Annotated in this window: 105 protein-coding genes, 1 tRNA gene and 1 riboswitch (2 of these 107 running past the window's edge); of the genes, 14 read left to right on the top strand and 92 right to left on the bottom strand. The window is 43.1% G+C overall.

Annotated features, from left to right (window positions below; translation table 11 throughout):
- A protein-coding gene (gene helD / locus ACO03U_RS02855; protein ID WP_204685292.1) for an RNA polymerase recycling motor HelD crosses the window boundary here: on the top strand, nt 1-876 show its 3' end. Its footprint begins 1,413 nt before the window's first position; only the last 876 of its 2,289 coding nucleotides appear in the window; the start codon falls outside the window, past its left edge; its stop codon occupies nt 874-876.
- Nucleotides 877-1,016: 140 nt separating this feature from the next.
- Here the strand turns inward: helD and ACO03U_RS02850 are convergent, their stop codons facing one another.
- From ACO03U_RS02850 to purC, 24 genes are all read right to left on the bottom strand, one after another.
- Nucleotides 1,017-1,694 (bottom strand): hypothetical protein, encoded by a 678-nt coding sequence (locus ACO03U_RS02850; RefSeq protein ID WP_161868562.1) that lies wholly within the window; start codon nt 1,692-1,694, stop codon nt 1,017-1,019.
- Between the two features lie 242 nt (nt 1,695-1,936).
- On the bottom strand, nt 1,937-3,457 hold the full coding sequence (glpK, locus tag ACO03U_RS02845; protein WP_204685290.1) for a glycerol kinase GlpK: 1,521 nt from the start codon (nt 3,455-3,457) through the stop codon (nt 1,937-1,939).
- Nucleotides 3,458-3,679: 222 nt separating this feature from the next.
- Nucleotides 3,680-5,014 (bottom strand): UDP-N-acetylmuramate--L-alanine ligase, encoded by a 1,335-nt coding sequence (gene murC / locus ACO03U_RS02840; protein WP_161868600.1) that lies wholly within the window; start codon nt 5,012-5,014, stop codon nt 3,680-3,682.
- A gap of 209 nt (nt 5,015-5,223) precedes the next feature.
- Nucleotides 5,224-5,697, bottom strand: a complete 474-nt coding sequence (locus ACO03U_RS02835) for a SprT family protein (RefSeq protein WP_204685288.1) — start codon at nt 5,695-5,697, stop codon at nt 5,224-5,226.
- A gap of 1 nt (nt 5,698) precedes the next feature.
- Nucleotides 5,699-7,882 carry a Tex family protein gene (locus ACO03U_RS02830; protein WP_204685286.1) on the bottom strand — a complete coding sequence of 728 codons (2,184 nt, stop codon included), beginning with the start codon at nt 7,880-7,882 and terminating at the stop codon, nt 5,699-5,701.
- Between the two features lie 177 nt (nt 7,883-8,059).
- On the bottom strand, nt 8,060-8,794 hold the full coding sequence (locus tag ACO03U_RS02825; RefSeq protein WP_204685284.1) for a metallophosphoesterase: 735 nt from the start codon (nt 8,792-8,794) through the stop codon (nt 8,060-8,062).
- 311 nt (nt 8,795-9,105) lie between these two features.
- A complete protein-coding gene (gene hydA / locus ACO03U_RS02820) occupies nt 9,106-10,485 on the bottom strand; it encodes a dihydropyrimidinase (RefSeq protein ID WP_204685282.1) in 1,380 nt (459 codons plus the stop codon).
- 209 nt (nt 10,486-10,694) lie between these two features.
- A complete protein-coding gene (locus ACO03U_RS02815) occupies nt 10,695-11,072 on the bottom strand; it encodes a VOC family protein (RefSeq protein ID WP_204685279.1) in 378 nt (125 codons plus the stop codon).
- A 1-nt stretch (nt 11,073) separates the two neighbouring features.
- Complete coding sequence (locus ACO03U_RS02810; RefSeq protein WP_161868556.1) at nt 11,074-11,472, bottom strand: DUF1149 family protein; 399 nt, start codon at nt 11,470-11,472, stop codon at nt 11,074-11,076.
- Between the two features lie 177 nt (nt 11,473-11,649).
- A complete protein-coding gene (locus ACO03U_RS02805) occupies nt 11,650-12,702 on the bottom strand; it encodes a SepM family pheromone-processing serine protease (RefSeq protein WP_204685277.1) in 1,053 nt (350 codons plus the stop codon).
- A complete protein-coding gene (gene coaD, locus ACO03U_RS02800) occupies nt 12,686-13,186 on the bottom strand; it encodes a pantetheine-phosphate adenylyltransferase (protein WP_161868554.1) in 501 nt (166 codons plus the stop codon). The genes ACO03U_RS02805 and coaD overlap by 17 nt, the downstream gene beginning before the upstream one ends.
- Nucleotides 13,183-13,752 (bottom strand): 16S rRNA (guanine(966)-N(2))-methyltransferase RsmD, encoded by a 570-nt coding sequence (gene rsmD / locus ACO03U_RS02795; protein ID WP_204685276.1) that lies wholly within the window; start codon nt 13,750-13,752, stop codon nt 13,183-13,185. Before rsmD ends, coaD begins: the two co-directional genes overlap by 4 nt.
- 146 nt (nt 13,753-13,898) lie before the next feature.
- On the bottom strand, nt 13,899-14,243 hold the full coding sequence (locus tag ACO03U_RS02790; RefSeq protein ID WP_204685274.1) for a YlbG family protein: 345 nt from the start codon (nt 14,241-14,243) through the stop codon (nt 13,899-13,901).
- Nucleotides 14,233-14,667 (bottom strand): YlbF/YmcA family competence regulator, encoded by a 435-nt coding sequence (locus tag ACO03U_RS02785; RefSeq protein WP_204685273.1) that lies wholly within the window; start codon nt 14,665-14,667, stop codon nt 14,233-14,235. Before ACO03U_RS02785 ends, ACO03U_RS02790 begins: the two co-directional genes overlap by 11 nt.
- A 3-nt stretch (nt 14,668-14,670) precedes the next feature.
- On the bottom strand, nt 14,671-15,804 hold the full coding sequence (locus ACO03U_RS02780) for a CAP-associated domain-containing protein (RefSeq protein WP_204685269.1): 1,134 nt from the start codon (nt 15,802-15,804) through the stop codon (nt 14,671-14,673).
- Nucleotides 15,805-16,016: 212 nt separating this feature from the next.
- Nucleotides 16,017-17,273 carry a phosphoribosylamine--glycine ligase gene (purD, locus tag ACO03U_RS02775; protein WP_204685268.1) on the bottom strand — a complete coding sequence of 419 codons (1,257 nt, stop codon included), beginning with the start codon at nt 17,271-17,273 and terminating at the stop codon, nt 16,017-16,019.
- 116 nt (nt 17,274-17,389) lie between these two features.
- The gene (gene purH, locus ACO03U_RS02770) at nt 17,390-18,934 is read right to left on the bottom strand and encodes a bifunctional phosphoribosylaminoimidazolecarboxamide formyltransferase/IMP cyclohydrolase (protein WP_204685266.1); all 1,545 of its coding nucleotides are present in this window, start codon (nt 18,932-18,934) and stop codon (nt 17,390-17,392) included.
- Nucleotides 18,935-18,971: 37 nt separating this feature from the next.
- Entirely contained in the window at nt 18,972-19,538 is a 567-nt protein-coding gene (purN, locus tag ACO03U_RS02765) for a phosphoribosylglycinamide formyltransferase (RefSeq protein WP_204685264.1), read from the bottom strand.
- The gene (gene purM / locus ACO03U_RS02760) at nt 19,535-20,581 is read right to left on the bottom strand and encodes a phosphoribosylformylglycinamidine cyclo-ligase (RefSeq protein WP_204685263.1); all 1,047 of its coding nucleotides are present in this window, start codon (nt 20,579-20,581) and stop codon (nt 19,535-19,537) included. Before purM ends, purN begins: the two co-directional genes overlap by 4 nt.
- 59 nt (nt 20,582-20,640) lie before the next feature.
- Nucleotides 20,641-22,086 (bottom strand): amidophosphoribosyltransferase, encoded by a 1,446-nt coding sequence (purF, locus tag ACO03U_RS02755; protein ID WP_204685262.1) that lies wholly within the window; start codon nt 22,084-22,086, stop codon nt 20,641-20,643.
- Nucleotides 22,071-24,290: a phosphoribosylformylglycinamidine synthase subunit PurL gene (purL, locus tag ACO03U_RS02750; protein ID WP_204685261.1), complete on the bottom strand. Its 2,220-nt coding sequence runs from the start codon at nt 24,288-24,290 to the stop codon at nt 22,071-22,073. Before purL ends, purF begins: the two co-directional genes overlap by 16 nt.
- Nucleotides 24,287-24,967 (bottom strand): phosphoribosylformylglycinamidine synthase subunit PurQ, encoded by a 681-nt coding sequence (purQ, locus tag ACO03U_RS02745; protein ID WP_161868543.1) that lies wholly within the window; start codon nt 24,965-24,967, stop codon nt 24,287-24,289. The genes purL and purQ overlap by 4 nt, the downstream gene beginning before the upstream one ends.
- Nucleotides 24,967-25,221, bottom strand: coding sequence for a phosphoribosylformylglycinamidine synthase subunit PurS (gene purS, locus ACO03U_RS02740; RefSeq protein WP_161868542.1), 255 nt, complete (start codon nt 25,219-25,221; stop codon nt 24,967-24,969). Before purS ends, purQ begins: the two co-directional genes overlap by 1 nt.
- A 27-nt stretch (nt 25,222-25,248) precedes the next feature.
- A complete protein-coding gene (gene purC, locus ACO03U_RS02735; RefSeq protein ID WP_204685260.1) occupies nt 25,249-25,956 on the bottom strand; it encodes a phosphoribosylaminoimidazolesuccinocarboxamide synthase in 708 nt (235 codons plus the stop codon).
- 379 nt (nt 25,957-26,335) lie between these two features.
- On the opposite strand from purC, the gene ACO03U_RS02730 reads away from it, so the two are divergent.
- Nucleotides 26,336-26,716 carry a hypothetical protein gene (locus tag ACO03U_RS02730; RefSeq protein ID WP_161868540.1) on the top strand — a complete coding sequence of 127 codons (381 nt, stop codon included), beginning with the start codon at nt 26,336-26,338 and terminating at the stop codon, nt 26,714-26,716.
- Between the two features lie 141 nt (nt 26,717-26,857).
- Here ACO03U_RS02730 and purB read toward each other — a convergent pair whose 3' ends face one another.
- The 6 genes from purB to ACO03U_RS02700 form a co-directional block, all read right to left on the bottom strand.
- Nucleotides 26,858-28,156 carry an adenylosuccinate lyase gene (purB, locus tag ACO03U_RS02725; RefSeq protein ID WP_204685259.1) on the bottom strand — a complete coding sequence of 433 codons (1,299 nt, stop codon included), beginning with the start codon at nt 28,154-28,156 and terminating at the stop codon, nt 26,858-26,860.
- A gap of 45 nt (nt 28,157-28,201) precedes the next feature.
- Entirely contained in the window at nt 28,202-29,323 is a 1,122-nt protein-coding gene (gene purK / locus ACO03U_RS02720; protein ID WP_202625797.1) for a 5-(carboxyamino)imidazole ribonucleotide synthase, read from the bottom strand.
- Nucleotides 29,316-29,804 (bottom strand): 5-(carboxyamino)imidazole ribonucleotide mutase, encoded by a 489-nt coding sequence (purE, locus tag ACO03U_RS02715; protein ID WP_204685258.1) that lies wholly within the window; start codon nt 29,802-29,804, stop codon nt 29,316-29,318. The genes purK and purE overlap by 8 nt, the downstream gene beginning before the upstream one ends.
- A gap of 470 nt (nt 29,805-30,274) precedes the next feature.
- Complete coding sequence (locus tag ACO03U_RS02710; RefSeq protein WP_204685257.1) at nt 30,275-30,457, bottom strand: hypothetical protein; 183 nt, start codon at nt 30,455-30,457, stop codon at nt 30,275-30,277.
- A complete protein-coding gene (locus ACO03U_RS02705) occupies nt 30,450-31,769 on the bottom strand; it encodes a nucleobase:cation symporter-2 family protein (protein ID WP_204685256.1) in 1,320 nt (439 codons plus the stop codon). The genes ACO03U_RS02710 and ACO03U_RS02705 overlap by 8 nt, the downstream gene beginning before the upstream one ends.
- Nucleotides 31,770-32,351, bottom strand: a complete 582-nt coding sequence (locus tag ACO03U_RS02700) for a xanthine phosphoribosyltransferase (protein WP_204685255.1) — start codon at nt 32,349-32,351, stop codon at nt 31,770-31,772.
- Between the two features lie 150 nt (nt 32,352-32,501).
- Nucleotides 32,502-32,598: riboswitch (purine riboswitch) on the bottom strand.
- Nucleotides 32,599-32,841: 243 nt separating this feature from the next.
- Here ACO03U_RS02700 and ACO03U_RS02695 point away from each other — a divergent pair.
- Together ACO03U_RS02695 and ACO03U_RS02690 are read left to right on the top strand one after the other, a co-directional pair.
- A complete protein-coding gene (locus ACO03U_RS02695) occupies nt 32,842-33,129 on the top strand; it encodes a hypothetical protein (RefSeq protein ID WP_161868533.1) in 288 nt (95 codons plus the stop codon).
- Complete coding sequence (locus tag ACO03U_RS02690) at nt 33,119-33,403, top strand: hypothetical protein (protein WP_161868532.1); 285 nt, start codon at nt 33,119-33,121, stop codon at nt 33,401-33,403. The genes ACO03U_RS02695 and ACO03U_RS02690 overlap by 11 nt, the downstream gene beginning before the upstream one ends.
- A 404-nt stretch (nt 33,404-33,807) precedes the next feature.
- Here ACO03U_RS02690 and ACO03U_RS02685 read toward each other — a convergent pair whose 3' ends face one another.
- The 4 genes from ACO03U_RS02685 to ACO03U_RS02670 all read right to left on the bottom strand — a co-directional run bounded on the left by ACO03U_RS02685 (nt 33,808) and on the right by ACO03U_RS02670 (nt 36,628).
- A complete protein-coding gene (locus ACO03U_RS02685) occupies nt 33,808-34,494 on the bottom strand; it encodes a beta/alpha barrel domain-containing protein (RefSeq protein WP_161868531.1) in 687 nt (228 codons plus the stop codon).
- A 36-nt stretch (nt 34,495-34,530) separates the two neighbouring features.
- Nucleotides 34,531-35,151: a glycoside hydrolase family 73 protein gene (locus ACO03U_RS02680; protein ID WP_204685254.1), complete on the bottom strand. Its 621-nt coding sequence runs from the start codon at nt 35,149-35,151 to the stop codon at nt 34,531-34,533.
- 183 nt (nt 35,152-35,334) lie between these two features.
- Nucleotides 35,335-36,126, bottom strand: coding sequence for a M15 family metallopeptidase (locus ACO03U_RS02675; RefSeq protein ID WP_204685253.1), 792 nt, complete (start codon nt 36,124-36,126; stop codon nt 35,335-35,337).
- Complete coding sequence (locus tag ACO03U_RS02670; RefSeq protein ID WP_161868528.1) at nt 36,116-36,628, bottom strand: hypothetical protein; 513 nt, start codon at nt 36,626-36,628, stop codon at nt 36,116-36,118. The genes ACO03U_RS02675 and ACO03U_RS02670 overlap by 11 nt, the downstream gene beginning before the upstream one ends.
- A gap of 369 nt (nt 36,629-36,997) precedes the next feature.
- Between ACO03U_RS02670 and ACO03U_RS02665 the strand changes: the two genes are divergently transcribed.
- Nucleotides 36,998-37,960 carry a Gfo/Idh/MocA family protein gene (locus tag ACO03U_RS02665; RefSeq protein ID WP_204685251.1) on the top strand — a complete coding sequence of 321 codons (963 nt, stop codon included), beginning with the start codon at nt 36,998-37,000 and terminating at the stop codon, nt 37,958-37,960.
- Nucleotides 37,961-38,022: 62 nt separating this feature from the next.
- Here the strand turns inward: ACO03U_RS02665 and ACO03U_RS02660 are convergent, their stop codons facing one another.
- Entirely contained in the window at nt 38,023-39,000 is a 978-nt protein-coding gene (locus ACO03U_RS02660) for an aromatic acid exporter family protein (protein WP_204685250.1), read from the bottom strand.
- A gap of 176 nt (nt 39,001-39,176) precedes the next feature.
- Between ACO03U_RS02660 and ACO03U_RS02655 the strand changes: the two genes are divergently transcribed.
- Nucleotides 39,177-39,791, top strand: coding sequence for an FUSC family protein (locus tag ACO03U_RS02655; RefSeq protein WP_204685248.1), 615 nt, complete (start codon nt 39,177-39,179; stop codon nt 39,789-39,791).
- Between the two features lie 138 nt (nt 39,792-39,929).
- Here ACO03U_RS02655 and ACO03U_RS02650 read toward each other — a convergent pair whose 3' ends face one another.
- The 7 genes from ACO03U_RS02650 to ACO03U_RS02620 all read right to left on the bottom strand — a co-directional run bounded on the left by ACO03U_RS02650 (nt 39,930) and on the right by ACO03U_RS02620 (nt 49,709).
- Nucleotides 39,930-40,649, bottom strand: a complete 720-nt coding sequence (locus tag ACO03U_RS02650) for a YebC/PmpR family DNA-binding transcriptional regulator (RefSeq protein WP_161868524.1) — start codon at nt 40,647-40,649, stop codon at nt 39,930-39,932.
- 98 nt (nt 40,650-40,747) lie between these two features.
- Nucleotides 40,748-41,908 carry a nucleotidyltransferase gene (locus ACO03U_RS02645; protein ID WP_204685246.1) on the bottom strand — a complete coding sequence of 387 codons (1,161 nt, stop codon included), beginning with the start codon at nt 41,906-41,908 and terminating at the stop codon, nt 40,748-40,750.
- A gap of 120 nt (nt 41,909-42,028) precedes the next feature.
- Complete coding sequence (locus tag ACO03U_RS02640; protein ID WP_204685244.1) at nt 42,029-43,462, bottom strand: glycoside hydrolase family 1 protein; 1,434 nt, start codon at nt 43,460-43,462, stop codon at nt 42,029-42,031.
- Between the two features lie 704 nt (nt 43,463-44,166).
- A complete protein-coding gene (locus ACO03U_RS02635; protein WP_161868521.1) occupies nt 44,167-45,297 on the bottom strand; it encodes a sodium ion-translocating decarboxylase subunit beta in 1,131 nt (376 codons plus the stop codon).
- Nucleotides 45,290-45,427, bottom strand: a complete 138-nt coding sequence (locus ACO03U_RS02630; protein ID WP_204685242.1) for an OadG family protein — start codon at nt 45,425-45,427, stop codon at nt 45,290-45,292. The genes ACO03U_RS02635 and ACO03U_RS02630 overlap by 8 nt, the downstream gene beginning before the upstream one ends.
- Nucleotides 45,428-45,583: 156 nt before the next feature.
- The gene (locus tag ACO03U_RS02625; RefSeq protein WP_204685240.1) at nt 45,584-48,997 is read right to left on the bottom strand and encodes an FtsX-like permease family protein; all 3,414 of its coding nucleotides are present in this window, start codon (nt 48,995-48,997) and stop codon (nt 45,584-45,586) included.
- 10 nt (nt 48,998-49,007) lie between these two features.
- Nucleotides 49,008-49,709, bottom strand: coding sequence for an ABC transporter ATP-binding protein (locus tag ACO03U_RS02620; RefSeq protein ID WP_204685238.1), 702 nt, complete (start codon nt 49,707-49,709; stop codon nt 49,008-49,010).
- A gap of 748 nt (nt 49,710-50,457) precedes the next feature.
- Here ACO03U_RS02620 and ACO03U_RS02615 point away from each other — a divergent pair.
- Nucleotides 50,458-51,360 carry a hypothetical protein gene (locus tag ACO03U_RS02615; RefSeq protein ID WP_204685236.1) on the top strand — a complete coding sequence of 301 codons (903 nt, stop codon included), beginning with the start codon at nt 50,458-50,460 and terminating at the stop codon, nt 51,358-51,360.
- A 49-nt stretch (nt 51,361-51,409) separates the two neighbouring features.
- Here ACO03U_RS02615 and nagA read toward each other — a convergent pair whose 3' ends face one another.
- Both nagA and ACO03U_RS02605 read right to left on the bottom strand, forming a co-directional pair.
- Nucleotides 51,410-52,558 (bottom strand): N-acetylglucosamine-6-phosphate deacetylase, encoded by a 1,149-nt coding sequence (nagA, locus tag ACO03U_RS02610; RefSeq protein WP_204685235.1) that lies wholly within the window; start codon nt 52,556-52,558, stop codon nt 51,410-51,412.
- Nucleotides 52,559-52,787: 229 nt separating this feature from the next.
- Nucleotides 52,788-53,621 (bottom strand): helix-turn-helix domain-containing protein, encoded by an 834-nt coding sequence (locus tag ACO03U_RS02605; RefSeq protein ID WP_204685233.1) that lies wholly within the window; start codon nt 53,619-53,621, stop codon nt 52,788-52,790.
- Between the two features lie 120 nt (nt 53,622-53,741).
- Here ACO03U_RS02605 and ACO03U_RS02600 point away from each other — a divergent pair, with 120 nt between their 5' ends.
- On the top strand, nt 53,742-53,921 hold the full coding sequence (locus ACO03U_RS02600; protein ID WP_161868514.1) for a DUF2187 domain-containing protein: 180 nt from the start codon (nt 53,742-53,744) through the stop codon (nt 53,919-53,921).
- A 106-nt stretch (nt 53,922-54,027) separates the two neighbouring features.
- Here ACO03U_RS02600 and ACO03U_RS02595 read toward each other — a convergent pair whose 3' ends face one another.
- On the bottom strand, nt 54,028-55,245 hold the full coding sequence (locus tag ACO03U_RS02595; protein ID WP_161868513.1) for a pyridoxal phosphate-dependent aminotransferase: 1,218 nt from the start codon (nt 55,243-55,245) through the stop codon (nt 54,028-54,030).
- Nucleotides 55,246-55,618: 373 nt separating this feature from the next.
- Nucleotides 55,619-55,702, bottom strand: a tRNA-Leu gene (locus tag ACO03U_RS02590).
- A gap of 119 nt (nt 55,703-55,821) precedes the next feature.
- Between ACO03U_RS02590 and ACO03U_RS02585 the strand changes: the two genes are divergently transcribed.
- Entirely contained in the window at nt 55,822-55,998 is a 177-nt protein-coding gene (locus ACO03U_RS02585; RefSeq protein ID WP_202625796.1) for a hypothetical protein, read from the top strand.
- A 119-nt stretch (nt 55,999-56,117) separates the two neighbouring features.
- Here the strand turns inward: ACO03U_RS02585 and ACO03U_RS02580 are convergent, their stop codons facing one another.
- The 8 genes from ACO03U_RS02580 to glgB all read right to left on the bottom strand — a co-directional run bounded on the left by ACO03U_RS02580 (nt 56,118) and on the right by glgB (nt 67,379).
- Complete coding sequence (locus tag ACO03U_RS02580; protein ID WP_161868512.1) at nt 56,118-56,303, bottom strand: hypothetical protein; 186 nt, start codon at nt 56,301-56,303, stop codon at nt 56,118-56,120.
- 52 nt (nt 56,304-56,355) lie between these two features.
- On the bottom strand, nt 56,356-57,159 hold the full coding sequence (locus ACO03U_RS02575) for a hypothetical protein (RefSeq protein ID WP_204685231.1): 804 nt from the start codon (nt 57,157-57,159) through the stop codon (nt 56,356-56,358).
- Between the two features lie 79 nt (nt 57,160-57,238).
- On the bottom strand, nt 57,239-59,059 hold the full coding sequence (locus ACO03U_RS02570) for a glycoside hydrolase family 13 protein (protein ID WP_204685230.1): 1,821 nt from the start codon (nt 59,057-59,059) through the stop codon (nt 57,239-57,241).
- A 3-nt stretch (nt 59,060-59,062) separates the two neighbouring features.
- A complete protein-coding gene (locus ACO03U_RS02565) occupies nt 59,063-61,474 on the bottom strand; it encodes a glycogen/starch/alpha-glucan phosphorylase (RefSeq protein ID WP_204685330.1) in 2,412 nt (803 codons plus the stop codon).
- A gap of 184 nt (nt 61,475-61,658) precedes the next feature.
- Nucleotides 61,659-63,089: a glycogen synthase GlgA gene (glgA, locus tag ACO03U_RS02560; protein ID WP_204685229.1), complete on the bottom strand. Its 1,431-nt coding sequence runs from the start codon at nt 63,087-63,089 to the stop codon at nt 61,659-61,661.
- A gap of 1 nt (nt 63,090) precedes the next feature.
- Complete coding sequence (gene glgD / locus ACO03U_RS02555; protein ID WP_204685228.1) at nt 63,091-64,236, bottom strand: glucose-1-phosphate adenylyltransferase subunit GlgD; 1,146 nt, start codon at nt 64,234-64,236, stop codon at nt 63,091-63,093.
- Nucleotides 64,226-65,368: a glucose-1-phosphate adenylyltransferase gene (locus tag ACO03U_RS02550; protein WP_204685227.1), complete on the bottom strand. Its 1,143-nt coding sequence runs from the start codon at nt 65,366-65,368 to the stop codon at nt 64,226-64,228. The genes glgD and ACO03U_RS02550 overlap by 11 nt, the downstream gene beginning before the upstream one ends.
- Before the next feature lie 40 nt (nt 65,369-65,408).
- Nucleotides 65,409-67,379, bottom strand: coding sequence for a 1,4-alpha-glucan branching protein GlgB (glgB, locus tag ACO03U_RS02545; RefSeq protein WP_204685226.1), 1,971 nt, complete (start codon nt 67,377-67,379; stop codon nt 65,409-65,411).
- A 740-nt stretch (nt 67,380-68,119) separates the two neighbouring features.
- Here glgB and ACO03U_RS02540 point away from each other — a divergent pair.
- Nucleotides 68,120-68,767, top strand: a complete 648-nt coding sequence (locus ACO03U_RS02540) for a hypothetical protein (protein ID WP_204685225.1) — start codon at nt 68,120-68,122, stop codon at nt 68,765-68,767.
- Nucleotides 68,768-68,976: 209 nt separating this feature from the next.
- Here ACO03U_RS02540 and ACO03U_RS02535 read toward each other — a convergent pair whose 3' ends face one another.
- From ACO03U_RS02535 to parE, 7 genes are all read right to left on the bottom strand, one after another.
- Nucleotides 68,977-69,426 carry a hypothetical protein gene (locus ACO03U_RS02535; protein WP_161868503.1) on the bottom strand — a complete coding sequence of 150 codons (450 nt, stop codon included), beginning with the start codon at nt 69,424-69,426 and terminating at the stop codon, nt 68,977-68,979.
- Nucleotides 69,427-69,648: 222 nt separating this feature from the next.
- The gene (locus ACO03U_RS02530; RefSeq protein WP_204685223.1) at nt 69,649-70,485 is read right to left on the bottom strand and encodes a DUF1803 domain-containing protein; all 837 of its coding nucleotides are present in this window, start codon (nt 70,483-70,485) and stop codon (nt 69,649-69,651) included.
- Between the two features lie 270 nt (nt 70,486-70,755).
- A complete protein-coding gene (locus ACO03U_RS02525) occupies nt 70,756-71,685 on the bottom strand; it encodes a manganese-dependent inorganic pyrophosphatase (protein WP_161868501.1) in 930 nt (309 codons plus the stop codon).
- A 159-nt stretch (nt 71,686-71,844) separates the two neighbouring features.
- Nucleotides 71,845-72,630, bottom strand: a complete 786-nt coding sequence (gene pflA, locus ACO03U_RS02520) for a pyruvate formate-lyase-activating protein (RefSeq protein ID WP_161868500.1) — start codon at nt 72,628-72,630, stop codon at nt 71,845-71,847.
- 265 nt (nt 72,631-72,895) lie between these two features.
- A complete protein-coding gene (gene pflB / locus ACO03U_RS02515) occupies nt 72,896-75,175 on the bottom strand; it encodes a formate C-acetyltransferase (RefSeq protein WP_161868499.1) in 2,280 nt (759 codons plus the stop codon).
- A 272-nt stretch (nt 75,176-75,447) separates the two neighbouring features.
- Entirely contained in the window at nt 75,448-77,913 is a 2,466-nt protein-coding gene (parC, locus tag ACO03U_RS02510; protein WP_204685221.1) for a DNA topoisomerase IV subunit A, read from the bottom strand.
- A gap of 98 nt (nt 77,914-78,011) precedes the next feature.
- Nucleotides 78,012-80,096 (bottom strand): DNA topoisomerase IV subunit B, encoded by a 2,085-nt coding sequence (gene parE / locus ACO03U_RS02505; RefSeq protein WP_423104388.1) that lies wholly within the window; start codon nt 80,094-80,096, stop codon nt 78,012-78,014.
- 270 nt (nt 80,097-80,366) lie between these two features.
- On the opposite strand from parE, the gene plsY reads away from it, so the two are divergent.
- Nucleotides 80,367-81,008, top strand: coding sequence for a glycerol-3-phosphate 1-O-acyltransferase PlsY (plsY, locus tag ACO03U_RS02500; RefSeq protein WP_161868497.1), 642 nt, complete (start codon nt 80,367-80,369; stop codon nt 81,006-81,008).
- Nucleotides 81,009-81,083: 75 nt separating this feature from the next.
- Here the strand turns inward: plsY and ACO03U_RS02495 are convergent, their stop codons facing one another.
- The 17 genes from ACO03U_RS02495 to ACO03U_RS02415 form a co-directional block, all read right to left on the bottom strand.
- Nucleotides 81,084-81,959 (bottom strand): aldose 1-epimerase family protein, encoded by an 876-nt coding sequence (locus ACO03U_RS02495; protein WP_204685217.1) that lies wholly within the window; start codon nt 81,957-81,959, stop codon nt 81,084-81,086.
- Nucleotides 81,960-82,202: 243 nt separating this feature from the next.
- The gene (gene codY / locus ACO03U_RS02490) at nt 82,203-82,994 is read right to left on the bottom strand and encodes a GTP-sensing pleiotropic transcriptional regulator CodY (protein ID WP_204685215.1); all 792 of its coding nucleotides are present in this window, start codon (nt 82,992-82,994) and stop codon (nt 82,203-82,205) included.
- 183 nt (nt 82,995-83,177) lie between these two features.
- On the bottom strand, nt 83,178-84,575 hold the full coding sequence (gene hslU / locus ACO03U_RS02485) for an ATP-dependent protease ATPase subunit HslU (protein ID WP_204685213.1): 1,398 nt from the start codon (nt 84,573-84,575) through the stop codon (nt 83,178-83,180).
- Between the two features lie 11 nt (nt 84,576-84,586).
- Nucleotides 84,587-85,129 (bottom strand): ATP-dependent protease subunit HslV, encoded by a 543-nt coding sequence (hslV, locus tag ACO03U_RS02480; protein ID WP_204685210.1) that lies wholly within the window; start codon nt 85,127-85,129, stop codon nt 84,587-84,589.
- Nucleotides 85,130-85,219: 90 nt separating this feature from the next.
- Nucleotides 85,220-86,110, bottom strand: a complete 891-nt coding sequence (gene xerC / locus ACO03U_RS02475) for a tyrosine recombinase XerC (protein WP_204685208.1) — start codon at nt 86,108-86,110, stop codon at nt 85,220-85,222.
- A gap of 176 nt (nt 86,111-86,286) precedes the next feature.
- A complete protein-coding gene (trmFO, locus tag ACO03U_RS02470) occupies nt 86,287-87,585 on the bottom strand; it encodes an FADH(2)-oxidizing methylenetetrahydrofolate--tRNA-(uracil(54)-C(5))-methyltransferase TrmFO (RefSeq protein WP_161868491.1) in 1,299 nt (432 codons plus the stop codon).
- A gap of 144 nt (nt 87,586-87,729) precedes the next feature.
- Nucleotides 87,730-89,808: a type I DNA topoisomerase gene (gene topA / locus ACO03U_RS02465; protein WP_161868490.1), complete on the bottom strand. Its 2,079-nt coding sequence runs from the start codon at nt 89,806-89,808 to the stop codon at nt 87,730-87,732.
- 117 nt (nt 89,809-89,925) lie between these two features.
- A complete protein-coding gene (gene dprA / locus ACO03U_RS02460; protein ID WP_204685206.1) occupies nt 89,926-90,786 on the bottom strand; it encodes a DNA-processing protein DprA in 861 nt (286 codons plus the stop codon).
- 62 nt (nt 90,787-90,848) lie between these two features.
- On the bottom strand, nt 90,849-91,643 hold the full coding sequence (locus tag ACO03U_RS02455) for a ribonuclease HII (protein WP_204685204.1): 795 nt from the start codon (nt 91,641-91,643) through the stop codon (nt 90,849-90,851).
- Nucleotides 91,597-92,472 (bottom strand): ribosome biogenesis GTPase YlqF, encoded by an 876-nt coding sequence (gene ylqF / locus ACO03U_RS02450; protein ID WP_204685202.1) that lies wholly within the window; start codon nt 92,470-92,472, stop codon nt 91,597-91,599. Before ylqF ends, ACO03U_RS02455 begins: the two co-directional genes overlap by 47 nt.
- Nucleotides 92,473-92,602: 130 nt before the next feature.
- Nucleotides 92,603-93,145 (bottom strand): signal peptidase I, encoded by a 543-nt coding sequence (gene lepB / locus ACO03U_RS02445; protein WP_204685200.1) that lies wholly within the window; start codon nt 93,143-93,145, stop codon nt 92,603-92,605.
- 42 nt (nt 93,146-93,187) lie between these two features.
- A complete protein-coding gene (locus ACO03U_RS02440; protein WP_423104386.1) occupies nt 93,188-94,636 on the bottom strand; it encodes a S41 family peptidase in 1,449 nt (482 codons plus the stop codon).
- A gap of 125 nt (nt 94,637-94,761) precedes the next feature.
- A complete protein-coding gene (locus ACO03U_RS02435; protein ID WP_161868484.1) occupies nt 94,762-94,983 on the bottom strand; it encodes a YozE family protein in 222 nt (73 codons plus the stop codon).
- Nucleotides 94,983-95,498, bottom strand: a complete 516-nt coding sequence (gene msrA, locus ACO03U_RS02430) for a peptide-methionine (S)-S-oxide reductase MsrA (RefSeq protein ID WP_161868483.1) — start codon at nt 95,496-95,498, stop codon at nt 94,983-94,985. Before msrA ends, ACO03U_RS02435 begins: the two co-directional genes overlap by 1 nt.
- A gap of 48 nt (nt 95,499-95,546) precedes the next feature.
- Nucleotides 95,547-96,215, bottom strand: a complete 669-nt coding sequence (locus ACO03U_RS02425; RefSeq protein ID WP_204685197.1) for a YpmS family protein — start codon at nt 96,213-96,215, stop codon at nt 95,547-95,549.
- Nucleotides 96,212-97,150, bottom strand: a complete 939-nt coding sequence (locus tag ACO03U_RS02420; protein WP_204685195.1) for an SGNH/GDSL hydrolase family protein — start codon at nt 97,148-97,150, stop codon at nt 96,212-96,214. Before ACO03U_RS02420 ends, ACO03U_RS02425 begins: the two co-directional genes overlap by 4 nt.
- Before the next feature lie 287 nt (nt 97,151-97,437).
- Nucleotides 97,438-98,283 (bottom strand): DegV family protein, encoded by an 846-nt coding sequence (locus ACO03U_RS02415; RefSeq protein ID WP_204685193.1) that lies wholly within the window; start codon nt 98,281-98,283, stop codon nt 97,438-97,440.
- 128 nt (nt 98,284-98,411) lie between these two features.
- Between ACO03U_RS02415 and trhA the strand changes: the two genes are divergently transcribed.
- Nucleotides 98,412-99,065 (top strand): PAQR family membrane homeostasis protein TrhA, encoded by a 654-nt coding sequence (trhA, locus tag ACO03U_RS02410; protein WP_161868479.1) that lies wholly within the window; start codon nt 98,412-98,414, stop codon nt 99,063-99,065.
- A gap of 102 nt (nt 99,066-99,167) precedes the next feature.
- On the opposite strand, the gene ACO03U_RS02405 is transcribed toward trhA, so the two are convergent.
- The 8 genes from ACO03U_RS02405 to ACO03U_RS02370 form a co-directional block, all read right to left on the bottom strand.
- Nucleotides 99,168-99,665: a dihydrofolate reductase gene (locus tag ACO03U_RS02405; RefSeq protein ID WP_204685192.1), complete on the bottom strand. Its 498-nt coding sequence runs from the start codon at nt 99,663-99,665 to the stop codon at nt 99,168-99,170.
- Nucleotides 99,666-99,705: 40 nt separating this feature from the next.
- A complete protein-coding gene (locus ACO03U_RS02400; protein WP_161868477.1) occupies nt 99,706-100,653 on the bottom strand; it encodes a thymidylate synthase in 948 nt (315 codons plus the stop codon).
- A gap of 40 nt (nt 100,654-100,693) precedes the next feature.
- Nucleotides 100,694-102,589: an ABC-F family ATP-binding cassette domain-containing protein gene (locus ACO03U_RS02395; protein WP_204685191.1), complete on the bottom strand. Its 1,896-nt coding sequence runs from the start codon at nt 102,587-102,589 to the stop codon at nt 100,694-100,696.
- A 254-nt stretch (nt 102,590-102,843) separates the two neighbouring features.
- Nucleotides 102,844-104,976 carry a penicillin-binding transpeptidase domain-containing protein gene (locus tag ACO03U_RS02390; RefSeq protein WP_204685190.1) on the bottom strand — a complete coding sequence of 711 codons (2,133 nt, stop codon included), beginning with the start codon at nt 104,974-104,976 and terminating at the stop codon, nt 102,844-102,846.
- A 1,009-nt stretch (nt 104,977-105,985) separates the two neighbouring features.
- Nucleotides 105,986-107,317 (bottom strand): LCP family glycopolymer transferase, encoded by a 1,332-nt coding sequence (locus ACO03U_RS02385; RefSeq protein WP_204685189.1) that lies wholly within the window; start codon nt 107,315-107,317, stop codon nt 105,986-105,988.
- 342 nt (nt 107,318-107,659) lie between these two features.
- The gene (locus ACO03U_RS02380; RefSeq protein WP_161868472.1) at nt 107,660-107,860 is read right to left on the bottom strand and encodes a cold-shock protein; all 201 of its coding nucleotides are present in this window, start codon (nt 107,858-107,860) and stop codon (nt 107,660-107,662) included.
- An 81-nt stretch (nt 107,861-107,941) separates the two neighbouring features.
- Nucleotides 107,942-108,427 carry a GNAT family N-acetyltransferase gene (locus tag ACO03U_RS02375; RefSeq protein ID WP_204685188.1) on the bottom strand — a complete coding sequence of 162 codons (486 nt, stop codon included), beginning with the start codon at nt 108,425-108,427 and terminating at the stop codon, nt 107,942-107,944.
- 66 nt (nt 108,428-108,493) lie between these two features.
- Nucleotides 108,494-109,102 (bottom strand): superoxide dismutase, encoded by a 609-nt coding sequence (locus ACO03U_RS02370; protein WP_204685187.1) that lies wholly within the window; start codon nt 109,100-109,102, stop codon nt 108,494-108,496.
- 295 nt (nt 109,103-109,397) lie between these two features.
- On the opposite strand from ACO03U_RS02370, the gene ACO03U_RS02365 reads away from it, so the two are divergent.
- Complete coding sequence (locus ACO03U_RS02365; RefSeq protein ID WP_204685185.1) at nt 109,398-110,204, top strand: DUF1189 domain-containing protein; 807 nt, start codon at nt 109,398-109,400, stop codon at nt 110,202-110,204.
- A gap of 151 nt (nt 110,205-110,355) precedes the next feature.
- Nucleotides 110,356-111,303, top strand: a complete 948-nt coding sequence (locus ACO03U_RS02360) for a phosphoglycerate dehydrogenase (protein ID WP_204685183.1) — start codon at nt 110,356-110,358, stop codon at nt 111,301-111,303.
- A gap of 63 nt (nt 111,304-111,366) precedes the next feature.
- Here the strand turns inward: ACO03U_RS02360 and ACO03U_RS02355 are convergent, their stop codons facing one another.
- From ACO03U_RS02355 to liaF, 6 genes are all read right to left on the bottom strand, one after another.
- Entirely contained in the window at nt 111,367-112,323 is a 957-nt protein-coding gene (locus tag ACO03U_RS02355) for a glycosyltransferase family 2 protein (RefSeq protein ID WP_204685181.1), read from the bottom strand.
- 124 nt (nt 112,324-112,447) lie between these two features.
- Nucleotides 112,448-112,741, bottom strand: coding sequence for a HesB/YadR/YfhF family protein (locus ACO03U_RS02350; RefSeq protein ID WP_204685179.1), 294 nt, complete (start codon nt 112,739-112,741; stop codon nt 112,448-112,450).
- Between the two features lie 13 nt (nt 112,742-112,754).
- Complete coding sequence (locus tag ACO03U_RS02345; RefSeq protein WP_161868466.1) at nt 112,755-113,420, bottom strand: potassium channel family protein; 666 nt, start codon at nt 113,418-113,420, stop codon at nt 112,755-112,757.
- A gap of 117 nt (nt 113,421-113,537) precedes the next feature.
- Complete coding sequence (locus tag ACO03U_RS02340) at nt 113,538-114,167, bottom strand: response regulator transcription factor (protein WP_161868465.1); 630 nt, start codon at nt 114,165-114,167, stop codon at nt 113,538-113,540.
- A gap of 57 nt (nt 114,168-114,224) precedes the next feature.
- On the bottom strand, nt 114,225-115,313 hold the full coding sequence (locus ACO03U_RS02335; protein WP_161868464.1) for a sensor histidine kinase: 1,089 nt from the start codon (nt 115,311-115,313) through the stop codon (nt 114,225-114,227).
- Nucleotides 115,310-115,343, bottom strand: partial view of a cell wall-active antibiotics response protein LiaF gene (gene liaF / locus ACO03U_RS02330; RefSeq protein ID WP_204685177.1) — the final stretch only. The gene runs 692 nt beyond the window's last position; only the last 34 of its 726 coding nucleotides appear in the window; its start codon lies beyond the right edge, outside the window — the gene reads right to left on this strand; it ends in the stop codon at nt 115,310-115,312. Before liaF ends, ACO03U_RS02335 begins: the two co-directional genes overlap by 4 nt.

Raw genomic sequence — 115,343 nt, 5'->3', positions numbered from 1 at the left:
GCAATTTTGGATACTGCGCAAGTGACCAAAGAAGACTGGCGCTTAGCCATCGATCAAGTACGTACGCAGCTCAAAGCGCGCCAACTGCAACAAGAAGATGCCGTTTTATTCTTCCTGTTGACGCGGGGACTGTATCCGGTAGACGTACCCTTGAAAGCCCGCTTTATCTTTGTTGATGAGATGCAAGATTTTCCGCCGGCACAAGTCGCTTTATTGCGAAATTTATACCCAAAAGCCGGCATTACCTTATGTGGAGACCTAAATCAAAAAGTTTTCGGCAACGAAACCATCGTAGGTACTTTACCCCAACTATTTGCTGACACCGAAGTCACTCGTTATCAATTGACCACAAGCTATCGTTCTACCAAAGAAATTACCGATTTTGCCAATCAATTTCTTAGCCATGAAGATCAAGTGGAGTTAACTGCTCGCAAAGGTGGCTTACCATTAATACTCCAAGGAAATTCTCAGGCTGAAAATCTCCAAGCCTTATTGACCTACAGTAAACAGCATGCAGAAGTCGCGAAATACTGGCGAACGGCCATCATTTGTAAGACAAAAGAAGAATGTGAGGAACTGTATCACCACCTCACACCGCAAGAACAAAAAACGATTCAGCTGATTGTTTCAGAAGATGACTTTATGAAGCGCCCCCTCATGATCATCCCGGCCTTTTTGGCTAAGGGTTTGGAATTTGACCGGGTTTTCGCCTGGAACATCGGAACTAACTTCGAGACCGAGCAGGATCGATTAATCCTTTACACCATCTGTACGCGGGCGATGCATGAGCTAATCTTACTGACCAACCCAACTCAGAGTGCTCTTTTAGCTGATGCCAATCCGCAAACTTACCGTTTTCAAACAATTAACAGCTAGCAACTGCTGCCAAAGAAAAAACGCGTCCACTTTTGAGGGACGCGTTTTTGTTTTTTGCTGATAGCATTGAATCATAGTTTAATACTAAAAAAATGATACCAAACATGAGGCCTTGCTGAAAGAAAAGTCAAACTGATTTCTTAACCAACTGCATCTAACATTGACGCTTTTTGAAACAACGTTACATGAGGATATTTTAGGCGAATAATATCAAATACTAGTTGAACTTGTTGCAAATGTTTCGGATTATCCAAATCCAAAATCTTACTATGTCGACCAATTTGCGGATCACCAACTAGGTGCCGCTCTTGGTTCCATTGGATAAACTCCTCTTCCGTTTGCATTTCTTGCAATGCAAAACTAGCACCATCAACAATTTCTGAGAGACGAAAAGCAACATAAGCGCTATCAATCATTTTGAGACCACGAAAGCGTCGTAACGGACAACAAGCTGCTGAATAGCCGAAAACTATTTTTTCAGCTTCGAAGTCATCCGCTAAAAACCAATCCACTAAGCGAAAATAAGCTTCTAAGCGCCAAGATTCATTTAGTACCATCTGAACATGACTATCTCGCCGAAAAACCAACGGAATCCGGATATCTTTTTTATAAATGAGCATTGGCGCATGGGGAATAGAAATTGGTAGATAGCGATTTAAGAACCCTGCCGCCTGATAGTTTTCCACTCGATAACCCTCCACACCCAAGTGTTGGCACTGCTCCACCAAAGCAGAACACTGACAGATAGGCACCGCAACTTCCTGCGACACCACCGCATAGGATTCTGACCGAAAAACCGGTTCCAAAGTAATCTCCACGTTAAAGCCCCCAATCCAAATAAGTCCTAAGCAAATAAAGAAAGCCCATTCGTACTATTAGACAGTCCATCTGAGTCCAGATGGGAAGTCATTTCCTTGGCCAGCTGACATTTGCTTTTTATAATGATATTTTAACATATTTCCAATAAAATGATAGTGATTTTTCGGGGAGTGGAATAATTGTTCAAAAAACCAACGTCTATGGCAAAAAATGCCATAAACGTTGGTTTTGCTTCACTAGACTACCGATCCAGCTCCCGTAATGGTCGGTGTTTGAAGCCCATGGTTGCTTGGACGGCTTCTTGCCAACCTTCATAAAGGTTTTCTGCTACGATTGGTGTCATTTGTGCTTCAAAGACATCCCCCATGGAAACAAATTTGGCTAACTCTTCGCATGATTTCCAGAAACCGACAGCCAATCCAGCCATAAAAGCCACACCTAATGCTGTCGTTTCCGCATAAGCAGCCCGTTCCACGGTGGTCTGGAGAATATCCGCTTGAAATTGCATCAATAAATTATTTTGCGAAGCGCCACCATCTACTCGCAATAGTTTTATCGGCATGCCAGAATCTTTTGCCATCGTTTCCACCACATCCCGAGACTGATAAGCCAAAGATTCCAATGTTGCTCGAATCAAATGTTCTTTTGTTGTGCCACGAGTCAGTCCAAAGACCGCCCCTCTGGCTTCTTGATCCCAATAAGGTGCCCCTAATCCGGTGAAGGCCGGTACCACATAAACATTGTCACTATCGGGTACCCGGCTGGCATATGCTTCTGACTCGGCAGCATTAGTGAACAACCGCAGCCCATCCCGTAGCCATTGTATCGAGGAACCCGCCACGAAGATACTACCTTCCAAGGCATAACAAACTTCTCCATCCAGTCCATAAGCAATCGTCGTCAATAAACCAGTCTTCGAAGGAATTGGTGTAGAACCCGTATTCATCACGATAAAAGCCCCGGTTCCATAAGTGTTTTTCACCATGCCTTTTTCGAAGGCTTGTTGACCAAAAAGAGCCGCCTGCTGATCGCCAGCCATCCCAGCAATCGGGATTTTTTTCCCATAAAAAAGAAAGTCCTCTGTATATCCGTAAATCTCGGAATTGCTACAGACTTCGGGCAACAGACTTTTGGGAATATTTAATAAAGCCAAAATTTCTTCGTCCCAAGTCAGTTCATGGATATTGAACAACATCGTTCGAGAAGCATTGGTGTAGTCGGTCTTGTGAGCTTTGCCATTGGTCAACTTCCATAAGAGCCAAGTATCGATGGTCCCAAACAAAAGCTCGCCTTTTTCTGCCCGTTCCTGACTCCCTGCCACATGATCAAGAATCCAACGAATCTTAGTGGCTGAAAAGTAAGAATCGATAATCAAACCAGTTTTTTCTCGAATCATTTGTTCATGACCAGCTTGTTTCAGTCCGTCAGCGATTTCATTGGTTTGCTTTGACTGCCAGACGACTGCATTATAAATTGGTTCACCAGTTATGCGATCCCAGATAACAGTGGTTTCTCGTTGATTGGTAATCCCAATCGCCACGATTTCCTCTGGCCGAACATTGCCTGCAATTAACACATCAGACATCACTGATTGGGCCGAATTCCAAATCTCCATCGGATTGTGCTCCACCCAGCCAGCTTCTGGAAAAATTTGTGTAAACTCCCGCTGTGCACTGGCAACACCATTACCTTGATGGTTAAAAAGAATGGCCCGCGTACTGGTAGTGCCTTGATCCAAGGATAAAATATACTTGTCTTCCACTTGTTACTCCCGCTTTCATCAAAAAATTCATCTAAGTATACCACAATCTCAATCAAGTTATCTTGTTTCAATCGCTGCAACCCGTCACATCAATATGATGACATGCTGTGCTACTTAATTCCTGATACATCAGTTTTTTTGGAGCTTAATTGTATAGGTTCTTTAGCTGCAGAAAAAAACAGCTGACCGATGTTTGATCAGTCAGCTGCTTTTCTAATTTTCTTAAAGAACGTTCCGAGTAGTATTGCTTAACAATTTTTCATAGGCTTGTTCAAATTTTTGGACATCCCCAGCACCCATAAAGATAATCACGGCATTCTCGAAGTCCAATAAAGGTGAAACGTTGTCTTCTTTGATGACTTGGCCACCTTTTTTGATTTTACTACCTAAGTCTTCAATCTTCACGTCCCCTTCTTGTTCCCGCGCAGAGCCAAAGATATCACATAGGAAGACTTTATCCGCCAAGTCCAATGCTCCTGCGAACTCATCCATCAAAGCGATGGTGCGTGTAAACGTATGGGGTTGGAAAACAGCGATAATTTCTTTTTTCGGATATTTTTGGCGGGCAGCATCAATCGTGGCTCTGATTTCAGCTGGGTGATGAGCATAGTCATCGACAATCGTCATATCGGCTACTTTCTTTTCAGAGAAGCGACGTTTGACCCCGGCAAAACTCTTCATTTCATCAGCAACTTCTGCCATCGGAATCCCTTCCAAATGAGCAATCCCAATCACACCAAGGGCATTGTAAATATTGTGTTTGCCAAAAGCTGGCAGTTCAAAATGACCGATGTTTTCTCCTTTAACAAAGACATCAAATTCTGAACCTTTTGTCGTACGGGTGATATTTTTCGCTTGAATATCATCATCGTCATTGACACCATAGTAATAAATAGGAACATCTGCTTCAATCTTGCGTAGGTATTTGTCATCACCGAAAGCAAAAATCCCTTTTTTCACTTGCTTAGCTAAGGTTTGGAACGCATCATAGACATCTTCAATGCTATGGAAATAATCTGGATGGTCAAAATCAATATTGGTCATGATAGCATAATCAGGAGCATAGGCCAAGAAATGACGCCGGTATTCACAAGCTTCAAAAGCAAAGAAGTCAGCGTCTGGCACCCCATGACCTGTCCCATCACCAATCAAGTAACTCGTCGGACTCACACCGCTAAAGACATGCGCTAACAAGCCGGTGGTACTCGTTTTCCCATGAGAACCAGTCACTGCAATGCTTGTATAATCTTGAATAAAATTACCGATGAAATCATGGTAGCGAATCACTTCCAAGCCGAGATCTTTCGCCCGTTGAATTTCGGGATGGCTATCTGGAAAGGCCAAACCGGCAATGATAATCATGCCTTCTTTAATATTATCAGGTGAGAAAGGCAGCAGCGTAATCCCGGCCTTTTCTAAATCTCTTTGGGTAAAGAAATACTGTTCCACATCAGAGCCTTGCACGTGGTAGCCCTTTTCATGGAGTACGAGAGCCAAAGAACTCATCCCAGAGCCTTTGATCCCGACGAAATGATACAATTTATCTTTGTCTGTCATCTTCATAATGGTGGATATCCTCTTTTCTTGATCCTTGGAATCACGTCAATCAGCCATTTCCACAATGGCCTTACAGTCAAAATGGGGAACCCCCCTTAACACGTTCCATATTATCTAACATTTCCTCTAAAAGTGCAACTGAGTTTTCTCGCAAGGAATTGTTGGCACTGATTTTGCTTAAATTTATTAAAAATCTTTCAAAACACTTGTCATTTTCCATCCAGCGCGCCGCAAAAAGTCAAATTCCCGCGACAACGACTGCAACGATAACGCTGAGTATTGAGACGTCGCTTGAGGGGGTACTCTTGCCCACAGGTTTGGCACCGATACAGCCAACGATAATCAAGGGTATGACCTTTGCCAACAGCTTCCACTCTTGGAGCATAGCGGAGACCCCCTGTTTTTTTCAGTAATTGCTTAAAAGCAGCATCTTGGTGACGATAACCTTGCCCGCTGAGATGAAGATGATAGTGACACAATTCATGCTTGATAATACCAGCTATCGTATCAGCATCCACTTGAGCAAACAAAGTCGGATTAAAATCCAGATGATGATCCGTCAAGTGGTAACGGCCCCCAGTCGTTTTCAAGCGCCCATTAAAAACAGCTTGGTGCCGAAAAGGTCGCCGAAAAGTCACTAAAGAAATCTCTTCTACTAAACTTTGGAGTTCTTCTTGTGTCATGTTACTTCGCCTGACCAGGGTCCAGCATCGTCAAGCTAATGCGCCCTTTTTTCAGGTCCACTTGTTCGACCCAAACGGTGACGATATCCCCAACAGCTACGACATCTTTCGGGTGTTTGACAAATTTGTCACTGAGCTTGGAGATATGGACCAAACCATCTTGTTTCACCCCGATATCCACAAAAGCACCGAAATCAATGACATTGCGGACAGTTCCTTTTAATTCCATACCAGGACGCAGGTCTGACATTTTCAGGACGTCTTTACGCAACAAGGGTGCCGGCATTTCGTCTCGCATATCGCGACCAGGTTGCAAAAGAGCTTTTAGGATATCCTTGGCTGTTTCTTTGCCGATTTCTAATTCGCGGCTTAACTGGTCTGGTTTTAAAGCAGCAAGGGCATTTTTGGCTTTCACTTGCCCCAGTTCTTTTTCGGTAATCTGGGCTAACGCAAGGATCGCTTTGGCTGCAGGATAACTTTCTGGGTGAATCCCCGTATTGTCTAAGATATGTTTCCCACCAGGAATACGCAAAAAGCCAATCGCTTGTTCATATGCTTTTGGTCCTAAGCGAGGCACTTTTTTCAACTGGTTTCTCGCGCTAAACGCCCCGTTTTCTTCGCGGTAAGTAAAAATATTCTGGGCAGTGGTTTTATTTAAGCCCGCTACGTGCTGCAATAACTGCGGGCTAGCGGTATTTACATCGACACCCACTTGGTTAACGACCGTTTCCACGACAAAATCTAATTGTTCTGCCAGACGTTTTTGGGAAACGTCATGCTGATATTGACCGACTCCCACCGCTTGCGGATCAATTTTTACCAACTCAGCCAAAGGATCTTGCAAGCGGCGCCCAATACTGATGGCACTGCGTTCTTCGACTGCAAGATTCGGAAATTCAGCTCGTGCGATATCACTAGCGGAATAGACTGAGGCCCCAGCTTCATTGACAATCACATAAAAGACATCCCGTTTGATTTCTCTCAGCTGCTCTGCGACGAATTGTTCTGATTCTCGGCTTGCAGTACCGTTCCCGATAGCTACCATATCCACCTGGTATTTTTCAATCAGTTGGCGAAAGGTCGGAGCTGCGGCCGCCTGTTTGCTACCAGCTGCCGGTTTGTGAGGATAAATGACCGCAATATCCAATACTTTACCAGTGGCATCCAATATGGCCAACTTACAACCTGTACGGTAAGCAGGATCAAAGCCCATCACGACCTTCCCCTTCAAAGGGGCTTGCAATAACAGATTTCGTAAGTTCTCACCAAAAATAGCAATCGCTTGTTCATCCGCTTCCTCTGTTAACTGGTTGCGAAGTTCACGTTCGATGGCCGGTCCAATAAAACGCTTATACGCATTTTGATAGCCTTCAATAACAAAAGGTGCAGCTGGTGAAGCACTGTTCTTGATCAATTGCTGGTCAAAGTAAGCCATGATTTTGCTTTCATCAACTTTGATACTGACTTTCAAAATGTCTTCTTTTTCGCCACGATTAGTAGCCAATACTCGGTGGGAAACCATCCGCTTCACCGGTTCACTAAAATCATAATACATCTCGTAAACGCCTTTTTCATCTTTGTCAGCATCTTTGACACTACTGAGGTACTGACCGTGAGTTAGGGTATATTGCCGAATCCAAGTCCGAAAGGCTGCCACATCACCAAACTGTTCGGCCAAGATTTCGTGAGCACCAGCTAAGGCATCTTCTGGGCTAGTCACATCTTGACTTAGATCCACAAATTCAGCTGCTTTAGCCAACACATCTCCCGTCTGAGGAAATGTCAGCAACCATTTAGCTAAAGGTTCCAACCCCCGTTCTTTAGCGATGGTAGCTTTGGTACGCCGTTTTTGTTTGTAAGGGCGGTACAAATCCTCCACTTGTTGCATTTTAGTAGCGCTCTTGATTTGCATAGCTAATTCTGGTGTCAGTTTTTCCTGCTCTTCAATCAGTCGAAGCACTTCTTCTTTGCGCTTTTCGAGGGTCGTCAAGTACTGATGCCGTTCTTCTATTTCTCGAATCTGGACTTCATCCAAATTACCGGTGACTTCTTTCCGGTAACGGGCAATAAAAGGGACTGTATTACCCTCTGTCAATAACTCCAACACCCGTTTAATCTGATCCGGATGGTATTGTTTTAATTCTTTTTGGACGAGCTTCAAAATCTCTTGATCCAAAGCTTTCACACACCTTTCAAAGAGTCCTCATGCTAACTACTGTTTCTTACCTGACATGACGACTACACTCTCTTACTTCCTAACTTTTGGATACATACCGCATTATTTTACCATATTACAGTCTAAAAATAAAAAACACCGTGAAGCTACCACGATGTTTTCACAACTATAAACACTGACTATCCACTAAATATCTGGTTGCCATGGTCCTTGAAGATTTTGGTACTCGATGTCTTGAAGGATACCATCTTTATCAAAAATAACACCGTGAATACTACCGCCAAAAACCGCCCCACCATCGATGCCAATTTTATGATCGGATTGCCACAAATCCGTCGTCTCCATATCACCATGCAGTGCTGGTGTGATGGTATGACCAAAGACGATGGTTTTACCCGTATGATTCTTAGCCCTATGAAAGGCTTCTCTAATCCAGACAAAATCGTGAGCAGACGTCAGATGCCAATCTTTTTTGGTCAAATCAACACCTGCATGGACAAAAACATACGGTCCCCACTCGTAATACAGTGGGCGTTCTTGTAAAAAAGCGACTAAGTCTTTGTATCGACTTCGGATTAGCATGGCGATTTCAGTGGGAGAATACTCCTCCCACGCACCTTTATGCAACAGACTTTCGACGGTCTGCTTTCCCCCATTGTATTGATACATAGGGCCCACTTCTTCCGGTGATTTCAAAAAATCCAGTAAGTATTCTTCATGATTGCCCATTAAATAGACAGCGCCATAGTCTTCAACTAGTTTTTTCCCCAATAATAAACTCTCTTTGCTCCGAGGACCGCGGTCAATTAAATCACCGATCAATACCAGCTGGTGCCGCTGCGGATCAAAATTGGCGATGGCTTTTTCAAAAAGATCGTACATACCGTGGATATCACTGATGGCATAGACATATGGTTTCATCAACATTCACTCCTTCTTGGTGATCCCGCTGCGATTGATAACTACTCTCTTTAGTGTACGACTTTACCGCTGAAAATGCGACGATCCGGTTTATTTAGCCAAGCAAGTTAAAAATAATTAGCTTTGTGGCATTTGTCGATCTAGTTACGGCTATTTCAATTCCTATGAAGCTAAATTTCACCATTTTTGGGCTATCGAAAAACAGGATAAAATGCTCTCTAAACCTTGATAAAATGTGACCTCACATAGACTAAAACTTATAAGACCTGAGTGTATTAAAAAACTCGACCGAGACAGTCGAGTTTTTTTGTTTAGTTTTTTGGGGTTTGCCGGTAAACAAAACTTCCTTGGCGTTCTTTGGTCACTTGGCCATTTTCTGCGACTTTTTGCCCCCGCAGATAGACAGCTTGGGCACCGCCTTTTGTCACAAAGCCGTCATAAGGCGTATAGTCAACATTTTGAAGCTGAGTTGCAGCCGAAATGACTCCCGTGACTTCGGGGTCCCAAACCACAATATCAGCATCGGACCCTTCTTGTAAAATCCCTTTTTGAGGAAAAAGGTGAAACTGCCGCGCGATATTTTCTGAGAGGAGGGCTACCATTTTTTCCAAAGAAATCTTACCAGTGGTGACACCGGCTGTATATATCACTTCAGGACGAGTTTCCACACCAGGCATACCATTAGGAATTTTACTGAAATCTTCTCGCCCCAATGTTTTCTGTCCTTCAAAATTAAAACTACAGTGATCTGTGGAAATGGTATCGATAGACCCCTCCATGACTCCTTGCCACAAAGCCGTTTGATCCGAGACTTTACGAATCGGTGGCGAGCATACAAATTTGGCACCTAAGAAATTTGGTTGATCATAGACGCTATCATCTAATACCAAATACTGTGGACAAGTCTCGACATAGAGTTTTTGCCCTCGCAGACGCGCTCTATTTACCGCCTCCAAGGAACGTTCCGTGGAAAGATGGACGATATTTACTGCTAAATCCGCTTGGTCAGCAATCATTAAATAACGTTCAATCGCCTCAGCTTCAATCGCTGCGGGACGTGAAAGGGGATGGTAATGGGTGCTAGTTTTCCCTTCTGCCAAAAGCCGACGAATATTTTCATTGACCAAATCGCCATTTTCACAGTGGACCCCCAACATCCCACGCACATTTTTGATCGCCAGCATGGCTTCAAATAATTCAGCATCTGTCACGCGTAAATTGTCATAAGCCATATACATTTTAAATGAGGTAATGCCCTTAGCTATCATGTCGCTGATTTCTTTACGTATGCCATCATTCCACTCGATAATCGACATATGGTAGGTATAATCACAAGAACTATTCCCCTGGGCAAAATTGTCCCACACTTGTAAACAGTCAGCTAAGGATTGGCCCTTGGTTGGGGTCGCCATGTCGATGACCGTCGTCGTTCCCTTGGCTACCGCAGCCTTGCTTCCGGTATAAAAATTATCCGCACAGGCTTGTGAGCCTGGGCCGTTATTGAGCTCTAAGTGGGTATGGGCATCAATAAAACCTGGTAACAAGTACCGTCCCCTCACATCCTCTACTTGGGAATCAGCCACGGGAAGATTGGTTCCGATTTCAACGATTTTATCCCCTGCAATGCGGATATCACCTTGGCGACGCCCATGAGCCGTTACCAAAATGCCCCCTTGTAACAATATCGACATGTCATTACCCCCTGTAATCTGCTTGTTCGGCGCCACAGCCAGGTCACTAGCAAGGTGCAAGCCTCAAGTCAAGCCAGTAGCTGTAAGCGTTTCAATTTATGTTAGCACAAAAGCTAAAAAAATTCAATTTCACCTAAAAAACATTTTGGTAACCTAGCCTTACCATCAAAATACAAAAACCTGCCACAAAGCGTGACAGGTTTCATACCTTAATTTGCTGGCCCACTGACCGCAAAATAGTTGCCCTCAGGATCGGCAAAATTGAAAATCAGCTGTTCTCCTAGCTGCATGACTTCACCAAGTTCGACGTTTGCAGCCGCCAATTGTTGGTACAAGCCTAAAATATCTGGTGCACTAAACATCACTGAAGGTGCCGCAACATTGACTTCTGATGAATGAGCTTGCACAAAAGTCAAATCATATAAGACAAAGTGCAAATCCGCTTCTGCCGTCGGGGCAATTTCCACCACTTGGGTCCCATCCGCTTCTTGAAGATCGATCACCACAAACCCTAAAGACTGCCAAAAAGCCACTGCTCGAGGGACATCTTCTACATACAACATGACTTGTGTTTGTGAACTAAACATCTTATTCACCTTCTGCCTGGGTAGCATTGTTTTGGAAGTTTAATTTCAATCCTGGTTCATCAGTAGCGATTTCCGTTACCTCGTAAGTAATCCGCTCGACAATATCAAATAACGGCGCCACGATTTCATCGATTTCTTCTTTGGTCAAATCCTCTTGATTTTTGACTTGACGATTGATCAGATGATTCACTTGGCTGATGCTTCCGGAAAGGACATACTCTTTAAAAACCAAGTTAAACTCCAAACGCGCCCCTAAAATAGAATTTTCTTTTGGATAATTGGGATCAGACGTTTGCAGCGGTGCAAACCCCACATTTAATTTGGTTTCATATTCTTTATCGGGAATACGATGGGCGTACTGATAAGTTTCTACTAACGGTTTATGACGTTCGATTTGCATAGTTACTGCCTCCACTCAAAAAATGTTACCAACTTGAGAATCAGACAGCGACAAGCCCATTCCAGATTCCCATTTGATAACACGATTATAGCACACCCTTTTAAGCAAAAGCTCCTGATCCGCAGAAGTCTTTTAAAAAACGCGGGACAGTCTTAAGCAAAACTGTCCCGCGTTCTCTTATTTTTCACTTAAAGACTCGAGATAAGCCACCGCTTCTTCCACAGTTGCGACCGGCACGATCTTCATATCGGTCCCGAGTTTTTTTGCAGCTGCTTTGGCTTCCTGATAGTTAGTATCGGCTTTTGTTTCGCCTTTTGGTGCTAGAAAAATCTTAGCACCTGATGCGGCTGCCGAAGCGACTTTTTTATCAATGCCGCCTATTTGACCCACCAGCCCGGCTTCATTCATCGTACCTGTGCCGGCAATCGCCATGCCAGCCCGCAAATCTTGATTGACCAACTGTTGGTAGATTTCCAAAGTAAACATCAACCCTGCTGAAGGCCCTCCAATATTGTCGATATGAAACGCAATTTCTTCATCCGATGTGATTTCGGTGTGACTTGTTAAAGTAATGCCAATGCCCGCTTTGCCTTCATTAGGTTTCGGTAACGAAATCAATTTGCCAGTGGCTTCTTTTTCTTGATCGTCTTGAATATAAGTCACCGTGACTGTCTGACCAACTTTTTGATCGTGAACATAAGCCACTAACTCATCTGAAGTCGCGAAACTTTTGCCGTCGACTTTAGTCACCGTATCTCCCACCGATATTTTCCCATAGAAATTCGATGATGGGTCAATCCCCATGACGTAGACACCTAAGTAGTGCATCTTGTATGGTTTTCCGGCTAGTTTCAAAGCCTGCTCAATCGCAGCATTTTGCGAAGATTCCATATAATAATTTTGGATGCGATCGTATTCTTCATCGGTGGCATCCCCCATCAACTCCCGCTCTGTGACTAAGTCTTCAAAGTCAGTCAACTTCGACTTAATCGCTGTTACCAAGGTGGCTTGGCGAATCCCCACGGAGGTCAATGAAAAGGAACCAGAATGATCATCTTTCTGATCGTTGACGGTAATCAGTTCATCTAGTTTAATGGTGGCTCCCGGTCCTTCCACATAATAGGGAATCGGAAGCAAAACAGCCGCCAAAAAGGCTAAGGCTACTAGCAGAAAAACCAGGGATTTTGCTGGGACTTTGTTTTTTCTATTATTCCTATTGTAGTTTTTCATGGGACGCCCGCTTTCTTAAAAAAGCTTCATTGATGACTGGAGGTAAGTATTTTGCGACATCCCCGCCAAATAGCAAAACCTCTTTTAAGAGACTGGAACTGATGTGGCTATATTCCGGGTTAGCCAACAAAATAACCGTCTCAATATCCGGAGCGAGGTGACTGTTCATCGTCATGATATCTTTTTCGTATTCGTAATCCTTTACGCTGCGAATGCCTCGCAATAAAAACTTGGCTCCCAGACGCTGAGCACTAGTAACTGTCAATTCGGATTCCTGACTAATCACCCGAACATTGTCCAAATGAGCCACCGCTTGTCTCACTAATTCTGTGCGTTCTTCACTGGTAAACCAACTGGCCTTGGAAGTATTGATAAAAACCCCGATAATTAATTCATCAAAGAGCTTGGCCCCTCGTTCGACAGTATCTAGATGGCCGTTAGTAAAGGGATCAAAACTCCCTGGAAATAATGCAATTTTTTTCATGCGGATACCTCGTTTTTAAAATGATAGATGGTTACGGCAGTGATCCCATAGTTTTGGCGCCGAACTTGGTGTAACTTTTCAGCAATTTCCTCCGGTAGTTCCACCGCCTTATCCGTTTCACAAACTACAATCCCCTGCTCAGCAATCAAGTCTGCGGCAACTAGCTCAGTCAATTGCTTAACAATCTGCTGTTTGGCATAAGGTGGATCTAGCAGCACCAAGTCAAATTGCTGATTAGCTTCAGCCAATTGACGAATGGCTCCTTCAGCTGTCATCTTCCAAAGGGTAAACTGGCTTTCCGCCTTAGTGATAGCGATATTTTCCTTAATAACCTGAATCGCAGGATAACTGCGATCCACCAAATAGGCATGAGCCATTCCTCGAGAAATCGCCTCAATAGCTAGACCACCACTCCCTGCAAATAAATCCAAGCATTGACCCCCATCAAAATATGGGCCAATCATATTAAAAATCGATTCTTTGACTTTATCCGTTGTGGGACGAGTATTATCCCCTGGTAAGCTCTTCAGCTTACGTCCCCGAAATTCTCCAGAAATGACGCGCATCGCATCCTCAACCTTTCTTTTATCCAAATCGTTTTTTCTCTGTTCAAACTCTTCGCGTGGATGACTATCCTAAGTTTTAGGGGATCATCACCAAGCAAAAAGGCGGTGAAGATCCCTCTGGATTCCCGCCTAACTGATAGTATTGATTACACATCTTCCGCCAACCGAATATGAGTGGAAAGTTCTTCAACCTCAAAGCCGTCTTCATCCATCTGGTAAGCAGCTCTGGTACCGATTTTATCCGCAAAATTCATTTCCACATCTGGTCGATAGGAAGGCTCGACACTTCGAACAAAATGCAATCGTTCAATCTTTGCCACATTTTCCTCGTAGCCTGCTTCATCTAAGTACATATAAACATACTTCATTTTTCGTGAAACATAATGAACTAACCCATAACGTTTCAAATTTTTTAATTGTTTCAGACTATACACCCATACGACTAATCCTCGACGTGAGTTGATGGTAAATTCTGTCATCTCAGCTTCCATGGCACTTTCCTCCACAACTTTCCTGATGGGATCCCTCGGTAAAAAATGGATTACCGGCATCCACTTTGATCTTTTCATCGATATGCTGGGCAAGGGTTTGCCCAATTTCATCTAACAAGCTCTGTAGCTGGGTCTCCGCTTGGCGAAACTGTGCCACCGGGGGATGTAAATCCAGTTCTCGTTTGGCTGACAACACTTCTTGGCGGGTCTTAGAAAAACCCGGCGCATACTCACCATATGCCAGCACCGCTTCATAGGCGTCTTTTTTCTGTTGAAAATGTTGTTTGAGTCGGCTCCCTTGGGCATCTTTTTGTAAGCTTGCCTGAGCCAATCGATAGTCTTGACAACTAGCGCTTTCTTCAATTGCTATCAAAAGACAATCAATCTGATCATCAAGCGCCAGCATTTTTTCATTATAAATCATAAATTAGTCACTGTCCTTTGTCGCCTTGACATCTTCAAATAAGATTACCATATTCTGCGCTGAGATGCCAATAGCCATCGCTTGGGGGTCTTTTTTCATAAAGCGATTATGCATGAAAGGATCACTGTACCAAGAAAGGATTTGAAAGGTCGGATCATAACAAGGGGTTTCAAAAAAGCCATCAATATCCGGCACTTCCACCGCTCGCGCCACCTCTGAAAACTCCTGACCTGACAACATAAAAACGGCATTACTAGCATCTTCAGTTACTTTACGAAAATTTTCGTAGCGATTTTCCTCCAAATAGTTTGCAGGCTTTTTCAAGAAACGACTTAGAAAATCCCGACTCTGCCCCTGCAAGGTAAAGGTGGTATCGTATCTTTCAAGCTGATCTTGTTCTCGCAGCAGATTGAACAATTGATAGCCTTGTTTTTCTTTTGCCTGATCGATGGGTTCCCACTGGTCCTCGCTGACTGTTGCTTCCATTTTTGGAGGCGTTCCTTGCACCAAATTATAAGGAGCCAACTCTAGTAGCATCTCCGTCGTCAAATACATGACTCCGATAAGCTTGGATTCCGCATTAAAAAACAAAATACTGTAGGTGCCATTATCAAAAGTCACCAATGGTCGATAATTTAGATCTTCTTCCATCAGTTCAATTTCAACAGCTTCATCATCATTGACGATGGTGAAGTTGGGATAAAGCATCGTAATTTCAGCTAGATCTCCCATGCTCATGTTCAGCTGGAAGGGAGCAATCGGCTCGCCGTCGATCCCCGTCGTCTTAACAGCAGCAATTTTGCCGTCTTTGATACTAGCTTCCAAATAGCCTGGTTCATCTGATTGATAATGTTTAATTGTAAATCCGTAACCCGAATCATAACTTTCTGTTGGTTTTCCGTATTGTTTTTCCAACTCTTTTTCCGGTTTACCAATCAACTTGGCAAAACCAGCGGCGGCGATAGGCTCGGCTTGCAAGGTGGTATTTCCACCTTCCACAATCGCTTGCGAATCCTGCGGGCGAATGGTTTGGACTTGTCGGGGGAAAAAGATTGGTTGCAAATAAACCACTAGGAAAGCTAAAACCAAAAACAGGAGGAAAATGAACCAGCGCTTTTTAATCCCATGCTCTTTCACGACGATCCCTCCTAAATAATTAGATAAAAGAACACTTAAACTGCTCCATATCCCTCATCATACTATAACTTTTACCAAATGAGAACGTTCCTTTTTTAGAAAGCGGGAGAAGTTAATAAGTTCATTATGATTTTATCCGTAAAAAAATCGCCTAGCCGGTCTGCTGACCTTCAGGCGATTCTCTCGATTTCAGATAACTTGCTGACCAAACCTCATACCTGTAAAGCTTTTGCTCCAATATCACTGCGATAAAACATGCCCTCAAGTTGGACACTAGCTAACGCCTGGTAGACTTTTTCTTTTGCTTCGGCTAAGTCATTTCCTTGTGCTTCTACTAAGAAAACCCGTCCGCCATTGGCCACCAACTGGCCTTCTTTTGCGGCCACCCCTGCATAATAAACAGAAATATCTGGTTGCGAGAATGTTGGCAAGCGCATTCCTCTTTGGTAAGTCCCGGGATAACCATCCGCTGCTACGACAACCCCAAAAGTTGCTTTATCTGACCAAGATAGTTCAGGTTCCCGATCAGCTAAAAGATCACTGATGATAGCTGCTAGACTGGCTGTCAAACGGGGCAATACCACTTGTGTTTCTGGATCGCCAAAGCGTGCATTAAACTCGATGACTTTCGGCCCATCTGTTGTAGCAATTAAGCCGGCATATAAAATCCCTGTAAACGGCGTGCCATTAGCAATCATCCCTTGAGCAGCCGGTTCTAAGATGGTAGCCACTGCTTGTTCCACCATCTCTTGAGGAATTTGGGGTACTGGTGAATAGGCTCCCATGCCTCCTGTATTGGGTCCTTGATCACCGTCAAAAGCCCGTTTATGATCTTGGGAGATCACCATCGGATAAACTTTTTCGTTGCGGACAAAAGCCAACAAAGAAAACTCTTCACCCGCCAAAAACTCTTCTACCACAACACGAGCACCACTTGCCCCAAACTTATTGTCTTCTAACATATCCGACAAGGCATCAAGGGCTTGCTCCACCGTCTCCGCCACCACAACCCCTTTACCAGCAGCTAAGCCGTCCGCTTTGATGACAATAGGTGCCCCTTTTTGCAAAACATAAGCTTTGGCTGCTGAGTAATCAGTAAAAGTTTGATAATCACCGGTAGGAATCTGGTTTTTGACCATCACTTGTTTGGCGAAATCTTTTGAGCCTTCGATTTGAGCCGCCGCTTGCGATGGACCAAAAGCCTTTAAACCCGCTGCTTCAAAATCATCCACCAGACCAGCGGCTAATGGGGCTTCCGGTCCCACAAATGCCCAGTCAATCGCTTGTTCCTTCGCAAATGCAATCAAACCCGCATGATCATTTTCAGCAAGAGCCACCACTTCAATGCCATCTTGCACCATCCCAGGATTACCTGGTGCACAAAAGACTTTTTGAACCAATGTATCCTGCTGTAATTTCTTGGCGATGGCATGTTCACGACCACCTGAGCCGATGACCAATAACTTCACGCTTGCTTCCTCCTTCAATAAAACCTCTTTATAAAAGTTCCAGGCAAACCCTAACGTTCTTGAAACAGTAGTAACAAATGATTGCCCCATCCCCCGAAAAAGACAATCATTCTTTATTAATGACGGAAATGGCGCACATCCGTGAAGACCATAGCGATTCCTGCTTCATCAGCAGCTTCAATCGATTGTTGGTCTTTGATGCTACCGCCAGGTTGGATGATGGCTTTGATACCATGTTCTGCCGCGTAAGTCACGCTATCTCCCATTGGGAAAAACGCATCAGAAGCTAAAACGGCCCCCGCCATTTTATCCGCTGCTTCTGCTTGTTGAATAGCGATTTTTACTGAACCCACTCGATTCATTTGCCCCGCACCGATTCCCACGGTTTGGTGATGGTTTGCCAAAACAATCGCATTGGATTTCACATGTTTGACAGCTTTCCAAGCAAAAGCGAGTGCCGTCAACTCTTCTGCTGTTGGTTGCCGTTTGGTGACCACCTGCCAAGCTTGTGGTGTTTCTTTTATCACATCTTGGTCTTGTACTAACAAACCACCTAAGACAGACACCTTTTCAGAAGCGGTAGTTTGATTTTTTTCACTAAAATCAAGAGTCATTAGGCGCAAGTTTTTCTTAGCGCTCAACACTTCGAAAGCCTCCGGAGCAAAAGCTGGCGCGATGATGATTTCTAAAAAGAGTTTGTGCATTTTTTCAGCCGTTGCCAAATCGATTTCTCGATTAGCTACTAAAATACCGCCAAAAATCGAAACAGGATCAGCATCATAGGCAAAATCATAAGCTTCTTCAATCGTTGCCGCTGTCCCAATACCACAAGGATTCATATGTTTCAAAGCGACTACTGCAGGTTCATCAAACTCCCGAGCAATTCGTAGCGCCGCGTCGGCATCCTTGATATTATTGTAAGACAGCTCTTTTCCATGGAGCTGTTTGGCAGCCGCGATGGAGTAAGTCACAGGTAAGGCATCTTGGTAAAAGGCAGCCTTTTGGTGGCTGTTTTCTCCATAACGCAAGGACTGTTTCAAATCATAAGTCAATGTCAGTTTTTCTGGCTGAGTCTCATCCACAAGTTCCGTCAGATACCCAGCGATTAAGGCATCATAGGCCGCCGTGTGACGAAAAACTTTCGCGGCTAGCGCTTTACGAGTGGCAAGGGTTGTCTCACCCTCCGTCTTTAACTCCATCGCAACTTGTTGATAGTCAGCTGGATCCACTAAAACCGTCACCGCCGCAAAATTTTTGGCAGCTGACCGTAACATTGACGGGCCTCCGATATCGATATTTTCGATGGCATCGGCTTCGGTCACATCTGTTTTTGAAATAGTTTCTTTAAAGGGATACAAATTTACGACTACCACATCAATTGGCGTGATGCCATGTTCGGCCATCGCATCCAAATGGGTTTGTAAATCCCTCCGACCTAATAAACCACCGTGAATTAACGGATGTAAGGTCTTGACGCGACCATCCATCATCTCTGGAAAGCCGGTCACTTCTTCAATTCCTAATGTGGCAATGCCAGCTTCCTCCAAAGCTTTTTTGGTGCCACCGGTTGAAATAATCTCGAAGCCTGTGGTCAAAAGTTCTTTGGCAAACTCCAAAATACCGGTTTTATCGGAAACGCTAATTAATGCCCGTTTTTTCATGATGATTCCCCTTTATTATTATGATTGCAAGTTTTTCTTATTTTTCAGCAAACAATTGTTGTAAAACAGCTGGGTAAAGGCGATGCTCTACTTGATGGATTTTTTCCTCTAAGGTATCCAACGTATCCAATTTACCAATGGTTACCGCTTGTTGTGCGATAATCGGACCTGTATCCACCCCTTGGTCCACAAAGTGCACCGTGACGCCGGTGACTTTTACGCCGTATTTGAAGGCATCTTCAATGCCGTGAAGTCCCGGAAAAGCCGGCAAAAGAGAAGGATGGATATTGATGATGCGACTCGGAAAAGCTGCAATTAGCTCGGGTCCGATAATTCGCATGTAGCCGGCCAATACGAGGTAATCGATCTTTTCAGCTTTTAATAGGGCCAACAGAGCAGCTTCATAAGCTTGTTTGCCGCCTTTTTCTTTCACAGTGAAACTTGTGGCTGGCACCTGATGGGCTTGAGCCCGTTGCAAAACGAAGGCTTCTGGTTGATCCGAAAAAACTAGTGCTAAGGTACCCGGGATTTGGCCCCGTTTACTAGCAGTGATGATGGCTTCAAAATTACTGCCATTGCCTGAAGCTAGAACGGCGTATCTCATAGTTTTGCTCCAACTAGGTGAATGGCTTGGTCTGAATCGGCAACCACTTCTCCCAGCTCATAACAAGCTTCATCGATTGCCACTAAGACTTCTTTGACTTCTGCTACTTTTTCAGGAGCCACAGCCAAAACCATGCCGATACCCATATTAAAGATTTCGTACATTTCATGATGCGGAATTTGACCGTATTTTTCTAAGGCTGAAAAAACAGCCGGCACCGGCCAAGTATCCGTCGCAATCTTCGCGCTTAAGCCCGCTGGCAGCATCCGAGGAATATTCTCCACAAAACCACCACCAGTAATATGGGCAATTCCATGGACTAACTCTTGTTTTACTAACGGTAACAACTGCTTTACATAAATCCGTGTTGGTGTTAGCAATACCTCACCTAAGGGTTGTTCTGGAAACTCTGGCAGGTGGCTGTCGGTGGTAAAGTCATTCATTTCAAAGAAGACTTTACGCACCAAGGAGTAGCCGTTTGAATGGATCCCGGAAGAAGTCAAACCAAGTAAAACATCTCCAGCTTGAATCTTTTCGCCAGTCACCAATTGGGATTTTTCAGCGACTCCCACTGCAAAACCAGCTAAATCATAATCCGCATCATCATACATACCTGGCATTTCAGCTGTTTCGCCGCCAATCAAGGCTGCCCCAGCTTGGACACATCCCTCAGCGACACCGGCTACTACTTGTTCCAGACGAGCAGGTACATTTTTCCCTGTAGCAATGTAGTCCAAAAAATATAAAGGTTCTGCTCCTTGGGCGACAATATCATTGACACACATGGCCACGCAGTCAATCCCAATCGTATCGTGTTTGTCCGCTTGGATGGCCACCATTAATTTAGTACCCACGCCATCAGTTCCGGAAATCAAGACCGGCTCTTTGACGTCAATCTGACTGAGATCAAAGCAACCTCCAAAGCCACCAATCGCTCCCATCACCCCGAGACGTTCGGTTTTTTTCACATGTTTTTTGATACGCGCTACAACTTCATAGCCAGCTTCGACATCGACACCAGCTTTTTGATAGGCATTTGCCATGATTGATTTCTCCTTTTTTGCGGGAAGAAGACTACTATCCTATCCGCTATTTTATCTGCTTACAAATTGAAGAAAGAGACTTTTTCTTTCAAAGAGGCTTGGTACTGCTCTTCATAATCATACAAGGGTGTGGGGTAATCCCCGTTGAAATACGCCATACACAACCCTGAATAAGGGGCGTCAAAATCCAAACCAATCGCATCAATCAAGCCCTCTTCACTTAAAAAGCTTAAGGAATCGGCACCGATACATTCACAAATTTCCGCAATCGTATGGTTGGCGGCAATCAATTCTTTTCGTGTCTGGATATCAATGCCATAAAAACAAGGGTATTTCAAAGGAGGCGAGGCAATCCGCACATGAACTTCTTTGGCCCCAGCTTCTTTTAACAGTTGGACGATTCGACGACTAGTGGTCCCCCGCACGATGGAATCATCCACCATGATGACTTTCTTCCCTTCGACAACCCCACGGACAGCGGACAGTTTCATCCGCACCCCTTGTTCTCGCAATTCTTGTGTCGGTTGGATAAAGGTCCGAGCGATGTATTGGTTTTTCACCAAGCCCATTTCATAAGGAATCCCCGAAGCTTCGGAAAAGCCACTAGCTGCAGATAAGGATGAATTAGGGACGCCAATAACCATATCCGCATCAACTGGGGCTTCTTTAGCTAGCCGTCGACCCATGTTTTTGCGGGCGGTATGCACGTTGACCCCAGCAATATTTGAATCTGGTCGAGCAAAGTAGACATATTCCATGGAGCAAATGGCGTGTTGGGTTTCTTCTGTAAAATGATCAACAGTAAAGCCCTCATCATTGACTATGATGATTTCCCCCGGCTGCACATCTCGGACAAACTCCGCCCCAATCACTTCCAACGCACAGGTTTCAGAGGCAATCACATAAGCGCCATTTTTCATTTGACCAATCGCTAAAGGACGGAAGCCATTGGCATCTAGTGCCGCCACCATGCAATCTTCCCGCATGAGAATATAGGCAAAACCACCTTGTACCGTATTTAGCGCTTCTTTCAACTGGTCCAACCAGTTGTCTGCTTTGCTACGACGGATTAAGTGCATCAAAATCTCAGTGTCAGAGTTAGAATGGAAAATCGCCCCATCCCTCTCCAATTCTGTTCGTAAGCTACGAGCATTGGTTAAGTTTCCATTGTGAGCTAAGCCACATGAACAATCGTAAAATTTGAACAAAAAGGGTTGAATATTATCCACGCTACCATTTCCAGCAGTCGCGTAACGAACGTGACCAATCGCCGCTGAGCCTTGTAAGTTTTCCAAATCACGGTCATCTTTAAACACTTCAGATAAAAGACCCAAGTCCCGATAGCCAGAAAGTTTTCCTTCGTGGTTTGCGACAATCCCTGCACCTTCTTGTCCCCGATGTTGCAGACTATGCAAGCCAAAATAAGTGACACGTGCAGCGTCTGGGTGACCCCAGACGCCGAAAATGCCACATTCTTCGTTTAGACTTTTTACTTCATAAGACATGGAATAGCTTCCTCCCATAGTTCCTTCCCTCGTTGAACTGATAAAGTTACAACTTCATCAACTGTTTCCAAGCGAATTTCCCCATCTGTTGTTACTTGACCAATTGGTTGAGCCAACTCTTTAGCTAACGCTTCAAAAGCTGCTTGCTTTTCTGGTTTGACTGAAAGAACAAAACGGGATTGCGTTTCGGCAAACAACAATTCTTTAGGCAGATCCATTTTGACTGTAACCCCTAACCCATTTTTGAAAGTCGCTTCCGCTATTGCTACCGCTAAACCACCTTCCGCACAATCATGAGCACTTGCCACCAAACCTGCTTGAATCGCTGCTAATACAAGGTCTTGATGGGCTTTTTCAGTTGCCAAATCAAATGCCATCAGCTTTCCTTCAATCCGGCCCAACTGCATTTTTTGGATTTCTGAACCATTGAAGTCCGCATTCGTTTCACCCACTAGATAAATCAGGTCACCCGCTTCTTTAAACTCTTGGGTAGTGATATGAGACAGGTTTTCCACCAATCCCACCATCCCAATCATCGGCGTAGGATAAATCGCTTTGCTATCAGTTTCATTATACAAAGAGACATTTCCGGAAATAACCGGTGTATCCAAGACCCGACACGCCTCGGCAATCCCATCAGCAGAAGTCCACAACTCCCAGAAAACTTCTGGCTTATCCGGTGAGCCATAGTTAAGACAGTCAGTGATGGCCAAAGGTTTGCCACCGGAAGCGACAATATTACGGGCAGCTTCTGCCACCGCAATCTGTCCGCCAATTTCCGGATTCAAATATAGATAACGAGCATTGCAGTCCGTCGTCATCGCCAAGGCTTTTTCGGTTCCTCGTACCCGCAAGACCGCCGCATCAGAGCCTGGTAACACCACTGTATTGGTACGGACTTGGGCATCATAGGTTTCATAAATCATTTTTTTCGAAGCAATCGTCGGTTGTTGCAAGAGTTTTTCCAAAGTCTCCGTCGCATTTGCCACTGTTGGTACAAAATCCGCTAAGTTAGCAAATTCTTTGATCCGGGCTGGTTCTTGATATTCTTTGTAATAGGTTGGTGCATCTTCTGCCAAGGCATCTACTGGGAGATTGGCTACTTCCACACCTTTGTGATACAAACGGTACAAACCATCATCAGTCACTTCACCGATAGTCACCGCATCCAAATCATATTTTTGGAAAAGTGCAACCACTTGATCCTCGGTACCTTTTTCAACACAGATTAGCATCCGTTCTTGGGATTCGGAAAGCATCATTTCATAAGGCGTCATGCCGGTTTCCCGCTGTGGCACATCATCCAGATACAGCTTCAAGCCTGAGCCAGCCTTTGAGGCCATCTCAGAACTAGAAGATACCAGACCAGCCGCTCCCATATCTTGGATTCCCACCAAAATATCAGAATGATCTAAAATCAACTCTAAGCAAGCTTCCAAAAGCAGTTTTTCCATGAAGGGATCCCCGACTTGCACAGCCGAACGCTGTTGTTCTTCCCCTTCTGAAAATTCTTCTGAGGCAAAGGTTGCACCATGAATCCCATCCCGGCCGGTTTTAGCTCCTACGTACATAATAGCGTTGCCGACACCTTTTGCTTGACCTTTTTGGATATCTTTGTGATCGATTAAGCCGACACACATGGCATTGACCAAAGGATTGCCAGCATAACAAGGATCAAATGCAACTTCCCCACCAACTGTCGGAATCCCGATACAGTTCCCATATCCGGAAATACCAGCGACAATTTCTTCTAATAGGTACTTAGTCCGAGGGTTGTCCAGCTCGCCAAAACGCAAGGAATCCAATACGGCAATCGGTCGGGCCCCCATGGAAAAGATATCGCGAATAATGCCACCGACACCAGTTGCGGCGCCTTCATACGGTTCAACCGCTGAGGGATGGTTATGACTTTCGGCTTTGAAAACAACCGCTTGACCATCACCAATGTCCACGATACCCGCGCCTTCTCCCGGACCTTGCAGTACTTGCGGCCCTGTCGTAGGAAATTTGCGTAACACAGGTTTTGAATTTTTATAAGAACAATGTTCACTCCACATCACCGAAAACAAACCTGTCTCGGTATAATTCGGCATCCGACCTAAAATTTCCTCGGCAATTAAACGGTATTCCTCATCCGTCAGTCCCCATTGCTGATAAATTTTTTCTTCTTTAATCTGTTGTGGTGTTGGTTCTAAATAAGTCATTTGGTCACAGACACCTTTCCGAAATTTTTCAAAATAGAAGCAAAGAAACGCTTGCCATCATCAGAGCCGAGTAATTCTTCCATTGCTCGTTCGGGATGAGGCATCATCCCCAAAACGTTGCCTTGTTTATTAATGATTCCGGCGATATTTTCCATACTGCCGTTGATATCTTCCTGATAAGTAAAAACGATTTGCTTATTCGCTTTTAACTCCGCTAAAGTCTCTTCATCGCAAATATAGTTGCCTTCCCCATGAGCGACTGGAATTTGGATGATTTCATTTTCAGTGTATTCGCTAGTAAACTTGGTATCTGCATTGGCCACTTTTAAAGGGGTCGTCTTGCAAATAAAATGCAAAGATTTGTTGCGAATCAAAGCCCCAGGCAATAACCCCGCCTCCGTCAACACTTGGAAACCATTGCAGGTCCCAAATACGGGCTTTCCTTCATCAGCAAAACGAACGACTTCCGCCATAATGGGTGAAAAACGAGCAATCGCACCACAGCGTAAATAATCGCCATAAGAAAAGCCCCCTGGCAGCAAAACGCCGTCGAATCCTTCAAGACTAGTTGCATCGTGACGAACATACTCCGCATCTGCTTCCATAACGTCTTTAATCGCCCACAACATATCCATGTCACAGTTGGAGCCAGGAAAGACAATCACCGCAAATTTCATTAGGCTTCCTCCATCTCAGCGATTTCGTAGCGATAGGTTTCCATATTGACATTTGCCAATAATTTATCACAGATTGTTTCGATCGTTTCTTCAAGGTTTTCCACAGATTTAGCTACTTTAATTTCAAAATATTTCCCAATACGGATTTCCTCAATTTCCTCATAACCCATTCGATGGACGGCCCCTTTAACGGCTTCTCCTTGAGGGTCCAATACTGATTCTTTGTAAGTAACATAAACTTTTACGAAATACATGCTGGCATTCCTTTCTTTTGTCAATTTTTAATCAGCTAAACGCTGTAAGACTTCTTGATAAACAGGGACCAAATCCCCTAAATCACGACGATAGATGTCCTTGTCTAAGTGTTCTTTCGTGTGCAAATCCCAAAGACGGCAGGTATCTGGCGAAATCTCATCGGCTAAAAGAATGTCTCCGGTTTTAGTTCGCCCGACTTCAATTTTAAAATCAATCAATTGAATCCCCACTTCGGCAAACACGGTCAGTAAAGCTTGATTCACAGCATACGCCAGTTCTTTGATCCGGCTGATTTCTGCTGTCGTGGCAATATCCAGCACCCGGACGTGATCATCGTTAATAAAGGGATCATCCAAAGCATCGTCTTTGTAATAAAACTCAACAATCGGGAAAGCCAGTGCTGTACCTTCTGGAATCCCTAGACGTTTAGAAAAACTCCCGGCTGCGGTATTGCGCACAACAACTTCCAAAGGGATAATGGCTACTGATTTCACTAATTGTTCGGTTTTTGATCGTTTTTCAATAAAATGAGATGGAATTCCGGCACGCTCTAGTTTTTCAAAAATAAGGCTAGTAATCTGATTGTTTAACTCGCCTTTTCCACTGATGGCATCCTTTTTCGCGCCATTAAGAGCCGTTGCTTGATCTAAATACTCCACCCACAAAATATCTTCTTGATCCGTCTTGTATAGCTTCTTCGCTTTACCTTCATAGAGCAATTCCGTTTTCTCCATTGTGCACCCCTCTAAATTAACAAACTTCATATCCAGACGCAAAATCGTTCGTCTTTTGATGATTTCATTTTAACAGTCAGCATCAGGAGGGTCAACACGATTCTTGATATTCCTAAATTAAAAGCATGCAAACGTTCGGCTTTTTCGCTATTAATCAGACAGCCCCTCTACTAATTGCCGTTTTGATTGATGGAAAAATGGTTTTTTCTCATCTTAAAAAAATAGCCATATTTTAAAAATTCATTTCGAAAATCTGTGATTATCGATTATTTTAAAAATAAAAAATCAATATAGAACTTGACCGTAAAGAAACCGTTTACAGATTGTTGTTTACATGATATATTTGCAATGTAACCAGTAGTGATTAGGAGGCATACGTATGTTGGATCAGCAACAGGCCATCGATGACTTTTTAGAAGCACTCTCTATTGAAGAAAAGCGCGCGTTGTTCAACGATTTACTAGCTGTTGAGGAAGTCTATCAACAAAACTGCACCACCTCTTTTTATACTTTCCGAAAAATCCGGCGAGCTAGCAAACGACACGTGGAATGTCGCAAGCGTACGCTACAATACCGCAACCAACACAATGATGAGTTGGTTATCACCCAAGTGCACGAACAACACCTGTTTAAAAATCTTTATCATTTCAAAGTCTTCTTTAATCTCGAGGAGCGGGATTTCACTTTTGTCGAAGCTCTCCTCCAACGATTACGAGAAGGTCATTTTCATTATTATATTGAGCAAAATGCTTATGCATAAGTAATCAGCCTAAAAAAGCCTGCAAACTCAGGATTTCCATGAGTTTGCAGGCTTTTTTCATTGATTATCAGTTTAACAATAAGGTTTAGTGAAAAAAGCAGCAGATAAGCCAGTCTATGATGAATCCCTAGCTATCAAGGGCTATTCCCCTAAACCAATCCGGTCAAAAATAACGTCCACATTACGCAAATGGTATTGGTAATCGAAGGCATCATCTAAATCTTCCGGAGTCAAGATGGCGGTAATTTTCTCGTCTTCTTCCAAGAGAGGTCGGAATGCCGTCTGATGGTCCCAAGCAAAAGCGGTTTTTGGTTGCACCAAATCATAAGCTTGTTCGCGAGTCATCCCTTTGTCGATGAGCTTCAACATCACCCGTTGGCTATAAATCAAGCCAAAAGTCGCATTCATATTGCGCTTCATATTTTCTGGAAAGACGGTTAGATTTTTGACAATATTGCCAAAACGATTCAGCATATAGTTCAATAAAATGGTGGTATCAGGGACAATAATTCGTTCGGCTGACGAATGGGAAATATCCCGTTCATGCCATAAAGGCACATCTTCATAGGCAGTAAGCATATGTCCGCGAACTACTCGGGCTAACCCACACATGTTTTCGGAGCCGATGGGATTGCGTTTATGCGGCATAGCGGAAGAACCTTTTTGCCCCTTAGCAAAATACTCTTCAACTTCTCGAGTCTCGGATTTTTGCAAACCGCGAATTTCGGTTGCAAAGCGTTCGATGGAAGTCGCGATCAAGGCCAAAGCAGCAAAATATTCTGCATGGAGATCTCGCGGCAATACTTGAGTGGAAATCTCTTGGGCTTGGATGCCTAATTTATCACAAACATACGCTTCGATAAAAGGCGGGATATTGGCAAAGGTTCCCACCGCCCCAGAGATTTTTCCTGCCTCCACTCCTCTTGCAGCATGTTCAAACCGTTGGATATTGCGTTTCATTTCTGAGTACCATGTCGCCAGTTTCAACCCAAAAGTCGTAGGTTCTGCATGAACTCCATGGGTCCGCCCCATGCAGACGGTATATTTGTGTTCTTTGGCTTTCTTAGCGATAATCTCCAAGAAATTCTGTAAATCTTGTCGTAAAACATCGTTGGCTTGTTTCAGCAAATAGCCATAGGCGGTATCCACTACATCGGTACTGGTCAGTCCATAATGGACCCATTTTCGTTCTTCACCTAATGATTCAGAAACCGCCCGAGTGAAGGCCACCACATCATGACGAGTACTTTCTTCAATCTCTAAAATACGCTCAATGGAAAAGGTGGCATTGGCGCGAATTTTAGCAACATCTTCTTTGGGGATTTCCCCCAGTTCAGCCCAAGCTTCATCGGCTAAAATCTCAACTTCTAACCAGGCTTGGTAACGATTTTGATCTGTCCAGATTCGACTCATCTCAGGTCGTGAATAGCGTTCTAACATAGTGGGTGTAAACTCCTTTACAAAATTGGTTAAGAATCACTCGGGTTAATCCCAAATGTTGGTTTGGTAAATTTCTTCTAAAGTTCCGTACAGATCAGTTGTCGTGATGGTAATATGGCCCATCTTACGGCCTTTTTTGGCTGCTGCCTTGCCATAATAGTGGAATTGCCAGTTTGGTTTTAGGTCAATTAGTTCATAAGTCTCTTCTAAGTGTTCACCTAAGACATTCACCATCACCGCTTCAGAAAGCAGCTTGACCTCCCCTAAAGGCCAACCACAAATCCCTCGAATATGGGCATCAAACTGGCTCATATTGCAGGCTTCAATACTATAGTGCCCAGAATTATGAGGGCGGGGGGCCAACTCGTTGACATAGATGCTGCCACTTTTTGTTAGAAACATCTCAATCGCTAGACAGCCCCGAAGATCTAAAGCTTTGGCAATTTCTGTGGCGATGCGTTCCGCTTCTTCGGCAACTTCTGGATCCACACGGGCTGGCGCGATTGTTTCGTGTAAAATATTGTTGCGATGAATATTCTCGACAACTGGAAAAACGGAATATTCCCCACGACCATTACCAGCTACCATCACCGAAAGCTCTTTATCATAAGGTATCCACGCTTCTAGTTCGCAGGTACCCGAACGCAGCAAATTCATAGAAGCTGCCAGGTCAGCTGTGCTGTATAAAACATACTGGCCTTTGCCATCATACCCTCCTCGTGTCGTTTTCAATACACAAGGATAGCCAATATGATCAATGGCATCTTGAATATCCGTCGGGCTAATAATCGTTTCATAAGGAGCAATCACAATATTATTGGCTTCTAAAAATGATTTTTCCAACAAACGGTCTTGCGTAATTGCCAACAGGTCCGTCCCTTGAGGAACATAAGCATAAGGCAATATTGAATTCAACGCTTCAACACTAACATTTTCAAATTCATAAGTGATCACGGCACAGCGGCGCGCCAATTCTTCTAAAGCTAAGATATCATCATAATTTGCACGGATATGCCAATCGGCAACTTGTGAAGCTGGACAATCTTCGGTGGGATCTAAAACCCCCACGCGAAAACCCATTTCTTTTGCACTGATGGCCATCATCCGCCCCAGCTGTCCTCCTCCAACAATCCCGATAACCGCTCCAGGTCTTAAAGGCTTAACCAAGTTGATCACTACTTTCCATTACAGATTGACGCATTGCTTCTCGCTTGTTAGCTAGGCGTTGCGCGATATCTAAATCATACATGGAAAGCATTTGACCTGCAAGTAATCCTGCATTTGTCGCGCCAGCTTTTCCAATGGCTGTCGTGGCCACGGGAACACCCCCGGGCATTTGAACGATTGACAACAATGAATCCAAGCCATTTAATGTTCGGGATTGGACCGGTACACCAATTACCGGTAATGTTGTTTTAGCTGCTACCATCCCTGGCAAATGAGCTGCTCCCCCCGCTCCGGCAATAATTACTTTCAAACCGTTTTTGCGGGCATTTTCGGCAAATTCAAACATCAAATCCGGTGTTCGATGAGCAGAGACCACTTTCTTGATATAAGCAATCCCCAATTCATCCAGACTTTCACAGGCAAACTTCATCGTTTCCCAGTCGGATTGACTTCCCATAATGACACCAACTTCTGGTTTCATGAGATACATTCGCTCCTTTATATTGTAGAGAGTTGCCTCTCTAGCAGTTTCAATTTTATTTTAACAAGAGCATAAGCAAGAGTCAAAGAGATGTCGAATATTTATTATTATATACCTGTTTTTGTTCGTGTTTTAAAAAGGAGCACTCGTCTTCTGAGACACCTCAATGATCACGAAGAAAGCGGGATGGTTTTTATCATAATTATTTCTAACGCTTGATTTGCTAAACAAAGACTACCACAGTCTTGATACCCTAATTTTCGATAAAATGTTGAGCCGTTTCATCCGCTTGGGTGGAAGCCATAACCTAACTGGTGACCCAATTCGATCATTTTCTCTTTCCAAGAGGCCAACGCTTGCCGACCCAAGCCAACACTACGATACCCCTCAGCAAAATAAATCAAGTTTAAAAAAGGCGTCTAATCCCAAAACAAGTTGTAGCGCAACACTCCCACATCAATTCCGCCAGCTCAAAGAACAAAAGCCGTTTGTTGGCGGCACTTTTCTAGAAAAACTTTTTTTGTAAGATGGCGATCCAATTGTAACCAAAATCCCCAATCCGCTCTTGTTACATAACGCAAGGTAACCATTCCCTTCCTCCTGTTTCCAAAAAAACCGAACTGTTGCCAGTCCGGTTTTTTGCTACTATCCATGAACCTCTTCTTCAACAATATCATGAAGCGGTACTTTTTCTTCTTTCAAACCATTAAACAATAAGTTTAGAACGATTGCTGTCAAGGAACTGATAACAATCCCATTGCCAGTAAACATTTGCACAGTCTCAGGTAGTTGGGCAAAGAGTTGTGGCATAACGTTGAAACCCAAACCAAAGCCCATGGAAACCGCAATGACTAATAGGTTTTTATCGTTGTCAAAGTCGACTTTGGAAAGCATCCGCATCCCTTGGACCGCCACCATACCAAACATCACTAGCATCCCACCACCTAAAACTGGTTCAGGAATCACTTGAGCCAGGGCCCCAATTTTAGGAAACAGACCCAAAATAATCAAAAAGGCTGCTGAGAAGTAAATCGGTTTTTTAGTTTTAATTCCTGAAAGTTGCACCAACCCAACATTTTGGGAAAAACCAGTATAAGGGAACGTATTGAAAATTCCACCAAGAATCACGGCTAATCCTTCTGCTCGATAGCCCCGTTTCAAATCATCTTCATCGATGGCTTGACCTGTGATGTCTCCTAAAGCAAAGTAAACCCCCGTGGATTCTACCATACTGACAATCGAAATAATGATCATCAATAAGATTGACCATATATCAAAAGTTGGTTTTCCAAAGTAAAAAGGTTGTGGTACATGGAAAATCGGAGCGTGACCAATTGCTGAGAAATCCACCATTCCCATGAAGTAAGCCAATAACGTGCCACCGACTAAACCGATTAAAACTGAAATTGAACGGATAAACCCTTTGGCAAAAATCTGAATCCCAATAATTAAAGCAATGGTGATAAACGCCAAGAGTAGATTATCCTTGTCACCAAAATTGGTGGCCGTCCCATCGCCACCGCCCATTTTGGTAATCGCTACAGGAATCAAGGTTAACCCGATGACTGTAATCACCGTCCCTGTTACTAGTGGGGGGAAAAGTTTTTTGATTTTTGAAAAGACGCCGGAAATCAATACGACGAAAATTCCCGCGGCAATAATGGAACCGTAGATGGCCCCCACACCAGATTTCGTACCAATCAAAATCAGAGGTGCCACCGCTTGAATGGCACAGCCTAAAACTACCGGCAAGCCAATTCCGAAAAACTTCGTAACAGTAAGCTGCAGTAAGGTAGCAATCCCACACATGAAAATATCAATCGAAATCAAATATGTCATTTGTTCTTCATTAAAACCCAAACCGGTACCAATTAAAAGAGGCACCGCAACTGCCCCAGCGTACATCGCCAATAAGTGTTGTAACCCTAATACTGCCGCTTTGCCTGTCTGTGTTTGCTTTTCCAATTAAGCATCCTCCTTCAAAAAAGTCACCTTGCCGTCAGACAAAGAGTCAATTCGAGCTAAAGAGACCACTTTTAGTCCCATTTCTTCTAATAATAGGCGCCCGTCTTGGAAAGATTTTTCAATCACAATTCCAATGCCATCCACATGAGCACCAGCTTGTCGGCACAATTCGATCAATCCTTTTGCTGCTTGACCATTTGCCAAGAAATCATCCACGATCAAGACATTGTCTTCTGCTGACAAAAATTTATGTGAAATCGAAATCGTGCTGGTTGTTTGCTTCGTAAAAGAATAAACATCGGCTGTCAAGAGCTCTTCATTCATAGTCAGACTCTTGGATTTTCTAGCAAAAACCATCGGCACACCAAGATGTTGGGCAGCAAATAAAGCAGGAGCAATGCCTGAAGCTTCAATGGTCACAACTTTGGTAATCTGACGATCGGCAAAACACGCTGCAAATTGTTTGCCAATCTTTTCCATCAAGACCGGATCCACTTGGTGAGTGACAAAACTATCCACTTTCAAAACGCCCTCACCTAAGACGTGACCGTCATTTTCAATGCGTCCCATCAATTCTTTCATTTCTTTCTCTCCTTCATGTTTTCATCTCTCTGACTAACCGGGCTACCAGTCACTCAAAAAGCATGATAAATCTCGAATGAAAATCGTTTAAAATAACTATACCTACAAAAAAATGCCCAGAAACTCCTTTGCATAAGCAAAAAAAGTGTCTAAGCACGTTTTTTTGCTTATAGTCCGGTATTTACGGTACCGGGTAGAGACTGTCGACCGATTACGACGATATATAAGCAGTAATTATAGGCATTAGATGTACCATTTATGTTGCCGAGTATAACACCCTCCATGGAAAGTCGCAACATCTTTTCATGATTTTTTCATAGTCTTAAAAAAGGCTACTCTTTACAAAGGGAACGTTTGTTTGTATAATGAAATTGGTAAGTGGTAGCTGTCTGGTCCTTTTCCCTGATACTTTCCTCACTTAGTTCCCAATAAAAGACGATTTTTATTTGCAAACCCTCGCTAATTCACCCTTACAAAGGAGTGGTTTTCCATGCTAACAAAACAAGGTCTGATTCAAAAAACCAAACTTATTGCCAGTAATCCGCCTTTGGTCTACTTTAAATTAAATAACGAGAACTGTTTGATTGCCAAACATGGCTTGAGTTTTTTAGCCGATGTTGCTCCAGGTATGCAGGTGGTTGTTCATGGAATATACAATCGACGGGGACAATTTATCGTCAGCCAATATCAAGTAGTGGGAAAGACTAAGATCATGCTAGATTTTGAACTAAGTCCTTATCCTTCTCGTAAGAAAGGCAGGATCACTCATGCGGGCTAGCGAGCTCTTAACAGCCATCACCCTTCCGACTCAAGGTCAAGCCTACCAAGGTTTATTGATTAGTCGGGAGTCACGACAGTTGCCTTGCAGTCAGATACGCCAAACCGACGGACAACTGATTTTCATCGCTGACAACAACTTGCCGCCACTTCCGCTAACAAAAATAGTCATTGCTCTCATGACCCATCGTTCTTTCGTCTTGATGACCTACGCAGAAGAGCTTTTTTTGCCTGTCTATGGCTTTAAAGAAACCGCGGATGCCTTGATTTTGTAAGCATCCTTTCCACCCAATCAGCTAAAAGCCGTTAGCGTCTGGATCCAGATGCTAGCGGCTTTTTTCGAACCCACAGTTTTTTCAGTCCGTAATCGCTCGTTTCTTTAGGCGAGTCAGATAGCTCACAGTTTGGGAACAATCCAAAACAAATAGTGGCTACTTCCCCGATCAATAAGTAAGCTGGCCAGGCTTGCTTTATGGATAATCGATTTATTCCCTTTGTTTCATAAATCCAGCAAATTATTCTTATCGGGTAGCATGTGTACCGTGTAAAATGACGGTATGATACGCCACTTAATCTCTGAACCATCAACCTTTTTGGAGCTTAGTTTATTTAAGTTCTTTATCGATAAGAAAAGACATCTAGCAAAACCACTACCTTGCTCGATGCCTTTTGGAGAAAACTATTTGCCTTTTTCTTCTTCCCGATAGTGTTCCATTTTACGACGGAAGAGTTCACCGTTAGAAGGAGGTGTGTAAGTGATGGCGTTGGCACCAGCTTCGATCGTTTCTATAATACTCGCTTTCGTTGGGCCCCCCGTCGCCATGATTGCCAAATCTGGATGACGTTCTCTAAAATAGCGGACGGTCGCGGCAGTATCTTTGCCGGCACTGATATTGATAATCTTCACGCCGGCAGCCAATTTTTCGTCAATCGGTGTATATACGGAAGTCACAGTACTAATGACGGGTATATCCACCACTTGGGCTACCATCTTGACCGTCTTCACCGGTGTCGGAGCATTTAAAACAACCCCCAAAGACCCCTGGGCTTCAGCAAACATGCTCATATAGGCTGAACGACTACCTTGAGTCAAGCCGCCACCTACACCAGAAAAGACCGGAATATCCGCAGCTTCAATGATGCTCTTAGTTATTGCAGGATGTGGTGTGAAAGGATAAACGGCAATCACCGCATCGGCATCGGTATTGCGGATAATTGCGATATCCGTAGTAAAAATAATCGATTTAATCCGCTTACCAAAAATCATGATTCCACTGGCTTCCCGAATCACACTCGGCATCCGCACGATGTCTTTTCGTAAGTCGGTCATGATTTCTGGCGTTTTTTTAGAGTTTTTTTGAGTCATACCAGCACTTCCTTCCGATATATGTTTGATTGGTGCTTATTCATCAAAACGATCCAATTGATATTCCTTAATCATACTTATTATTTTATCAGCATAGGTAGGATCTGTCGCATATCCCGCCTTCTGCAATGCCTTGGCTGCTTGTTGATAATCTTTGGCCTGTAAGACCGGTTCATATTTATGGGGATCCCAATCTACGCCATTGACAAATAACCGAGTGTGGTCATCCATCGCTTCCTCCCAAGAGTTGTACACCCGAAAATCTCCCCGAATTGTCACCCATTGACCATCTAGGTATTCCTGTGTCTCCAAATTGACTTTGGGCTGATTGCCAAATGCTTTGACACCAAAGAGATTATGGTACTGGCTAGCCAGTGTTGCTTGCCCAAAATTTGACTCCAAACAGGCTTGCCCGAGAATAATACTCGGTAAAACACCATACCCAGCTTGTAGTTCTTGAGCATGGGGAGCTAGGGTTTGGATAAATTCTTCCCGCGATAGCTTCTGATTAGTCGCCTCTTGCTCCCCACCAAAGTCATGGCTATCAACAAGGGTCGCCAATGAGAAAACAAAGGCGACCCCAATCAATAGCAAGCCAAAGAGAACCAATGGCAAATTTAGTTTTTTCTTTTTTGAACGGTAGCGTTTAACTGCCATAGCTCTCCCACTTTTCTACTTCGTCAATAAACTCTTCTAAACACAGTTGATGAGCATTCATGTAGTTTGCGACATCCACGCCGACATAGCGAAGATGCCAAGGCTCATAGGTAATTTTAGTGATCTCCGTTTAACTTTTGGATAACGGATAACAAAGCCAAACTCTGCCGCATGAGCTTGCAATCACTTGCCACCGACTGTCTCCCCGTAATCTTCAGATAAGGTCCAGTCCGGGCCGGAAGCAAGCCAGGCATTGTCCACCACATCAACTGACAAACCCGTGTGGTGTTCACTGTAACCAGGTTCGGTCATCCCTGTCATTGTGACTTTTTTCGCTTCTTCATCAGTCATTCCTTGAGCTTTCATCCGTTGAAATTTTTCATCAAAAACCGCTGTTTGATCCGCAACAGAGCGATACGCCGACACCACGTTCAGCTCCACCCCGGCTTCTTGGGCAGCCCCACGTAACTGTTCAAAGACTGGGGCAACACGCTGATCCATGAGTTCGTCAGGGGCAATCGGTGTCAATTGTTTGGTATCAATTTCAGTGGTTAATTTGTGATTGGGTCCTACCAGTAATAAATTCCAATCCTTTGTCGATACAGTAGGAAAGTCTTCTGGTGGGCACAACTCGGCTTCTTTTACAGGGGTCGTTGTTGCTAATAAGGCCTTTTCTTCTGTCTTAGATTGGTTTAATTCCTTAATAGTCAGTAAAGATGTTTTTAAAATCGCTGCGGTATCCTTAGTAGTCGCATCTTCTGCCAAGTTGGGTTGATCGAGTAATCCCTTGATCATTTCATCTGGCAAAGGAACGTAGTCAAAGGATTGACTGGTTTCTGTAGCGAATCCTTCAATTGGAAAAAACTGTTGGGAAAAAAACCAAGCTAACGGCGTAAAGACGATTAAAAAACTGATGATGATAGAAAAACGCGGTGACAGCTTGCGTTTCTTCATAATCGGTTGATCAGTCTTCAAGATAAGTCTCCTCCAAGTTTTCGTTGACCCAATCCAGTAAGGCCACCTGTTCATTTTCGATTTGTTGCTGGATCCGTGCTGGCAAGGTAAAGGTTAGAATATCATCAAACCCCCACATTTCATAATCCATAATGACCACCAACTCAATCATCTGGGCGTTATGAGTTTCTTCCCGTTGCTTGACAGATACGGTTGCTAGATCGCTATTCAGCCATTTTTGGGCGATTCTAGTTTTCATCTGGCGGTAATCATTGACGGCACTGTTGCGTTTTTCTGGGAAGATAATCGTCTGACGTAAAATCTTTTGGACCAACATCCATTCGTAATCTGTGAACAAATTTTTAATTTTTTGTGTCTGTTCACCTGGTAGACTGAAGTTACCTAATTTCCAATTTTCCCAAGTATCCTCTGAGATATTCAGAACACTCTCAAGAAAGTTCTTTTCAGTTACATACTGTTCTTTGATGGTATGGACCAGTATCTCGATGTAAACATCATGCATAGAGCTCATCCTTTGTTGTTTAATAATAGCGTTGAAGAAGCAGCAGTTTTACCTAAGCGCCCCAACGACCAAAACACTAGTTTCTCTATCTATTTTACTGAAATTTTCCCTGATTGCTAGCATTTCGCCACGAACTTCTAGTTTTTTTAACAGTTATGGGAAAAATCTCGTATTATTACTGGCTTTTTTCTGTTTTACTCATTCCTTTCTCAAACTATTCGCTTCTCGTAACCATGATTCTTTCCCTTTAATTATGTAAGTTTTTCTGTTATCTTAAAGACAGGAAATGTTGGTGGCAAGCGCCCTCCAGAAAAGTCGGCTAAGCAAGAGCCACTCCCTAAAACCTGTGATTTTGAAAGGAGTTTTACAATGAAAACATACAAATGGGCCATCGTCGGTACCGGTGAAATCGCTCAGCAACTGGCTATGGTGTTCAACCATCCCAACAGTGAACTTTATGCCATCTGCTCCCGCAATCAAGAGACCGCCGAACGCTTCGGCGAAAAGTATGATATTCCTGTGCGCTACGGTTCATACGATGAGTTATTAGCAGACGAGGCTGTAGACGTGGTATACGTGGCTGTCCCTAATCGTTTTCACAAAGACTATTTATTGAAAGCTCTCCGCGGAGGAAAACACGTTCTTTGCGAAAAGGCGATTACCATGGATCTCGCAGAACTGGAAGAAGTCATGGCTGTAGCCACGGAAAAAAATCTTATTTTACAAGAAGCGATGACCATTTTCAATATGCCTTTGTTTGATCATTTGCGTCAACTTGCTGATTCCGGTAAGCTTGGCAAACTCAAAATGATTCAAGCCCCTTTTGGCAGCTACAAAGAACCCGATCCCACGAACCGCTTCTTCAATCCTGACTTGGCAGGCGGTGCGTTATTAGATATCGGAACCTATGCTGTTAGCTTGGTCCGCCGCTTTATGAATGCCCAACCACAAGTTACCGCTAGCCAAATGTTACCTTTTGCTACCGGTGTTGATGAGCAGTCCGTCACCATTTTGGAAAATAAACTCGGTGAAATGGCCGCTGTCACCCTCACCTTCCAAGCTAAAATGCCAAAAATCGGCATTATCGCCTATGAAAAAGGTTACATCACTATTCCTGAATACCCACGGGCCCAAGCTGCTGAAATCTTCTACACTGACGGTACCCGTGAAACCATCGAAGTCGGTGAAACCTCCCAAGCCTTGAACTATGAAATTGCCAATATGGTGGCTTGTATTGAAGGGGCGCCAAATAATTCTTTGGCTTTGACCCACGATGCCACCGCACTAATGGATCAAATGCAACATTTTTGGCACGCAGCTAAAAATAGCTAAAGATTTTAAAAAGACTATTTAAAATCTTTAGGCCATAAAACAGCACAAAACCACCCTAGCCCCTAAGCTTTCTTAGGTGCCAGGGTGGTTTTATTCTCGTCAAAAAACTCTGCTTTGATTTCGATAAAACTAGAAAAACTTTGCAAAAACTGAAAGAGTAACGCACGATTTTCAAACTCTTCCCGACTTTGAGGTAACTTTCTTTTTCGGTATCCTTCATAAATTTCTAAAATCTGGTCCAAAATTTTTTGACCGTCGTTGTCCTCTGCAAAGGTTGTCGCGGTATATTGCAGCAAGCCTCGCAAGTGCGCCACCATGTCTTCCTCCACCGTTATCTGAGGACAGACCGCAATCATGTCTTTCATAATGCTTAGTTGGGAACGACGCATGGCAAAATATTCCTCGAAATAGCTTTCTTCTTTCCCAAAGTAATTCTCTTGATGCTGATGGGCTTTTTCCTGGGCATTGCGCAAAAACTGTTGCAAGCTATTGCAACGTTCCTCGATTTTGGCGGCTTCCTGGGGTTGGTTTAAACTTGTTGATAACAACTCTAACAAACGAGCAAACATCGCTTCAACCACCAACTGATCTTCTCGCAACGTTTTCTCTAGATCAGGCATATAAAGATTCGCCACCAAGGCCAATCCCGCACCGATCCCCATCAGCAAAAATTCGTTGGTAATCATGGCTAAAGAAAAGTTTTGCTCTACCAAAAAGTGGGTCATTAATACGGAGTTGACCACGATACCATCATCCAATTGAAATCGTGCGGACACGGGAATAAACAAGAGTAGATAGACCCCAAAGGCAACCGGCCCATAGCCTAATACAAAAAAGCATAGGCCAGCAATCCCCATCGCCAAAACCAAAGATACAACCCGATTTCTTGCAATAACAAAAGAAGAACGCTTGGTATTGCCCACGCTTAATACGGCGATGATCCCTGCTGAAGGAGCATAGAGTAAACCTAACCCTTGGGCTAGCACCATCGCTACCACCGCACAAACGGCCGTTTTGACTGTTCGTAAGCCGATTTTCATCCCTTTCCTCCTCATTTAAAATCGCGTTTCTTTTTCCACTAAAGAAACTTCTATTTCTATTGTACCTGAAAACTTTGAATCATTGGTAATTCAAATCTTTTTCCGATATCATTAAATTAATGAAGAATACTGACTTTTTCTGCCTACCTCATTATAACCGAAAGGATGTGAAGCTGATGCACATCGGGCGCTTTCGAATCGGTATGCGTACCATGAAAACTGCCTTGGCTGTCATGATCTGCATCTTACTTTTTAAAATTACCGATCGCCGAGAACCATTAATCGCCGCTTTGGCTGCAGTTTTCTCCCTCCGTCAAGACCTTACTACTACCGTCTCCTTTGGTCGTTCTCGAGTATTAGGAAATTCCATGGGGGGTCTTTTTGCGATTTTCTATTTCTTTATCAAACAATATGTCCATCAAGATTTTCTTTTAGAACTCTTTCTACTGCCTTTACTCGTCGCCTTAATTATCATTCTCTCAGATGGGATCAATAACAATGCCGGCATTGTTTCGGCCATTGCCACCATGCTCTTAATCACCCTCAGCGTCACCCGTAGCGAGTCAATCTATTTCGCCCTTCAGCGGGTGATTGACACCTTTATCGGTACCTTCGTCGCTATCGCCATCAACTTTTTGATACGGCCGCCAGAAAAGGAAAAAGAAAGTGAGATAAAAGAAGATTTGGTGGTTTTGAAGCAAAAAGAAGCAAAATTACAGGAAATGCTTAAAGAGGTCCAAACTCAGATCAAAGCCCAACAAGACTCCTCAAAAGATGAGCCGCCCACCTAAGTAACGTAAGTCCAATCGTTAATCTAGCATTTTCTTTGGATAAGTTTTTTACCTTTCTTCCCCTTAAAAAAATACCGTTTCAAGATAGTAAACTCTTGAAACGGTATTTTTTAGTTGTTCTGCTTATCAAATCAGCTTCTAGTCATCTAAAGAAACGTTATGGTAGACAGATTGGACATCTTCTAAATCTTCTAGCGCATCCAACATTTTTTCAAATGTTTCTAAGTCTTCTCCTTCAAGGCTGACTTCATTTTGAGGAACCATTTGCAGTTCGGCAACAGTAAATTCACTGATGCCTTTTTCTTTCAAGGCTGCATCAATCGTACTAAAATCTTCTGGTTCACCGTAAACGATGATTTGTCCATCTTCGGCTTCCACATCCCGCACATCAATGTCTTTTTCCATCAAATATTCTAAAATCTCATCGGCATCGTCGCCGGCAAAACCAAACAAGGCAGTGTTATCAAACATATAAGCAACCGCACCGGAAACACCCATGTTCCCGCCGTTTTTACCAAAAGCCGCCCGCACATCGGCAGCTGTCCGATTAACGTTATTCGTCAAAGCGTCCACAATCACCATAGACCCATTGGGACCAAAGCCTTCATAGCGTAATTCTTGATAGTTTTCGTCGCCAGAGCCTTTTGCTTTTTCGATGGCCCGATCGATAATATGCCGGGGCACATTGTAAGTTTTTGCTCGTTCAATAACAAAACGCAATTTTTGGTTGGAATGGGGATCCGGATCACCTGATTTTGCGGCAGCGTAGATCTCAATACCAAATTTAGCATAGACCCGACTGTTCGCACCGTCCTTGGCTGTTTTCTTTGCAACGATGTTTGCCCATTTACGACCCATAATTACACTTCGCTTTCTGTTTTTGTTGTTATTTCGAAAAAAACGTCCTTGTCTATTATACTTGTCTGACGGCAATCTGTGAAGAGTTTTCTATCAGTTTAGATGCGAATGGGAATCCGCCCGATCGTTTGCTCGGGAACTCGCTCATCCCCCAGACGATAAATCTGATCTCCTCGCACCATCAATTCCTGCTGTATCGTCGTTGGTTTGCCTATCCGACTGACAACCTCGGCAGTCAGTTGTTTTTTTTGTTGTCGTAAAAAGGCCTGTCCGGTGGCGTTAAACCCTAAAATCCGCAGCTGCTCCTCTTGCCAGGCTTGTCGCATCTCTTGGTCCTGGATATTCAATAAAACATAACAGCACAAGCGCTGCAAGCGAGTCCACGTATATCGTTTTGATTTTACCGCTTGTAGAAAATCAGAAAAACTGGTGGCTTGGGTCACAGCCCCTAACATGCGTTGCTCCAACCCGTCTGACATCTGGTAAATCTGCCGTAACTCAGCAGCTGTTGTAGAGAGAAGCCGATAACGAAGGAACTGCCAGAGTTTTTCCCAAGTTACCTGTTGTTCTTGTAAGCTTTGAAGTGTTTGGTCAGGGACAAAATTGCTGACTGACTGGTGCTTTGCAATTGCTTCACGAATCCCAGTGGCACTAGCGATGGGCTGATTGGAAAGTTTGTGATCATGGTAGCCCGCTCCCACTCGTGGCAATGGGTATAACGTCATAGGGTGAGGATAGCTGGCATTTTCTTTGGCATAGGCCAACCCTAAAATATGATTCGGCATGGCACCACTGAGCTGCATTTCTGGATACAAGCGAGTAAACACCTGGTTCATTTTTTGTGGGTAACTTAATTTTTCATCATGTAACGCGCGATAAGCTATGTCAATCGCTTGCCGCTTTTCATGGGCAAACCTGCCAAAAGCTTGGTAATCAAAATCATCTTGGTGATCTGTCCCAAAGCACAAAGCTTGGCAACCAATCGCTTGCAAGATTTTAATCCCGCCCTTAGCAAAATAATCCGCTGCTTGTAAAGACCAGCACAGGGGAAGTTCAATTACCAAATCAACGCCATTGGCTAAAGCCGCCCGACTCCGTAACCATTTATCCGTAATAGCTGGCTCTCCTCGTTGCAGAAAATTGCCACTCATACAAGCTACCACCACCTCGGCTCCTGACAATTCACGAGCTTTTTGAGCATGGTAAAGGTGACCGTTATGAAACGGATTGTACTCCACGATGATTCCACAGGCTTTCATTTTGGCACTTCCTTTTCTTTCTAACAATTGACTGATCCTCAAGAGACATTGATGAAACGCTATTTCTTATGTAAAAAGCAACCAAAAGCAAACATACTGCTTTTGGCTGCAGGGCTCAACTTAGTCTAAGGTGGCGCCATTAGTAGCAATTACCCGTTGATACCAGTAATAACTATCTTTCTTGTAGCGTTTCAAACTACCTTCTTGTGTTTCATCTTGATCAACATACACAAAACCATACCGTTTTTGATAGCCATTTAGCCAACTGAGTAAGTCTGTGTAAGACCAAGTACAGTAGCCTAAAACTTGACAGCCTTCACTGATAGCGGCCCCAACTTCAGCGACGTGGTTTTTCAAATACTTGATACGGTAGGCATCATGGATTTCATGGTCTTCGGTAATCTTATCGTATTCTCCTAAGCCATTTTCGGTGATCAGCACTGGCAAACGGTAACGACTAGTGATCCGACGCAAAGCGATATGGATACCCATCGGATCGATTTCCCAATCCCAGTTAGTACGATCTACATAAGGATTGGCGACTTTTTTGTACAAACCAGGGACGCCGGATTCCCCTGAGCTACCTTTCTTGCCGGTAGTATTCATCTTCCCTTGTCCGACACCGTCGAGGGGATTGTACATATTGGTAGCAGTCTGATAATAATTCATCCCCATAAAGTCTGGTTTTGCCGACTGCAATAACTCCATATCCCCAGCTTCAATAGTTGGTGCTACACCTCGTTTTTGAAGCAAATCAAACATGGCGATTGGGTATTGACCCCAAGCATAGATATCCATCCACCAGTGAGCCATTAAATCTTCGGCATTTTCCGCAGCTAGGACGTTTTTCGGATCACTATCAAAAGCATAATTTGGTGAGTAAGCAAAACTTGGACCGATTTTCCCTGGCATCTTCATTTCATGGAACTTGTTGATCACCGAAGCATTGGCTAAGTTCGCAATATGGTTGGCTGCGTACATCCGTTTTTCGTCAGTCACACCCGGTGGATGCAAGGCTAGCATATAGCCCATTTGAATAAAGATATTTTGCTCGTTTAGGCTTACCCAGTAGTGGACTTTATCGCGAAATGTTTCAAATAAAACCGCTGCATAATTTACAAAATCATCGATAATTTCACGGGATTCCCAACCACCATACGCCTCTTGCAACGCTTTGGGCAAATCCCAATGATATAAAGTCAGGACTGGCTCGATACCATTAGCGATCAACTCATCCACCAAGCACACATAAAAATCCAAGCCAGCTTGATTGATTTCCCCTCGGCCTTCTGGGAAAATCCGCGTCCACGCGACTGAAAAACGATAAGCCTTCAGTCCTTGTTCTTTCATCAAAGCGATGTCTTCGTGGTAACGATGGTAATGATCCACCGCCAAGTCACCATTGGTCGCTTTAAACGTTTTTCCGGGAATTCGGACAAACTCATCCCAGACAGACGGCCCTTTGCCATCCTCATCCCAAGCACCCTCTACTTGATAGGCAGCCGATGCAGACCCCCAAAGAAAGTCTTTAGGAAACACTGATTGTTCTGTCAAAAGTACCCCTCCTTCATTAAACTAGCTTGATCCTAGTTTGATTTGTTTTTCATTCTTAGCAGGTAACTCCCGCTATCAAGGATATTATAACAAAGATTGTCTCTAAGGAAGCACTTTAAGCCCAGTTTTTCTACCAAATTTCGCCAAACTCCTTCGTCATGTCGAAAGTCGCAGATGCAAACGAAAGCCTTCTACTATTTTGTTAGTGCCCAAGGTGTTTGACAATCAGATAAAACGCCATGGAACGACCTCGCGAGTTCGTAAATCCAGCAATTAGTTTCTTGTAGGGTAGCAGACGTACCGTGAAAAAGGTGAGATTTAGCGTAGTAGAATTGGATTGACAGTCGCTCTAAAGATGCGTAATGAATTACTTAGAGTTGTGGTGCTTGCACCACTTACTCTGAGTTTGAATGCGCAAGGCAAAGCTAAAGATGCGTTTGCGCATACAGTTCATCTAAACAGACACTGTTAAGATGAACTAGCAAAGACAAACAGCTTTTTCGTTTGGCTTTTGCCGGTCTAGCTACCGTCAACCCAATTCCTAGGTCGCTAAATTTCACCTTTTTCGAGTATCAAAATGTCGGCATGATAGACCACTTAATTACTAATATATCAAGCTTTTTGGAGCTTAATTTTGATAAGTTCTTTATCTACAAAAAACTTGCCAGACACCGATCTGACAAGTTTCTTGACGATTATGATTACTAACTAAAGAAAGCTAACAAGGTCCCCGCTGCTATGGCTGAACCAATAATACCAGCGACATTAGGGCCCATGGCGTGCATCAGTAAGTAATTGGAAGGATCGTTCTTCAGCCCTTCTTTGTGCACCACCCGCGCCGCCATCGGCACTGCTGAAACCCCTGCTGCTCCAATCATCGGGTTAATCTGACCTTTCGTCAACTTACACATGACTTTACCAAATAAAACCCCGGTAGCGGTGCCAATCGCAAAGGCAGCCAGTCCTAAGAAAATAATCTTTAAAGAGGTGGCCGATAAAAAGATCTCAGCTTCGGCTTTCGCTCCTACTGTCAGGCCCAAGATAATCGTCACTATATACATCATGGCATTTTGAAGTGTTTCCGTGATTTTAGGTACCACCTGAGATTCCCGAATCAGATTGCCTAACATCAAACACCCGATCAACGTAGTCGCGGCCGGCACCACTAACGAAACAAATATCGTCGTAAAAATTGGAAATAAAATTCGTTCTTTCTTAGTGACGGTCCGCTTCATCGTCATCTTGATTTTCCGCTCTCTCTCGGTGGTTAGGGCGTTGATAATCGGTGGTTGAATAATCGGCACCAAAGCCATATACGAATACGCAGCAATTGCGATGACGCTCAATAGATGTGGGGCCAGACGAGTCGTTAAATAAATCGCTGTCGGTCCATCTGCACCCCCGATAATCCCAACAGATGCCGCTTCTTCCCCAGTCAAACCAAGGAAAATGGCACCAAAAAAGGCGGCAAAAATCCCAAACTGAGCAGCCGCTCCTAAAAGCAATGTCTTAGGATTGGCAATTAAGGGACCAAAGTCAGTCGCTGCTCCCAAACACAAGAAAATCAGCGGTGGATAAATCCCTAGATTGGTCCCTTGATAGAGATAATACAACAAGCCCCCAGGTTCCCCATTTGCCGGCCCAGCAAAAATGCCAGTGAAAGGCAAGTTTACCAGTAAAATCCCAAAAGCTATCGGTAACAATAGATAAGGTTCATATTCTTTAAAAATAGCTAAGTAAATAAAAAGTAAGGCGATGAGAATCATCACTAAGTGGCGCCAAGTTAGTCCAGCAAAGCCTGAAGTTTCAACCATATTACGAATAATATCACCCATCTGACTGCCCCCTTCCAGCCACCAACTTATGAAGTAACTCTAGCGCTCCCCATAAGACAATTAGCACCAAAAACACGATCCCCATGGAGACGATTGTCACCATTCCAGCTTCTAACTTACTCATATCCATTCGTGAACACTCCCTTTCCCTTTTATTTATCCAGAAAATCAACTGGAACAGCTCCCTCTAATAGGCTTTCCACCTATTTTTTGAAAGCTGGCCAGCTAATTTCCAGTTTGTTCTTCCCCAAAGAAAAATACCTTTCCAACACTTTCGACAACCGACTTATTCGTTTGATTTCAACGCTTCAATCATGTCGACTTTCTTCAATTTGAAATACACGATTATTCCCACCAGAAAACTAAAGAAAATCGTAATCAAACTAGCATAAAGATAGCTCAGCGGATGAATGTCCGGTGCAAACATCAGCATATCCAATTCCACCGTCTGCAAGACGTAACGATGTTCGAAATAACCCAAAACCAGGCCCACGCCAATCCCAATTATCGTCAAAATAATATTTTCGCGATAAATGTACATCGTCAATTCATTAGTATGAAACCCGAGCACTTTGATGGTAGACAATTCGCGAATTCTCTCGGCTATATTGATGTTATTCAAATTATACAAAACAATTAATGCCAACAACCCCGCAGAAACAATCAATACCCAAACGACAATCGTCAAAACCTGTACCGTGTCATCTAAAGCATCTGAGGAATCAGTCATAAAGGTGACGTTGCTGACTTGAGGATAAGCCATCAAGTTTTGGGCTATTGCTTGTTGGGTTTTACTATCCGGTGTATTTGAAAAAAGTAAAAACTCGCTATTATAAACCGGTACTTCACCAAATACTTGTTGGTAGTAAGTCGGTGTTAAGTAAGCAAAATGCCCGACATAATTTTCAGCAATGGCAGCGATTCGGATCGGATATTGCTTGTCTTCATTTCCTGTTAATTTCATCGTATCGCCAACTTGAAGTTTAAAAAGTTTAGCTAGTTTTTCGTCAATGATTGCCCCTTCATCGGTCAGGCGATAGGCTTCACTAGATTGGCGATCTTGTAAGCGAACAAAAGCGCCAATCTTCTCGGGATTTTCTGGCACATACACAGTGACATCTTGTGGCGTTTGGCCATTTCCCGATAGTTGGTAGCTTTGGCTGGCAATCGCTAGCCCCTGATCAAAATCCTCCAAGTCCGATAAAGCAGTTTGATAGTTTTTGACTTGTTCTGTCGACCCGGTTTGGCCAAAAGTCACGATCCCTTGATAGCGCCAAAGGTTTTCAAACTGTAAAGGCACCATCTCACTGATGGAATCTCTTAAACCGAAGCCTGTCACAATCATCGACATGCACCCAGCAATCCCAAAGATCGTCATCAACATGCGGGCTTTATAGCGAAAAAGGTTTCGCATCGTCACTTTTTGATTAAAACTTAAACGACGCCAGATGGGTTTGATTCGCTCCAACCAGACACGGCGACCACTTTTCGGAGCTTTCGGACGCAATAAAGTCGCCGCCGTACTCCGCAAATCAAAGCGTAAAGCAATCAGCGCAATCCCTACTGTACACATCAAAGCTACGCCCATGGCAATCAGCCCGTAGGATAAACGCCATGGTGTCACAAATTCTGTCAGATTATACAGTTGTCCATAGGCATGAATGATGATGGTTGGAAAGAGATAAAAACCAACTGCCAAACCGGTAAGACCACCAATCAGTCCCGCCGTTAAGGAATACAATAAAAATTTAGAAGCAATTTCACGATTGCGATACCCTAAGGCCTTTAACGTTCCGATTTCTCCCCGTTTTTCATCAATCATTCGCGTCATCGTAGTTAAACTCACCAAAGCAGCAATTAGAAAGAAAATAATCGGGAAGACCGTAGCTAAACTGGAAATCCGATTGGCATTTTGCTTGTACTCGGTATACCCTGGATTGTCCTGTCGCTGGGAAAAAAGATAATCGGCAGGTTGCATTTCTGCCAATTGGCGACTTTGATTTTTCAACTGCAATTGCGCATCCAATAATTTAGGCATGTTTTCTGAAGTTTCAACTTGATAAGCAGCGACATTCTTCTTCAAAGTCGCTTCCTTTTCTGTGAGTGTTGCCTGGGCCTGTGCTAGCTGGGCTTCACCTTCTTTTTGCTGTGTTTCCAAGTCTTGTTGCTGCTGGCTTACTTGATTGCGCCCTTCTTGCAATTGATTTTGCGCGGTTTTCAACTGATTTTGTGCTTCCTGCAAACTGACTTCCTGTTTATGGAAATTTTCCGGGTCCAACGCCTTGAGATTTTCTTCATATTCCGTAACGGCAGCTGCCCATTTTTCAGCTTCAGCAACCGTCTCTTTTTGATAAGCTGAAAGCTTAGTGCTCAGCGTTTGGAGCGCGGGAGCATCACTCTCTTTGTCCAACGCATTTACCATACTGACAAGCTCACCAGTCTCCGGTAACTTAGCGAGTTGCCCACTCCAAGAATTTTTATTTTTAGTAATCCTACGAGCGAGTTGCTTCTCATCTTTGATAGCGATGGTATCCGCAATACTTTTCATCAAGGCTGAAATGACTTTTTCTTCTTCTTTGATTTGCTTCAAAACCGCCACATTTTCCTCATGATCGGCTTTTTTAGCTAACAAGTCTTTGCGTTGTTCTGCTGCTTCTTTTTGAGACTTTGCTAAAGCGGCTGCTTGTTTTTTCAACTCATCCTCTTGCGTTTTTAACTGTGCTTCTTGCTGGTCGAGTTGCGTAGAGGCTGCTTGTATTGCTTGCTGCCCTTTCGCTAGCTGCTCTTTTAAGGTTTGCTTTTGCGTGGCTAACTGGGCTTTGCCTGTTTCTAATTGTTTTTGGGCATCTTCCAGCTGATGGGCACCGTCATCCAACGCCGCTTGACCATCGGTAATCTGTTTTTTTATTTCAGCTAGCTGTTTTTCGGCAACGGCCTTGACCTCAGCTAAACGGGCTTCTGGTCGTGCCTTAAGGGTCGCTTTTAAGGAAGCAATGCCTTTTGCAATCCGCTCTTCATAGGCATCAGTGTACGCCGTATCTGTCGCCTTTTTATCAAAAGAAACTAGGATTCGAGTAAAACTTGTTGCCACCAAATCAGCTTTGGGAACCACCGCAAAATAATCCACCGTCCCAGAACCGACAGACGTCTTTCCCCGACTCATATTTTCGATAAACTCCGGTGAATTGACAAACCCTACCACTTTGGCTTCATGACTTTTCAACTGATTTGATAAATCATCGGCTTGCTCGATGGTAAAGGTATCACCAATTTTATAATCCCCGTGCAATTCAGCCACCTGATCTAGCGCTATCTCCCCAGTCTTTTCTGGTAACCGCCCAGCTACCAAATGATACCGATTCAACTCATCTGTGGGATCGTAACTCATAAAACGGACCACTTTGTCTAACTTTGCTAGCCGCAAATCCACCATAGTTTGGGCTTGTGCTGCTGAAACTTGCTGGTTGTCAGCCACCAAAGCTAAGTCATCTTCGGTCAAACCAAGACTAGAAACGATCGCCACATCCGCTAACTTCTGTTTAGCATAATAATGCTCCCCCGCATCAATCATATCTGGTCCGGTGGCTGCAATACCTACAAAAAAGGCCACTCCTAAAAAGATAATGCCAACAATTGACAAGAAACGGGTAGGCGCCTTACGAATTTCCCGAAGACTAGATTTCAACAATGCTTGCTTCATCTGCGAACACCTACCATTCAATCGCTGCAATTGGCGTCGGGCTTGGATTTTGGGTCTGGCTACGAACCTTCGCATCATTGATTCGAATGACGCGATCAGCCATTGGTGCAATTGCTGAATTGTGGGTTATGATTACAACCGTCGTGCCCATCTGGTGGGCTGCATCTTCCAACAGCTGTAGAATCTGCTTCCCTGTTTCATAATCTAGCGCCCCAGTGGGTTCATCACAAAGTAACAGCTTTGGTTTTTTAGCCAAAGCCCGGGCGATGGTCACCCGTTGTTGCTCGCCACCGGACAATTGGGCAGGAAAATTATTCATACGTTTTCCTAAACCCACCTTCAACAAAATATCCTCGGCATCTTCAGCATCCGCAACGATTTGCGAGGCCAACTCGACATTTTCCTTGGCCGTCAAATTGGGAACTAAATTGTAAAACTGGAAGACAAACCCCACATCATTGCGTCGATAATCTGTCAGCTGTTTTTCATTAAAACCGGCAATATCAATCCCATCGATAGCCACCCGACCTGAGTCGCAGGTATCCATCCCGCCTAGAATATTGAGCACGGTCGATTTCCCTGCACCACTGGGACCCAAGATCACCGCAATTTCCCCTTGTTCCACGGAAAAAGTCACATGATCATTGGCGGTGATAATAGTATCTCCCATTTTATATTCTTTAACTTCATCAACGACTTCAATATAACTCATATAAAAGCCTCCTAATCCACTTAATCTATTCTTAATAAGTGTAACACAAGCCTTCCTGTTAGCGCTATCTATATCTATTTATACGTTATTTAATGCTCCTTAAATGGGAAAACACAATATCAATCAGCCTATCTTGCCCCCGCCCTGAAGTGAATGGTAATTCATCCCCGCCCAACTCCCGCCAGACCCTCCCGATTTTCCCCACTGAAAGGATCCACTCCTAGAACAATCTTTTGATTTAACCTTGTCAATCTAGTTACCCGCCTACCAATTACGATAGAGCCAAATTTCACCTTTTTCTAACCGTCAGAAAAATAGGTAACTTCCCTCATTGGTTCTTGGATCTTACCCTTTTGAGAACTTGAACCTATAGAAGACCTTCGTCTACCAAAAAAAGGTTCTCTGATAGTTGGTGCCTTACGCTCAGACAAGTAAAGATACCAACTATCTGAAAACCTAAAATGTCGATACTTAATAAAAGATTCCTTTCCATCAGGTTATTGGAACCCTCTCTCCTTTTTGATCCATCACGCACTAATCAGCCAGGGCATCACTTTTGCGGATAGATATGTTTTATCCAACCAAATAAAAAACACAATTATGAATTGTCTGCCAGTACTCTTCTCACAGGGTTAATCAATAAGTTTCAAAAATTCCGAGGACTTCACTTTATTTAAATTATAAAAAACCATGCCATCATTCAGCATTTTTACATTATCATCAATACTAATTGAGGAGTGTGAAATAAATGAAAAATGGTGTCATCTTGTTATTTAGTGTACTCGCACTAGCTGCTTGTTCACAAAGCAAAGCAACTGATTCCAGTTCAACTGTAACGGTTTATTCTTCCGAAACAACGACGACTTCTACAACTGTTGTACCGTCCTCATTAGCTCAGCAAACTAGCAGCGAGTCCCAGGAAAAGGCCGAGGATCCGGCACTTTCTTATGCCGTAAACTTAGCTGATTTCACACAGGAAATAACCTTATCAGATGGTACCAAACAGACGGTTAATCATCTCGCTTTTAAATCAAAGCAAAAAAATCAACCTACCACCATTACGCTGGATATAAAAGATTTAAATAACTACGGTAAAGCCCTTTACCTCACGACTACTGGGGGAGATGAAGTTTTTTATCCTGTAGCTATAGCAGATGAACCCACCAAAAGGATTACTGTTACCAATGAGGCTGGCGCTAAACGAGACATAAAAGTGAACACTGTCGTTAGAGTCGCGGCGTTAGAAGATAGTTCCGATCCCATGGAAATCGTTGGTGATACCTACTTCCTTTTCTACAATGATCAAGGAACGATTTCACTAGCTACTCGCAATTTTTCCGAAAATACAGCCGGCATACCATTAGATACCACAAATCTGGTGGAATATCTCCCAGGGGAAACAACAGCTGAAACACCATCGTCTACACCTGTTGCGGATTATCCCGACAGTGAGACTTACTACGATGCTATCCGTGCTGCCTGGCAACAGCAACAAGACTACATCGACTCCATCGATGATGATGCCGTGAAGCAGTCTGTCCAAACGTCTCATTCTGCTGCCATATTCGAAGCCAATCGTTTAGAAATGGAGTACCCGGAAGATGCCGATCTAATCAATGAAAGTCTCCAAAAAGTATTGTCCGGCAAATAGCCAAAAAGACTTCTAGTGGAATCCACTAGAAGTCTTTTTCATATCGCTATTAAGCTTCGTAACGTTGTTCACCATTAAGATATGTTTCTGCCAAAGTCATATCTGGATTTAAGACGATAAAGTCAGCCGCCCGATCTTTGGCGATGCTACCGCAACGGTCATCAATTTTACAGCTGACTGCTGGGACCCAAGTTGCCATCATCACTGCTTGTTCTGGAGTGGCAATTCCCCAATCAACCACATTTTTAATGGCTTCTTTCAGGCGTAAAATTGAACCAGCCAAATTACCCTCTTGCAATCGGGCAGTTCCATCTTTTACAACTACTGGAAATTCCCCGAGGATGTAATCACCATCTGGCATACCGCCAGCCATCATACAGTCGGTAATCAAAGCTACATGATCATGTCCCACTTTTTCCATCAGGATTTCTGCTGCTTGTGGATGAACATGATGGCCATCACAAATCAACTCGCTAAAGACGTGTTGTAAAGACATCAACGCGCCAACCATCCCTGGTTCCCGATGATTCAGGCCCCGCATGCCGTTGTAAGCATGAACGAAAACGCTAGCCCCAGCTTCCACCGCATCGGTCGCTTCTTCCAAAGTCGCATCACTGTGGCCTAAAGCAACCACAACGCCTTCTTCAGTCACGGCTTTGACAAACTCTTTCACACCTGCTCGTTCTGGAGCAAGGGCGATTTTCTTGATGATGCCCCCAGAAGCCTCTTGCCATTCATGGAAAGTAGCCAAGTCAGGATCACCAAAATAAATCGGATTTTGAGCCCCTTTATGCTCTTCCGTGAAGAAAGGTCCTTCAAAATAAATCCCTTGAATTTTCGCACCAGTCACTTCATTTTGAACTTGACCAATAGTCGCTGCAACATCTTTTAAGCGTTCTTTACTGGAAGTCAAAGTCGTTGGCAAGAAAGAGGTTACCCCACATTCCAACAAGCCATCGGACATGACTTTCAACCCTTTTGCATCGTTGTCCATCACATCATGATTTTTAAAGCCATGAATATGAGTATCTACTAAACCTGGTGCAATCCATTGGCCACTGCGATCCACGACTTCAGCATTGTCATCAGGAAGTTCTTTGTAGTAATCACCAAATTTGCCATCCACTAACTCCAAATAGCCTGCTCCGCGAGTATCAGAATTCATAAAAAACTTATCTGCATACAAAAATCTTCTCATGCTCTTTCGCTCCTTTAAAATATTGTTTCACTAATCTCTCCTCGGTCTGTCAAGAAAAAATCAGTCTCACCAGGATTGTAACAGCCCCTGGTTCAGTCCGTTCGCTTTAGCCACAGAAAGGTCGTCTCCAACTCACTATGTTGACACCCACAAACGAAAACTTTTTACATCTTAAAGGTACTCCTAATCAATTTTTAAGTCAAGAAAGGTCTACACCATTTTGGAGAATTTAAATGGTTCGAATATATTGGACATCCGCCGAAGCTTTGAAATACTGTTTCGCCACAGAAGACTCTCCTAAATACTCATAAATCCGCCCGGTTAGCAAAAATAAGTCGTCCAAATAATAGTAGCTCTTCTGCTTTCTTGCCACCGTAATTCCTTCTTTGGCGATAGCTAGTGCTTCCTCCGCTTCTTTTTGAGAGTACAAAAAGTGGGCATAATTATAAAAAATCTTCGCCGCCATATTGGACATCCGTTCAGGAGGCATTTTTTGGAAAAGTTGCAGACTATACTTCAACTGTTGACGCGCTAAATCCATCCGTCTTAAATCCTCATATACACTACCAATACAGCTAATCAGCTGGATCTCCGTTGCAGAAACATTGGATTTGTCCAACTGGAACGTATAAGAAAGTCCCCGTTTCAGTTCTTTCAAGGCAGACTCACTGTCATGATGCAAAAAGAAATAGCAACTTCCCAGATAGTAGTGATAAAGCTGCAAATCAGTATCCAAATACAGATGATTGAGTAGATTCGGACGATGCAACAACTCATCTAGTAACTGATAATTTTTATGAAAGAAGAAAAATGTCATCTGCTCAATCAGCGCATGCACCTGTTGAATTTCGGTGGAATGCATCTGCATCACCTGATCAATCGTCACCCCTAGACGTTGACAAAGCTGGGCCATCACCAAAACATTGGGTAACTCCCCGTCATTTTCGATGCGACTTAACACACTTTGCGAACATATATTTTGTGAGAGCATTTTTTGAGTCATTTTCCGCTGTTTTCGAATATTTTTGATGACTTCGCCAAAGGACCTTTGCTGGTTTTCCATCGTATCCGCCTCTTCGATTAAAATATGCTAATATGCATTATACTTTTTGCTCATTTTATCACATAATGTCAGCAAGTTACCTGTTTTCTAGAATTTATCACAAAAAAATGAGGGATTCATATGGAAGTTAAAGCAAATGTGCGTTTCACTTGGCACGAGCAAACATTCAAGGGCCAGATCGAACGGGAATATCAAAATGCGCTACTCATCAACGTCTTGGAGCCTTATGATGAAGAACTCGCTGAAAAGTTCGCCAATCGTGTCGTCGTCAGCAAAAAAGCTTGCGAACTCATCTGCTAGACAGTCAAATAGCGCTGATTCTATCTCATATTCTGTAAAACAAAAAATGCAGGCGGCCCCAAATGGCTGTCCTGCATTTTTTTCAGCTAAAGCAATGATTTTCAGGCTATTTTTGCTGGTAGGTTGCCAAAAAAGTCGTCATCCGTTCAGCAGTTAGTTTCAAGTCATCAAGTTTTGGTAAATAAACGATACGGAAGTGATCTGGCTGTTGCCAATTAAAGCCACCGCCGTGCACCATCAAGATCTGATGTTCATGCAAGAAGTCCAGGACAAACTGCTCATCATTCGTAATATTAAAACGCTTGATGTCCAGTTTGGGGAAAATATAAAAGGCCGCTTTGGGTTTGACCGCTGACAAGCCCGGGATCGCGTTGATGGCGTTGTAGATAAATTCCCGTTGCTCGTAGATTCGTCCTCCTGGCAACAATAACTCGTCGCTGCTTTGATAGCCACCGAGGGCTGTTTGGATGATCTGTTGGGATAAGACGTTGGAACACAAGCGCATGGAAGACAGCATATTCAGCCCTTCAATATAATCTTTTGCCCCGCGCTTGTCCCCTGATAGCACCATCCAGCCGACACGAAAACCTGCCACCCGATGAGATTTTGACAACCCGTTTAACGTGACTACCATCCGATCTGGTGCCAAGGTGGCAATCGGCACATGGGTTAAGCCATCCATTATCAAGCGATCATAGATTTCATCAGAAAAAATCAACAAATCGAATTCACGAGCCACCTCCACGATTGCTTCTAAAATTTCTTTAGGATACACAGCACCAGTGGGATTATTAGGATTGATGACGACGATTGCCTTTGTTTTTGAAGTGACTTTTTTCCGGATATCCTCAATATCTGGATACCATTCACTGGCTTCATCACAAATATAGTGAACTGGTTTTCCGCCAGCAAGGGAAACCGAGGCGGTCCACAAGGGGTAATCTGGAGCGGGTACCAAAACCTCATCCCCATTATTACACAACCCCTGCATACACATAGTAATCAGTTCACTGACACCATTTCCGGTATAAATGTCATTAATGCCCACATTAGGGAACCCCTTCAGCTGACAGTATTGTTGGATGGCTTTGCGAGCGCCAAAAATCCCCTTTGATTCAGAATAGCCTTCTGATTCCCGAACGTTCATGATCAAGTCACGTATAATTTCATTTGGGGCTTCAAATCCAAAGGGGGCTGGATTGCCGGTATTGAGCTTCAACACACTGATGCCCGCTTCTTGCATCCGCTCAGCTTCTTCTAGTACCGGGCCTCTGACATCATAACTGACGCCTTCTAGTTTATTGGATTTTTCAAAATGTTTCATAATTCCCCTCCTTGGATAACGATTGCTCTGTATCGGCTAGCCTCGTCTAAACATCATGCTGTGGTAAATATTCTTTGGTACAACTTTACTGGAAGGCTCGCCAAAAAGCAATAAAGATTTGCAAGAATTATCAGACGACTAGCCCATAAATGTGGTACTATTCTATCAGAAAGATACGCAAAAAATGACCTTTGTTGGTGAATAATCAAAAAACAAGAGTACTGACGAAAACCTTAGCCAATCTCTTCAATATTTAAGTTTATGAATAATCAAAAAACAAGAGTACTGACGAAAACCTTAGCCAATCTCTTCAATATTTAAGTTTATAAAAAAACGACCAACGATTCCTCGTCAGCCGTTATCCGATACCCAATGCGGAAGATGGGACTCGAACCCACACGAGCTTGCGCCCACAAGATCCTTAGTCTTGCTTGTCTGCCAATTCCAACACTTCCGCAAACCGTCGCTGTAACTTAGCGACTTTATTATGTTACCAATGCCCACTGTGTTTGTCAAGGTGCCAAACGAAAGAAATCATAATTTTCCCAGTTAGAGATGAAAAAGGAGTGCTTCCCGATGGAAAAACAACAGTTTGACGGTGAATTCAACCTTCTCGGTATCCTGATTGGGGTTTGTATTGGCTTAATTACAAATAAGTTGGTTTTCGGCATCATGTTAGGAATTGTTATCGGCATCATGTTGGATTGGCTAGGGAATCTACTACTCCTGTGGCGAGATCATAAAAATCAATAAATACGCGGCAGCCCCTCATATCATCCAGAAGCCAAGTCCAAAGCTACCCAACCCATTTGCAGCCCCACTGGCTATGATTAAACCCGCAAACTCGATCGCGATCAGGTTTGCGGGTTTTATTATAGAACGGTGGGATCGTAGCGGTAAGTTACACTCCCTTGATGATGGGCTTCTCCCACGACATATTTGCGATCTTCCCGTTTCAACCAAGCTTCTCGAAACAGCATAAACTGCTCATGGGAAACCTCGATTTCTTTGATTTCACCTTTGATAAGTTGATCAATTTGACTATCATATGATTCCATTTTTTTGCCTACCTTGTCTATTTCTAATCTATGTTGCTAACCAAGAACATACTCAATGACGGTTGCGATTAAAGTAGCCGTTTTTATCGGTCTCACTGGCTTCTTCAATCAAGCCTTGCAAGCCCCGGTCCAAGACACTATGCCGCTTTTCAGAAAGTCCCGACTCTTTTGGTTGATTGTCAACAGTGGAATTTACTGCCTTGTGCTCTTCTGCTGGAAACTTACGAACGGAAGGCTCTTGGGCTTTTTTTTCTTGGTATGCTGCTACTTCTGTATCAAAAGTCAAGTAACTGTCTTCCGCTTTAGCCATCGCCGCCATCACTTCTGCTTGGCTGATTTCCCCAGCTTTTTTATCTGGAATCACTGATGCTGGAATGTATTTAGGCACGAAATAAGAGCGCCCGGAATACTGCCGTTTCACCGAATCTTCCGCTGTCGCTTCTTGCCTTCCAGTAGCCGTGTTGTGCAGGGAAGATTGCCGAGGTTCTTTCCCAAAAAGAGATGTGCGGCCGACAGCATCGGTTTCAACAGCTGTTTTTTTGCTATAATCCGGTAAATTTTCCCGATGCTTTTTCAGTTCTTCTTTTTGGGAAATCGTTAAGCCTTGTTTCTCTAAAGTTTCTTTACGAGAACGTCGCAAACTACGATCCGGTTCACTTTTACGAGAAATAAAAGAGCTACTAGGACTTTCATCACGGCTCTCCCGGTGGGAAAAAGCAGTTTCATCGGTCAGCAGCCAACTGCGATCCTTGGCAAACAGGTTCCGTTTTGCTCCCCGTTGAATTTTTACCCCTTCATCATCTTGGTAGGCTGGAAAGCGATAGTGTTTCCGTTTAATATCTGAATAATTACTCATACTCGTCATCCTTTGTATCGGTTTCTCTCATTCTAACATATTTCCGGCAGATTGATAGAATTCTGCTAGATAACCCCACTTAGAACTTTCCTTTTATCACAAAAGAGTGATTTGCCATGATAAATTGACCATCGAGTAACTCTTCTAATAACTCAGTACTCAAAGGCAGATGACGATAACTAGCAAAGTCTCCTCCATTGACTACCACGTCCACATCCAGAGGGTTTAAGATTGCCAATAAAAATTCGGTTTCATCGTAACGGATGATCCCAAATAATTTTTCCGTAAAAAGTAACGCAAAGTCTCCATCTTGCAACAAAGGTTGTTCTTTTCGCAAAGTCAGCCATTTTTGACAAGCTTGGTAACAGTCCTCATCGATCATCTCCCACGGGAAAAACTTGCGATTGTCAGGATCTTTGCCTCCAGTTAAGCCCGCCTCATCCCCATAGTAGACACAAGGTACCCCAGGAAATAAGACCAACAGACCAAAAGCTAAGGCTAACTTATCCTTATTTCCATTAAGCTCTGTTAAAATGCGCTCGGTATCATGGGTGCCGATATTGTTCAAACTATTGTAAAAGACCTCGCGAGGGTAGTTTTCTTGCAGCCGAAGAAAGGCCAACGCCACATCTTCTGGCGAACATTGTTCCATCAATAAAGCAATCGTCGCTGTCCGCAAAGGATAATTCATTACCCCGTGGAGATGGTCTCCTAAGATGTACTGACGTCGCTGGTCATAGGAAATTTTATTGGAAGCATCTTCCCAAACTTCTCCTAACAAGACCTTATTTTTAAAGCTCTCGAGATTTTGGCGAATCCCCGCAATAAAGCCATCCGGTAGTTCGTCAGCGACATCTAAACGCCAACCATCCACCCCTAATCGATTCCATTTACTCAGCACGCCATTTTCTCCATAGATAAACTGTTGAAAATCTTCATTTTCCTTATCTACTTCGGGTAAATCTTTGACGCCCCACCACGAACGATAGTCGGTGGGATAAGTAGTAAAGGTAAACCACGGGAAATAACGACTTTGAATATTTTGATACGCTCCGACATTTTCGCCGTAAGAACCGTCATAGTTAAAATAGCGACTCTGACGCCCCACATGACTAAACACCCCATCCAAAATCACATGAAATCCTTCTTGATGGAGTTCGGTCATCAAATCGATAAACTCCCCTTCCGTCCCTAAAATGCCATCAACTTTTAAATAATCTGCAGTATCATACCGATGATTGCTACGGGCTTCGAAAATCGGATTCAAGTAAATGGCATTGACACCGAGCTCTTTCAAATAGGGAATTTTGGCTCGAATTCCGGCGAAGTTTCCGCCATAAAAATCCCAACGCAAGATCTCTCCTTCACTGTCTTTCACATAGAGGGGGGTATCTTCCGTCGTTCCGTATAAAAACGTGTTTGGTTTTGGTGAATTAATACTGCCATCGGGATTGCCATTGTAAAACCGATCTGGGAAAATTTGGTAAACAATCGCCTCTCGATACCATTTTGGCGGCACTTCCGCTTTGCCATAGCAGGTGACTTGGTAGTTGTTGATGGCTTCCGGTTGCTCGACCAACATCCCATGCCCATTTGTACCGCTCCAACAATAATAACGGGTAAAGCGTTGCTGATTGGTGGAGATGTATTCCAACTCAAAATGATAAAAGTAAAGACCTTTGCCATCATTGAAAAAAAACTCATATTGGTAGCGCCCATCTTCATGTAAGTCCATCTGGATGCGATGATTGACAGCTCCCTCACGACCGATACTCAAAAAAACTCGGTCAATCCCCGGATCTACTACGTGAATAGCAAAACGAGCAAATCCCCCTTCAGCGATGGCGCCAAAGGGTGATTTGTATTCTTCTAGCCATGGATTATAGTCGATACTTCCCATCTGCTAAGTCCTCTTTTTCGTGTATTTTTCGACAGGCTCGATTTGCCAAATATCCTCAGCGTACCGCATGACTGTGTCATCAGATGAAAAACGGCCGGCATTGGCAATATTTAACAAGCTCATCTGCTGCCAACGCTTTTTGTCTGAATAAAGGCGATCAATCTGCTCTTGGGCAGCAACATAAGAAGCAAAGTCCCGCAATAAGAAATACTCATCATTATACTTCAATAAGGAGTCCACTACCGCCTGTCCTTCATACTGAATATTGGGAACTGTGCCATCCACAAAAGCATTTAAAATTCGTTGCAAAATTGGTGATTCTTCATAAATTTTCATAGCCGAGTAATCATTGCTCTCATAACAAGCGTAGACTTCGGCTTCGGTCATACCGAAAATCACAATGTTGTCGTCCCCCACGGCATCACGTATCTCGACATTGGCGCCATCGAGAGTCGCAATAGTGACCGCCCCATTCAGCATCAGCTTCATATTACTCGTACCAGAGGCTTCTTTTGAGGCCAAGGAAATTTGTTCGCTGACATCGGCTGCTGGGATAATCTGCTCTGCCAAAGTTACGTTGTAATTTTCCAGAAAGACGATCTTTATGCGGCCCTTAATATCAGGATCATGATTAATCAAGTTGGCGCATTCATTGATGACCTTGATGATTGCTTTCGCATAAGTATAGCTAGGTGCCGCCTTGGCTCCAAAGATAAAGACGCGCTGGTTTCCCTCTTTTTGAGGATTGTCCTTTAAATCAAAATAGCATTTCATAATGTGTAACAGATTTAATAATTGGCGTTTATATGCATGGAGACGTTTGATTTGTACATCAAAAATAGCTTCTGGTGAAACTTCTATACCCGTGTGTTCTTTGATGTAACTAGCTAGTTTTTGTTTATTGTGTTGCTTAGCTACCGCCAATTTCGTCAGTACGGCTTCATCTTCCACGTAATTTTTTAGCAATTTTAAATCATCAGAGTCTTGGCGCCAGCTTTTGCCGATAGTTTCATCCAAGACTTTGGCCATTTCTGGATTGGCCAATTGAGACCAGCGTCGTTGGGCAATCCCATTAGTTTTATTATTAAAGCGTTCAGGAAAGAGCACATAAAAATCATGCAAGACGACTTCTTTTAGCAAGTCTGAATGCAATTTTGCAACACCATTGGTACTATGGCTATAGATAATCGCCATATGGGCCATATGGACCTGGCCATTTTGGATAATCCGCGTCCGTTGAATCAAGTCCGCATCCCATACCCCACTGTAGGTTGCCACAAACCGTCGATCGAGTTCCTCGATGATTTGATACATTCGCGGCAAAGCATCTTTCATCAGCTCCACCGGCCATTTTTCCAAAGCTTCCGCCATAATCGTGTGGTTGGTATAACTCATCACTTTGGTGGTGATGGAAACAGCGACTTCCCAACTCAACTCATAATCATCCATCAAGATACGCATCATTTCCGGAATACACAAGGCTGGATGAGTATCGTTGATGTGAATTGCAACATATTCATTCAATAAAGTTAATGGTTTGTTGAGCTTTTTGAAATACCGCATAATACTTTGTACTCCAGCAGAAACAAAGAAATATTCCTGAGCTAGCCGTACCCGACGCCCATGTTCGTTGGAATCATCAGGGTACAAGACCGCCGTTAAATCTTCAAATTGGCGACGATCGTCAATGCTGCGATACTGGTCTTCTTGTGAGGCGGGGATTTCCACGCTCCATAGACGCAAAGTGTTGACGATGTGGTTTTGGTATCCTAAGATGGCCGTGTCATAAGGAACAGCCCGCAAAATACGGTCATTTTCATAAACTGGTTTTAGCTTGCCATCAGCCATTTCCTTCATCCAAACCTGACCGCCGAAACGAACATCCACCGCTTTACTTTCTTTGCGAACCTCCCAGGTATTGCCATTGCGTAGCCACTCGTCAGGAAGTTCCACTTGGTAGCCATCTACAAAACGCTGCTTGAAGAGGCCATAATCATAGCGAATACCATTGCCATTACCAGGCAACCCACAAGAAGCGATGGAGTCCATGAAACACGAAGCCAAACGGCCTAAACCACCATTACCCAGTGCCATGTCTTTTTCCACATCCACTAAGTCTTCTAAATCAAAATCAAGCTCAGCTAAGCCCTCTTTTACGACATCCAGAATCCCCAAATTCAGAAGATTACTCTTCAACATTTTCCCAGGTAAAAACTCAATGGAAAAGTAATAAACTTGTTTTTGCTCTGCTCTGAGATAGTCTTTCCAAGTATCACTCCACGCATCGGAATAGTACGCCTTTACCACACTACCTAAGACATGAAATACTTCTTGTGGGGAGGCATCTTTAAAATCCATTGCGTATTTCTCTTTTAACCGCTGTTTCATTTCCTCTTTAAATTCATTGACTGTCATCGTCATCCACATCACTCCTATTTTTCCGCTAGCATTTGCTTAAACCATTTGCTAGTTTCTCATTTACCTAAACCTTTTTAAATGAAAATAAAAACTTGTAAGTTGTAAAAAAAGGGGACAGCCAAGTTAAAGAGCAACTCGGCTATCGCCAATAACATCTTTGGTTAAATTAAATTCCTTGGACTCAGAGGAGACTGCGATACAAGTCCAAGTATTGAAGGCTAGCTGTTTGCCAGCTAAAATCGGTACTCATGGCTTGTATCATCAATCTGCGCCAAGCTGGCTGGGATTCATGATACAAACGAATGGCTTTTTCCATGGCTTTCATGCATTGATAGCCGGAAAACTCGTTGAAACCAAACCCTGTCCCAGTACCAGTCACAGGATTGAAAGGCGTCACGGTATCCTTTAAGCCACCAATTTCATGCACCACTGGCAACGATCCATAACGCATCGCCATCATTTGGGAAAGGCCACAGGGTTCAAAAGCAGAAGGCATCAAGAAAATATCGCTCCCGGCATACATTTGTTGGGCCAATTTCACATCGAAAGAAATGCTTGCCGCCATTTTTTCAGGATACTCCGTCGCAAACCACTGGAAGCCCCGCTCAAAATCAGGATCACCTGTACCCAAAATCACCAGTTGAACCTCTTGTTGCAATAGATGCGGCAATTCTTCTAACAACAAATGAAAGCCTTTTTGACGCGTCAAACGACTCACCACTGCTAGTAAAGGAACTTCTGGGACCACCGGTAAACCCATCAATTCTTGTAGCTGAGCTTTGGCAAGGGCCTTACCACTCAGATCCGCCACAGAAAAGTGATGATCAATGAAGGGATCATTTTCTGGATTATTTAAATCATAATCAATCCCGTTTAAAATACCAGATAACTTCCCAGATTCCATCCGTAAGATGACATCAAGTCCTGAACCAAAAGTTGGTGTCTTAATCTCTTCGGCATAAGATGGACTCACTGTGTTTACCCGGTCTGCGTATAAAATACCAGCTTTCATATAATTTAGGCAATTATTCATCCGGAGGGTACCGTCTTCATAGCGTTCCATCCCCACGCCAAACCAATCTGCCAATTTTCCTCCATCATACCAGCCTTGAAACTCGATATTATGAATTGTTAACAAGGTTTTGATGTCGCGGAAGTTTTGGATCCACCGATATTTTTCCTTCAACAAGAAAGGAATCATCGCTGTGTGATAATCATTGGCATGAAGGACATCCGGAATAAAATTCAGTCGCTCCATCGCTTCTACCAAGGCCAATTGGAAGAAAGCATAGCGTTCACCATCATCATCATAACCATACAAAGCCTCACGACCAAAATAATACTGGTTGTCAATGAAGTAATAAGTGACGCCTGCTAAAACCAACTCTTTCAAGCCACAATATTGATTGCGCCAGCCCACTTGTACAGTGAAGTCAAATAAATCTACGCATTGCGCTTGATAACTGGCTGGCATTTTTTGATAGAAAGGCAGAATGACCCGGCAATCCACATTCTTTTTAACCAGTTCTTTCGGCAAGGCGTAAGCAACATCCCCTAAACCGCCAGTTTTAAAAAAAGGTGCACATTCGGCTGCTGCAAACAGTACCTTCAAATTAGTCGCCTCCATAAATATCAGAAATCACATGACTGCCTTTTTTCAAGACAATTGGCTGTTCTTTGGTTCCAACAATTTTAACACCCGGTTCAACAACCACATTCTTATCCAAAATCGCATACTTCACAAGACTGTCTTCCCCAATCTCGCTATTTGCCATCAAAATCGAACCTTCCACGACAGAGCCAGGCTTCACCATGGTTTGGCGGGATACTAAGGAATTACGAACCGTCCCTTCGATAATACTTCCAGAGGCAAATTGACTATTTTCTACTTCAGAAGCTTCCGAATAATAGGTTGGCACTTCATTTTTCAGCTTGGTGTAAATTTTTTGATTGGAATACATCAAGGAGTTGAATTTACGGGTATCCAACATATCCATATTGGCTTCGTAGTATGTTTTCATATCATAAATATTCTTCAAATAGCCGGTATATTCATAGCTGGAACTGTTGACTTCCGTAATTTTGGAACGCAAGAAAGTTTCCATATTTACTGAAATCCCTTCATTTTGACCCACTCGTAAAGCATCAATCAGGGCTTGTGTTTGCATGATATAAATATCCGCACACAAGTTATTCACTTCTCCCAGCAGGCTTTCTTTAGCAGTGGCCACTTGGGTGATTTTACCATTTTCCGCCACATCTAACAAAAGATCGCTGGGATGAATATTGTCTTTTCCTACCCGCTTGTAGACAACCGTCAATTGATTGCCCTGCATTTGATGAATTTTTAAGACAGCCCGCAAATCGATATTACACAGCATCTTGCTTCCCATGAAGACAGTGTATTCTGATTTTGACTTCAACAAATAATCGATGACCGTATCATAATAATGCTTGTCTTCGGCTTTCCGCTTTAGAAAATCTTGGTAAACATGGATAAAGAAACGGTTTTGAACGCCGTCAAGGTTCCACTCTTTGCCGCCACCAATATGGTCAAAAACGGATTGCGTTTCATCTTCATTAAATACCATAAAGACCGTATTAATATTGGCATTCACGATGCTAGATAGATTAAAATCGATCAAGCGGTATTTACAATCAAAAGGCAACGTTGCCAATGGTCGGTTTTCTGTCAACGGCAATAAATCTTTAAATTGATTTAAATTACCTAGAATCGCACACATTTTATTAGTTCTCATCAACAGTCACTCCAATCACTTCAGAATAGCCCACTACGGCGATTTCATCGGTCCCATCAATCACAGCGTTGTCCCCGATAATCGCATTTTCACCAATGATTGCCCGGTGAATCCGCACATTTTTGCCAATCGTGGCCCCTGGCATAATGACACTATCGGTAACCTCGGAACCTTCCTTCACCTGTACGTCTTCAGATAAAATAGTGTGACGAATATCGCCAGCGATATAGCAGCCATCGGTAATCAAGGAATCTTTCACCGAACCAGTTTCGGTTAAAAAGTGCGGCGGGGAGATCGGGTTTTTAGAATAAACACGCCAAGATTTATCCCGGATATCTAGCTCCATATCTTGTTCGATAAACTCCATATTGGCTTCCCATAGCGATTCAATCGTACCTACATCTTTCCAGTAGCCTTTGAACCGGTAGGCAATCACATTTTCACCACTGTCGAGATAAGAAGGAATCACATGTTTACCAAAGTCAATCATCTGTCCATCTTTATTGTAACTATTCAGCAAGACATTGCGTAACCGGCCCCAGTTAAAAATATAAATCCCCATGGAAGCGAGGTTATTTTGGGGTTCTTCCGGCTTCTCTTCAAACTCAATGATTCGGTCATTTTCATCGGTATTCATAATCCCAAAGCGTGAGGCTTCTTTTAGCGGCACTTCAATCACAGCCACGGAAAGGGAGGCATTGTTTGCCTTATGATTTTCTAGCATTTCTTCATAATCCATCTTATAAATATGGTCACCAGAAAGGACCAAGACATACTGTGGATCCATCTGATCGATATAGGCGATATTTTGGTAAATGGCATGAGCCGTTCCTTCAAACCATTTACTACCTTCTGAACTGGAATACGGTTGTAAAATGGTTGCACCGGAATTGATACCATCCAAGCCCCAGCTAGCTCCATTACCGATGTGGCTGTTTAGCGCTAAGGGTTGGTATTGGGTGACAACCCCGACGTTTTTAATGCCTGAATTGGCACAATTACTCAAGGTAAAGTCGATAATCCGATAACGCCCTCCAAATGGCACGGCTGGTTTTGCGATGTTTTTGGTCAGTTTTCCTAGACGAGTCCCTTGTCCTCCCGCTAGGATCATGGCTAACATTTCTGTTTTCATGTAATCGGTGAAAAAAACTCACCTTGTCCCCCCTTCGTTGTTAGTTATTTTTACCTGACTGTTTTGCAGTAGGTGTCTTCTTGTGGTTGACTTTTTCCTTAGTCATTTTCTTCGCTGGCTTACGGGTGTTGATTGCAGTAGGCTTAATAATCAAAGCTCCTAAGGCTGGTAAGATAGTTTGGATCTGATAGGGCTGGTCTTTAAACGCAATATCCAGCGTTTGGCAATCAGGATTTGCCTTAGTCCAAGTCCCTCCAAAAGCCGCCATCTCTGTATTTAAAACTTCGGTATAGGTACCAGGGTAAGGTACGCCTATCGCAAAATTCTGCCGTTCCACCGGTGCTAGATTCAAGACGATTACTAAGAAATCTTTCTTTGTTTTGCCTTGGCGAATAAAAGACAGGACACAGTCATCCGTATTGTCGGCATCAATAATTTCGATGGTATCCCAAGAGTCTTCTTGTTCCCATAATGCTTTTTCATTCTTATACAAGTGATTTAAAGTGGTCGTGAAGTGTTGCATCTGCTTATTCATGGAATCCGCCAAATCTACCCATTCCAAGCCATGATCGTATTTCCACTCTAAAAACTGGCCCCATTCCCCCCCCATAAACAGCAATTTTTTACCGGGATGAGCGATCATATACGTGAATAGATTACGTAGCTGAGAAAACTGCTTGTAGCGATCTCCCCACATTTTATGCATCAGACTTTTCTTTCCGTGCACCACTTCATCGTGGGACAAAGGTAAGATGTAGTTTTCATTCATCATATACATAAATGAAAAAGTCATCAGATTAAAATGATCCTTGCGATAGATGGGGTCCATCTCGTAAAAACGCAAGACATCGTTCATCCAACCCATGTTCCACTTGTAGTCAAACCCTAGTGCCCCCGATTCGATCATACCCGTCACTTTCGTATCAGAAGAACTTTCTTCTGCTACCATTATCGTCTCTGGATGAGCCAATTTAATGACGGCATTTAACTTCTGTAAAAAGTAATAGCCTTCAAAATTGCGGTGGCCGCCTTCATGATTAGGCGTCCAAGGACCTTCATCGTAGTCTCGGTAAAGCATATTAGAGACTGCATCCACGCGAATCCCATCTAAATGATAAACTTCGATCCAAAACAGCGCACTGGAGATCAAAAAGCTTTGTACTTGAGGTTTTCCTAAGTCAAAGTTGAGGGAACCCCAACGAATATTTTTGGCGCGATCCGGATCTTCATATTCAAAGGTGGGCGTCCCATCGTAATAAGGCAAGGTATCATCATTGATACAAAAATGCCCAGGCACCCAGTCCACCAACACACCAATATTATTGAGGTGACACGTTTCTACAAATTCTTGAAATTCTTCTGGTGTCCCATAATAAGAGCTCAGCGCAAAATAACCAATCAATTGATAGCCCCAACTCATTCCCAAAGGATGCTCCATCAAAGGCATAAACTCAATATGGGTGTAGCCTAACTCTTTGACATATGGAATCAACTCCCGTGTCAAATCCGCAAATGAATACGGCGTCCCATCTTCATGTTGGCGCCAAGAACTGGCATGGACTTCATAGATATTCATGGGTCGTTTAAACTGATTTGAACGCTTTTTCCGTCCCATCCACAAACCATCTTGCCATTTTTTGGGTTTCAAATCATAAACGACTGCCGCATCATGGGGCCGCTTTTCGAAAAAAATGGCATAAGGGTCAATCTTAAAGACCTCACGACCGCTTGCCTGCCGCACTTTAAACTTATAAAGATCCCCGACATTCGCTTGCGAAGTCTGAATTTCCCAAACTCCGGATTCTTCCCGTCGTTGCATCGGTAGTGAGTCAGACCAATCATTAAAATCCCCCACCAACCACACTTGTTGTGCATTTGGTGCCCAGACGCGAAAAATGAAACGCTCGTCTTTCTGTTTGTGACAACCTAAAAAATGCTGAGAGTAGAAGTTTTCACCAGTCAAAAAACGAGCTTCTGCTTCTGCTACTTGCTGTGTTTTGTCCTCAACCATACCATTGTCCTTTCTCGTCAGCTTTGTTCACGAATTCCTCTTTCCAGTGTCAGCTTTGTTCATGACCTCACAGGAAAATAGGAACCATCATTTTCTAATATAATAATAACACAATCTTAATTATTGAACAGTCCTTATAAGCAAAAAATTCAAAAAATTATGTTAAACCAGAAACAATTATTTAATTCAATGATCTTACCGCAAAAAGCAAGCGTTGTCATTGCAATGATAATCGAATTTTAAAGGTAGAAAAACTAAAAGGACTTGTTGATTGTTCTTTATCGCAGTTTTTTTCTTTCATTAAAACTTTCGGAACAAGAAGTGATTTCCGCTAAGAAAATAACATTATCAATAAGAAATCCCCACTTTTATCGCAAGCTTCTCTCTGCAACTTGTGAATCATCCGTCTTCTGATATTTTTCAGAAAAAGCCAATTTAATTTGCGAAAAGTTTATTTTTTTAAGCAAACTGATTTTTCCCACGGGTTGCGTTATTACTATGAGAAAAATTAACTTGCCGTGTATTGACAGCCCTGTTGTCTCTCACCAAAGTCAAATTCTCTTTAAACAGGTTATGAAAACTAATCCAAATACCACTTTTTTCCGAAAAACATTCCTGTGTTACTCATCAACTCGGTAATTTAATCATGATAATTTAAATATATTATTAGATTAACTAGACATTTACTTATCGTTTTGTTATTATTCTTGTATACAAATCACAGGAATAGAGGAACCGATATGTCGCAAAAGCTCCAAGAAAATGAAAGCTACGGTAAACTTGCCGTGTTGTGTGGCATTCTTACCGTTGTCTTTTTTTGTTGTTATCTATTTTTTTCCAATCGTTATGCTGTTGAATTTCTAGAGACCACCCTGTTAAAAAAAGACATGCTGGAAGAAAGTACGTTGTCCCAAATGTTCAACCACCTCTTTGTTTTATTCACAGTACTCTTTAGCGGTTTTCTATGGCAATATTTCAAACGTCCTGGTGATGAAATCTTTCGAGAAGCCTCGAGTTTTTACTTTCTCGCTTACATTATTTTATTGCTGCGGACTTTCATCATCGTCTTTCAACCGGAGTCACTTCCTTATATCTTGATTGCTGGTATCCAAATTTTGATTACATCGTTAGGCATGCTTTTTTTCTTGATCACCTTCCTAAACGATCGTAAATATCTGCTGATGGCGATTTTGACAGCCTTCGATATGTTAGGTTACTTGGCAAGTGTTATTTACAGTGTCTTTATGGCGGAATTCATACTGCCAAATTTAGGAAGTATTTTAGTTGCGGTCACCAATATCAGCTTTTTATCCGCTTTCCTTTACCGCCGAATGCGCCAAAATGATTTAAAAAATAGTTACGCTGCTCGTCAAACACTCCCAGAATAAAAGGAACTCACTGCTATGCAGACAGCAAAAAGAAGCTCATTTACCAATCCCTATTGGAAAATGAGCTTCTTTTAATTATAGACTTGGCTCCCCTGCGAAAAAGCTTTTAGCGATCACCTTGTCTTTTTTGAAAGGAGAAATCGCTCTGCCAATCAGAACTTATCAAAATAAAAAAGATGTCACCTAAAGGCAACATCTAGCTTGCTTTGCTAATTATCAATCACCAGTTCACGAATCTCTCCGTTGGTATAGACTTTATAAATAGACTCCATCTTTTTCCGTTGACTGGAGGCAACCACCAAGTAGTAATTCCCCTGTGCATCAAAATCCATTTCCCCAATCGTCTGATACTGGAAACCTTCCACCGCATGTTTGCCGTCTTTACGAATAAATGCAGCTGCCTGTGAACCAGATACGATAAAGTTGGCTTCCACTAGCCAATCTAAAACCACCGGAACAATGGTTGAGGCATTCACTTCTTTTTGTTGTTGAATGGCTAAAACAATCTCTGCATCCGAAAAATTAGCTTCATCAATTTGGCTCAGTTGCAAATCACGTCGGGCTTTCTCAACTTCTCCCATGGAAATGAAGGTAATCAAGTCAGCATTTCCTTGCTTTTGTCTTGGCATTTTAGTCGTATTTTCATGTAGTTTTTCCAAAATATAGGCCTCCCTAATCGTTCCTTGTCAATGTCTCCAACAACTTACTTGTTGTCTACCAGTTTTGCATCACTATTGATACATTATAAAAAATCTAGTATTCAGCAAGTAATATCTTCCTCATTTTCTTCGCTGATTAAAGTTTACCATGTATTTATTAGATTAACAACAATTAAATTCACTATTTTCTCATTTTAAGAGAATAAAAAAAAGCAAAAGTCCTCACTTGATAAGCACCCATTCAAGGAATCCACTGCAATGTCTCTGGCAAACTTCACTATACAAGCTAACAGCAATAAAATGAGATTTTGATGTGCTAAATTTGTTGTTTTTAGTTTCCCAAACAAGATTATTTTCAGATAGACAAGGGATTTTCAGTTGATAAGTATTGTTAACATCTTTTGATAACACCTCTGTCTGACACAAAGCCGTTAAAAAGATACTTGCTCGCGGTTGTTTCCCCCTCAGGACCCGGCTAATAATCCACCCTACTTGCCCTAAGAAATACTCTTCATCCACATCTCCCACCAACCTTCTAAGCTGGGAAAATGCTGCTGGTTCCAACAATTGGCGATTCGCTTCAAAATACCCAGGTAAATCCCGGCTATTGAAGCCTTGCGTATTCACAGACCAAATGGCTAATTTCTCATTACTGACCTTATTGACTTGGGCCAAGTTCACGTCGTTAGCAATAAAATAAGCTGCAAAACTCTCAGGAATCTGATAAAACTGTTGCTGATACCATTGGCAGATATCCGCTAGCGAGTAAGTTTCAAATCCTTCAAGAAGTGTTTTCTGCGTATGTGTCACCACCTCTTGGTAATCACTTCCAGTAAAAACTGGTAATCCCAAGCGGTAGCGGCGCTCTTCACGAAGAATTAGGCCAGCTTCAATACAACTTTCTAAAAACTTAATGAACCCCTTTTCAGAAAACTGCCGAGTTAACTGGCGCAAAGTAACATTCTGATTCTCATACAGAAAATCAGTTAGCTGGGAAAACAAAGGATTACGAAGCAACTGGGTCAGTTCTCGTTGTTTGTTATCATGGATCATTCTCATGGAATCACCGCCATTTCATCTATTGTATTTAAGTGCCAGTTTGACCGCCAGCTAACAGCTTTGGCGTGTTCAAACAAAACTGACACCGACGCATTTTATCATGGGTCAGTTCTCAAGCATAGCCCCTCTCTTTTTACCTCAGTCAAAACAAAACACCCGAACAACTGGACTTACCTTCAGCAAGCAAGCTTTAAAGCTGCTTCCTAAAAGTAATTCCAGTAATTGTCCGGGTATTGAAGATCACATCTGACGCTTCTTTACAAGAGGTGATTAACGATTAAAAGCGGCTGTTAATTGTGGTACCACTTGTTTTTTCCGAGAAACAACACCTGGTAATAACGCTCGGTTGTTTACCAAGGTTGTATCAAACGCAGCTTCCACTTGAGTAAGTTCGTTTCCGACGGCCAGAATTTCAGAATCGCTATCTAAAATATTCGTCGCCACCAATAGGAATAAATCATATCCTTTTTCAGCATTTTCAGTTGCCATCGCTGCTTCTAGTTCATTTTGACGATCAAAAACTTCTTGCAAGTCAACGGTGTTCACTTGGGCGATACGGACAGTTTTATCCGCCATTGGGAAACTTTTAGCATCTAAGTCTAATAAGACAGCGGCTGGTTTATCGCTAAGCTTCGTCCCAGCTTTCAACAGTTCCAAGCCATAGCTTTCCAAGTCAACCGCAGCGATTTCTGCTAGTTTTTCGGCAGCATTAACATCTTCCGGCGTGCAAGTCGGGGATTTGAACAATAAGGTATCGGAAATAATCGCTGAAAGCATCATCCCTGCAACTGCTTGACTAATCTCCGCTTCCATTTCTTGGTACATTTTGTAAATAATCGTACTTGTACAACCAACTGGTTCTGCCCGGTAGTACAAAGGATTCGCTGTTTCAAAATTAGCAATCCGGTGATGATCGACCACGGATAAGATGTTTAATTCGCGAATGTCAGAAACACTTTGTTGAAATTCGTTATGATCCACCAACATCACATCGTTGGTTTCTTCCTTGATGCTAGTCACGACCCGGGGTGCGTTTAAGCCGAAGTAATCCAAGGCATATTGCGTTTCCTCAGAAGGTGTCCCCAAGGCAACTGCTTCCGCATCCACATCCAGGGCTTTTTGTAATTCAGCAAAGGCAATCGCTGCTCCGATCGCATCGGTATCCGGATTTAAATGTCCGAAAATCAAAACTTTTGACATAATTCAAGATCGCTCCTTTAAATGACTTTCCTACTTATCATAACAAAAACCAGATAGTTGTTACAAGTAAAACTCTTGAAAAAAACCGCCTTCCTGAAAGCTCTTCTGAAGCGAAGCAGCAATCAAGAAAACGGTTCGTCAATTTCCTACTTTTGCAACTTAGCGAGTCAAATAACCAACATAGTCAGCCGTATGCAACAACTGCTTGGCATTATTCACTCGTTCTTCCGTTGGTGGTAATATACCATCCAAGGGATAATCCAAGTTTAATTCTTCCCATTTATATTTACCCATGGTGTGATATGGTAAAATTTCCACCTTATCCACATTATTCAAGCTCTTAATAAAATCATTCAACCGGATCAAATATTCATCATAGTCGCTACGCTCAGGAACTAAGACATGGCGAATCCAGACAGGTTTGCCAATTTCTGACAAGTATTGAGCCATATCCAAGATGCTTTTATTTGATTGTCGAGTCAACAATTTATGGGCTTTTTCATCAATTTGCTTAATGTCAAACAACAGCAAATCGGTGTATTCCATAAGTTCGTTAAATTTAGAAAAGAAAGGTTCTTCTCTGGTAAATGGTTGACCACAAGTATCCACTGTTGTATGAATCCCTTGTGCTTTGGCTTTTTTGAAAAGGTCAATCAAAAAATCGATTTGCAATAAAGGTTCCCCACCACTAACGGTGATGCCCCCTTTTTTCCCCCAATAACTTTTGTAATGACTCGCTTCTTCCAAAACATCGTCAGCGGTTCGTTTACGAGCTTTAGGATTTTGCAACATCCAAGTATCGGGATTATGGCAAAATTGACAACGCATTTTGCAACCTTGTAAAAATACGATAAAACGAACTCCCGGTCCATCAACAGAACCAAAACTTTCAGTTGAATGGACAATCCCATAGACCGGTTGTTCTTGGGTAGTGTTCTCAGACATTTCGCTGATCCTCCTATATTTCGTGTTTAACAGCAACGCCAAAGCCATTAAACGATAACATTGATTTGCTTAAAACAGGCTAAGGTTTCAGATGTGCACCCTAACCAACGCTCCTATTTTACCGACATTTGCCAATTTGGTCACATAGTCCGCTCAAAAGTTGCGAAGTTCTAAAGTTTTTTTGTGAAGAAATCTACAACAAGTAAGATAAAAGGCGGATGAACAATGTCCATCCGCCTTTTATGGGCCTGTTCTTTAACTGATCTTACATATGATCGTGGAAAGTACGGCTGATAACGTCTAATTGTTGTTCACGAGTAAGGTCGATGAACTTAACTGCGTAACCAGATACCCGGATAGTGAAGTTTGCATATTCTTCTTTTTCTGGGTGTTCCATCGCATCGATCAGTTTTTCTTTACCAAAGACGTTTACGTTCAAATGGTGAGCGCCTTGATCGAAGTAACCATCCAAGACATGAGTCAAGTTTTCAACTTGTTCTTCTTCATCATGACCTAATGCATCAGGATTGATACTTTGTGTATTAGAAATACCATCCAAAGCCAATTCGTAAGGCAATTTAGTCAATGAGTTCAAGGAAGCCAACAACCCGTGAGTTTCTGCTCCGTATGAAGGGTTTGCACCTGGTGCCAATGGTTCGCCAGCAGCACGGCCATCAGGAAGGGCCCCAGTTGCTTTACCGTAAACAACGTTTGAAGTGATGGTCAAGATAGAAGTTGTTGGTTCAGAATTACGGTAAGTATGGTAATGTTCCAATTTTTCCATAAAGGTCTTCAACAACCAAACAGCCAAGTCATCGGCACGGTCGTCGTCGTTACCATATTTAGGGAAATCCCCTTCGATCTTGTAATCAACAGCCAAACCAGATTCGTCGCGAACTGGATAAACTTTCGCATATTTAATGGCAGACAAGGAGTCAACAACGTGAGAGAAACCAGCAATACCAGTTGCAAAGGTACGTTTCAAGTTGGTATCCATCAAAGCCAATTCAGCAGCTTCATAGTAATATTTGTCATGCATGTAGTGGATGCAGTTCAAGGTATTGACATACATACCTGCCAACCATTCCATCATGTCGTCATATTTTTCCATGACTTCATCAAAGTTCAAAGCATCGTCAGAAGTAATCCCGCGATATTTAGGTCCAACTTGAACTTTAGATTTTTCATCAACCCCACCGTTGATCGCATACAACAAAGCTTTCGCCAAGTTGGCACGAGCACCGAAGAATTGCATTTCTTTACCAGTTTCTGTTGCGGATACACAGCAGCAGATTGCGTAGTCATCTTTCCATACTGGACGCATTACATCGTCGTTTTCGTATTGGATAGAAGATGTTTCAATTGAGATTTTAGCAGCGTAGTCTTTGAATGCTTGTGGCAAACGAGAAGAATACAAGACTGTCAAGTTTGGTTCTGGTGAAGGACCCATGTTTTGCAAAGTACGCAAGAAACGGAAGTCATTTTTGGTAACCAAAGTCCGACCGTCCATACCCATACCAGCGATTGACAAAGTAGCCCAAACTGGGTCACCTGAGAACAATTCGTTGTAGCTAGGGATCCGTGCGAATTTAACCATACGTAATTTCATTACTAAGTGGTCAATCAATTCTTGTGCTTGGTCTTCAGTCAAAGTACCATTTTTCAGGTCACGTTGAATGTAGATATCCAAGAAAGTAGAGATCCGACCGATAGACATTGCTGCCCCGTTTTGTTCTTTAATGGCTGCAAGGTAACCGAAGTAAGTCCATTGTACAGCTTCTGTAGCATTTTCAGCTGGACGAGAAATATCAAAACCATAAGCGGCTGCCATTTCTTTCATCCGTTTCAAAGCATTGTATTGATCGGTAATTTCTTCACGAAGACGAATATCTTCTTCAGTAAATTGGCCATGACCACAGTTCGTATGGTCTTCCAATTTTTTCTCCATCAAGTAGTCAATCCCGTACAAAGCAACACGACGGTAGTCACCGACGATCCGGCCACGGCCATAAGTATCAGGAAGACCAGTAATGATTTTTGCACGACGAGCGGCACGAATTTCTGGTGTGTAAACATCAAAAACACCTTGGTTATGTGTTTTATGGTATTGACCAAAAATTTCAGTGTATTTAGGATTTGGAGTGTAGCCATAGCTTTCCAAAGCTTCTTCTGCCATCCGAATCCCACCATAAGGCATGAAAGCACGTTTCAAAGGTTTGTCTGTTTGCAAACCAACGATTTTTTCTTCGTCTTTTAGGTTTTCGTCAATGTAAGCAGCACCGTATGCATTGGCTGAAGTCACAACATCAGCTTCCATATCTAAAACGCCGCCGTTTTCCCGTTCTTGTTTTTGCAATTCTTGCAGTTTGCCCCACAGTTCGTTTGTTGCTGCTGTTGGTTCTGCTAAGAAATCAGCACTACCTTCATAAGGTGTGTAGTTAGTTTGAATGAAATCGCGGGTATCGATTCCTTCTTTCCAAAGACGACCATTAAAACCGTCCCAGGCTGTTTTGTTCATTTCTTCAACGTTTGTTGCAGTTCCCATCAATGAACCCTCCTTAGATTAACCGCTGTCACGACTATGTAACAGCTTTACGGGATTAGTATAACACATATCTTTACCAATGCAAGGTTTTTCATGAAACTTGCTCAAAAAAACACGAACCCCTGACTTTATAATCATAAAAACGCTTTACAACCGCGGTTTATCCCTTGTTCAGTAATAATGTTTCTTTGGACTTCTTTAAGAAATAGCAACATTTTTTGCAACAAAAAACGTTATTCTGTATTGCTACAGAATAACGTTTCTCCTACAGATTATGATACAGTTTCATTTTCCGGTAAACTAGGGTCTACTACTTCCCTGACAGCAATCAAGGTGCCACCAGCTTTTTCATCAATCGCAAAAGAACCATTAGAAGTCCGTTCACCGATTGGATAGTTGTCTGTGTTGATTTCCACTTGTTGTCCTTTTTGATTTTGTAAGATGAGGGTTCGATTGTCACCTAAGCCCATATACAAGACGCGATGAGGATTTTTCTTCAACTCCCGCAAGACCATCAGTCCGCGTTTAGCCCGTCCAAGTTGGTTTAATTCTTGGGCTAACATTCTTTTGACTGCGCCACGTTGGGTAACGATCACAATTGGTGTATCCCCTTGTGCTAGGACTAACAAGCCATTAATAACAAAATCGCCATCTTTCAAGTTGATGGATTTCACCCCTGCTGCTTTTGGTCCCACCACTGGAACTTCCGCTAATGGATAACGGAGACCAAAACCGCGATGGCTGACTAGGAAAATATCCAGATCATTGGTTTCTGGGACCAACTCCACCGCTAATACTTCGTCAGTCTCATCTTTTAACTTGATACCAGTCATCGGACGACTCTTGTAGGTCCGCCAAGGTTCGAATTCTGTCATTTTTGTTTGCTTAATCAAACCATTTTTCGTTAGTAATACAAAATTCTTTGTAGGATCCAATTCCTTGTAACTAAAGACTTGCAGGATGGATTCCTCGATGCCAAAGTTCATCATCGTTTGGGAGATATGTTCCCCCATATCCTTCCATTTCAAGTCAGGCAATTCATGCACGGGACGATAGATGACATTTCCTTTATTGGTCACCAATAAGAGATGATCTAAAGTATTGACTTGTTGGGTAAATAACACCAAATCTCCGTCTTTCATCCCCAATTCTTCAGGTTTTGAGGCTTGGTAACTACGGAGACTACTCCGTTTCAAGTAACCGTCACGGGTCACCGAAACCACCACGTCTTCTTGAGCTACTAATACCTCTGTTTCAATCTTGATTTCAGTAATTTCATCTTCAATCTTGGTCAACCGGGGATTGCCATATTGCTTTTTGATTTCTCGCAGTTCTTGTTTGATGACCTTTTTCAATTCACTACTGTCAGAAAGAATTTTGTTCAACTCAGTGACCGTAGCCGCTAGTTCTTCTGCTTCTGCTTGCAACGCTGTGATATCGGTATTAGTCAAACGGTACAATTGTAAATTGACGATCGCTTCCGCTTGTTCCTCAGTGAAACCTAGTTGAACCACTAAATTATTTTTTGCGTCTTTTTTATCTTTACTCCCGCGAATGGTAGCAATCACTTCGTCTAAAATCGACAGAGCCTTCATCAAACCTTCGACGATGTGTTGCCGTTTTTGGGCTTTAGCCAACTCAAAGCGACTCCGCCGTAAAACGACCTCTTCGCGATGTTGGATGTAACTTTTTAAAATCCGCAAAAGGCCAACTTGTTCCGGACGCAAATCCGCAATCGCCACCATATTGAAGTTATAGTTAATTTGCAACTCAGTGTTTTTGAAAAAGTAATTCAAAATACCTTCAGCATTGGCTTCTTTCTTTAATTCAACGACAATTCGTAGTCCGGTACGGTCAGATTCATCCCGGACTTCAGCAATGCCATCGATTTTTTTATTCAAACGAATTTCATCCATCTTCTTCACAAGATTGGCTTTATTGACTTCATAAGGAATTTCCGTAATCACCAGCTGCTGCTTGCCACCTTTGATGTCTTCAATAGCGGTAACGGAACGCAAGATCACCTTGCCCCGACCTGTCTCATAGGCTTTACGAATTTCTTCTTTTCCCTGTAGGATCCCCCCTGTCGGAAAATCCGGTCCAGGAATATATTCCATGATTTTTTCCAAACTCGCCTGCGGATGATCGATCAAATGAATCGTCCCATCGATGACTTCTGCCAAATTATGGGTAGGAATTTCCGTAGCGTAACCAGCTGAAATCCCTGTCGAACCATTGACTAAGAGATTGGGATATTTTGCAGGCAAGACAGTGGGTTCTTTTTCAGTATCATCGAAATTCCAAACCAAATCCACCGTTTCTTTTTCGATGTCTGACAAAAGCTCACCACTGAGTTTTGCCAAGCGGGCTTCAGTATACCGCATGGCAGCTGGTGGATCCCCATCCATACTCCCGTTATTACCGTGCATTTCAATCAAAACTTCCCGCAACTTCCAATCTTGGCTCATGCGGACCATGGCTTCGTAGATACTGCTATCGCCATGGGGATGGTAATTCCCCATGATATTCCCCACCGACTTGGCGGACTTCCGAAACGCCTTTTCAAAAGTATTGCCATCTTTATTCATGGCAAATAAAATCCGGCGTTGAACCGGCTTCAACCCATCGCGAATATCCGGTAGCGCCCGTTCCTGAATGATGTATTTCGAATAACGCCCAAAGCGATCCCCCATGACCTCTTCTAGCGTTAGTTCTTGAATCGATTGTTTATGTTCCAAAGCTAAACCTCCTGAAGATCCTATCACGGACCTGTTTATCTAACCTTAGTCCCTACAGCTAAAAGAAGCCTTATCTCTTAGCTGTAGTCTTCGTAGGATTAGAACAAAGATATTTCTCCTGAAGCTCCCATTTCATCAGTTCCATCGTTATCTGCGGTGATTTGTGCGACTTCTTGGGCCCGTTCATCATCATAGATATCCTTGACTTTTGCAGGGCTTTCCTCATCTTTTTTCTCCAAAATGCTGCCATCTTCTTCGAGGGTAAATTGGACATGGCTTTCAATCCATTTTCGACGAGGTTCCACTTTATCCCCCATCAAAGTCGTCACTCGGCGTTCAGCCTGAGCTGTATCTTCAATCCCTACACGAATCAAGGTGCGGGTTTCTGGGTCCATGGTGGTTTCCCACAGTTGTTCCGCATTCATTTCCCCTAGCCCTTTGTAGCGTTGTAACATATAGCCTTTTCCGACTTTTTTTATCACCGCTTGCAACTCTTCATCTGTCCATGCATATTCAACGACTTGCTTGCGGCCAACTCCCCGAGACACTTTATACAACGGTGGCAAAGCGATGTACACTTTACCAGCTTCAATCAACGGTTTCATATAACGATAAAAGAAGGTCAGCAATAAAACTTGGATATGGGCGCCATCGGTATCGGCATCGGTCATGATAATCACTTTATCATAGTTGGCATCAGCGATATCAAATTCTGGCCCCACCCCAGCCCCAATCGTATAAATCATGGTATTGATTTCTTCATTTTTCAAAATGTCTTGCATTTTGGCTTTTTCGGTATTGATGACTTTCCCACGCAACGGCAAGATAGCCTGGAATTTGCGATCCCGTCCCTGTTTTGCTGAACCACCGGCGGAATCTCCTTCCACTAAGAAAAGTTCATTGCGCTTAGGGTTACGGGATTGAGCCGGAGTCAGTTTACCCGAGAGTAATGATTCCCCTTTTTTGCGCTTTTTACCACTCCGGCTTTCTTCTCGCGCTTTACGAGCGGCTTCCCGGGCTTCTCGTGCTTTAATCGCTTTTCGAATCAGCATTTGACTCATTTCATTGTTTTCTTGTAGGAAAAAGCCTAATTGTTCCCCTAATACATTGTCCACCACATTGCGGGCAATCGGGGTTCCCAGTTTTTCTTTCGTTTGTCCTTCAAATTGCAACAAATTTTCCGGTACCCGAATGGATAGGACTGCCGCCAAACCTTCCCGGAAATCAGATCCTTCCAAGTTGCGGTCTTTTTCTTTTAAAAGACCCACTTTGCGGGCGTGTTCGTTGAAAGCTTTCGTCATGGAAGCTTTCAAGCCTGCCTCATGGGTCCCACCATCTTTGGTCCGGACATTATTGACAAAGGATAAGATATTTTCAGAATAACCATCGTTGTACTGCAGCGCAATCTCTACTTCGATGTTTTCTTTTTCACCGCTAAAATAAATCACCGGCGTCAAGGTATCTTTTTCTTCATTTAAATAATCAACAAATTCTTTGATTCCTTCTTCAAAATGAAAAACCTCTTGCTTGGTTTCCTCTCCGCGTAAATCCGTCAGAGTGATTTTCACCCCGCGTAAAAGAAAGGCAGATTCTCGCAGACGTTCTGCTAAAATATCGTAGGAATAGCGAACCCCACTAAAAATCGCATCGTCTGCCAAAAAAGTTACTGTGGTACCGTTGGGTTTGCGGGTTTTACCGATTTTTTTCAACGTCCCGACTGGTTTTCCACCATTCTCAAAGCGTTCTTGGTACTCAACACCCTCTCGGACGATCGTGACGGTCAACCATTTCGATAAGGCATTGACGACACTGGCCCCTACACCATGAAGGCCGCCAGAAGTTTTGTAACCCCCTTGGCCAAATTTACCCCCTGCATGAAGCACGGTAAAAATCACTTCAACGGTAGGAATCCCAGAAGCATGCATCCCCGTGGGCATTCCACGACCGCTATCTGCCACCGTCACACTATTGTCTTTATTTAAGGTAACTTCGATATGATCGCCAAAACCAGATAAGGCTTCATCCACCGCATTGTCGACTATTTCGTAAACCAAATGGTGCAAGCCCCGACTATCGGTGGATCCGATATACATTCCTGGGCGTTTGCGAACGGCTTCCAATCCTTCTAATACTTGGATGGAAGCATCATTGTATTCATTTCTATTTGTGCTTTTTTTCGCCAAAGCAAACTCTCCTTCAATCCGATTGCGCAAATCGCGCCACATTTTATAATACTTCAAAACAGTCCCAAAAAAAAGAGAAAACCTATGGGCAGGTTGTCCCGTCATTTATTTCATGATAAAATGACCAAGTTCTTATCATTTACAATCAAACTCAATAAATGGCGGTATGACGCTTTTCTTTCTGGAACAACACCGTTTTCATTCAAACGACCAAGAAATAAAAGGCCTCCTATCGAAACTTTTCCCATTTATTTGGAAAAGAGGTTTCTTATGAAAATCCTATTGCTTATGATCGTCGCCTACCTGATTGGCTCCATTCCATCTGGGGTTTGGATTGGTAAACTCTTCTATGGCAAAGACATCCGTCAATTTGGCAGTGGCAATTCTGGCACTACCAACACCTTTCGTGTACTAGGTAAGAAAGCCGGGATCGTGGTTTTGGCGATGGATATCTTAAAAGGTACCCTAGCCACTTGTCTCCCACAGCTTTTTCATTTTACCTCAAGTATTAATCCACTGTGGTTTGGGGTATGTGCCGTAATTGGTCATATGTTTCCTATCTTTGCTGGCTTCAAAGGTGGCAAAGCGGTTGCCACGAGTGCCGGAATGTTGTTAGGTTTTAGTCCCATCTTCTTTTTGTATTCCTGTGGCATCTTTGCCCTCTGCTTATTTTTCACCAGCATGGTTTCCTTGTCCAGTATGATTGCGGCGGTCTTGATTACCCTATCGACGGTGATTCTACCGATGGTCTGGCCTCAAGTATTACCTAATCACAACTGGCTATTGACGGTAATCGCTCTTCTCATTACCCTCTTCATTTTTTATCGTCATCAAGACAATATCCGACGCATTAAAGCCGGCACCGAAAGTCGCGTGCCTTTTGGCTTAAATCAAAAAAGTAAAGAAAAATAGAAGATGGCTATCTCCCAACAGCTGACCTGTCGCTGGGAGATAGCCTCTTTTGATACCTGATTCAAAGCAATGGCACTACTTAACCATAATCGCGTACTTAGTCATAAATGTTTCACCGGGTGCCAAAGTTTGGATACCTAATTTTTCAGATAACTCGCCGGTTGCTTCCAAAGTATCCGCAATCCCTGCCCACGGTTCAATACATAGAAACGGTGCTTCTTTGGGATAGGGCGACCAGATACCAAAATAAGGCATATTGTTAAAAGCAACACTCACACTATGAGGGGAGCGGTCGCTGGCAATGGTGATTTTAGTAAGGCCTTTTGATTCAAAGACTAAAGCATCATTGGCAAACATTTCGTGACTTAGTCTTAAATTGGTATTGGTAGCACTTAAGGTTTTTTGAGCCGCATCGATAAACGCCCCTTTTAAGGGTAAGGTAATGCGAGATTTCATCGGTGAAAAGGCCAAATAATAATCCTCAAAAGTCAAATCATCCGTCAATGGCACGTTAAATCCCGGATGTCCCCCCACTGAAAAGAGCAACTCTTTTGCTGCAGGATTTTTGACTTCATAACGCACTTGCAGGCCTTCTCCTCCCAGCTCGTAATGAACATACAGTTCAAAATCAAAAGGATAAACTGCTTTGGTTGCCTCATCCGCTTTCAAACAAAGGCTCACGCGATCGGCTTCTTTGGCTACCACTTCAAATTGACGATCTCGGGCAAAGCCATGCTGAGGCAAGGTGTATTCTTTTCCCTCATAACGGTACGTACTATTTTTTAGAGCCCCTACGATGGGAAACAATATCGGCGCATGACGCCCCCAATATTGTGGATCTGCTGTCCATAAGTACTCCAAGCCCGTTTCCTTATGCTTGATACTGGTCATTTCAGCCCCTTGTTCATTAACCGTAACGATCAATTGGCCATTTTCGATGCTAACTGTCATTTGCCAGACCTCCTAAAATAATCTTTTGCCGGATTCTAAGAAAGAGCGTTTTTCAAATGAAGCGATGCCAAAAACTTATAAAAAACCCAGGGAAAAACCAGTTGTTGTTAGCCTTCTGTGGGCTAGCTTTCCTGTTTTCCCCTGCTGTTATGCATCCCCTACTAAGTGTTAATTCTAACACAGCTTCCTAGCTGTTAGCCACCATTTCAGCAGTATCAGACTGCCTTACCAACTATCTAGGGCTTAATAATTGTGTTTGCTTAATTCTTCCTTGAAACGAGGATTTAAGACGCGTAAATAGGTTCCTTTCATCCCCAATGAACGGGATTCAATAATCCCAGCTGATTCCAATTTCCGCAGCGCATTGACAATCACAGACCGGGTAATACCAATTTTATCAGCAATATTGGAAGCTGTCAGACGACCTTCATCCCCATCTAATGCTTCAAAAATGGCTTGAACAGCTTTTAGTTCGCTGTACGATAAGGTGTTGATAGCCATTTGGACCGCTGTAGCACTACGGACATCTTCTTCAATGTGGCGGGATTTTTGATACAAAAATTGCATCCCAACAACAGTCGCTCCATATTCTGCTAAAACCAAATCGTCTTCATCAAAATTGTCCATCACACGAGACAAAATGATGGTTCCTAAGCGTTCCCCGGCACCAAAAATAGGGACTACAGTCGTCAAGCCATTTGGGTATTGTTCGCGACTTTCCACTGGAAAAGCGGTCATGTCGCTTTCAATCGTAATATTAGCTTCGGTTTTACCTAAATGATCCACCATGTCAGTGTATGATTTAGGAAATTGTTTTTCTACAAACATATTTCTAACTCGATCATTGTTAACGTCATGTTTTTCGTTATAACCCAATAAGACCCCTTCACTGCTGATGATGTAGGTATTGGCATTCAATACATCCCCTAAAATCATTGCCATCTTGTCATAAGGCAGCTCAGATTTCATATCAAAGGTGTTCTTTTGTTGCAACAACTCATTGATTTGGCGGGTTTTTTCTAATAATGATGTCATTTTTTCCACTTCTCCTCTTATCAGAATGGCTAACAGACTTTCACAGCTTGCAATCATTAGAGCTCCACCAACCGCTGACGTTTATTGTCATCTCTCAGTAGTCATGAATTTTGCGCGAAAGGTTCGGATAGCCAACTCTAGTTAGACTTTTTAATATAAAAATTGCCTTAATAAACAGCTACTCTACAAAATATAGCGACTGAGATCTTGATCAGAAACGATAGCTGCCAGTTTTTCATTGACATAATTTTCCGTGATGGTTATTTCACCCATCTGCATATCAGGGGCCTCAAAAAGCAAATCTTCCAATAGTTTTTCAAGAATCGTATGCAAACGACGAGCGCCAATATTGTCTGTGTCCCGGTTCACATCGAAGGCGATTTGAGCAATTTTTTCAATCGCTTCAATGGTAAAGGTCACCTTGATATTTTCAGTAGCCAGTAAAGCAATGTATTGTTTGACCAAGGCGTTATTAGGCTCTGTTAAAATCTTGACAAAGTCTTTAGCCGTCAAGTCTTCCAATTCCACCCGGATTGGGAAACGTCCTTGCAATTCTGGAATCAAATCACTTGGTTTAGACAAATGAAAGGCTCCTGAAGCTACGAAGAGAATATGATCCGTGTTGATCACACCATATTTGGTGTTGACTTGCGATCCTTCCACGATTGGTAAGATATCCCGTTGCACGCCTTCACGGGAAACTTCACCAGACTGTTGGGATTTTGAGGTGATTTTATCAATCTCATCGATGAAAATAATCCCGCTAGACTCAGCTAAACGAATCGCCTCACTGTGAATATCCGCATCATTTACCAATTTAGAAGATTCTTCTTGAACCAAGAGTTCCCGCGCTTCCTTCACTGTGACGGTACGCTCTTGCTTTTTCTTAGGCTTCAAAGCATCCAAGGTTTCATTTAAATCAATCCCCATTTGCTCAAGACCATTGTTCATAGACGGGCCTTGCACTTTTGGTTCTTCGATTTCAATGGTGACCTCCCGGCTGTCCAAAAGTCCTTTTTCCAACTGTTCAAAGATAGCTTGGCGATTGACTTTAATATCTTCTGTCAGCTCTTCTTTTGGTTCAGCTGGTTCTTGACCCATTTGGAACATGTTCATCATTTGCTCATAAGGATTAGCCGCTTTTTTGGCTTCTTTTTTGATGCCTGGGACTAATACCTTAGCCAGCCGACGATTGGCTTTTTTAACTGCCCGAGAATAGACGCGACTGTATTGTTCTTTGCGCACGATTTGAATCCCATTTTCCACCAGATCGCGAACCATACTTTCCACATCGCGACCGACATAACCGACTTCCGTAAACTTAGTGGCCTCTACCTTGACAAAAGGGGCTTGGACAATCTTTGCTAACCGCCGAGCAATCTCCGTTTTACCGACACCAGTAGGCCCAATCATCAGCATATTTTTAGGGGTAACTTCTTGTTGCATTTCTTCTTCTAATTGCAGACGGCGGTATCGATTTCGTAAAGCGACAGCCACCGCTTTTTTAGCATCTTGTTGCCCAACGATATATTGGTCCAACTCGGATACGATTTCTCTTGGTGTTTTATTGATTTCAGCCATAATAATCCCTCTTACATTTCTTCAACGATGATGTTGTGATTGGTAAAAATACAAATATCTGCTGCAATATTCAAGGCATTTTCAGCAATTTGGCGTGCCGTTAACTCGCCACCGTATTGTTTCATCGAGCGAGCTGCTGCTAATGCATAGTTCCCACCAGACCCGATTGCCAAAATACCATCATCAGGGATAATCACTTCACCGGTACCAGAAACAAGCAACATTTCTTTATCGTTCATCACAATCAGCATCGCTTCCAGTTTTTGCATGGATTGTTGGGTACGCCATTCTTGTGCCAACTCCACAGCAGCTCGTTGCAAATTGCCATTGTATTCGTTTAGTTTACCTTCGAATTTTTCTTCTAAAGTGAAGGCATCTGCCACACTACCGGCAAAGCCTACCACCACTTCGCCATTGTAAATCCGACGAACTTTACGGGCGGTTCCTTTCATCACGACTTGTTCACCCATCGTGACCTGACCGTCACCAGCCATGGCAAATTTGCCATCTTTTTCTACAGCACAAATGGTCGTAGAATGAAATTGTGATTTCATAAATAAACCTCCAGATAGTTAAAAATAAAATTAAGATTCTGAACATTCTCTCCTCTAAGCACTCACTCAAAAAACAGCGCAAAGGGATGTTCAAGCCCGGGGATGGAAATGACGGTAGTTCTTTTGGAGACTCTCTTTGGTTACATGGGCATAAATTTGGGTCGAGGACAAATTTACATGCCCCAAAAGTTCCTGGACCGTCCGCATATCCGCCCCATTATTGAGTAAATGTGTGGCAAAGGTATGCCGCAACATGTGGGGGTGAATCTGGCTATCCAGACTACTCTTTTTAATCACCTGGTCTAAAATATACCGGATTCCTCGTGAGGTCAAGGGATTCCCTTGATTATTAACAAAGATAAAACTGTGGGTCTGCTTTTTTTTGGCCATTAACGTCTGTCGGCCTTCAGCAAGATACTCCTGTAAGGCGCCACGGGCATGCTCACTAAAAGGCACATAACGCTCTTTGTTTCCTTTCCCTAAAACCAGCAAAACACCGCCAGACCAGTCAATATCCCCTAGTTTGAGGTTGGCACACTCGCTGACCCGCAAACCCGAACCATACAAGATTTCCAATAGTCCGCGATTGCGTTGCTGGAGAGGTTCCTCACCAGCAACCGCCTCAAACAAGGCCGCCACTTCTTTTTCATAAAAGAAACGGGGCAATTTTTGGTTTTTCTTTTTTAAATGAACATAAGTAAAAGGATTTTCTGCAATAACCTCTTCCCGCAACAAAAACTGGTAAAAGGCACGGAGACTGGCGATTTTACGACTAATGGTATTACGACTATAGCCTTGTTCGTTTAAATACGCCAAATACACCCGAACATCCCGGTGATCCAATTCTAAGTAATTACCGTTTCCTGAATCATTCAAGAACGTTTGGAAAACGCTGAAATCTCCTCGATAAGCAGCTACTGTCTTTTCTGAGTAACCCCTTTCAACCTCCAGATACCGATAAAATTCACTAGGCCAACCCATCTTGGACGCCCCTCTCATTTTTAGCCCGCAATAACTGTAGCATAACAAAATCAAAAATACAATTTAATTGTCAGACTTTTGGTAATATTTCAAAGTTCGTTCACAATTACTACAATTGATGACATTTTTTTGCGTAGAAAAACTGCGATAGGTTTGCTACCGCAGCTCTTTTTTAATTAACGGATTGTCGTTTCCAGAGCATTCAACGCCCGTTCCGCTAAGGTTTGGTAGCGGAGTTTTTTGTCTTTAATGCGTTCCGGTAAATCGGGTAACAAGCCGAAGTTGGCATTCATCGGTTGGAAATGCTTGCCTTCTGCATGGGTAATGTAATAGGCCATACTGCCGATAACCGTCTCAGTAGGAAAGACGACTGGCGCTGCTCCTAATGCTAGTTTTGCCGCGTTTAGACCAGCCACTAAGCCACTAGCAGCACTTTCCACATAACCTTCGACCCCGGTCATCTGACCAGCGAAAAATAGGTCTGGGCGTTTTTTCGTCCCATAAGTTTGGGTCAACAGTTCAGGAGAATTCATAAAGCTATTGCGGTGCATCACGCCATACCGGACAAATTCAGCCTGCTCTAGGCCTGGAATCATTTGGAAAACCCGTTTTTGCTCCCCCCACTTAAGATGAGTTTGAAAGCCAACGATGTTATACAAAGAAGCAGCAGCATTGTCTTGGCGCAATTGGATAACGGCATAAGGACGTTTTCCCGTCTTGGGATCTTCCAAGCCCACTGGTTTCATCGGACCAAAGAGCATCGTTTTTTCACCACGACCAGCCATCACTTCAATCGGCATACATCCTTCAAAGTATTTTTCTTTTTCAAATTCTTTGAGGGGGGCGACTTCCGCCGTCACCAAGGCTTCACGAAAAGCCGTAAACTCTTCTTTAGTCATAGGACAATTGAGATAAGCCGCTTCACCTTTGTCATAACGCGATTTTAAATAGACCTTGTCCATGTCGATGGAACTTTTTTCGATGATTGGTGCAGCGGCATCGTAAAAGTAAAAGCCTTCTGACCCATTAAACGCCTGGATTGCTTGGGCTAGCGGTTCACTGGTTAATGGACCCGATGCCACCACGGTAATCCCCTCTGGTAGTTGGGTGACTTCTTCATGAATCACTGTTACCAAAGGATGATTCTTGACCTTTTCCGTGATTAAAGCCGAAAAACGATCCCGATCGACTGCTAAAGCACCTCCCGCAGGTACAGCAGTTTCATCAGCAGAAGTGATTACCACCGAATCCAACCGCCGCATTTCTTCTTTTAAGACCCCTACAGCATTGGCAAGACTATTGCCTCGAAGGGAATTTGAGCAAACCAATTCGGCAAAGTTTTCCGTATGGTGAGCTTCCGTCGATTTCACAGGGCGCATTTCATATAAACGAACCGGCACTCCCGCTTGAGCGATTTGCCAAGCGGCTTCTGAGCCCGCCAAACCAGCACCGATAACATTGACTGTTTGTGTCATAGCTGTCCTCTTTTCTTTTTCTCAAACATTTGCATTTTTTTCATGGAAAAACTCATACACTCGTTATCATAAATAAAAGTGTATGAGTCATCAAATTTTCTGTTTCAAAAGTTGGGTAAAGTTATTCTTGACTCTAGTATCATATTATTTTTGAACAGGTTCTTCGTAGTCCCCATTGACACAGACCACTTGCTTGCTGCCTTTGACTTTCTTTTCTACCAAATATTGGCCGCATTTCGGACAAGACCGCCCCACTGGTTTATCCCAAGAAGTAAAATCACAGTCGGGATAGCGGGAGCAACCGTAAAAGAGTCGGTTCTTCTTGGATTTCCGTTCGATCACTTGGCCTTTATGACAAACCGGACACTCCACGCCGATTTCTTTCACAATCGGTTTGGTATTGCGACAGTCGGGAAAATTGCTACAAGCGTAAAACTTACCAAAACGGCCTAATTTAATCACCATTGGATGGCCGCAGAGTTCACAGTCAAAACCGGCTGGTTCATCTTTAATTTGGACTTTTTCGATTTTTTCTTCTGCTTCTTTAAGTTCTTTTTCAAATGGTCGATAAAAACGGTCCACCACTTTTACCCATTCTTCTTTGCCCTCTTCTACTTTATCCAAATCATTTTCCATCTGGGCAGTGAAGTTGACATCCACGATTTGGGTAAAATACTCTTCAATCAACGTATTGACGATTTCTCCCAATTCTGTCGGTTCAAAACGTTTTTGTTGCAATTTTACGTAGTACCGCCGTTGAATGGTTTCCAAGGTTGGTGCGTAAGTCGATGGTCGCCCCACGCCTTTTTCTTCCAAAGTCCGAATCAACGTCGCTTCACTATAACGTGCCGGTGGTTGGGTAAAATGTTGTTTTGGTTCAATGCTAACGGATTGCACCACATCTCCGACCACTAACTCAGGCAAGATGTTTTCTTTTTCTTCCTTACCGTCATCGGTACCTTCAATATAGACGGACATAAAGCCTTTGAATTTAATCTTTGAACCATTGGCGATAAAAGTGACGCCGTTTTGCTCCAAAGTCACTTTCATGGTATCCAAAATTGCTGGGGTCATCTGACTTGCGACAAAGCGTGACCAAATCAAGGTATAGAGTTTTAGTTGGTCTTTGTCCAAATACTGGGAGATGGCATCTGGTGTCCGCAACACGCTAGATGGTCGAACCGCTTCATGGGCGTCTTGGGCTCCTTGGGCATTTTTGACTTTGGCTTTGCTATGGGCAGTGTATTCTTTCCCATAGGTTTCATTGATAAAATCAGCGGCTTCGGCTTTAGCGGAATCGGCAATCCGCTTGGAGTCCGTCCGCATATAAGTAATCAAACCGACCGTCCCCTGTTTGCCAAGAGGAATCCCTTCGTATAGCTGTTGGGCGACCATCATGGTTTTACGCGTTCGAAAATTGAGTTTGCGCGCGGCTTCTTGTTGCAAACTAGAAGTGGTAAAAGGTGCTGCTGGATTACGTTTCCGCTCTTTTTTCTCGACTTTCGTCACTTGATAGTCTTTACTAGTCAAACGATCAGTAATCTCTTTGATGCTTTCCGCATTAGGCAGTTTTTTCTTCTTGCCATCCAAGCCCCAAAAATTGGCCTTGAACTTCTTCGTCTGCTTTTTGAAATTGCCATCGATACTCCAATACTCTTCTGGCACAAAGGAACGAATTTCTTTTTCTCGATCGACAATCATCTTAACTGCGATGGATTGTACCCGACCCGCACTTAAGCCTTTTTTGACTTTGCGCCACAAAATCGGACTGATGGAATACCCCACCAAACGATCCAAGGCCCGCCGTGCTTGTTGGGCATCTACTAGGTCCACATCGATGGCCCGAGGTTCTTTAAACGCAGCCTTCACTGCATCTTTTGTAATTTCATTGAAAACGACACGATTTTTATCTTTTAAATCTAAATTTAGTAGGTAAGCCAAATGCCAAGCAATGGCTTCCCCTTCTCGGTCCGGGTCACTTGCGAGGTAAACTTTTTCGGCTTTTTTCGCTGCACTTCGAAGACCTTTGATGACGTCTCCTTTGCCACGAATCGAGATATAATGGGGTTCATAGTTATTTTCAACATCAATCCCCATCTTACTTTTTGGCAAATCGCGGATATGACCCACACTGGCCACTACTTTGTAATTTCGTCCCAAATATTTTTCGATGGTTTTCGCTTTTGCAGGAGATTCCACAATGACGAGGTATTTATATGCCATAAAATAAAATGGCTCCTTCCTATTTCTACTATATTATTGTCACGAATCAAGGTCTTACAAATCGTAGTCAACTATAGCGATTCCCAAAAGGTTTGTCAAGGAAGGGTCCTAAAATTCTTAAAACTGTGGCAACTCACTTAAGATATCCTCCGGGCTGTGGACACATTTGGCACCATCTTGTATCAGATCATGACACCCGGCAGAATGACCCGTTAGTACGTCTCCTGGTACGGCAAAAACTTCTCGGCCATCTTCTAGTGCTTGTTGGGCAGTGATCAAAGAACCACTACGGGATTTGGCTTCGATGACGCACAGGCCTTGCGACAAGCCGGCGATAATTCGATTACGCATCGGAAAATGATGTTTTTGTGGCGTTGTCCCTCGCGGATACTCACTGATTAGCAAATGATCCTTTTTCATCTTTTGATAGATAGGGCGACTTTGACTGGGATAGCAAAGATCGACGCCAGTCCCCAATACTCCGATGGTATAGCCACCACAAGCTATCGTCGCTTCATGTGCGCAACTATCAATGCCCTTTGCTAGTCCAGACACTACTACATAATTTGCCCGCACCACTTCGGGGACCAGAAAATCAATCACGCGTTTCCCATAAGCAGTGGCATCTCTGGCACCCACAAAGGCGACCAAACGCTTTTGCAACAATTCTTTCCGCCCTTCATAAAAAAGCACCAAGGGGGGATAAGCAATCTCCTTTAAATTGGTAGGATACAACGGGGAATCATAGGAAAGGTATTTTTGCCCTAGCATCCGTTGATTGATTTCATCTGGGGTAAGGCTTTGCCAATTTTGTCGGAGGGTTTCCGAAAAACGATTATAACCCAGCACCCGCAAGATTTCCTGAAAGGATAAATCAGACCGCTGATAGTGTTGGGCATACTGCAAAAGGCGCCACTTTTTTTCAATTCCCATTCCTTGACACAAAGCTAATTTTACCAAGAGCACTTCCCGTGACATAAAAACACCTGCTTTCTAGTCTTCTATCAGAAGATGCGCAAAAAGCAGGTGTTTTCGATGTTTTATTTAAAATATTCACTAACCGGCCGAAAGCTGCGTCGATGAATTTCACAAGGACCATATTTTTCTAAGCCTGCTAAATGCTCCTTCGTGCCATATCCAGCATTTTTATCAAAGCCATAGTGAGGATACAATTGATGACATTCCCGCATTAAATCATCTCGCATTTCTTTAGCTACAATACTTGCAGCAGCAATGGAGACCGACTGCGCATCCCCTTTGATGATTTTTTCTTGCGGCAAGGGGGAATCAATCAGCATGGCATCCAAAAGCAGATAGCTCGGTGGCACAGCCAAATCATTTACCGCCATCAGCATCGCTTGCCGACTGGCTTGATAAATGTTCAGACGATCGATTTCATCGTGGTTTACCACACCAATCCCAATAGCGACTGCTTTGTCTCGAATCTCCAGAAATAATTCTCCCCGTTTTTTGGCGGATAATTTTTTGGAATCATCCAGGCCATAGACGGGATTTTCTGGGGATAAAATCACCGCACAAGCTACTACCGGTCCTGCCAACGGTCCTCGTCCCACTTCATCAATACCGGCGATAAATCGATGCCCCTGCGCCAACAGTGGCGTTTCAAAACGTAGCATGGCTTGGTATTTCTCTTTTAAAGCTTCTATTTTGGCACAACGCTTATCAAAACTTGCCAGTAACTTTTGGATACCTGCCCGTTCATCCAGGCGTAAGACCGCCACATAAGGATCCGTCACATCTTGAAGGGTAGCTAATTTTTCTTTGACTTCACTTATCGACTCTTGTTTCACCAGATCCAACTCCCATTTCCTCATAGCGGTCCAAAGTGAAGCTCCCTAGTTTATTTTGTCGGACTTCCACCACAACCAGCTCGCTCCCTCGCTCATAATCATCTTTATAGCCGCGTTTTTCTGTAATCAACATCAGCATTTCTGCAGCTGGCAAGGCTTCTTCCGCCTCTGTCAAACGATAGCGTTGGCTGATTCGTCCCGGATAATAACGAGCAAAAAAATCTAAGCCAAAGATTGCAATATCGTCCAGATGCAACAATTGATCTTTGATTGCCCCGGTTAAAGCGAGTTTTTTCCCCACATCGGGATCTTCAAATTTGGGCCATAAAATCCCTGGCGTATCCAACAATTCCAAGTCCGTACCTGAACGCAACCACTGTTGGCCTTTAGTCACACCCGGTTTATTCCCAGTTTGGGCAATTTTTTTCCCCACCAAACGATTCATCAAGGTGGACTTGCCAACATTTGGAATCCCTACCACCATCGCTCGAATACTGCGAGGTTTTAACCCGCGGGCTTTATCCCGAGCAATTTTTTCTTTTAAAGCCAGTTTGGCTGCTTGAATGACTCGCTTCGTGGCGCTACTATCATGAGCATTGACCGTCACCGCCGCAAATCCTAAACTTTCAAAATAGCCCTGCCACAAGCGAGTTTGCTGAGGATCAGCTAAATCAGCCTTATTCAAAATCACTAAGCGGGGCTTCTGTTGCAAAATTTGGTCCAATAATGGATTTCGAGAAGACAGGGGCAGACGGGCATCCACCAGTTCAAACACAATATCCACAAATTTTAGTTTTTCACTTACTTCCCGTTTGGCCTTGGCCATATGTCCGGGAAACCATTGAATTGTCATATTATCACTCCTTTTTCTAACCTCCGCCACCCACTGTCATACGGCGGCTGTTGTTGGACTAGTTCACCTCAAAACAAGAGGGCTTCTGGTGGAAGCCCTCTGTCATGAACATCAATCAAGTTTCATTGTTTCAAATGATGTGCCAGTGTTTCAGCGGGTAATAGACAAAACGAGCTTTGCCTATAATATCCGCAGCCGAAATTGCGCCAAATGAGCGACTATCCTTGGAATTGCGACGATTGTCCCCCATCACAAAATAGCTATCTGATGCTAATTGCATCTCGCCAGTTAAGTCTTCCAGGGTAAAATCATTGGTAAAACTATTTTCTGACTGGGTCTTTTTTTCATCTGCCAAAAAAGGTTCGGCCACTGGCTGATCATTGATATAAAGCTGGTCATCTTGATAGCGAAGGCTGTCACCTGGCATCCCCACTACCCGCTTAATATACGTTGTACCACTAGCCAAACGAAAAACCACAACATCAAAACGTTCCACCTGGGAAATCCGCTCCATCACTACCATGTCATTTTGCGACAGCGTGCCTTCCATCGAATTGCCCACTACTGGGACGGGAATCAATAGAAAGCCCCTGACAAGCATGGCGATGGCGGCAGCGATAATCAAATACTTAATCGACAGCCAAAACAAATCCAAGGCTTCTTTTTTTGTCATGGGGCTCCTCCTTTTTTGATGAATCATTTTTTGGCTAAGGAATTACTTCTGTTTATTAGCCGTTATTTCTTTGAGTGCGGCTTGATAGGCAAAGTCTTGTCCTTGCAAAGCTTTAGCTAACTCGCTTTCGATCGCATCAGCTGTCTCGCCAGTGACTTTCCCAGTTTCTTTGAGTTTATGCTTTTTCTGAAAATCTTTCACAGCTTTCTCAGTGGTCTCATTAAATTGATCGTCCCTGGTTTCATAGCCAAGTGCTTTTAAAAACTGATTCAAATAATCAACTTCAGTACCACTATCTCCTAGACGGTATTCTTCACTACGAGAAAGGGGTGGCAAATAAGCATAGCTGGGATAATCCGCCTTGATGGTAGGGGTCAAGCCTTTTTCATTGATCCATTTTCCGCTAGGGGTTAGCCATTTGGCCACGGTCAACTTCAATTCGCTCTCAGTATTTAGCTCGGCAACTTGTTGCATGGTGCCTTTACCAAAAGTTTGCGTTCCAACGATGGGGATGTCCGCTGCTTCATTTAATGCTGCTGCAAAAATTTCCGCTGCTGAAGCTGAATTGCCATCCACTAGTACGACAGCCGGTTCACTAATTTTGAAGCCGCCGTCTAACTCCTTATTAGCCACTGTTTCACTTTTATTTCCTTGATTGTCTTCAAATTTAACAATCGTGTCACCATTTTTTAGAAACATACTGGCGATCTCTTCCACCCGTTCCAATAAACCACCAGGATTTTGGCGGACGTCAAAGACAAATGACTGAGCTCCTTCTTCTCGTAAGTTTTCGATGGTTCGTTGCAGCTCTTTTGTAGTCCCTTCGCCAAAAGTAGTGATTTGGACGTACCCCACTGTTTTTTCTTTAGCATCTAGTTCTCCATGAACCGTTTCGATTGGAATACGATCCCGGGTGACAGCTACCTCAAAAGTGTCATTGCCCCGCTTGATCGTTAAATCCACCTTGGTTCCTTTTTCACCACGAATCTGCGACACCACTTCACTCAACTCTTGGCCTTTAGTGGCTTTTCCGGCAACTTTGGTGATGACGTCCTCCGCTTTTAAGCCCGCTTTTTGCGCAGGGGTCCCTTTAATAGGTGTCTGAGCAATGACTGGCTCTTTATCAACTAAGCTCAAAGTGGCACCGATACCTTCAAAAGAATCCGACAAAGACTCGCTTAAAGCACTGGCTCCCGCCTTATCCAAAAATGTTGAATAAGGATCCCCTAACGCCTCAGTCATGCCTTTCATAGCCCCTTGGATCAATTTGTCCCGATCGACTTTTTTATAATAGTTTTGGTTAATCGTATTGTAGAGTTGATATACTTGATCTAACTCAGTGTCATTAGTGGTAATTGCTGAATTTTTATCAGCAAAATCCATAAAGGTTTTGGGGCCGTCTTTTGCTAAGAAAAAGCCCCCTGCACCAAAAATAATGGCTGCTCCCACGACGGAAAGCAGATAAAGTGGCAGAGTAATTTTTTTCTTCAATCTAAGCCCTCCTTGCCTCTGAAAATAGTACCATGTTCCACTAAAAAGTAAAAGTAGCAATTCCTTCTGGGACTGACTGGGAAGGACTGCCTCCATCAATCAGAGCAGCGGTTGCACGCTTTTAGTTAGCGGTTGTTTTCCAAATATTTATCCCAAATTCGATCAAAGATATCCATCGAAGGCAAATAATCGGTTTCCATCTCTAAATAAGAGGAAATTTCGTGGTAGTCTTCACTGTGCTTGGGAAACTGAATATCATGGCTGGCATGAGTAGCAAAAATTTGTTCTTCATCCGTATGACTCGGACCTTTGACTGCCATCAAATAGTGGTAAAAACTACGACGCATTAGTGCTCCCCCCAATGCTCGTTCATAAACTGCTCTCGCCGTGCATGGTTGCGAGCATAGTTTTCCGGATGTTTGCGATAATAGTCTTGATGATACTCTTCCGCCGGATAAAAAGTTTGCGCCGGCTCAATCGTTGTCACGATGGGTTGGCTAAAACGGCCACTCGCTGCCAATTGCGCCTTACTCGCCTCCGCAGCTTGTCGTTGGGCTTCATTTTCGTAATAAATAACCGGCCGATAATTGTCCCCACGGTCTTGAAACTGACCAAAGGCATCGGTGGGATCGGTTTGCTGCCAATAAATGTTAAGTAATTCTTCATAGGATAAAACCGCTGGGTCGAAAATAATCTCCACGGCTTCTGTATGACCAGTGGTATGACTGCAAACTTCCTCGTAGGTTGGATTTTCCGTGTGGCCCCCGGTATAGCCAGAAAGCACGGAATAAACTCCAGGCTGTTGATCAAACGGTTGGACCATACACCAAAAACAACCGCCGGCAAAAATCATTCGTTCCATTTGAGTTCCTCGATTCTTTATTAAGTATCTCAACGTCTTGCCCAATTGTTAGTCGGTGCTAGAGGTTGTAGTGGATTGACTTTTCTTGTCCTCCTTTGGCAAATATAAACTAAATTGGATCTCATCGTCCAATAAATTGATGCGGTTGGCTTTAATAAACATGCCATTTTCCAATTGAAATTGATCCAATCGCAATAGCATCGTCTCCGCCTCAGTATCCATTTCAATCCATTCAGGGAACTTGAAACTACGCTTGACCAATTTCAGTACTTCTTTTAAAGGTAAATCCAAAGTACCCACAGACAAACTCTTCACCCGCAATTGGACATTGCCGTCTTCCATCACATATGGATCAAAATACAGGTAAATAGTCACGGGAAAGCCCAAAACTTTAAATTCTCCGGTCAACATGGCCTCATTTTCTAACACGAAGGCATATTTCACCTCAGAATCTTTTAAATACTCTTCTAAAAAGAAACTAATCAACTGATTGACTTGAGCCTTGTTACTGGAGATAGTCAAAACCGGATCCCCCGCCCGAACGGCGGTCGTCTTTTGGGTATAATGAGGCTCTCTAATCGAAAAAATTCGCGTAGTAACAAAAAGCCCACTTCCCAAAATCAGCACTACTAAGGCAAGAAAAGCCCATTTCCAAGGGTTTACTTTGAAAAAGGGAAAACGATTCTTTTTTGTTGGTTCCATCTTGTCATCATTCATTCGTTACTGTCCTCATTTCCTTGTTTCAACCACTCATTTTGGGTTGCTATCAGCTGATCGCGCACCGCATTGGCCATCAGTTGGTAGCCGATATTATTGGGATGAAATTTATCTTCATCATATAAGACATCATTATCCACGCGGCCGATGTCAGTCTCATCTTCTCCCACCGTTTTTGCTTCTTCGGAACTAGTCAAATTCGAAGCAACGCCCACTTCTTGATCTAACCCTTGATACAACAAGTCGTTGATTGGAATAAAATACGACTTGGGAAACTGACGAGTAGCGACTTCAGTGGCCTCATTCCAGTCATCCACCACTTGTTGCATATCAGTGATTTCGGGAAAATTCAAATAAAACGGATTGTAGATGCCAAGAGTGTAAATCGGGACAGTGCTGTTTAAGCTACGAATCTCTGTAATAATTTCCGTCACCCGCTCTTGGTATCTTGCCCGTGGCTTATTAAACTTCTTCATCGTTAATTCAAAAAAACTATTGCGAATGACTTTCATCAAATCATTGCCCCCCACCGTGATGGTGACAAAATCAGCATCCTGCAAATTGTTTCGCAACTCTTGGTCTTGCTTCACCCGTTTCAAAATCTGATCACTGCGTTCGCCGGAAATGCCAAAATTATCCACCTCAATCGTTTGAAGCTGATAACGAGACTGGATATCTTCAGCTGCAATGGGTACGAAGCCCCCCCGCTTAGTTTGATCGCCAATCCCTTCTGTTAAGGAATCGCCCACGGCTACATAATGCAGTTGCTGTTTTCGATCTTTATCAGCTTGCTTGCTAGCTACTGGTTGCAAAAGTGGTTTGGCTGGCGGAAACCCCTGATCCATCACAATATAAACAACCAAGGTTGCCACAATCAAAATAAGGAACTGGATCCCCCAGCGTAACAGGTTGCCGCCTCGGCTTATTTTCAGCATCAAAATCCTCTCCTTACTGATTTCATTGGTAAGCTCCGACTGTTTCAATCAGGCCATCACTTGTTCTTTATTTTACCAAAGGATCGACTATCTTTGGGAAGCGTTTTTGAAATTTTATTGATTTTCAAGAAAAAACAGCAGACTTTCTGAAGATACTCTAAAAAACAAACAGCCACACCCCAAATAACCGAATCCTATCCTTTGTCAGTGATGATTCCCCCCAAAAAAGCGGGCAATAAGCGACTAACAAAAGATAGGATTCGGATAATGGCAACTATTTCATCAAGCTAGTTTTCGGTGTAATAGGTCACCGCGAAGGCTCCCTTACCAGTATGGGTTGCGATGATGGGGGTCGTGTGCAAAAGTGGAATCGTCATCTGTGGAAACAGCGCATCCAATTCTTTTTTAAACTGTTCCGTCAGTTCCAACCCTTCTGCATGGGAAATGCCGATTTGTTTGACATTAGGTAGCTTCTGCAACTCATCTTTAAACTCGGCAAACCACTTCATAAACGTTTTATTGCCCCGTCCCTTGACTACTGGCAAAAGTTGCCCATGCTGAAAGTTCATGACGACTTTCATATTCAAGATATTTGAAAGAATCCCAGTAGCCCGACTAATTCGACCACCTTTCACCAGATTGTCCAACGTGGATACGCCGATAAACAACGTGGTATTGTCCCGAATTTCTGCTATCTTACTCATAATGGTTTCATAGCTTTCACCGGCTTGAGCCATTTCGGCAGCACGGATGACTTGAAACGACAATCCTTGATCGGTGGTATCGCTGTCAATAACAGTGACATCCGTCTTAGTCAGATGGCTAGCTTGGCGGGCCGCTTCAACCGTCCCACTTAAGCCTTGGGTCATATGGATTGAAATCACGCGACTCCCATCCTGCCCTAGTGCATCATACAGCTCGACAAACTCGCCAATCGGTGGTTGACTCGTTTTCGGCAGTTCTTTGGCTTGAGCCATCATGGCCATAAACTCGGTTCCTGGCAATGAATCATCATCCCGATATAAAACGCCATCGATCATCACTGATAATGACATCACATGGATATTTAAACGGTCCCGGACGGCTGGTTCCATGGTGCAGGAGGAGTCCGTCACGATTTTGATAGTTGTCATTAAATTCACTCTTTCTTTTAAAACATGGCGTTTTCGTGTTAGAATACGATTAACGCTTATGGAATGACATAAGTATAACAGAGTAAAAGTCTTTTTTCATCATTTTTAATACAAAGGAGGTCCCCTTTATGCAAACCAGTCAGCCTTCACGTAAGTACCTAATCGTCAATGAAGTCTTAAATGCTGTCACTCACGGGATCGGTTGTGGTCTCAGTGTTGCAGGTCTAGTGGTACTCTTAGTCAAGGGTGCCAAGTTGGGTTCTCCAATGCACATCGTCTCCTATGCGTTGTACGGATCCATGATGATTTTACTATTTCTATTTTCCACCTTGTTTCATAGTCTGATCTTTACTAAGGCAAAAAAAGTCTTCCAAGTGTTTGACCATGATTCCATCTTCTTATTAATCGCTGGTAGTTATACCCCCTATTGCCTTCTGAGTATTAAAGGTTGGCTAGGTTGGGCCTTGTTCGGTGCAATATGGGCCATGGCCATCGGTGGGATCGTCTACAAATCCATCACTTTGCACAAAAAGGAGACCGTCTCCAAAGTCTCCACAATCATTTATATTATTATGGGCTGGCTATGTCTAATCGCCGGACCGAGTCTGTATCACTCTTTAGGAAGCGTCGGTTTTTGGCTTTTGGTAGCTGGGGGCATCTCTTACACGGTAGGAGCTGTGGTTTACAGTTTCAAGCAACTTCCTTTCAATCACGTGATTTGGCATCTCTTTGTCATGTTAGGCGCCGGCCTGATGTACTTTTCGATTTTACTCTATACGTAACTCAGAGGGGCTCAAGGCATCCAGTAAAAAGGTGACAGTCCTATATCTAAAAGCAAAACAGCGGGAATCCTCTTGATTAGAGGGTCCCGCTGTTTTTTCTCACTAAGGTTTCCGCTGCCAGGTCTCAAAATGGAAAGGATACTGGTTTTTTTCATCTTGAACCCCGGCAATATCAGATACCAGTTCATAAGGTGAACAATCTATTTTAGGAAAATAAGCATCCCCGGCAAAGTCACCGGTGATGACCGTCTTCAGTAACCGATCGTAATAAGGCTCAAATAATTGATATACTTCTGCGCCCCCAGCGATATAGACCGGTTGTTCGCTATCTTTGGCCAATTGCAGCACCTCGGCTTTCGAATGCAATACCTGAACATTCTCATGTTTCACTTGATAATCATGATCTCGCGTCAGGATCACCGTTTTGCGCCCCGGTAACGGACGCCCCCCCATCCCTTCAAAGGTTTTGCGTCCCATCACTAGGGTATGACCGATCGTTTGTTCTTTAAAATATTGCAAATCCGCCGGCAAACGCCAAGGCAACTTCCCTTGGTTTCCAATTAGACCATTTTCTGCTTGAGCCCATATGGCGATCAACATTTGCGCCACCTCCAATTTTATTTATCCAAATCAGCCAGACTTATACCGCAATCGGCGCTTTGATGGCTGGATAAGGATCATAGCCTTCGACCGTGATGTCAGCCATCTCAAAATCAAAAACTGATGCTTTCTCTTGATTCAACACCAATTTTGGAAATGGTCGGGGGCTACGTTGCAGTTGCTCTTGCATTTGTTGGATATGATTATTGTAAAGGTGGGCATCTCCTAGAGTATGAACAAAATCCCCGACATCCAGCCCACATTCATGGGCAATTAAATGGGTTAACAGCGCATAACTAGCAATGTTAAAAGGAACTCCCAAGAAGACATCCCCACTGCGTTGATACAACTGGCAAGACAGTTTATTGTCATTGACATAAAACTGGAACATCGTATGACAAGGTGGCAAGGCCATCGAAGGTACATCTTCGGGATTCCAAGCTGAGACTAGCAAGCGTCGGGAATCAGGTGTGTTTTTGATCATCTCAATCACATTTTTCAATTGGTCAATAAAGCCACCCTCCTTGGTTTCCCAATGTCGCCATTGCGCACCATAGATATGCCCCAAGTCACCAAAAGTTTCGGCAAATGCGGAATCATTCAAGATTTTTTCGCAAAACTTACGACTTTCCTCTTGATACGCTTCATTGAAGACTGGATCCACCAAAGAGCGATGCCCAAAGTCTGTCATGTCCGGTCCTTGGTAGGCCGGGCTCTTAATGTAGCGTTCAAAGGCCCACTCGTCCCAAATATGATTGTTGTGTTGCAACAAATAGCGAATATTGGTGTCACCTTTTAAAAACCACAACAATTCACTTTTAATCAAACCAAAAGGTACGCGCTTAGTCGTCAACAAGGGGAAGCCTTCACTTAAATCAAAACGCATTTGGTATCCAAACAGACTTCTCGTCCCGGTACCAGTCCGGTCACCTTTTTGATGGCCTTCCGCTAACAGTTTTGCTCCCAAATCCAAATATGCTTGTTCCATTTTTTGCCACTCCTTGTGTTTTACTATTAATAATTCCAGCTTAATCAGCAAATTCGCTCAAATATTCCCAGCGATCCATCTTCTCCTCTAGCTGCGCTTCCACGTCAGCTAGTTGTTTTTGCAATTCGGATAACTTCGTAAAATCTGAGCCTTGATGATTCATGGCTTCAGTCAACTCGGCTTGCTTCTCTTCCAATCCAGCAATTTCGTCTTCGATTGTTTCCCATTCCTTTTGCTCCAAATAACTAAGTTTCTTCTTTTCCTTTGGCTGAGGTGAAACTGCTTTTACTTCTGATTTTTTTGTTTCGATAGGCTTATCACTTGTGGTAGGTGCTGCTTGTTTTGCCAGATAATCCATAATCGAGCCATAGTAGCTGTCGATAATTCCTTGGCCTTTGAACACCAATAGTTTTTCAGCAACCTTATCAAGAAAATAACGATCATGAGAGACGGTAATCACCGCTCCAGGGAAAGTTTGCAGATAATCTTCCAAAACAGTCAACGTGGCAATATCCAAATCGTTGGTGGGCTCATCCAATAGCAAAACATTGGGTTGGCCAATCAACAACTTCAGCAAAAACAGGCGCCGTTTTTCTCCACCAGATAGTTTGCCGATGAGCGTCCCATGGCTACTCCGAGGGAAAAGAAATCGTTCCAATAACTCCGCCACAGATATACTTGAACCGTCTTTTTGCTGGGCTTCTTCCGCCACTTCCTGCAAATAGGAAATCATGCGTTTGTCGTCGGCCATCTCTTCATTAGTTTGGGTGTAGTAAGCCAGCCGTACCGTTTCCCCCACGATTAACTCACCCGCATCTAAGGGGAGACGCTGGGCTAAAATATTGAGAAGTGTCGATTTACCGGCACCATTTTCTCCCGTAATCCCTAAACGTTCTCGAGATTGTACCAGCAAATTTAAATCCTGTAAAATCACTTGTTTACTGTACGCATAGCTGGCATTTTTTAGTTCTAAGACTTGTTTGCCTAGACGTTTAGTCGTCAATTCAATTTCTACTTGGCCATCTGTCTTGACCTGATTCAGATTTTCTTTTAGGTCTTCAAAACGATGTATCCGAGCTTGTTGTTTCGTGGTTCGCGCTTTCGCCCCCGCCCGCATCCAGGCTAGTTCTTGCTTATAAAGCTGTTGGCGTTTTTCTTCTTGTTGACTTAACTGGCGTTCCCGCTCAGCTTTGGCCACCACATAAGCTTCATAATTACCGGTGTATTCCAATAATTCGCCATGTGAGAGCTCGAAAATCCGGTTAGTTACCCGATCAAGAAAATAACGATCGTGCGTCACCATCAAAAGGGCCCCTTGATATTGTCGCAAATAGCCTTCTAGCCATTCAATTGCTTGATAATCTAAATGGTTGGTGGGTTCATCTAATAATAGCAAATCCGGTTCTTGAATCAAAACTTGCGCCATCCCGACCCGTTTCTTTTGACCACCAGAGAGTTCACCAATTTTTTGATCCAACTGACTAATGCCCAATTTTTGCAATATCGTTTTAGCATTGGTGTCCACTAACCACGCGTCTTGTTCATTCATGGCTTCTTCCGCTTGAGTATAGCGTTTTTGAACGGCTGGATTGCCGCCTTCCTTCGCCAAATCGACTAAAGCTTGTTCGTAGCGGCGGACCGTTTGAATAATCGGAGCATTGCCATTAAAGATGGTTTGTAGCACCGTCAAAGTTTCATCAAAATTCGTTGCTTGAGGTAAATAACCGATTTGGTAATCACTGGGCTTCAAAAGGGCATCGATATCCCCATCGCCTTTATCTTGTCCCGCCAAAATGGCTAACAAACTGGATTTCCCCGTTCCATTTACACCTATTAAACCGATACGATCTTTTTCGTGGATCAAAAAAGAAATCTGCTTAAAAAGGGTTTTTTCACCGTAAGTTTTGGTCAAAGCGGTGACTTTTAGTTCTTTCATCTGATCCTACTCCTGTTTTTTTATTAGGCTTTAAACCTTGCTTGCATCATTGTATCACAACTCAAACAGCTTAGATAGCGTTCGATAAAGCATCGTAGTCTCGACGGACGTCAAGTTCACACTAAAAAAGACAAGCTAAACTGACTCGCTAACTAAGCGAAAATTTTACTTGTCTTTTTGAATTTTTTACAAAGTGTCACAAAGATAAAAACGACTGAACCCACCTCTGAGTTCAGTCGTCTATTTGGGATTACTTAACGATCAGCCATAAACAAATCATAATAAGCATCCATGATTTCTTTGGCAATATCGGAGTTGATGTGTTGGTCCTCGCCTGATAGGAATGGTAAGACTACGCTAATCGCAATTTCAGGGTTTTCAACTGGTCCGTATGCCACAATATTACTATTGATAGTGGTTTCCCCATAGGCACTTGTTTCGGCAGTACCGGTCTTAGCCGCTAAATCCATTTTGGCTGTTTTTAACTTGGTCGCTGTAGCAAAAATATCTGTGCCATGGACAGCATCGTAAAATCCGCCACGAATAATTGCCATTTGTTCCGTCGATAAATCCACGGTATCTAAGACAGTCGGTTCAATTTTTTTCACCAATGAGCCGATATTACCTTCTGCATCATTACCGTAAATCCCACTAACCACGTGAGGTTGGATTTTCTTGCCGCCATTGGCGATGGTGGAGACATATTGTGCCAGCTGCATCGGCGTATAGGTATCAAACTGCCCAAAAGAAATATCGAGAATTTTCCCCCCGTCTTCTACTGGATCAAGATTGCGGACTGGCGTTTGAATCCCACTTGCTTCATTTGGTAAATCGATACCGGTTTTAACGCCTAAGCCAAATTCCGCCATCGCATTTCGCAGCTCATTGTACAAAGGTCCCTGTTTTGCCACACCCATGATTTCCATATCTTGGGAATAATTTAAGCCCATCATCTTCAAAACAACTTGTACCATATAGGAGTTGGAAGAAATTTCCAGAGCTTTCCGGGCATCTAAATCCCGATTGGCTTCTCCTTTTTTATTGTAAATAGAAGCTTTCACTGGTGTCCCTTTGATGTAAAGAGGCTGATCATACAAGGTTTCATTGCCCTTCAAAGCGCCATTTTGCCAGCCAGCTGCCAGCGTACCTGCTTTGACGACAGACCCAGGTACAAAAGAAGAAGTAATGGTCCCCAAGGCATGTTCTTGTAATTTTTTCGAATCTTTTTCGTGGGAATACCCCACCATGGCTAATACACCACCAGTATTCGGGTTCATAGCAACTGCGTAAACCCCAGGTGAAACGGCGGCTTTCCCATTATCAATCAACACTTGGTAATTGCGTTTGACGATTTCTTCCACTTTTTTCTGGAACTCACTGTTGATGGTCATCTTCAGATTATCCCCTTTTTCCCCTTCAAAAACTTGTTTTTGCGAGGAAATATTGCCGTTGCGGTCAAGGGTAATTTCCGATTGGGACTTGGTACCTTGCAAGACCTCTTCGTATTGCTTTTCTAAATAACTCGTTCCTACCCGATCGTTACGAGCATAGCCTTTTGCTAGATACTCTTCAGCGTCTTCTTTTTGGAGCCCGGTGGCGGAAACCGTCCCCAAGATACTACGAATGGAACCATTTTCTTCTGCATACTTACGAGACCAATCTGTCCCCGTGGAGATCCCCGGCAATTCAGAGGCGCGTTCGGCTACGATGGCTAACTCTTCATCGCTTACGTCACGATTTTTGATAAAGACGGTGTTTAAGGCCGTCGCGCTATTCATGGTAGTAAAAATCGCAGTTGCTTGCAATTCTTCATCTGAAAAAGCAATTTCATCCTCTTTAACTTTTGCAACCACTAACTCATATTCTTTGGAGCTGTCGGCTTTGATGATTGCTTGCTCTTTGTCTGTCAAACGTTTATAGGCTTTTTGGAAATTGTCTTTATCCGCCAGCCAATAGTCAATTTTATCCCGCTTGCCTAACTCTGCGTCTTTCAATTTATCAGGAATCGATACCTCAATCAATTGATTAAGTTTTTCGGCTAACGTACGCAAATCATCAGCAGTCATCCGACTGCCTCGTGTAAATGTAATTGCTGAATTCGCTTCATTTTCGACTAACGGTTTACCCGTGGCATCATAAATCACCCCACGAGGACTCGAACCCGCGACTTTTACTACCGAATATTCCTCAAGCTGCTTCGTAATATTTTTGCCATTAACAATTTGCAAATAGCCCAACTGAATGATTAAGGCAATAAACAAGCCAAAAATAATGAAAAATAAAAAGTTCAACCGAAAAGGAATATGCGAACGACGCCCACCACCTGATGGTTTCGGTTCACTTGTATTTCCTAGTTTTTGCCAAAAGTTACTTTTGCTTTTTTTCATGTTCCAAATCCTTCCAGACAATTGTTCTATCCGTCTTATTCTACCAAAAAACCTCATTGATGGCAGTAAAAAAACCGAACTAAAGAAATCCTTTAATCTTTTAGCAAATAATGTTTCACAGGTTTCATGAGACTCCTCATTTTTATTACGCATTTATCGATAAAATCAAGTTTTCATTCTTTTATTTTCTAATCATCTGTGAAACAACTAAAAAATAAGAGGCAATTGTGGAAAACCTGCTGTGGAGAACTATGCTTTTGTCTTAGCCTAAGGATCAAGATACCGTCGTTTACCAAGAGATTCTCCTCTAGCAATCCCCTCCCATGTTTCATATAAGAAAGTCGGCGGGACTTGCTTCCGGAGGATGCTTCGGATGGTAGTGGGACTGGTAAATGCCAACTAAAGAACCGTTGTCATTTTGCTAGCTCACCTTAGCGATTTTTGCTTAGGTGAACTGTATGTGATATGCTCCTTTAGCCTTCGGACATCCTTAACACTACTACCCGAAGCATTCTCCTCCAGCAAGTGCGCCCTGTTTTATCGATAATCAATTTATTCCTTTTGCTTCATAAATCCAGCAAATTGTTTTCTTGTAAGGTAGCAGATATACCGTGAAAAAGGTGAGATTTAGCAGAGTAGAATTGGATTGACAGTAGCTCTAAAGATGCGTAATGAATTACTTAGAGTTGTGGTGCTTGCACCACTTACTCTAAGTTTGAATGCGCAAGGCAAAGCTAAAGGTGCGTCTGCGCATACAGTTCATCTAAACAGACACCGTTAAGATGAACTAGCAAAGACAAACAGATTTTTCGTTTAGCTTTTGCCGGTCTAGCTACCGTCAACCCAATTCCTACGGAGCTAAATTTCACCTTTTTCAGATATCAAAATATCGGTATGATAGGCCACTTAATTACTGATATATCAAGCTTTTTGGAGCTTAATTTTTTATAAGTTCTTTATCTATAAAAAAGCTCTGAAAACAATTAAGGATTGTTTTCAGAGCTTTAAGTTAATATGTTTCAGTATAATCCTCTTCATAGCCAGCATTGGTATCGTCGTAATAACCCGCTGCTGGATTGGTTTCGACAGTATTGTCAGAACCATTATCATCGGTATACCCAGGATCTTCGGCGTATCCCGCATCACCTGTATACCCAGCTTCTTCCGTATAGCCGGCATCATCCTCGTAACCAGCATCCTCCGTATAACCGGCATCCTGGCTAGCGGTTCCCTCTTCATAATCGTCGGTTTCAGTATACCCGCTAGTATCACCACCATTAGCTTGCAGGGTCTCTCCCTCGGTCACGCTAGGATCGGTTTCGCTATCAGAATCATTATAGAAGCGATAATCGGCATAACCATCAGTGTATTGATCTTGTTGTGGCAAGGTTTCACTTGGTTGAATACCCAATTGTTCCTTCAAAGTATTCTGCACGTCCAACAGGCTATCCATACCCAAAAATTGATAGTAGATGCCGTTGTACATGTCGCCTTCTCCTTGTAACTGTAGCTGCTTAATCTTACTAAGCGCATTACGATAGTGGTTAGCGATATCTAGCATATCTGCCCAAACTAAATCTGTCTTGGTGTTCTTTTCCACAGCCTTCAAGATTTTTTGATAATTGGTCACACTGTCTAAGGATAGTACTTTTTTTACGATTTTTTCAATGACTTCCCGTTGCCGTTTTTGGCGACCAATATCCCCGTCAGGATCCCCCATACCGGTAGTTTCATCATACTTCCGGTAACGTGCATAGGACAAACCCTTTGTTCCATCCAAATGGTAATCTGTGTCAGCTTGTAACTCTACACCATCTAACTCGAAATGATATTTGTTATGAACATCAATTCCGCCTACCGCATCGATCAAATCACTTAAACCTTGCATATTAATCGTCACGTAATGATCGATAGGGATGTCTAGTAAATTTTCCACCGAATCCATCGCCATTTCCACGCCACCAAAAGCATATGCATGATTTAGTTTATCCATGGTATCATGACCAACAATTTTCGTGTAAATGTCCCGGTCTAAACTAACAATAGTCGACTGCTTCTTTTGAGGATTCACAGTCACTACCATCATCGTATCTGAGCGACCTTGCTCTGTCCGGCCCATCGCTCCAGTATCAATCCCTAACAACATAATTGAAAATGGTTCTTGAGCGTCAATATTGACCACCGTCTGTCTTTTCGTTGTTTTCCGGTCAACTTTTTCAACGATCGTATTAAAGGTTCGACTCGTATCGTAATAAGCTTTAATACCATAAGCTGTAACTGCGGTAACCACGAAAGTTATGACACCCATGATCCCAATGATGATTTTTTGCCATGTACGCATTGGACACCTCATCTATTTATTTTGTGAAAAAATTTCTGAATAACGAATAAATTTTGCCACAACCAGCAACATTCAGCAACGGCGAAATCCTTTTATTACACAACTTTAACATGAATGAAACATATCTGTTACACTTCAAGCGCCTGAAATGACTCACTTTCTCAAGGATAAATAGCCGGATACCAGGGGATTAACTAGAGCTGAGCACCTCTTACTCTCGTCAGCTTACACCATCAGGCTATTTTCGTTGATATAAATGACCCTTGCAACTTTTTTGGAAACATAAAAAACCTACAAGCCTTGTTTTAGCAAGGCTTGTAGGAACTGCTCATCAATCAGTGATTATAATTTTGTCACTTCTGCAGCTTGTGGTCCACGTTCACCTTCAACGATTGTGAATTCTACGTCTTGACCTTCTTCAAGGGATTTGAAACCGTCACCTTGGATTGCTGAGAAATGTACGAATACATCATCCCCGCCTTCAGTTGTGATAAAGCCAAACCCTTTTTCGTTGTTAAACCATTTCACTTTTCCTTGTTCCATGTCTTGTGTAGCCTCCAAAAAATTAATGACCGATTGCGAATCGGTAAATTAATTATAACGAATAATGGAAGCGATGACAAACTATTTTTCCAAAATATAATCCGTCATCACAAAACCCTCCCCGATAGCCACTCGCTGTTCTTTTACAATCGTAAACCCTCGGTGCTGATAGACCGCAAGAGCATTTTGGTTGGCTTGATTGACTCTTAATTGCTGCTTTCGTTGCCAAGTCTGCGCCAAATCATCATACCAATTAAAAATTTCCGCCATCAAACCTTTTCCCCGATAAGCTTGTTTGATATACAGTTTGCTAATGTATAAAATGCGGTCATCTTTTAATTCATACGCCGTATACCCGACCAACTCCCCCTGCCACCTTAACCCAAAGTAATGAGCCCCTGCGGCAATTTCTTTTTCAATCACAGGTATCGATTGATAGTGGATCAGCATATAATCCACTTGCTCAGGGCCAATCATGGGGGTAAAGACTTCCCGCCAGATTTCTTCGACAACGGGAAATAAGTCACTGATTTCATCGTGAGTCTGCACTGCTGTCCGTATTAACATATCCATCAACTCCACAAAAAAAGATGAAGAAAAACGACTGTTCTTCTCCATCTTATTTTACTTTAACTATTTGCTATTTTCAAAGAGTTCATTGACTTTGTCCCAATTGACTAAGTTCCAGAAAGCATCAATATAATCTGGGCGCACATTTTTGTATTTCAAATAGTAAGCATGTTCCCAAACATCCAAACCGATAATCGGCGTCTTGCCTTCCATTAATGGTGAATCTTGATTTCCAGTAGAAGTAATGGCTAATTTACCCCCATCAACTACCAGCCAAGCCCAACCAGAACCAAAACGACCGGTGGCTGCGATCTTGAATTCAGCTTTCATATCAGCAAATGAACCAAATGCTTCATCAATGGCTGTCTTGATCCCGCCAGTAGGTTCTCCCCCAGCATTTGGTGCCATGATTTCCCAGAAGAAGCTGTGGTTTGCGTGTCCACCACCATTGTTACGGACAGCGGTACGGATATCTTCGGGAATTTGATCCATATCTGCAATCAGGTCTTCTACAGATTTTTCTCCTAACTCAGGATGTTTTTCAATTGCTGCATTTAAGTTTGTCACATAAGTGTTATGATGTTTATCGTGGTGCAAATGCATCGTTTCCACATCAATGTAAGGCTCCAATGCGTCGTAGGCATAAGGCAAATCTGGTAAAGTGTACGTCATGGTAAACCCCTCCAAAAAATTGTATTATTTTATCTTACAATGTAAACACTATCAGAGAAGGTCCAGGAGTTCAAAAGATATGCCTAGCATTGATTTTACCAGCCACAAAGACATTTTAGTAGACTTTTATTCTCCTTGATTTTATCATTAATATTTTCTACTAATAATTACAGAAAAGGTCCGATTTCTTCGGGGATTCTTTGCTAAAGCGGTTGTAATTCCCGATAGCCTCGACTAGAATAAACAGTAATGAAATTGCTAACAATCAATTTTTCCACCGAAAAGGAGTTTTTCCATGAAGATGCGTGAGTTATTTACCGCTTCCCTGTATCGTTTCAAAGAACTAAAAAATGCTCGTTTCATAGGTTTTGGGAAAGCCTTGGTTTACCTCATCTTTCTTAGTTTCATTCTAGCCATTCCGATCACGGGCCATGTGTTGTCCCTGTTTAACGATCTCAAAGCTGACGGACAAGAAATTGCCGAAAAAATTCCTGACTTTACAATTGAGGAGGGCAAACTGGCTCCCACTGGCGATTCAGAGGGGTTCATTTACCAGACGGATTCAATCATCTTCACTTTTGATCCTGCCGGCAAGCGTTCCCCTGATGACATCACCGGCGATTTGCTTGGTAATTTTATCAGTGTTGGTTTGTTACCAGATGAAATCGTCATTGCTTTACCTACTTCTGGGATTACCACTTCACTTTTGGGCAGTAATCATTTGGAATTTCCCTATGCGCAAGGCCTAACTCAGTTAAACGGCAACCATCTCCGGGAATATCTATCAGAAAAGACCATTCCTTGGTGGCTAATACTGCTGATTGTTTTGGTTTCCTTGTATCCGGCTTTTATCAACTTAGTAACAACCATCTTGATAGCGTGTATTGGTGCTTCCATTCTGTCAGGGATACGCAGACTGCAGGTTGGCTTTTTAGAGAATCTCAAAATACTCATCTTCTCTGCCACCTTACCGGTAATTCTCGCAGCACTTGTCAGCTTTTTCAGCTTAAGTTTTGATACTTCATTTTTTATCATCTTAGCCAGCTTATTTATCTACAACCAAGCTGCCAAAGGTCTACCAAAACGAGAATCGCAGGTATAACCAAGCAAGTGACTGAAACAATCTCTTCCGATTGTTTGACAAAGGCATTTTCCTAAAACTGGGAAAATGTCTTTTTTGGTATCCTCTGTTACACTTAATGTAGCTTGCTAATCAATCGCAACTTGCCAATAATAGGAAAGGAGCCCTCCTTATGTCTGCTATCATCTTATCAGAACACGATTTTCGTCAAGAATTTCGCGAAAAAATCCATGCCATCGCCCCTGATTACCAATTTGTCACGGATACCCAAAATCTGGACTGGTCACAAGTTATCCTGACGATTGGCTGGTCCTCTGAATGGGAAAAGCCACTATTAGCAGAAAACCATCACCTCTGCTGGGTCCAAGCCTTATCAGCAGGAGTCGATACGCTGCCATTAAATACGTTTGCGAATCAAAACATCCAGCTTTCTAATGCTAGTGGGATCCATGCCCAAGCAATCTCAGAACACGTACTAGCTGCGTTGTTGATGGACACTCGAGGCTTCACCCAGGCAGTAGTAAACCAACGCCAACACAGATGGGACGCTGAGACGATTGATTTTCGTTACCTCGGAGAACAAGAGATTGTCATTGTTGGTACCGGACATATTGGTCAACAATTGGCCCGTCTTTTGCAATATTTTGGAGTTGATCCCATCGGTATCAACACGGATGGTCACCCGGTGGCTGGCTTTAGCCAAACATATTCCCTCCAACAATTGCAACAAGTGGTGCCCACTGCAGATTACATCATCAACATTCTACCGCTGACGAAGCAAACCTATCATTTGTACGACGAAGCTTTTTTCCAGCAAATGAAAAAGAGCGGGGCCTTTATCAATGTTGGCCGGGGACCAAGCGTGGTCACTTCCGCATTAGTCACCGCGTTGCAAACTGGTGTGATTCGCCAAGCAATATTAGATGTTTTTGAAGAAGAGCCGCTTCCTGCCCACCATCCCCTCTGGTCTTTGGCTAACTGTGTGATCACTCCCCATGTATCTGGGGTTGTACCCCATTTCCAAAAAGTCTTTATGGAGATTTTTTTAGACAACCTCCAACAATTTGTCACCGACGGCCAACTCGCCCTCAACCAAGTCTCGTTGAGGGACGGCTACTAACTATCTTTACAACAATTTCAAAAGGCGCAATCCCCGTGTGAGGGATTGCGCCTTTTATGATAATTAGAACGAAGCGTCCGTTTCTTTAGCAACTAGATCCGCTTCCGTTTCTTTTACTAAATAGACCGGGCGTCGTTTCGTCTCTAAGAAAATTTTACCGATATATTTCCCGATAATACCTACACAAAGAAGTTGTAAGCCGCTGACAAACAGTAAAATCGAGACTAGCGAAGGCCACCCCGAAGTCGGATCACCAAAAACTAACGCGCGGATGACGATAAACACCAAAGCCACTAATGAACCTAGACAAGAGATGCCCCCAATCACCGAGGCGATGTTTAGAGGAGCTTCTGAGAAATTCACAATACCATCGATCGAGTATTTAAAAAGACTCCAAAAAGACCAGGATGTTTCTCCTGCCACTCGTTCCCGATTTTCATAAGCTAAATACTTGGTGTCAAAACCCACCCAGCTAAAAATCCCTTTTGAAAAGCGATTGTACTCAGTCAATTCTAAGACTGCATCCACCATCTGCCGCGTCATCAAACGAAAATCTCGAGCACCATCCACCATTTCAGTCTGCCCAATCCGATTCACCAGACGGTAAAAAGACTTTGCAAAAAAACTCCGAATAACCGGCTCTCCTTCCCGGTCTATCCGTCGTGTGCCGATGCAGTCATAGGCTTCTTCTCTAATCAACCTTAGCATTTCTGGGAGCAACTCAGGTGGATCCTGTAAATCAGCATCCATCACCGTCACAAACTCCCCTTTAGCAGCTTGTAATCCGGCATAGAGTGCGGCTTCTTTACCAAAATTACGAGAAAAAGAAATAAAACGCACCGCTTCTGGCTGTTGGTGATACAAGTCTTTGATCACGGATAAAGTCCCATCTTTGGAACCATCATTGACGAATATATATTCTAAGGTTTCCCCCATCTGCTGGTTCACTTGATTGACCGCCTTAACAAACAATGGCAGGGTTTCTTCTTCGTTGTAACAAGGAACAATAATCGATAGCATGACACTTCAGCCTCCAATAACCAAATTATACCATATCTTGGTCTTGAGATTTGCTCAAAGATTCCTGGCTACGAGTAGAGCAAGACTACAAAAAACCGGAAGTCTACAACTCCCGGTAACATGGCTATTCCTCAGTAAAACCGTATTTTGGTTCCCCTAATTTATCATCGTAATCGACTAGCAAATCATAGCCTTTAAAAAACCATTCATCGGCTTCATCTGCAAAAAAGAGCAGGCCTTCTACTGTTGTGCTTGCGATCGGTTTTTCGGGAACTTCAACACTCATTCCTACCGAAAAACCATCATGAACTTGGGTTTTACCATAAACTTTTCCGAAAAATCGTACCCCATGGCCTGCTGGAACTTCTAACTCTTCTTTAAACCAAGCCAAGGCTTTTGGTGTAATAGTTATCTTCATTTTGCAAGACCTCCTAGTCATTCATTTTATTGTCTAACATGTCGACATCTTCGGTTGCCCCAATCACCAACAAATTGTCGTTTCTTTGGACAATCTCATCGGCAGTAGGTGAAACCACAACGCTACCATCTACGCGACGGATAGCCGCTACCGTCAAGCCAAATCGTTGGCGAAAATTGAGTTCCAACAAGGTCTTATCAAAAAATTTGGGATTGGAGACACGGATTTCAGCCAAAGAATAGTCGGCGGACAATTCGACATAATCTAAAATATTTTTGGAAACTAAATTGTGGGCAATTCGGATACCCATATCGCGTTCGGGATGAACTACCCGATCAGCACCAATCTTTTCTAGCACCCGAGCATGGTATTCATTTTGGGCCTTCGCTAAGACGTTGGGTACGCCCATCTCTTTAACCATCAAAGTAACTAAGATTGAAGCTTGGATGTCCTCTCCAATAGCCACAATCACATGGTCAAAGTTACGGATCCCTAAAGATTTCAAGGTCATTTCATCTTGCGCATTTCCTACCACTGCATGAGTAGCAATGTTCATATACTCATTGACCCGATCTTCATTGCTATCAATAGCGAGTACTTCCTGTCCAGATTCGATTAAGGTGCGACAAATGCTACCACCAAAACGCCCTAACCCAATAATTGCATAATTCTGCTTCATAATTGACTCCTTTTGTTGGACCTTCACTTCTTGGGAATGCTAAACGGTCACAACGCATCATGATGTTTTCAGTATAGCAAAGACCCCGCCAAAAGACTAATGACGAGGTCTATTTTCTTACTTCATCAACCCATGCTTAAAGGCATAAATCGCCGCTTGGGTCCGGTCTTCTACTTCTAATTTTGATAAGATATTGGAAACATGGGTTTTCACCGTTTTTAAGGTGATATAGAGTTCATCAGCAATTTCTTGATTACTCATCCCTTGCGCAATCAACATCAATATTTCCAACTCCCGGTTGGTCAAATCATCATGCAAAATCTGATGGCGTCCTGTCAGCTTATCCATCATCTTAGTAGTCACTTCTGGTTCCAATACTCGTTCTCCGCGTTGGGTGGCACGGATGGCATCGGCGATTTCATGAGCGGTGGAGGTTTTTAATAAGTACCCCGCAGCCCCGGCTTCAATCGCCGGATAGACTTTTTCATCATCGATAAAGCTAGTGACGATCAAAATTTTCGCTTCAGGCCAATCTTTTAAAATCAACTTAGTGGACTCGATGCCATCCATCTCTTCCATCACCAAATCCATCAAAATAACATCTGGCCGTAAAGCCAAGGCCTTTTGATAGCCAATTTTGCCATTCTCCGCCTCACCAATCACTTCAATGTCATCTTGAATGGATAAATATGACGAAACCCCCAAGCGTACCATCTCATGGTCGTCAACAAGCAATACCCGAATCATTTGTGTTTCCCTCCATCTATCAGTTTCATATACCAAATCTTAACAAGTAAAATCGCCTTAGTTTCCATCATCAAAGGCATTAGGCTGGTTAACCACTGGTACTTTGATTTCAATACTGGTACCTTGCCCTTTAAAACTAATAATCTTCAACGTACCACCAATGCCAGCAATTCGTTCGCGAATATTCATCAAGCCGTAGCTACCGGCCTTTTGTTGGCTAGTATCAAATCCTACCCCATCATCAATCACTCGCAATAACACATTTTGATCGATTTTATGGAGGTAAACCTCCAACTCTTTAGCTTTGGCATGACGTAACGTATTGGACAATAACTCTTGAACCACCCGAAACAATTGGTCTTCAATCCCCGTGGGTAGGGAAACATCTTCTGCGTCCCATTTCAAATCGATTTTAATTTTTGACTGTAGTTCTTTTAGTAACTGCTCGATCCCTTGGCGTAAACTCTTGCCTTCCAAACTAATTGGTCGTAAATGCAACAACAACGCCCGCATTTCGGATTGTGACGCATTGATAATATCCGTTACCATAGCCAACTGTTTTTGTTGGGTTTCAGGAAGATGGTCTTTTTTAGCCTTTTCATTGATGGCCGATAACATCATCATCGCAGCAAATAACTGTTGGGATACAGAGTCATGGAGTTCACGAGCCAAACGATGACGTTCGACTTCCAAAATTTCTTCTTTCGTTTGACCATCTACCAATTGCGGGCGACTATTAAGCAACTGCAATTCGCCAGACATTTCCTGCATTTTACGGGCGCATTCCCGAATATCTTTATCGATGGTTTCTACATAATGGTTTTCTTTGGAATGAGGTATCTCCTCTTGAATCAAGGGGCTTTCATAATTGCCAGCTGCTAAAAGACGCAGCTTTTCTTCAATATCACCGTAAATCCTCTTACGAAACAATAAAATAAGCAAATAAGCTAAAAATCCGAAACCAGTCGCTATGACCAAAATATAGAAAAGCAACGGGATAAAAAAGACCCGCGTCTCCACTAACACTTTCCACCAATGGGCAATGTGATAAGCATGGAGAAAGGAAAACAAGACTAAAATCAAAGTCAGAAAAGTCGTGATGCCCACATAAAAAGCCAGCATCCCTTTGGAAACTCGAGCGATCATACGCGAATCACCTCGACATCCCCTAACAAG

Origin of the sequence: Enterococcus diestrammenae (genome assembly GCF_049384045.1) — a bacterium.
Taxonomy (GTDB): domain Bacteria; phylum Bacillota; class Bacilli; order Lactobacillales; family Enterococcaceae; genus Enterococcus_C; species Enterococcus_C diestrammenae.
This window is presented reverse-complemented; position numbering and strand designations above follow the sequence as displayed.

Coding starts and splice junctions, on each gene's coding strand:
- murC (WP_161868600.1), bottom strand. CDS start 5,014: ATGACAGACAAAGATAAATTGTATCATTTCGTCGGGATCAAAGGCTCT.
- ACO03U_RS02835 (WP_204685288.1), bottom strand. CDS start 5,697: ATGACACAAGAAGAACTCCAAAGTTTAGTAGAAGAGATTTCTTTAGTG.
- ACO03U_RS02825 (WP_204685284.1), bottom strand. CDS start 8,794: ATGAAACCATATGTCTATGCCATCAGTGATATCCACGGTATGTACGAT.
- hydA (WP_204685282.1), bottom strand. CDS start 10,485: ATGTCGATATTGTTACAAGGGGGCATTTTGGTAACGGCTCATGGGCGT.
- ACO03U_RS02815 (WP_204685279.1), bottom strand. CDS start 11,072: ATGTTTAGTTCACAAACACAAGTCATGTTGTATGTAGAAGATGTCCCT.
- ACO03U_RS02810 (WP_161868556.1), bottom strand. CDS start 11,472: ATGCAAATCGAACGTCATAAACCGTTAGTAGAAACTTATCAGTACGCC.
- ACO03U_RS02805 (WP_204685277.1), bottom strand. CDS start 12,702: ATGAAAAACTACAATAGGAATAATAGAAAAAACAAAGTCCCAGCAAAA.
- coaD (WP_161868554.1), bottom strand. CDS start 13,186: ATGAAAAAAATTGCATTATTTCCAGGGAGTTTTGATCCCTTTACTAAC.
- rsmD (WP_204685276.1), bottom strand. CDS start 13,752: ATGCGCGTCATTTCTGGAGAATTTCGGGGACGTAAGCTGAAGAGCTTA.
- ACO03U_RS02790 (WP_204685274.1), bottom strand. CDS start 14,243: ATGGAAGCTGAGATGACAGAATTTACCATCAACTCACGTCGAGGATTA.
- ACO03U_RS02785 (WP_204685273.1), bottom strand. CDS start 14,667: ATGATTTATAATGAAAAAATGCTGGCGCTTGATGATCAGATTGATTGT.
- purH (WP_204685266.1), bottom strand. CDS start 18,934: ATGAAAAAACGGGCATTAATTAGCGTTTCCGATAAAACCGGTATTTTG.
- purN (WP_204685264.1), bottom strand. CDS start 19,538: ATGAGATACGCCGTTCTAGCTTCAGGCAATGGCAGTAATTTTGAAGCC.
- purM (WP_204685263.1), bottom strand. CDS start 20,581: ATGGCAAATGCCTATCAAAAAGCTGGTGTCGATGTCGAAGCTGGCTAT.
- purF (WP_204685262.1), bottom strand. CDS start 22,086: ATGTCTTATGAAGTAAAAAGTCTAAACGAAGAATGTGGCATTTTCGGC.
- purL (WP_204685261.1), bottom strand. CDS start 24,290: ATGACTTATTTAGAACCAACACCACAACAGATTAAAGAAGAAAAAATT.
- purQ (WP_161868543.1), bottom strand. CDS start 24,967: ATGAAATTTGCGGTGATTGTCTTTCCTGGCTCCAACTGTGACATGGAT.
- purS (WP_161868542.1), bottom strand. CDS start 25,221: ATGTATTTCGTAAAAGTTTATGTTACTTACAAAGAATCAGTATTGGAC.
- purC (WP_204685260.1), bottom strand. CDS start 25,956: ATGGAGAAAACGGAATTGCTCTATGAAGGTAAAGCGAAGAAGCTATAC.
- ACO03U_RS02730 (WP_161868540.1), top strand. CDS start 26,336: ATGTTGGATCAGCAACAGGCCATCGATGACTTTTTAGAAGCACTCTCT.
- purB (WP_204685259.1), bottom strand. CDS start 28,156: ATGTTAGAACGCTATTCACGACCTGAGATGAGTCGAATCTGGACAGAT.
- purE (WP_204685258.1), bottom strand. CDS start 29,804: ATGAAACCAGAAGTTGGTGTCATTATGGGAAGTCAATCCGACTGGGAA.
- ACO03U_RS02710 (WP_204685257.1), bottom strand. CDS start 30,457: ATGGATAGTAGCAAAAAACCGGACTGGCAACAGTTCGGTTTTTTTGGA.
- ACO03U_RS02700 (WP_204685255.1), bottom strand. CDS start 32,351: ATGAAAGAATTGATGGGACGCATTGAAAATGACGGTCACGTCTTAGGT.
- ACO03U_RS02695 (WP_161868533.1), top strand. CDS start 32,842: ATGCTAACAAAACAAGGTCTGATTCAAAAAACCAAACTTATTGCCAGT.
- ACO03U_RS02690 (WP_161868532.1), top strand. CDS start 33,119: ATGCGGGCTAGCGAGCTCTTAACAGCCATCACCCTTCCGACTCAAGGT.
- ACO03U_RS02685 (WP_161868531.1), bottom strand. CDS start 34,494: ATGACTCAAAAAAACTCTAAAAAAACGCCAGAAATCATGACCGACTTA.
- ACO03U_RS02680 (WP_204685254.1), bottom strand. CDS start 35,151: ATGGCAGTTAAACGCTACCGTTCAAAAAAGAAAAAACTAAATTTGCCA.
- ACO03U_RS02670 (WP_161868528.1), bottom strand. CDS start 36,628: ATGCATGATGTTTACATCGAGATACTGGTCCATACCATCAAAGAACAG.
- ACO03U_RS02665 (WP_204685251.1), top strand. CDS start 36,998: ATGAAAACATACAAATGGGCCATCGTCGGTACCGGTGAAATCGCTCAG.
- ACO03U_RS02660 (WP_204685250.1), bottom strand. CDS start 39,000: ATGAAAATCGGCTTACGAACAGTCAAAACGGCCGTTTGTGCGGTGGTA.
- ACO03U_RS02655 (WP_204685248.1), top strand. CDS start 39,177: ATGCACATCGGGCGCTTTCGAATCGGTATGCGTACCATGAAAACTGCC.
- ACO03U_RS02650 (WP_161868524.1), bottom strand. CDS start 40,649: ATGGGTCGTAAATGGGCAAACATCGTTGCAAAGAAAACAGCCAAGGAC.
- ACO03U_RS02645 (WP_204685246.1), bottom strand. CDS start 41,908: ATGAAAGCCTGTGGAATCATCGTGGAGTACAATCCGTTTCATAACGGT.
- ACO03U_RS02635 (WP_161868521.1), bottom strand. CDS start 45,297: ATGGGTGATATTATTCGTAATATGGTTGAAACTTCAGGCTTTGCTGGA.
- ACO03U_RS02630 (WP_204685242.1), bottom strand. CDS start 45,427: ATGGATATGAGTAAGTTAGAAGCTGGAATGGTGACAATCGTCTCCATG.
- ACO03U_RS02625 (WP_204685240.1), bottom strand. CDS start 48,997: ATGAAGCAAGCATTGTTGAAATCTAGTCTTCGGGAAATTCGTAAGGCG.
- ACO03U_RS02620 (WP_204685238.1), bottom strand. CDS start 49,709: ATGAGTTATATTGAAGTCGTTGATGAAGTTAAAGAATATAAAATGGGA.
- ACO03U_RS02615 (WP_204685236.1), top strand. CDS start 50,458: ATGAAAAATGGTGTCATCTTGTTATTTAGTGTACTCGCACTAGCTGCT.
- nagA (WP_204685235.1), bottom strand. CDS start 52,558: ATGAGAAGATTTTTGTATGCAGATAAGTTTTTTATGAATTCTGATACT.
- ACO03U_RS02605 (WP_204685233.1), bottom strand. CDS start 53,621: ATGGAAAACCAGCAAAGGTCCTTTGGCGAAGTCATCAAAAATATTCGA.
- ACO03U_RS02600 (WP_161868514.1), top strand. CDS start 53,742: ATGGAAGTTAAAGCAAATGTGCGTTTCACTTGGCACGAGCAAACATTC.
- ACO03U_RS02595 (WP_161868513.1), bottom strand. CDS start 55,245: ATGAAACATTTTGAAAAATCCAATAAACTAGAAGGCGTCAGTTATGAT.
- ACO03U_RS02585 (WP_202625796.1), top strand. CDS start 55,822: ATGGAAAAACAACAGTTTGACGGTGAATTCAACCTTCTCGGTATCCTG.
- ACO03U_RS02580 (WP_161868512.1), bottom strand. CDS start 56,303: ATGGAATCATATGATAGTCAAATTGATCAACTTATCAAAGGTGAAATC.
- ACO03U_RS02575 (WP_204685231.1), bottom strand. CDS start 57,159: ATGAGTAATTATTCAGATATTAAACGGAAACACTATCGCTTTCCAGCC.
- ACO03U_RS02570 (WP_204685230.1), bottom strand. CDS start 59,059: ATGGGAAGTATCGACTATAATCCATGGCTAGAAGAATACAAATCACCC.
- ACO03U_RS02565 (WP_204685330.1), bottom strand. CDS start 61,474: ATGACAGTCAATGAATTTAAAGAGGAAATGAAACAGCGGTTAAAAGAG.
- glgD (WP_204685228.1), bottom strand. CDS start 64,236: ATGAGAACTAATAAAATGTGTGCGATTCTAGGTAATTTAAATCAATTT.
- ACO03U_RS02550 (WP_204685227.1), bottom strand. CDS start 65,368: ATGAAAACAGAAATGTTAGCCATGATCCTAGCGGGAGGACAAGGGACT.
- glgB (WP_204685226.1), bottom strand. CDS start 67,379: ATGGTTGAGGACAAAACACAGCAAGTAGCAGAAGCAGAAGCTCGTTTT.
- ACO03U_RS02540 (WP_204685225.1), top strand. CDS start 68,120: ATGTCGCAAAAGCTCCAAGAAAATGAAAGCTACGGTAAACTTGCCGTG.
- ACO03U_RS02530 (WP_204685223.1), bottom strand. CDS start 70,485: ATGAGAATGATCCATGATAACAAACAACGAGAACTGACCCAGTTGCTT.
- ACO03U_RS02525 (WP_161868501.1), bottom strand. CDS start 71,685: ATGTCAAAAGTTTTGATTTTCGGACATTTAAATCCGGATACCGATGCG.
- pflA (WP_161868500.1), bottom strand. CDS start 72,630: ATGTCTGAGAACACTACCCAAGAACAACCGGTCTATGGGATTGTCCAT.
- pflB (WP_161868499.1), bottom strand. CDS start 75,175: ATGGGAACTGCAACAAACGTTGAAGAAATGAACAAAACAGCCTGGGAC.
- plsY (WP_161868497.1), top strand. CDS start 80,367: ATGAAAATCCTATTGCTTATGATCGTCGCCTACCTGATTGGCTCCATT.
- ACO03U_RS02495 (WP_204685217.1), bottom strand. CDS start 81,959: ATGACAGTTAGCATCGAAAATGGCCAATTGATCGTTACGGTTAATGAA.
- codY (WP_204685215.1), bottom strand. CDS start 82,994: ATGACATCATTATTAGAAAAAACCCGCCAAATCAATGAGTTGTTGCAA.
- hslU (WP_204685213.1), bottom strand. CDS start 84,575: ATGGCTGAAATCAATAAAACACCAAGAGAAATCGTATCCGAGTTGGAC.
- hslV (WP_204685210.1), bottom strand. CDS start 85,129: ATGAAATCACAATTTCATTCTACGACCATTTGTGCTGTAGAAAAAGAT.
- xerC (WP_204685208.1), bottom strand. CDS start 86,110: ATGGGTTGGCCTAGTGAATTTTATCGGTATCTGGAGGTTGAAAGGGGT.
- trmFO (WP_161868491.1), bottom strand. CDS start 87,585: ATGACACAAACAGTCAATGTTATCGGTGCTGGTTTGGCGGGCTCAGAA.
- topA (WP_161868490.1), bottom strand. CDS start 89,808: ATGGCATATAAATACCTCGTCATTGTGGAATCTCCTGCAAAAGCGAAA.
- dprA (WP_204685206.1), bottom strand. CDS start 90,786: ATGTCACGGGAAGTGCTCTTGGTAAAATTAGCTTTGTGTCAAGGAATG.
- ACO03U_RS02455 (WP_204685204.1), bottom strand. CDS start 91,643: ATGAGGAAATGGGAGTTGGATCTGGTGAAACAAGAGTCGATAAGTGAA.
- ylqF (WP_204685202.1), bottom strand. CDS start 92,472: ATGACAATTCAATGGTTTCCCGGACATATGGCCAAGGCCAAACGGGAA.
- lepB (WP_204685200.1), bottom strand. CDS start 93,145: ATGACAAAAAAAGAAGCCTTGGATTTGTTTTGGCTGTCGATTAAGTAT.
- ACO03U_RS02435 (WP_161868484.1), bottom strand. CDS start 94,983: ATGCGTCGTAGTTTTTACCACTATTTGATGGCAGTCAAAGGTCCGAGT.
- msrA (WP_161868483.1), bottom strand. CDS start 95,498: ATGGAACGAATGATTTTTGCCGGCGGTTGTTTTTGGTGTATGGTCCAA.
- ACO03U_RS02425 (WP_204685197.1), bottom strand. CDS start 96,215: ATGAATGATGACAAGATGGAACCAACAAAAAAGAATCGTTTTCCCTTT.
- ACO03U_RS02420 (WP_204685195.1), bottom strand. CDS start 97,150: ATGCTGAAAATAAGCCGAGGCGGCAACCTGTTACGCTGGGGGATCCAG.
- ACO03U_RS02415 (WP_204685193.1), bottom strand. CDS start 98,283: ATGACAACTATCAAAATCGTGACGGACTCCTCCTGCACCATGGAACCA.
- trhA (WP_161868479.1), top strand. CDS start 98,412: ATGCAAACCAGTCAGCCTTCACGTAAGTACCTAATCGTCAATGAAGTC.
- ACO03U_RS02405 (WP_204685192.1), bottom strand. CDS start 99,665: ATGTTGATCGCCATATGGGCTCAAGCAGAAAATGGTCTAATTGGAAAC.
- ACO03U_RS02400 (WP_161868477.1), bottom strand. CDS start 100,653: ATGGAACAAGCATATTTGGATTTGGGAGCAAAACTGTTAGCGGAAGGC.
- ACO03U_RS02395 (WP_204685191.1), bottom strand. CDS start 102,589: ATGAAAGAACTAAAAGTCACCGCTTTGACCAAAACTTACGGTGAAAAA.
- ACO03U_RS02390 (WP_204685190.1), bottom strand. CDS start 104,976: ATGAAAAAAAGCAAAAGTAACTTTTGGCAAAAACTAGGAAATACAAGT.
- ACO03U_RS02385 (WP_204685189.1), bottom strand. CDS start 107,317: ATGCGTACATGGCAAAAAATCATCATTGGGATCATGGGTGTCATAACT.
- ACO03U_RS02380 (WP_161868472.1), bottom strand. CDS start 107,860: ATGGAACAAGGAAAAGTGAAATGGTTTAACAACGAAAAAGGGTTTGGC.
- ACO03U_RS02375 (WP_204685188.1), bottom strand. CDS start 108,427: ATGTTAATACGGACAGCAGTGCAGACTCACGATGAAATCAGTGACTTA.
- ACO03U_RS02370 (WP_204685187.1), bottom strand. CDS start 109,102: ATGACGTACACTTTACCAGATTTGCCTTATGCCTACGACGCATTGGAG.
- ACO03U_RS02365 (WP_204685185.1), top strand. CDS start 109,398: ATGAAGATGCGTGAGTTATTTACCGCTTCCCTGTATCGTTTCAAAGAA.
- ACO03U_RS02360 (WP_204685183.1), top strand. CDS start 110,356: ATGTCTGCTATCATCTTATCAGAACACGATTTTCGTCAAGAATTTCGC.
- ACO03U_RS02355 (WP_204685181.1), bottom strand. CDS start 112,323: ATGCTATCGATTATTGTTCCTTGTTACAACGAAGAAGAAACCCTGCCA.
- ACO03U_RS02350 (WP_204685179.1), bottom strand. CDS start 112,741: ATGAAGATAACTATTACACCAAAAGCCTTGGCTTGGTTTAAAGAAGAG.
- ACO03U_RS02345 (WP_161868466.1), bottom strand. CDS start 113,420: ATGAAGCAGAATTATGCAATTATTGGGTTAGGGCGTTTTGGTGGTAGC.
- ACO03U_RS02340 (WP_161868465.1), bottom strand. CDS start 114,167: ATGATTCGGGTATTGCTTGTTGACGACCATGAGATGGTACGCTTGGGG.
- ACO03U_RS02335 (WP_161868464.1), bottom strand. CDS start 115,313: ATGATCGCTCGAGTTTCCAAAGGGATGCTGGCTTTTTATGTGGGCATC.